Source organism: Rhodococcus sp. MEB032 (assembly GCF_030208925.1).
GTDB classification, from domain to species: domain Bacteria; phylum Actinomycetota; class Actinomycetes; order Mycobacteriales; family Mycobacteriaceae; genus Rhodococcus_F; species Rhodococcus_F qingshengii.
On sequence record NZ_JARVSY010000046.1, the window covers coordinates 1 to 115,343 of the forward strand.

The following is a 115,343-nucleotide window of genomic DNA, read 5'->3' on the forward strand; positions in this document are numbered from 1 at the left end:
TGAACGTATCAAGATCACCACGACCAAGTCGCCGCTGTGGTGCTCGGTCATCATCATCGTGCTCGGGTTGGGACTCGCTACCGTTTTCGGACTGAGCGCCAAGTCGTCGCTCAGCAGCCCCAACGGTGCAATGATGCCGACAGTTTCGGGGGCACTCAGTGGAGTGACCGGCTTCGGTGTGTTGGTTCTGATGATCATGGCGGCTCTCGCGATCACCAGCGAATATCGTTTCGGGACAATCCGCACCACCTTCCAGGCGGTTCCGAACCGCGCCTCGGTGCTCATCGCCAAAGCGGGCCTCATCGGTGGGTTCGGAGCGGTGCTGACTCTCGTGTTGTCGTTCGGCGCCTTCGGCCTCACGAAGGCCACATCAGGTGACGCCGGAAGATTCCTGACTCTGTCCGGCGACGAGAACTGGCGGGTCGTCTACGGAATACCGATCTACGCGTTCTTCTGCGTAGTTCTAGCAGTCGGAGTCGGCGCGTTGCTCCGGCAGTCTGCAGGTGCGATCGCGCTTCTGCTGTTGTGGCCCTTGCTGATCGAGAATCTTTTCAACCTGTTCGGAAGTATCGGCGAGAAGATCATGCCGTTCCTGCCGTTCATGAACGCCAACAATTTTCTCGGTTCCGGCGGTAGCGTCGATTTCCACTGGGGACCCTGGGGCAGCCTGATCTACTTCGCCCTCTTCGTGCTCGTCGTATTCGGTCTCAGCATCGTCGTCGTGAACAGGCGGGATGCATAGGCACACGGATCAGCAGGCGGGATGCATAGGCACACGGATCAGACGGGCTGATTCTGCTTACGCCAACGGGCGTTCAGGAAACCCAATGCCGCGATCACGAGGAACAACACGGTGGTCGAGATCAACTGTGCACGGGCATCGGCGTCGAAGAGCATGAGGACGACGAAGACGCCAAGCATCGCGAGTGTCGCGTAGCTCAGATACGGGAACAGCCACATCCGAACCGTCAGCTTGCCCGACGCTTCGAGTTGTTTTCGCAGTCGCAGATGCGAGACGACGATGAAGATCCAGATGACCAGCAGCGCAGCGCCGACTGCGTTGAGCAGGATGCCGAGCAGGTCGTCGGGGAGCAGCCAGTTGAGCAGGACGCTGACGAAGCCGAAGAACACCGACAGCAGAACGGCATTGGTCGGAACTCCGGTGCTCGACAGTTTCGCCATGAAGGCGGGTCCGTCGCCGCGGCGCGAAAGTGAGAACGCCATGCGAGAGGTGCCGTAGATGTTGGCGTTGAAGGCGGAAAGCAACGCCACCACTACGACGAGTTCCATGAACCCGGCAACGCCTGGAATGTTCGCCTTGTTCAGGACGGCCACAAACGGGCCGCTCTCGAGTTCGGGGTCGTTCCAGGGCAGCACCAGAACCATGATCGAGATGGCGCCGATGTAGAAGACGCTGATGCGCCACACGACGCTCCGGACAGCGACGGCGATGGAGCGTTCCGGATTCTCGGATTCGGCTGCGGCGATGGTGACGATCTCGATCCCACCGAAGGCGAATGCCACGACGAGAAGTCCTGCGGCTATGCCGGACAATCCATTGGGCATGAAGCCGCCCTGCCCGAACAGATTGCTCGTACCGACCGGATCGGTATCGGGGAGGATGCCGAACACCAGCAGGACGCCGATGACGAGGAAGGCGATGATGACGGTGACTTTGATTGCGGCGAACCAGAACTCGAACTCGCCGAAGTTGCTGACCTTGGCCAGGTTCACCACGGCGAAGAACACCACGAAGACCAGGGCGACAACCCATTGCGGGATCGACGGCACCCAGTCGTTCACGATCGCCGAAGCCCCGGTGATCTCGGCGCCCAGCACCATGATCAGCATGAACCAGTAGAGCCAGCCCATCACGAAGCCGGCCCACTCGCCGATCCCCAGGCGCGCGTAGTGAGAGAAGGAACCGCTGGCCGGGATCGCGGCGCCCATCTCGCCGAGCATGCGCATCACGAACACCACGACGGCGCCCGCAAGGATGTAGGAGATCAGGACGGCCGGCCCGGCCTTGGCGATACCGACGCCGGTTCCGAGGAACAGGCCGGCGCCGATGGCCGAGCCCAAGCCCATCATCGTCAGATGGCGGACCTTGAGACCGTGGCCGAGAGCAGTGGTTGTTCCGTCGGAGACGTCGGTGCTACTCATCAGTCGTTAGCGTGCAAAGCAGCGTTCAGTTCGACGCCGGTGCCCTTCCACGGCACGACCTCGACGGCACCCGAGACCGAGTTACGACGGAAGAGAAGGTTCGACTTGCCGCTCAGTTCCTTGGCCTTGACGACGGTTCCGTCCGGGCCGGTGACCTTGGTGCCGGCGGTGACGTAGAGGCCCGCTTCGAGGACGCAGTCGTCGCCGAGCGAAATGCCGAGGCCGGCGTTTGCACCGAGGAGGCAGCGCTTGCCGAGGGAGATCGTTTCCTTGCCTCCACCGGAGAGGGTGCCCATGATCGAGGCGCCGCCGCCCACATCGGATCCGTCGTCGACGACGACGCCCGCCGAGATGCGACCTTCGACCATCGAGTTGCCGAGGGTGCCGGCGTTGAAGTTGACGAAGCCCTCGTGCATGACGGTCGTTCCGCTGGCGAGGTGTGCACCGAGTCGGACACGGTCCGCGTCACCGATGCGAACTCCGGACGGCACGACGTAGTCGACCATGCGGGGGAACTTGTCGACGCTGAACACGGTCACGACGCCGCGGATGCGCAGACGCGAGCGAACCTGCTCGAAACCTTCGACGGCGCACGGGCCGAAGTTGGTCCACACGACGTTGCTGAGCAGGCCGAACTGGCCGTCGAGGTTGACACCGTGGGGTGCGACGAGACGGTGCGAGAGGAGATGGAGGCGCAGGTAGGCGTCATGTGCGTCGACCGGCGCCTTGGAGAGATCGGCGATGGTGGTGCGCACGACGACCTGCGATACCTCGCGAGCGTCATCAGTGCCTGCCAGCAGTGCAAGATCGGAAGGAATATCTGTTCCCTCGACGTTCTCGGTACCGGTCTTGTCGAATGTTCCCAGCTCCGGTGCCGGGAACCAGGTGTCGAGGACGGTTCCGTCCGCGGTCACGTTGGCGATACCTACTGCTGTTGCTCCCTGTGCGCTCACGGGACTAGAGATTACTGGGTGGTGGGTGCACCGGCCTAGGCTGGTGCGTGTGAGCATCCTCGATCTTGCTTCGGACCCCATCGACTTGACGGCCGCCCTGGTCGACATCCCCAGCGTCTCGCACGACGAATCCGTCATTGCGCAGGCTGTCGAGGATGCGCTGCGTGAGCAGACTTCGGGCTTCGAGATCATCCGCAACGGCAATGCCGTGTTGGCGCGTACGTCGCGTGGTTTGCCCAGTCGGGTCATGCTCGCCGGACATCTGGATACGGTGCCGATCGCGGACAACGTTCCTTCGCGGCGTGACGGCGACATCCTGCACGGCTGCGGGACCGTGGACATGAAGTCGGGCGACGCGGTCTTCCTACACCTTGCGGCCACCATCGAGAACCTGGCCCACGATCTGACCCTCGTCTTCTACGACTGCGAAGAGATCGCCGCAACGTACAACGGCCTGGGACGGATCGAACGCGAGATCCCGCAATGGCTCGCGGCGGACGTCGCAATTCTCGGTGAGCCGACGGCCGGTTTCATCGAGGCCGGGTGTCAGGGCACGATGCGGGTGCGGTTGACGGCTTCGGGAACTCGCGCCCATTCGGCCAGGTCCTGGCTGGGGGACAATGCCATTCACAAGTTCGGCGGAGCGTTGGAGCGGTTGTCGAGTTACCAGCCGCGCTCGGTCGACATCGACGGTTGCGGCTACCGCGAGGGCTTGTCGGCGGTGCGGATCTCCGGTGGCGTCGCCGGAAACGTCGTCCCGGACGAAGCCGAGATGGACGTCAACTTCCGATTCGCGCCCGATCGCAGCGAGGTACAAGCCGAGGCGCACGTGCGCGAAGTGTTCGACGGTCTGGGCCTCGGATTCGAGGTCACCGACTCCTCGCCCGGCGCGCTGCCCGGCTTGGCGAACCCGTCCGCTGCCGCCCTGATCGAGGCGGCCGGTGGTCAGTTCCGTGCGAAGTACGGGTGGACCGACGTGTCCAGGTTCTCGGCGCTCGGCATTCCTGCCGTGAACTACGGACCGGGTGATCCGAACCTCGCGCACAAGCGCGACGAGCACGTTCCGGTGCAGCAGATCACCGACGTCGCGGCCGTGCTGAGGAAGTATCTGTCGGCCTGACCGTTAGCCTTGCCGCATGGCACCAGAGAAGAATTCGGCTTCGAAGAAGCAGAGCTCGTCGATCAAGCACCGCGGGCCGGTTCAGCTTCGACGCAAGCGCAAGGACGAGAAGACCACGACGGATCAGCGCTTGCTCGACAAGCGCGGACCCACGGATTGGGTACACACCGATCCGTGGCGTGTGCTGCGTATCCAGAGCGAATTCATCGAAGGTTTCGGCGCACTCGCCGAGGTCCCGCGTGCGGTGACGGTGTTCGGTTCGGCCCGCACCACGGTCGATCATCCCGAGTACCAATCCGGGCGCGAGCTGGGAACGGCGTTGGCCGAGGCCGGGTACGCCGTCATCACCGGTGGTGGGCCAGGAGTGATGGAAGCTGCCAACCGCGGTTGCAGTGAGGCCGGCGGGTACTCGATCGGCCTCGGCATCGAGTTGCCGTTCGAGCAGGGACTCAACGAGTGGGTGGATCTCGGAATCAACTTCCGGTACTTCTTCGCACGCAAGACGATGTTCGTGAAGTACTCCCAGGCATTCATCTGCCTGCCGGGTGGCTTCGGAACACTCGACGAGCTGTTCGAGGCACTCACCCTGGTGCAGACCCACAAGGTCACGCGCTTCCCGATCGTCCTGTTCGGTACCGAGTACTGGTCCGGACTCGTCGATTGGATCCGCGGCACCCTCGAGCGTGACGGCAAGATTTCCGAAGGTGACGTGAACTTGCTGCACGTCACCGACAGTGTGGAAGAAGCAGTACGAATCGTCCTCGACGCCGACAAGGGCGTCGACGAGGCCGCAGATCTGGGGAAAGAAGAAGAATGGTGACCGATTCCGACAAGAAGTACTCGATCTGCGTCTACTGCGCGTCGGGTCCGGTGGACGAATCGTTCCTGGCGTTGGCTGCCGAGGTGGGAACCGCGATCGGTCGACGCGGATGGCAGTTGGTCTCGGGTGGCGGCAACGTGTCGATGATGGGCGCTGTCGCCGAGTCCGCTCGCGCGGCGGGTGCCTGGACCGTCGGCGTCATCCCGAAGGCCTTGGTGCACAAGGAAGTTGCCGACGTCGATGCCGACGAGCTGATCGTCACGGACACCATGCGCGAACGCAAGAAGCTGATGGAAGACCACGCCGACGCGTTCATCACGCTGCCCGGCGGAATCGGGACGCTGGAAGAGTTGTTCGAGACGTGGACAGCCGGCTACCTGGGAATGCACGAGAAACCTGTCGTGATGCTCGATCCCGTCGGCCACTTCACCGGCCTGCTCGAGTGGTTGAACAAGCTCGACGGGACCGGCTTCGTCGGGCGTCAGGCGCTGGACACTCTGCTGGTGAGGACGGACGTCGAGGCCGCGCTCGACGCGTGCGTCAAATCCTGATCAGACGCGTGCGTGAAACCCTGACCTGGGGCATGGCGGGCTTTATTACCGTGCAGTAAGGTGGCCGCAGACTGGGCGGCCGAATGGGCGCCGGATACGTGTTAGGGGAGCCATGAGTTCGGAAGCCCGTTCGACCGTCGGCCTGCTCGATCTGGCGGCAAAACTGCCGTCGATGATCACCGAGGTGCCGATCCTGGCGCGGGGGGCCGCCGGGCTCACCCGTAAGCCTTCGGCCAAGGAATCGATCGGGTTGATCTTCCAGAAGGCCGCGCACGCGCACCCGTCGCGCCCGTTCATCCGGTTCGAGGGCCACGCGACCAGTTACGCGGAAGCCAACGAACTGGTGAACCGCTACGCGGACGTTCTCCGTGGTCGAGGAGTCGACCGCGGAGACGTCGTCGGAGTGCTGGCAAAGAACACTCCCGAAGCGCTGCTGATCGCCTTGGCCGCGGTAAAACTCGGCGCTGCAGCGGGCATGCTGAACTACAACCAGCGCGACGACGTTCTGGCACACAGCCTTACGCTCCTCGACGCGCGGGTCCTGGTGGTCGCCGACGAGTGCGAAGAAGCCCTCGAATCGTTGCCCGCCGGATTTAGCGGACCGAACCAACTTCTCGTCAGCGAACTCGCGGATCTGGCGAAGACGGCTGATCCGTCCAACCCCGCGGTCACCGCCGAGGTGCTGGCAAAGGAGAAGGCGTTCTACATCTTCACCTCGGGCACCACCGGAATGCCCAAGGCCAGCTTGATGACTCACTTCCGTTGGTTGAAGTCGATGTCGGGGCTCGGGTTGATGGGCGTGCGCTTGCGCGGCTCGGACACCCTGTACTGCTGCCTGCCGCTCTACCACAACAACGCGTTGACGGTCTCGCTGTCCTCGGTGCTCGCGTCCGGTGCGACAATTGCGATCGGACGTCAGTTCTCGGCCTCGCGGTTCTGGGACGACATCGCACTGAACAAGGCGACCGCGTTCACCTACATCGGCGAACTGTGCCGCTATCTGCTCAACCAGCCGGTCAAGCCGACCGACAGCGACAATGCTGTTCGGCTGATGGTGGGTAACGGTCTGCGCCCTGAAATCTGGGCCGAATTCACCCAGCGGTTCGGCATACCCCGCGTCGCCGAGTTCTACGGTGCGAGCGAATGCAACATTGCGTTCGTCAACGCACTCAACGTCGACAAGACGGCCGGCATCTGCCCGTTGCCGCACGCCGTCGTGGAGTTCGACGAGGACACCGGAAAAGCGTTGCGTGGAGCCGACGGTCGACTCCGCAAGGTTTCCACGGGTCAGGTCGGACTCCTGCTGTCGAAGGTCACCGACCGGGCGCCTTTCGACGGTTACACCGACGAAGCGGCGAGCAACAGCAAACTGGTACGCGGCGGATTCAAGGACGACGACACCTGGTTCGACACCGGAGACCTGGTGCGCAAGCAGGGATGGGGCCACGTCGCCTTCGTCGACCGTCTCGGCGACACCTTCCGTTGGAAGGGAGAGAACGTCGCCACCACGGAGGTCGAGGGCGCTTTGAGTTCGCACCCGGCCGTCGAGGAAGCAGTTGTCTACGGCGTCGAGATTCCGGGCACCGACGGTCGCGCGGGCATGGCGGCGGTCAAGCTGCGGGACGGTCAAAGCTTGGAGGGAAGTGAAGTCGCGGCACACCTCTACGGCAAGCTCCCCAACTACGCGGTCCCGCTGTTCATCCGCATCGTCGACTCACTCGAACACACCAGCACTTTCAAGTCGCGCAAGGTGGAATTGCGCAACGAGGGTTACGACGTCGGCGCCGACACTCTGCACGTTCTCGAAGGCCGCGAGGGTGGTTACGTGGACTCGTACGACGAATACGTCGGAAAGGTCGCGGCGGGCTCGGTACCCAAGGGCTAGACCGAGTTCCGTCATGCCAGTATGAGTGGCATGTCTTCACTCCCCGGTTCTACCGCGCAGCCAGGTCCGGCGCCCACCCTGTGTGGGCGTCCGGTCGCGGTCGACCGTGCACTGGTGATGGCCATCGTCAACCGCACTCCCGATTCCTTCTACGACCAAGGCGCGACGTTCTCGGATTCGGCAGCGATGGCTGCCGTCGACAGGGCCGTCGACGAGGGCGCCGATCTGGTGGACATCGGGGGAGTGAAAGCTGGGCCCGGTGACCTCGTCGACGCCGACGAAGAGGTCAGGCGAGTCGTTCCGTTCGTCGCGGCGATCAGAGCCAAGTACCCCGAGCTGATCATCAGCGTCGACACCTGGCGGAGCGGCGTCGCGCGGTTGGCACGCGGCGAAGGCGCCGACCTGATCAACGACACGTGGGCGGGTGCGGATCCCGACCTCGTCCTGGTTGCTGCCGAGACTGGTGCCGGGATCGTCTGCTCGCACACGGGTGGCGCGGTTCCGCGCACCCGCCCGCATCGTGTCCGCTACGACGACGTCGTCGCAGATGTGGTCACCGAGGTCGTGTCGGCGGCAGAGCGCGCCCTGGCACTCGGGGTTCCGCGTGACGCGATCCTGATCGATCCCACCCACGATTTCGGTAAGAACACCTTCCACGGGCTCGAGTTGTTGCGGAAAGTGGACGTTCTTGTAAACACCGGGTGGCCAGTGCTGATGGCGCTGAGTAATAAGGACTTCATCGGGGAGACTCTTGGTGTGGAGCTTTCCGAGAGGTTGGAGGGAACATTGGCAGCGACAGCAATGGCCGCGGCGGGCGGCGCCCGGGTGTTCCGTGTTCACGAGGTGGCGTCCACCCGTCGAGTCGTCGACATGGTGGCCGCGATCCAGGGACGCCGTGCCCCGGTACGTACGGTTCGAGGTCTGGCATGAGCATCACCGGTGCGGGCCCGACCCGCGTATGGGCAGACGCCAACAGTTGGGACCATCCGAGTTGGACGGTCGCCGAGCTCGAACGGGCGAAGGGTGGCCGAACCGTCTCGGTGGTGTTGCCCGCGCTCAACGAAGAGGACACCGTTGCTGCGGTGGTCGACACCATTCATCCGTTGCTCGGTGGTTTGGTCGACGAGTTGATCGTTCTCGATTCCGGTTCGACCGACCGTACCGCCGAGCGTGCTCGCGCGGCGGGGGCGACGGTGATCAGTCGTGAGAGCGCAGTCCCGTCCATCCCGCCGACCGCGGGCAAGGGTGAGGTGCTGTGGCGTTCGGTCGCCGCAACGACCGGCGATCTGATCGCATTCGTCGACTCCGATCTCATCAATCCCGATCCGGCGTTCGTGCCCAAACTGCTGGGGCCGCTGCTCACGGTTGACGGCATCCATCTGGTGAAGGGCTACTACCGCCGTCCGCTGCGCGTGAGCGGCACGGAGGATGCCAACGGCGGCGGGCGAGTCACGGAATTGGTTGCGCGGCCCATGTTGGCCGCGCTGCGGCCGGAACTCACGTCGGTACTGCAACCGCTTGGCGGTGAATACGCGGGCACCCGTGAGCTGCTGTCCGCTGTCCCGTTCGCGCCCGGCTACGGCGTCGAGATCGGCCTTCTGCTCGACACGTACGACACGTTGGGGCTGGCGGCGATCGGTCAGGTCAATCTCGGTGTGCGCAAGCATCGCAACCGGCCGCTCGCCGACCTCGGTGTGATGAGCCGGCAGATCATCGGAACGATGCTCCGGCGGTGCGGGATCGAGGATTCGGGTGCCGGGTTGACCCAATTCCTGGTCGACGGCGATTCTTTCGTGCCCGAGACCACCGAGGTTTCGCTACTCGATCGACCCCCGATGAATTCGATAGTGCGCACCGCGGGGGTCTGACCGCTCACACTCGGGTATGGGAGTATCGGTCCATGATGACGATCCTCCTGTACCTGATTGTCATGGCTCTGGTCGGCGCGATGATCTTCCTCGCCGCCAGCGCTGTGTTCGGGCGCTCGGAAGAGCTGCCGCCGCTGCCTCCTGGCACGACGGCGACCGTACTCCCGGCAGAGGACGTCACCGGGGCGGATGTCGACGCGCTGCGTTTTCAGCAGGTGCTGCGTGGCTACAAGGCGAGTGAAGTGGATTGGGCCCTGCATCGCCTCGGGTTGGAAATCGATTCTCTGCGTGCACAACTGGGCCGTGACGAGCGGTCTGAGGTCCTGGTGAAAGCGGATGCTCCGGCCAAGGCCGAAGCATCGCAGGAGGAGCCTGAGACCGTATCCGAATCGAAGGATTCCCAGGGCTGATGGCCGACGGACTCGTTCGGTGCGGCTGGGTGGTCGAGACGCCCGGCGACACGCTCTACCGCGACTATCACGACGAGGAGTGGGGGCGTCCGCTGCACGGGCGCGACGAACTGTTCGAACGACTCGCCCTCGAAGCATTCCAATCGGGACTTTCGTGGATCACGATTCTGCGCAAACGCGAGGCGTTCCGCGAAGCCTTCGACGGGTTCGATCCGGACAAGGTCGCAGCGTACGGAGTTGCGGATGTCGAGAGATTGCTCTCCGATGCCGCGATCGTCCGCAATCGCGCGAAGATCGAGGCGACGATTTCCAACGCCCGAGTGCTCGTGAATTCGCCCGATCTGGACCTCGATTCGTTACTCTGGTCGTTCTCGCCGCCTCGACGCACCAGAAGACTGACATCAATTGCAGAGGTTCCCGCGGTCACTCCCGAGTCGACTGCCATGGCTAAGGAACTCAAGCGGCGCGGGTTCAAGTTTGTGGGTCCTACCACGGCTTATGCGCTCATGCAGGCTACCGGAATGGTCGATGATCACGTGGCTGATTGCTGGGTTCCGGTGCAGGTGTGACGGTCGACTGAACACCCCTAAATGTGACTCAGATTCCCGGTTCCCGCATCCATAGGGAACAATGGAGGGTACGAGCCTCGCTGATTGTTGGCGGGGCGCACCGTTAGTCGAGGCGCAGAGCAATGCAGCGCAGATCTGGAGGGAGCAGAGGATGGCGGCCATGAAGCCCCGGACCGGGGACGGTCCCCTCGAAGCAACCAAAGAGGGACGAGGAATCGTCATGCGGGTTCCACTCGAGGGTGGCGGACGCCTCGTCGTCGAGCTGACCCCGGATGAAGCTGCAGCGCTCGGTGTGGAACTCACGAACGTCACCAGCTAGTCGGGTCCAGGTTGTAGCAGTACAAACAACAGCACGTGATTGCACGCAGGCTCCGTATCCGTTTCGGTACGGGGCCTGAAGTGTGTGCGCACCGCCGGTAGCCGAAAGGACGGATCAATGCTTGCCGCCGTGATCGATCTTCTGTCCTGCCCGCAGTGTGCTGCTGATCTGGAATTGGTGGACGGCGCCGCCGAGTGCGACCGCGGACATCGATTCGATATCGCTCGCCAGGGTTACGTGAGCCTGATCAGTGGCGGTGCCACGAAGTTCACCGGCGACAGTGCCGAGATGATTGCCGCGCGTGCACGATTGCTCGGCGCCGGCCACTTCGGCCCGCTGATGGATGCCGTCACCCGAGCCTGCGCGACGACGGCGAGGTCGGATCCCGCGCGGATCGTCGAAATCGGCGCAGGCACAGGACAATACCTCGCACACGTCGTGGATTCGCTGCCTGATTCTCGGGCGATAGCCTTGGACGTGTCCAAGTTCGCGGCCCGGCGTGCCGCGAAGGTCCACGAAAGAATCGGTTCGATCGTCGCAGACGTCTGGCAACCACTGCCCATTCGCGACGGAGCGCTCTCTCACGTGCTCTGTGTGTTCGCTCCTCGTAACGGTCCGCAGTCCCATCGAGTTCTCGCCGAAGACGGCGTTCTGGTGGTCCTGACGCCCACCGACAGGCATCTGCGCGAGCTGATCGACATTCTCGCGATGGTCCGGGTCGACGACCGCAAGGTGGAACGTCTCGAATCGTCGATGGCCGGATACTTCGAGCGTGTGAGTAGCGACGAGGTCGAGTTCACGATGTCACTCTCACACCAGGACGTCCTCGACTTGGTGGGGATGGGACCGTCGGCGAGACACCTGACGCCCGCCGATCTGGCTGCCGCCGTGGCGAAGCTGCCGCAGCCGAGCACCGTCACCGCGTCGGCGACGGTCTCGACCTATCGCAAGATCTGACGCGGATCAGCGTCTCGTGACGGCGTCCGCGTAGACCTCGAGCGTCTGCTTGGCGATTTCGGCCCAGGAGAACTCGTCGATCGCACGGATCCTGCCCGCACGACCCATCGCGTCGGCGCCTTCTCGGTCGGCGACAACGGCATTGACGGTGGCCGCGAGCGATTCCTCGAATGCGGTCGGCTCGTAGGCGTTGTAGTGCACGAGTCGACCGGTGACGCCGTCGGCGACCACCTCGGGGATGCCGCCGACGTCGGAAGCGACCACGGCGGTCTCACACGCCATGGCTTCGAGATTGACGATCCCGAGGGGTTCGTACACCGAAGGGCAGACGAATACCGTTGCTGCCGAAAGTATTTCCCTGATCTGCTCGGTCGGGAGCATCTCGCGCACCCAGTAGACATTGCCCCGGTGCCGGGCGAGTTCGGCCACCGCCTTCGCCGTCTCGGCGGCGATCTCCGGCGTATCGGGAGCGCCGGCGCACAGCACGAGCTGAATCTCCGGGTCGAAGTGGTGGGCTGCCGCGACGAGGTGCCCGACGCCCTTCTGCCTCGTGATGCGTCCGACAAAGGCCACGATGGGTTTTGCCGGGTCGACGCCGATCGACGCGAGTGCGGACTGTGCTCCCGGCGCAGATCCCCCGGGATGCCATACCTCGGTGTCGATTCCGTTGCGGACTACGTGAACGCGACTCGGATCGACAGCGGGGTACGCGTCGAGGACGTCGAGTCGCATACCGGAACTGACGGCGATGATCGCGTCTGCGTGCTCGACGGCGTTGCGTTCGGACCACGACGAGATCCGATAGCCGCCGCCTAGCTGTTCGGCCTTCCACGGGCGTCTGGGCTCGAGTGAGTGCGCGGTGAGGATGTGCGGCACGTCGTAGAGAGCCGACGCGAGATGCCCGGCCAGTCCGGTGTACCAGGTGTGGGAGTGGACGATGTCGACACCGGCCGCGGCGTCCGCCATGCGCAGTTCGGTGGAGAGCGTCGTCAGGGCCGGGTTGGATCCGGCGAGAGCGGGGTCGGGAGAGTGGACGGTCGCGCCTTCGCGCGGGGCGCCCATGCAGTGCACGTCGACCTCGCACAGCCGTTTCATCTGAGCGACGAGCTCGGTTACGTGTACTCCTGCGCCGCCGTAGATCTCCGGCGGGTATTCCTTGGTCATCATCGCGACTCGCACGCGCTAAACCTAACCGCCCGTGGTCGATCCGGCTACCGATCACGTTATCCCCGACCGTTCGGAGGGGGACACGATCGGACCTCTCGGACTGCTTCGCTAGCGGGAGTTCACCAGTGCGGATAGGTTAGCGGTGTGAGAAGCCAGCCGCATGTGCTTGGAATCGTGCTCGCCGGGGGCGAGGGCAAACGCTTGTATCCGCTGACCGCGGACAGAGCGAAGCCCGCAGTGCCCTTCGGAGGTGCATATCGACTTATCGACTTCGTGTTGAGCAACCTTGTCAACGCGGGATATCTGCGTATTTGTGTGTTGACGCAATACAAGTCACATTCACTCGACCGCCACATTTCGCAGACGTGGCGATTGTCCGGGTTCGCGGGTGAGTACATCACCCCGGTCCCGGCCCAGCAGCGACTCGGGCCGCGCTGGTACACCGGCAGTGCCGACGCAATCCTGCAGTCGCTCAATCTCGTTTACGACGAGGACCCCGAGTACATCGTGGTTTTCGGTGCCGACCACGTGTACCGGATGGATCCGGAACAGATGGTTCAGCACCACATCGAATCCGGGGCAGGCGTGACGGTCGCGGGTATTCGTGTACCGCGAAGTGAGGCTTTTGCTTTCGGCTGCATCGACAGTGACGAGTCCGGACGCATCACCCAATTCCTGGAAAAGCCCGCCCATCCTCCCGGGACACCGGACGACCCCAATTCGACGTTCGCGTCCATGGGTAACTATGTGTTCACCACCAAGGTACTCGTGGACGCCATCCGCGCTGATTCAGAGAATTCCGATTCCGATCACGACATGGGCGGCGACATCATTCCCGCCTTGGTCGCCGCGGGTGAGGCGTCGGTCTACGACTTCAAGGACAACGTCGTTCCCGGTGCCACCGATCGAGACCGCGGCTACTGGCGTGACGTCGGTACCCTCGACGCCTTCTACGACGCTCACATGGACCTGGTGTCGGTGCACCCGATCTTCAATCTCTACAACCGTCGCTGGCCCATCCGCGGCGCCACCGAGAATCTCGCGCCCGCAAAGTTCGTGAAGGGCGGACTCGCGCAGGAATCGGTCGTCGGTGCGGGGTCGATCCTGTCCGCGGCGACCGTGCGCAATTCGGTACTCAGTTCCAACGTGATGATCGAGGACGGTGCGACCGTCGAGGGCAGCGTGCTGATGCCGGGTGTGCGCATCGGCAAGGGTGCCGTCGTACGGCGAGCGATCCTCGACAAGAACGTCGTCGTCGGTGACGGCGAAATCATCGGCGTCGATCTCGAACGTGACCGCGAACGATTTGCCGTCAGTCAGGGTGGCGTCGTCGCCATCGGTAAGGGCGTCTGGATCTAGAGCTTGCTCGCGCAGAGGAGGCCGTCACCGAGGGGGAGGAGGACTCGAATGAGTCGCTCGTCCTCGGTCACGGCCTTTGCCGCTTCTCGGACCGCAACCGTTGTCGCGTCGCGTGCGGAGCTGTCTGCAACGCGGCCGTCGGCCAGGGCGTTGTGCAGAACGATGACACCGCCGGAGCGCAGCAGGCGGACACCTTCGCGGACGTAGTGCGGGTGGTCGATCGCGGCGCAGTCGACGAATACCAGGTCGTAGCCGCCGTCGGCGAGCCGGGGAAGCACGTCGAGAGCCCGTCCGTTGATCAGGCGAGTGCGTGCCGGAGCGATTCCGCTTTCGCGGAAGGTCAGCTTGGCGGCCCGCTGATGTTCGGGTTCGCTGTCGATCGTGGTCAGGACGCCGTCGTCGCGCATTCCGTGCAGAAGCCACAGGCTGCTCACGCCGGCTCCGGTACCCACCTCGACGGCCGTCTTCGCGTCGAGCATCCTCGCGAACATCGCGAGCGTCGCACCGACGGCGGGCGTCACCGGATGGGCTCCGAGATCCAGCGCTCGATCTCGCGCCGCGGTCAAAATCTCGTCCTCGGAAACTACGTCCTCGACGTGGCGGAGTATCTGTTCGGCGTGGGTCACGCTCATGAGGTTATCGGGCGGTTCGGATTGTCGCTGCAAGGCGCGCAGTCACCAGGATTCTCAGGAATCCCTCAGGCTCCTCATATGGCGTGCACACCGCGATGAGAAAAGGTGTATACATCGCCGGATCGAAGATCGCACGGCGGTATCGATTTCTACCAAGTTGATCTTTCGCAGCTCGGTGATCGGGAACAAATCACAGCATCGGCTGGTTCTCCCGAATATCGCGCATCACGTGATTCGGACAACGCGGTGATCGAACTACGCGATCCCGAGCAGGAGGATCAACTTATTTACCAGGTCAACGACGAGCCTCGCCCTCGAGAGTCGGAAGTTTTGACGACGGAATCGGCTGTGGATTCCGAATTGATCGGCACTGCTGTGTTCGATGCAACTGGTGAGAAGTCCTCCATGCCGTCTTGGGACGAACTCGTGCGTCAGCACGGTGACCGGGTGTACCGCCTGGCCTACCGGTTGTCAGGCGATGCCCAGGATGCCGAGGACTTGACGCAGGACACCTTCATCCGGGTGTTCCGCTCGCTCTCCGATTATCAGCCCGGAACTTTCGAGGGCTGGTTGCACCGCATCACCACAAACCTGTTCCTCGACATGGTTCGCCGACGCAATCGCATCCGTATGGAAGCGCTGCCCGAGGACTACGACCGCGTTCCCTCGCCCGGTCCCGACCCCGAGCAGATCTACCACGACGCGCGCCTCGACGCAGGTCTGCAAGCCGCACTGGACTCGCTCGCACCTGAATTTCGTGCCGCTGTCGTGCTCTGTGACATCGAAGGTCTGTCGTACGAGGAAATCGGTGCCACACTGGGAGTGAAGCTCGGAACGGTTCGTAGCCGTATCCATCGTGGGCGACAGGCGATTCGTGATCATCTGGCAGCGCAGCGCGCAGCCGAATCCGAACTCGTCGGTTTCTGACGGTCGGGTTCGAGCTACAGAGCGGGACGTGGTCAATCACCTGGAGGGACGAATGACGGAGGCGCGGGCACATCGCCAGTTCGGTTCGACCGAACATCTGGCCAGCGAGGCAATCGCTGCCTACGTCGACGGAGAACTCCGAATGCAGGCCTACTTGCGGGCCTCGCATCACATCTCGATCTGTGCCGAGTGCGCTGCGGCCGTCGATGCTCAGCAGCAGGCACGTGGTGCGCTGCGTCGAAGCGGCGAGATGACGATGCCGTTGTCCCTGGTGGGACTTCTCAGCCAGATTCCTTCGTGCAACAGTCCGACTACCGGGCCGAATTCGGAAAACGCCGACAGTTCCGTCGGTAATCAACCCGCCGGCTTCTCCACCATCAGCAAGAGGTTGTCCCGTCGCTGGCGCAAATGACGCCGCGCGCCAGCTTCCCGGCGCGGATCAGTGATACTGGACCATGTGACTGACGGAAAAAGGGGGCACTCCGGAGTGAGTTCGGATTCTTCGGCAAACGGTTCGGTGGACAGACCGGCAGATGCGCCGGTTCTCGACCCCCGTCCGGTCTATCGACCCCAGATCGATCCGGCCTCGCGCCAGGTGTTCGGTCGGCCGAGTGGAGTCGAGGGCTCGTTCACTCCGGTGGCCGCGCGATCGACTCCGTCCTCTCCGTCCTCCGATGTCGTGATCGGGACTCCGGACCCGGTTCTGGCCGAAGCGTTCGGTCGACCCGCAGACGCCACCGAGTCGATCGGTCGCGATCCCGAGGCGACGGCGAACAACACGCCCGACGAAGAACCGCCGCGTGATCCGTGGCGTGATCCTGAATCCGCCGTCTCGCTGGGCAAGCCCGCAGAGTCCGAGGCGCCGGTGCAGTTGCCTCCCGCCCAGAAACTCGACGTGCGTGAGCTGTTGTTCGGTCGCAAGGTCGCCCCCTCGGCACTGGCCGCGCTTGCGGGCATGGCGCTTGTCATCGCTCTTGTCGGTGGGTTGCTTGCCACTGTCATCACTGCCGATCGCAGTTCACTCACCAGCTCACGTGTCACGCTCGTTCAATCCGGCGGTGGGGAACAGCCGGAGTCTCAGGTGGCGAAGGTCGCCGACGCGGTACTGCCATCAGTGGTGTCGATTCAGGTCGCCGTCGGCGACCAGGGCAGCACGGGTTCCGGTGTGGTCATCGACGGCGCCGGATACATCGTCACCAACAACCACGTGATCTCCTCGGCCGTTCCGCCCGCTCAGGACGCGAAGATCCAGGTGATCTTCTCCGACGGAACCAAGACCGACGCCCAGATCGTCGGACGTGACGTCAAGACAGACCTCGCAGTGCTCAAGGTGTCGGCGAACAATCTGACGGTCGCTCAGCTCGGAAAATCCGAGGATGTTCAGGTGGGCGACGACGTCGTCGCCGTCGGCTCACCGCTCGGATTGAGCAAGACCGTCACCCGCGGAATCGTCAGTGCACTGAACCGGCCTCTGCGGTTGTCGGGTGAAGGCACCGACACCAACGCCGTCATCGACGCCGTCCAGACCGACGCGGCGATCAATCACGGCAACTCCGGTGGTGCGCTCGTCGACGATGAAGCCCGCGTCATCGGCATCAACACCGCAATGCTCAGTGAGTCCGGTGGTTCGGTCGGGCTCGGCTTCGCGATTCCGATCGACACGGTCACCGAGGTGGCGCAGACCATCATTCGCGACGGCAAGGTTCATCACCCCGACATCGGCGTGAATGCCCGCACCGCGGTCAATGACGCGACCAGTGGTGCGGCGGTGGCCAACGTGCGCGACGGCAGCCCCGCTCAACGTGCGGGGATCGTCGAGGGTGACGTCATCGTCAAGGTCGGTGACCGACCGGTGACAAGCGCCGACGAATTGGTGGTTGCGGTCAACGCGACGACCGTCGATCAGCCTGTCAACGTTCAGTTGATCCGCGACGGACGGCAGGTCGACATTTCGGTCACGCCGGTGTCGGACTGATCGGACCCTGCGATCTTCCTGTGAGGTTGATCCGGACATGCGCGCACCGAGCGAGCACACAGTAGGCTGACCCTGTGTTTGGCAACATCGGTTGGGGCGAGTTCATGATCCTCCTCGTAGCGGCTCTGGTCATCTTGGGACCTGAGCGGCTTCCTGGTGCGGTCTCCTGGGTCACGAAATCCCTGAGGCAGGTGCGCGAATATGCTTCGGGCGCTTCCAATCAGCTCAAGGAAGAACTGGGCACCGATTTCGAGGATCTGCGTAAACCGCTCGCAGATCTGAACAAGCTGCGCGGAATGACGCCGCGCGCTGTGATCACCCAGCACCTCCTCGACGGCGACGACTCCATCTTCACGGGCAACTTCGACAAGAAGCCGCAGAGCGGAGTGCAGGAGCCGAAGACGCTGTCGAAGGACAAGCCACTCACCGCCGGCGAACGTCCTCCTGTGGACTTCGACGCCACCTAGATTCGACATACGCAAGGGCGCCTGTCACCGATCGGTGACAGGCGCCCTTCCGTATGAGGGGGTTCTACAGGTTGCGAACCGTGTTGATACCGAGCGACATTCCGGCCAGCCCGCGCTGACGGACGGCCAACTTGTCGGCGATGTCCTTGAGTGCGATGGCTGCGGGTGAATCGGGAGCGCTGAGGACGATCGGCGTCCCGGCGTCGCCTGCCTCGCGGACGGACGGATCCAGCGGGATCTGTCCGAGAAGCGGAACCTTGGCGCCGACGGCCTTCGTGAGGCGATCGGAGACGGTCTGCCCGCCGCCTTCGCCGAAGACGTCCATACGGGTGCCGTCGGGAAGTTCGAGCCAGGACATGTTCTCGACGACGCCGGCGACGCGCTGGCGGGTCTGCAGGGCGATCGCGCCCGCGCGCTCGGCGACCTCTGCAGCAGCCTGCTGCGGTGTGGTGACGACCAGGATCTCGGCGCTCGGGATGAGCTGAGCCACCGAGATGGCGATGTCACCGGTGCCGGGCGGCAGATCGAGCAGCAGCACGTCCAGATCGCCCCAGAACACGTCGGCGAGGAACTGCTGGAGCGCGCGGTGCAGCATCGGTCCGCGCCAGACGACAGGTGTGTTGCCCTGGGTGAACTGCGCGATGGAGATCATCTTCACGTCGTGGGCGACGGGCGGCATGATCATGCGCTCGACCTGAGTCGGCTTGGCGTCGGTGCCGAGCATGCGGGGGATCGAGTGGCCGTAGATATCCGCGTCGAGTACACCCACGGACAGTCCGCGCGCGGCCATTGCTGCCGCGAGATTGACTGTCACGCTGGACTTTCCGACTCCGCCCTTGCCGGAGGCCACGGCGTAGACGCGGGTGAGTGAACCGGGCTGGGCGAACGGGATGACGGGCTCGGCGGAATCGCCGCGAAGCGACTTGCGAAGCTCGGTTCGCTGAGCGTCGTCCATGACGTCGAGTTCGACGCGAATCGCGCCGACCCCGGCGACATCGGCGACGGCCTTGGTGACGCGTTCGGTGATCTCGGTGCGCATCGGGCAGCCGGCGGTCGTGAGATAGATGCCGATGTCGACGCTGTTGTCACTGGAGAGGGAGATCCCCTTGACCATCCCCAGTTCGGTGATGGGTTTGCGGATCTCTGGGTCCAGAACTCGCGCGAGCGCGGAGCGAACGTCGGACTCGGTCAGTACAGACATGACTCCATGGTAAGTCCAGGTAGGTCAGTGGATGCGCGGCAGGTCCGATGCGGCGGGCACGATGCCGGTGGAGTACCCGAGCGACCAGGCCAGAACGTTGGCGACGTAGGCGGCCGAGTTGTTGTAGCGGTGGATCGCGGAGGCAACCTGGGTGACGTCCTGCATGTTGAGTCCGCCGTCGCACAGGTACTTGCCGGTGGTCAGTGCGGAGTCGAAAAGGTTCTGGGGGTCGGCGATTCCGTCACCGTTGCCGTCACCGGCGTATTGGTTCCACGTGGACGGGATGAACTGCATCGGGCCGACTGCGCGGTCGTAGACGGTGTCGCCGTCGAGGGCGCCGCCGTCGGTGTCCATGATGACGGCCTGGCCGGGGAGGCTGCCGTTGAGTGGCAGGCCGATCACGGGCTTGTAGAGGTTGCCGTTCGCGTCGGCGTCCTTGCCGTCGTTGGCGTGGCCGGATTCGACGCGGCCGATACCGGCGAGGAGCGTCCAGTGCATGTTGCAGTTGGGCTTCTCGACAGCGAGGATTCGCTCGGCGTTCTGGTAGGCGGCGACGCTCACGCTCGGGATTCCGAGTGCGCCCTCGGCCATCGAGGCGGGGAGCGGGGGAGTTGCCTGCACGGGAGCCAGCGGCGCGGGTTCCGGCGCGGGGGCGGGAGCCGGCTCGGCGATTGCTTCGACGGCGGGCAGAATCTGCGCCTGCGGTTCCTGCGTGGCTTGTGCGGCGGTGTCCACCGTTTCGGCGGAGCTGGTGTTGAAGAACGGGACCTTGGGAGCGGCGCCGGCCGTGTTGGCTGCGGTGACGAGTCCGATAGGGATGAGTCCGGTGAGCGCGATGACCGAATTTCGACGGATGTGCGAATCTGTCTTCTTGCTGTGCCGACCCACTGTGTATGCCTCCTGAACCTCCGCGAGGAGGTTTTCCGTTCAACTGACGGAGTCGAGGCTACCTGATTTGTTGCGTTTCCGTTATTCAACCGTGATCTAGAAGGGCAGTTTGGGGCATATGCACTGTTCTTTCGTGATTTTTCGGTTACAGAGCGGGCATGCCGGGCAGGCCCGGGAAGAACGGCACGAATGCCGGAGCCGGGGCCGGAGCGGGCTCCGGTGCGGGTGCCGGTGCCGGTGCGGGCTCCGGAGAGGGGGCGGCGGGTGGAGAGGATTCCGCGGGAGCCGCGTCGGTGGTGGCGGGTGCCGTGGCGGCCACTGCCATGCCCGGGATCGTGCACGGCAGAAGGATGCCGTCCTGCAAGGCGTCGAGGGCTGCGGGGTCCGGAAGGATCACACACATGTCGTCGGGCCAGCGCCATCCCTCGGCCGTCAGAATCGGCCACACGAGACCCCGTGATGTGAGGACGGGGAGCGGGATGATCGGACCGGGAGCTGCGTTCCGGGCGGCGTTGGGTCCCGGAGCGGGGCTGGTCGGCATGACGCCCGGCGGGATCAGTGCCTGGATCTCGGGTGAGAGTGCAGGCATGTCCGGCAGACCCGGGAAGAGGGGAGTGGTGGTCGGGGTCGGCGTCGTCGACGCTGATTCCTTGTCGCCGGCCGCCGGATCGGTAGCCGCAGCCGCGGCGAGTACGGCCGAAGCGGCGGAGTCTGCCGAGGCGGCGGCGTTGATCGCGGAGCTGCCGGTGTTGATGCCCGAGGTGTACGGCAGCTGACCGGAAGGAATGACACCGTTCTTGTATGCCGTCGACCACATGATCACGTTTGCTGCGTAAGCGGCCGAGTTGTTGTATCGCAGAACAGCTTTGGTCTCCTGGGCGACATCGCGCAGGTTGAGTCCGCCGCTGCAGAGGTACTTCGCTGCCGAGAGCGCCGCATCGAAGACGTTGTTGGGGTCCTTGATTCCGTCCCCGTTGCCGTCGCTGGCATATCCGGCCCAGGTGGCCGGAATGAACTGCATCGGCCCGACGGCGCGGTCGTGAGTGGGGTCGCCGTCGATCGCGCCCTTGTCGGTGTCCCGAATGACTTCGTTGCCTGCCAGCCGTCCGTCGAGGACGGGGCCGAGGATCGGGGTGACCGTCGTACCCACCGAGGTCGTCTTGCCGCCGTTGGCGTGACCGGATTCGATGCGTCCGATGCCGGCCAGAAGATGCCAGGGGATTCCGCATCCCGGTGCCTCGGTCATCATCACCAGCTCCGCGGAGCGGTACGCGTTCAGGACGATCTCGGGGATGCCCAGAGAGGTGAGGACGACGGCCGCAGCGTTGGGCGCTGCCGGGGCGCCGGCGACCGTATCGCTGGGCGGGGCCGATCTTTGCGTTCGGACCGTGCGGGGCGTCGGGAGGAAGTCGACAGAGTCCGGCTGCGCAATCGAGGCGGAGCCCGCCAGTGCGATCGGAACCTGTGACCCTCCGGTCGGTGCGCTTCCGGCAGTGAGGGCCGCTGGACCTGTGACGACGAGCAGTCCCCCCACCAGTGTGGATGCTGCAATCATTCCGCGTACTCGCACGATTCCCCTTTGCTGGCGCTCCCGCTCCGGAGTACCCACCGTGATATCCATATTGCTGTGACTTACGTTACATATCGGTCACGGTGCGTGCAGCAAAACTCAGCGAACGCTCAGCTAGTTGTGACTTTGTTTCGCAGTATTCGAGTCACGGTGCTTCTTCTTCGGGGTCGGTTCGCCGTCGGCAGCAAGGATCGACTTGATCTCCTCGAGCTCCCGTCGCAGGTAGTCGCGGGTGGCAACCTCGCCGACGGCGATACGCAGAGCTGCGAGTTCTCGGGCGAGGAATTCGGTATCCGCCTTGGTTTGCTCGGCGCGTGAGCGGTCCTCCTCGAGCGAGACCCGGTCGCGGTTCTCCTGACGGTTCTGGGCCAGCAGGATCAGCGGCGCCGCGTAGGCGGCCTGGGTGGAGAAGGCCAGGTTGAGCAGGATGAACGGGTACGGGTCCCACTGCAGGGCCACCGCGAACACGTTGATCAGGATCCAGACGATCACGATGATCGTCTGGATTGCGAGATAACGCCCGGTGCCGAGGAAGCGGGCGATGCGTTCACTGACGCGCCCGACAGCTTCGACGTCGAAATCGAGATTGAACCGGCGGCTTCCGCGAGGCGTTTCCAGTCGTTGCCGTGCGGTCGTGCTCGACGCCCGTTCGCTCATCGGAGTAGTTCCTCGTCGTCGGAGTAATCCTCACGCCAGTCTTCCGGCAGGAGGTGATCGAGCACGTCGTCGACCGTCACGGCCCCGATCAGGTGGTTCTCGTCGTCCACGACCGGCCCGCATACCAAGTTGTACGTCGCGAAATATCGGGTGACCGACGCCAACGAGTCGTCCGGGGCCAACCGGGGCATGTCGGTGTCGAGTAGTCCGCCTACCAGGCTGGCGGGAGGCTCGCGGAGAAGCTTTTGCAAGTGGACGCAGCCGAGATACCGCCCGGTCGGAGTCGCCGTCGGCGGACGTACGACGAAGACCATGCTCGACAGCGCCGGGGTCACGTCGTAGTTGCGGGCGCGGGCAAGGGCCTCCGCGACCGTCGTCGAGGCCGTCAGTACCACCGGTTCGGGCGTCATCAGACCACCGGCAGTGTCCGGGGAATGCTCGAGCAGGCGTCGAACAGGTTCGGAATCCTGCGGGTCCATCAACTGAAGCAGTGACTCGGCCTCGGTTTCGGGCAGCTCGCCCAACAGGTCGGCGGCGTCGTCGGGATCCATCGCTTCGAGTAGATCGGCGGCGCGTTCGACTTCCAGGTGCATCAGCAGATCGGTCTGGTCGTCCGCCGGCAGTTCCTGCACGACGTCGGCGAGGCGTTCGTCGTCGAGCGCCACGGCCAGTTCGTGGCGGCGCTTCTCCGGCAGTTCGCGCATGGCGTTGGCCACATCGGCGGGTCGCATGCCTTCGTACTGGAGAAGCAGGTGAGCTACGCCCTGGCCGGGGAGTGAGAGGTCGCTCTGGGTGAGGCCGGCGACGTGCTGCCAGTCGACGATGTGAATCGCCGCGCGTCGACCGAGGCGTCCGCGATGGCCGCGAACCGCGACCTTGGAGACCACCCAGTCTCGCGTCCGCGTCGATTCGATTCCGAGATCGACGACTATCGTGTCGACGCCGTGAAGCTCCTCGAGTTCCGGGTCGTCCACGCGCACATGCGAATCGAGTACCTGCGCCAGAGCGAGCACTTCGCCCGGGCGCTGGTTGAAGCGCCGCAGACTGACGTTACCGGTGGTGAGGGTGACTGCACTCGGTTCGATTGCTGTCACACGCAACATCGGAACGAAAATGCGTTTGCGCGTGAACATTTCGATCACCAGACCGAGAACGCGGGGTTGCTGGCGTCCGATGCGGACCGTGATGACGACGTCGCGCACACGACCGATCGATTCGCCGTCCGGGCCGAGTACAACCAGGCCGGCAAGCCTGGCTGCAAATACCTTGCCTGCTGCTGCCATGATTGCAAGGCTAATTCGTCCAGCGTCAAAATCTGCAACGGCGCCACCGAAAATCGAGAAGGGCAGTCCGCAATGACTTCACGCAACCGTTCCCGTCGATCGGTATTGGCAGTTCCCGGCAGCAGTCGGAAGATGATCGACAAGGCGAAGGGATTGCCCGCCGACGAGATCTTTCTCGACCTCGAAGATGCGGTGGCGCCGCTGGCGAAGCAGGCGGCCAGGGAGTCGATCGGCGACGCGTTGGCCGAGGACGGGTGGGGCAAACAGGTCAAGGTCGTCCGGGTCAACGACTGGACCACCGAATGGACGTATGCCGACGTCGTGGAGGTGGTGGGCCGCGCCGGAGCGCATCTGGACGCCATTCTGCTGCCCAAGGTTCCCGATGCGAGTCACGTCCAGGCGCTCGATTTGTTGTTGACGCAGGTCGAGAAGGCCAACGGTCTCGAGGTCGGCAGGATCGGGATCGAACCGCAGATCGAGAACGCGATCGGCTTGACCAACATCGACGCGATCGCCACCGCGAGTCCCCGCGTCGAGGCGCTCGTGTTCGGCCCGGCCGACTTCATGGCGAGCTTGAACATGCGAACTCTGGTCGTCGGTGAGCAACCGGACGGCTACGACCGCGGTGACGCGTATCACCACATCCTGATGACCATCTTGATGGCCGCGCGGGCGCACGGCGTCCAGGCCATCGACGGGCCGTACCTGCAGATCCGCGACGTCGAGGCTTTCACTCGGTCGGCTGCGCGAACGGCAGCGCTCGGTTTCGACGGCAAGTGGGTTCTGCACCCCACGCAGATCGAGGCGGCCAACGAGGTGTTCAGTCCGCGCCAATCCGACTACGACCGTGCGGAACTCATCTTGGACGCGTACGCGTTCCACACCTCGGCTGCCGGGGGAGGGCGGGGCGCCGTCATGCTCGGCGACGAGATGATCGACGAGGCGAGTCGCAAGATGGCACTGGTGATTTCGGCCAAGGGCCGCGCCGCGGGGATGACGCGCACCTCGGAATTCACGCCGCCCGAACACGCCTGACGCTCGCATAGCCGAACGAATCAGGTCTGTAAAGGGCACAATAGGGGGTAGATGTACTTGCGTCATCCGCGTGGATGACGTGCCCGAAAAGAGGAGCGCAGCCAGCCATGTCCAATCCGCTCGGTCAATCGTCGAATGGGTCGCGCCGTGGAGCGTTGCCGACACCGCCTTCGGGATGGCCCATCGGGTCGTACCCCACCTACGCCGAGGCGCAGCGCGCAGTCGATTACCTCTCCGATCAGGAATTCCCGGTTCAGGACGTCACGATCGTCGGCGTGAACCTGATGCAGGTCGAGCGAGTTCTCGGTCGGTTGACGTGGGCCAAGGTGATCGGTGGCGGCATCGTCTCCGGTGCTTGGCTCGGTGTCTTCTTCGGCCTGGTGCTCGGAATCGTCACCGGTGGTTTCTTCGCTCCGCTGATCGCGGGCATCGTGGGCGGCATCATCTTCGGTGTCATCTCCACGACGATTCCGTACGCCGCGACGCGTGGGCAGCGGGACTTCGCCTCGACGATGCAGTTGGTCGCCGGACGTTACGACGTACTGTGTGAGCCCAAGACGGCGGAGTCGGCGCGCGACCTGCTCGCCAAGCTCGCCATCTGACATTCTCGCTCGGGCTGCCAACTTGTGTGATCTCGGTTACTTTATGTACACGCGGGCGAGGTAGTACTCGCTTCCCGTGACCGTTTGCCGGACAAGGAAATAGGTCCCTTCTCCGGCAAAAGTGCCGATGTGTGGTGCGTCGGCCAGCCGTAACGACTGCGCCGTCTCGCCGCCCGAGGAGGACGGCTGTGCAGAACAAGAGATCGCGGGCGGGACAGAAGAAGAAATTGCGGGCGGGGCTGCTCGGCGCGGCAACATTGTTGTTGGCGCCCTTGCTCAGTGCGTGCGGATCGGACAATGACGACGGCGTGGTGCTGTCCTTCTACACCGCTGCCGACGGCGCCGAGCAGTATGCGGAGGCCGCCGCCAATTGTTCGGCGGCGTCGAACGGCGCGTACCGGGTCGAGCAGAAAACTCTGCCCAAGGGTGCCGACGACCAGCGACTTCAGTTGGCCCGGCGTCTGACCGGCAACGACAAGTCACTCGATCTGATGACGCTCGACGTGGTGTGGACTGCCGAATTCGCCGAAGCGGGATGGGCATTGCCGCTTCCTGACGACGTGGCGGCCGAGGTCAGCAACGGGACGCTCGAGGGTCCGCTGGAGTCGGCGAAGTGGCAGGACCAACTCTATGCGGCGCCATTGAACACCAACACCCAATTGCTCTGGTATCGAAAGGATTTGATGCCGGACGGGCAACCACCCCAGACCTGGGATCAGATGATCGACATCTCCGAAGGCCTGGCCGCGGAGGGGCGCCCCAGCTGGATCGGTGTGCAGGGCAAGCAGTACGAAGGATTGATGGTCTGGTTCAACACCCTTCTCGCCAGTGCCGGCGGATCGGTGGTGGGGCCGGACGGAACAACCGTGACGGTGGCCGACGGTGATGCTGCCCAGCAGGCGCTGACCGTCATGAAGCGCGTCGCTACCGCCAAGGGTGCGGATCCCTCGATCTCGCAGGGGGATGAAGCGTCGTCGCGACTGGGTATGGAGAGCGGCAAATCTGCCTTCCAGGTCAACTGGCCGTTCGTGCTGCCCGGCATCATGGAGAACGCCGAGAAGGGCGATCTGCCGTACATCGACGACAAGGGCAACGTCACCAGTGAGAACACCGGAAACACGGTGCTCACGGTGAACGGAGAACGGAATTTCCTTGCCGCTCCGTATCCCTCGGTGATCGAGGGTAAGCCGGCCGAGGTCACGATCGGCGGCTTCAACGTGGCGGTGGCCAAGACCAGCCAGCATCCGGACCTCGCTTTCGATGCGCTGACCTGTCTGCGTAACGAGGAGAATCAGCGCAACAACGCGGTAGCCGGTGGCGTTCCGCCGACTCTCGAGAGCCTGTACGACGACCCGGCGTTCCAGGAGGCGTACCCGGCGTGGCGTGAGGTTCGCGACAGCCTGGACACCGCTTCGGTTCGGCCGGTTTCTCCTGCCTATCAGAGTATTTCGACGCTCATCACTGCCACGCTGAACCCTGTGGGAAACATCGATCCGGAATCGACCGTGAACGATCTTGCCGAGCAGGTACGCAAGGCAGTCAATTCCGAGGGGCTGATTCCGTGACGATCGACAGCGAAAATTCGGGAGCTGCACCAACAGTCGCGACGCCATCGCCGGAGCCGAAGCACTCCGCGAAGTCGAAGATGTCCGACGGAAAGGCGGCTGAGCGTCGACTCGGTCTCTGGCTGGTGGCCCCGGCCGCGATTCTCATGATCGCGGTGACCGCGTATCCGGTGGTCTACGCCGTTTGGCTGAGTTTGCAGCGCTACGACCTGCGCTTCCCGGATCAACGAAAGTTCGTGTGGTTCGACAACTACGTGTCGGTGCTGACCGACGGTTACTGGTGGCAAGCGTTCGCGGTGACGACGTCGATCACGGTTGTCTCGGTCGTCATCGAGTTCGTTCTCGGACTGACCATCGCACTGGTGATGCACCGAACGATCGTGGGTAAGGGGCTCGTCCGCACCGTTGTGCTCATCCCGTACGGCATCGTCACCGTCGCGGCGGCATACAGCTGGTACTACGCGTGGACGCCGGGGACCGGCTACCTCGCCAATCTCCTGCCCGACGGCAGTGCGCCGCTCACCGACCAGATCCCGTCGCTCGCGATCATCGTCCTTGCCGAGGTCTGGAAGACGACGCCGTTCATGGCGCTGCTCCTGCTCGCCGGCCTGGCGCTCGTGCCCGACGACCTCCTCAAGGCGGCTCAGGTGGACGGCGCCGGTGCGTGGACCCGGTTGGTACGCATCATCCTTCCGCTGATGAAGCCCGCCATCCTCGTCGCTCTGCTGTTCCGCACACTCGACGCGTTCCGCATCTTCGACAACATCTACGTGCTGACGAAGGGAGCGAACGACACCGGGTCGGTGTCGATTCTGGGTTACGACAATCTGTTCAAGGCATTCAACTTGGGCATCGGATCCGCGATCAGCGTGTTGATCTTCGTGTGTGTGGCCGTGATCGCGTTCATCTTCATCAAACTTTTCGGTGCTTCGGCTCCCGGATCCGATACGGAAGGACGCTGACATGACCGTTACTCCCAGACTCAAGATCAGCTGGTCCGTCGTCAACCTTCTGGTCTTGCTGTACGCGTTGGTTCCCGTCCTGTGGATTGCGAGCCTGTCCTTCAAGCCCGCCGGAACCATCAAGGACGGCAAGTTGATTCCGGAGAAGTGGACCCTGGACAACTACCGAGGAATCTTCGACACCAGCGCCTTCACCAGTGCTCTGATCAACTCCATCGGCATCGGACTCATCTCGACGGTCATCGCCGTGGTGATCGGAACCATGGCTGCTTACGCGATTGCGCGCCTGGATTTTCCGGGCAAGAAGCTGCTGGTGGCTGTTGCCCTGCTGATCGCGATGTTCCCGCAGATTTCATTGGTGAGCCCGCTGTTCGACATCGAACGACGGCTCGGACTCTTCGACACCTGGGCCGGACTCATCCTGCCGTACATCACCTTTGCGTTGCCGTTGGCGATCTACACGCTCTCCGCGTTCTTCAAAGAGATTCCTTGGGAACTCGAAAAGGCGGCTCAGATGGACGGCGCGACGCCGGGGCAGGCGTTCCGGAAGGTGGTGGCTCCGCTCGCCGCGCCCGGCATCGTCACGGCGGGCATTCTGGTGTTCATCTTCTGCTGGAACGATCTGTTGTTCGCGATCTCGCTGACGTCGACCGAACGCTCCATCACCGCCCCTGCGGCCATCGCAAACTTCACCGGCGCTTCACAATTCGAGGAGCCCACCGGGTCGATCGCCGCGGCCGCAATGGTCATCACCATTCCGATCATCATCTTTGTTCTGTTCTTCCAACGTCGTATCGTGGCCGGGCTTACTTCCGGCGCAGTGAAGGGATAAGCCTGTGGCCGAGATCGTGCTGGACAAGGTGACCAAGCTGTACCCGGACGGAGCCAAGGCGGTCAGTGATGTCGACATCACCATCGCCGACGGAGAATTCATCATTCTCGTGGGCCCGTCCGGTTGTGGAAAATCCACGACTCTCAACATGATTGCCGGGCTGGAAGACATTTCGACCGGTGAGTTGCGGATCGCGGGTGAACGCGTCAACGAACGCGCCCCCAAGGACCGCGACATCGCGATGGTGTTCCAGTCGTATGCGCTGTATCCGCACATGACGGTGCGTCAGAACATCGCTTTCCCACTGACATTGGCGAAGATGTCCAAGGACGAGATCAACGCCAAGGTCGACGACGCAGCGCGGGTGCTCGACCTCACCCAGCATCTCGATCGCAAACCGGCGAACCTGTCGGGCGGTCAGCGTCAGCGTGTCGCGATGGGACGCGCAATCGTGCGCAGCCCGAAGGCGTTTCTCATGGACGAGCCGCTATCGAACCTGGACGCCAAACTGCGCGTGCAGATGAGGACGGAGATCGCCCGTCTGCAGCAGCGACTCGGTACGACAACGATTTACGTGACCCACGACCAGACCGAGGCGATGACGCTCGGCGATCGGGTAGTCGTGCTGCGCGGCGGAATCGTGCAACAGATCGGTGCGCCGCAGGAACTCTACGATCGTCCGAACAATCTGTTCGTGGCGGGATTCATCGGGTCCCCGTCCATGAACTTCTTCCCCGGACAGTTGACGGCCGACGGTGTGAGCACGCCGATCGGCGATGTTCGCCTGCCAGCGGCGGCGCAGTCGAAGATCTCGGGCAGCGGTTCGGGCAAGGACGTGGTGGTCGGTATCAGACCGGAGCATTTCGAGGACGTGGCGCTGGTCGATGCAGCGCAGAAGCCGCACGGCGGTACGTTCACCGTCGACGTCGACGTGCTGGAATCGATGGGTTCGGACAAGTACGCGTATTTCCTCGCTGGTGGCCCCGCCGTCAACTCTCGTGAACTCGAGGAACTCGCTGCCGATTCGGGAACGGCCGTCGCTGGTGGCGGTCAACTGGTTGCCAGGCTCTCGTCCGAGTCCACGGTGGCCCAGGGCAGGTCTGTCGATCTCTGGTTCGATCCCGCCAAGATCGCAGTGTTCGACGGCGGTACGGGAGCCAATCTGCTGCTGTGACCTTTACCCGGGCAAGGTGACCGAATACGTCGCGCCCCAGGGGAGCGGTACCTGTTCGGGGCCGGGCGCTGCGTCGGCCGGTTCGGGTAGGGGGACCAGGCGGCCGAATTGTTCGTGATGGGTGGAGGCCGGGGCGGCTTGCGCTGTCCCGGCGACCACGGCGATCGGCGCCGCTGCCAGGGCGCCGGCGACGGCAAATCGAGTGGCGATGCGGCGCTTGCTTGCTCGGGTCGAGATCATGAGCACTCCTGCGTGGTTTCGAGGTTCGGTGAATGCTGTGCCATTCACGGTATTGCGGGTTGATTGTGAAATCTCGTGTGCGAAGCTCATTCACAGGGAACTGGGATGGGCGGCACAGGAGGACAGATGAACGAATCCTCGGTACGAACCGAGCACCTGCCCGGTGGCCCGGACCTCGAGCGGATCATGCGCGAACACGCCTACCGCGGTGCGTACCTCCAACTGACGGTGCGCGGCGCTCTGGTGCTGTTCATCGCCCTGACACTGATTTTCGTCCCGCCGATGAACGACGCGGGATGGTGTTTCGCGATTCTGGGCACCTATGCCCTCTGGTCGGCAGCCGTGGCGCTGTGGATCCGCAAGGGCGGCACCGGCCCGGTGACGATGATCTGGCTCGGCTTGTTCGTCGACCTCGCCGTGCTCGCAACTCTGACATTGCTGACCGGTCTCGCAGCCGAGCAGAGTTGGACCGCCGACATCTTGAGCAACGGGCTCTTCGTCATTCCGGTTCTTGCGTGTACGCAACTGCGGACGGACGTGTGTGTCGGCGTCGTTGCCTGCACGATCGGGGTGTTCTTCGTTTCCAGTTGGGCAACGATGACTTCGAACTCCGAGCCGTGGCCGTCGATCCTGCTGAGCACCATGGCCTTGGCCGGAGTGGGCGCGGGCGCAATCGGATTGACTCGGATTCAAAGATCACGCGTCCTGACCATCGGACAACTCGTCGGGCATCGCACCAGCCTTCTTGCCGAGCTCATGGGGCTCGAGCAGCGTGAGCGCACGGAACTGTCGGAGCAATTACACGACGGGGCGCTGCAGTACGTCCTCGCGGCGCGGATGGATCTCGACGAATTGGCAGACAGCGCGGAGCCTGTCGCCCTGGCGCGAGCCGCGAAAGCGCTCGGTGAAGCGACAACGCTGTTGAGATCCTCCGTCTCGGAGTTGCATCCCACTGTCCTTGTTCACGTGGGTCTTGCCCGCGCAATCGGGGACCTCGCGCGATCGGCGCAGGGACGCGGCGGAGTAGTGGTCGACGTCGACACTTCGGGCTGGAACGACGATCTGCGCACGTCCGCGGACGACGTCCTGTTCGGCGCCGCACGAGAGCTGCTGGCCAACGTCGTCAAACATGCCGGTGCGCACAATGTTCGGATCGAGCTCGCACGACTGGACCACCGTGCGGTGCTGGTGGTCTCGGACGACGGCCGGGGGATCAGCGCCGATCGGATTGCCGAACGACGGGCCGCCGGCCACATAGGGCTGCTCTCGCACGAGTTGCGGGTGGTTGCCGCGGGTGGCTCGTTCTCGGTCGGGCCGGGTGAAGAGTCCGGAACCCTCGCGCGAGTCGAGATACCGTTCCAGATCGTCACCGAATCCGACCACGAGCGCTGAGGAGTTGTCGATGGCTGCACTGATCACCGATCGCGAGCTCAACCTGTCGACTCTGGCGCGGCAGTTCCTGCTGCGGAGGGCCGATGTCAGCGCCTTGGATGCGATCGAGCACCTGGCGGGTCTGCAAGCACAGGCGCCGACGCCTCCCTATCTGGCACTGTGGGCGCGGCTGAAGAACTTTGCGGCAGAAGACCTCTCCACCCTTGTGGAGAAGCGCCAGGTGGTGCGGCTGGTTGCCATGCGGGGCACGGTTTTTGCTCTCTCGGCCGCGGATGCGGGCCCCTTCCGGGCGACGGTCCAGACGATCATGGAACGCGATCTCCACACCAACAGCACACAGCGTGCGGCGCTCACCGGGTTGGATCTCGACGCTCTGGCGCAGGCGGGACGGGACCTCGTAGCGGACGGGCCGCTCACCCAAATGCAGATGAGGCCTCTACTGGCGGAGCGCTTTCCCGGCCACGCGCCAGAGGGGTTGGCACACGGAGTTCGCGGACTGTTGCCGATGGTGCAGGTTCCACCGCGAGGGTTGTGGGGCCAATCCGGCGCACCGGCGCTGACGACGTTGGAGAATTGGCTGGGCGCAGAAGTGGATTCGATTCCGGTGCCCGACACACTGGTGCTGCGTTACCTGGCCGCGTTCGGGCCCGCGAGTGTGAAGGACGCCCAGGCGTGGTCGGGTCTGACCAGACTCGCCGAAGTCTTCGAGAGGCTACGTCCCGGCCTGATCAACTTTGTCAACGCGAAAGGGGCCGAGGTGTTCGACCTGCCGGATGCGCCACGACCGAACTCCGGAACACCGCCGGTCAGAATCCTTGCTCCGTTCGACAACATCCTGCTCTCGCACGCCGACCGCTCGCGAATCATGGACGAGCAGTATCGAACTCGCGTCTTCACCGTCAACGGCATCATCAAGCCCGCCATCCTGGTGCGCGGAAAGGTGGTGGGATTCGCGACGGTGACGCCGGCCAAGGAGGCGATCGAGTTGAGCGCGACTCTGTTTGCGCAGCAACCGAAAACCGCGCTCGCGTCCATCGAGAAGGAAGCGCGTTTGTTGCTGAAGTTCATGCACCCGAAGATCCCGAACCGCGAGGTGCGGTTCACTGTACCTACGTAGCAGGCTTGTGCTTTCGCGGTGCTCGATCACGTAGTTCGGCCACGATCTCGTCGTTCCACATGTGACGCCGCACCAGTCGGTACCGCTCCCGGGCGATCCACAAGTAGGCCTCGGCGTCCGTGTGCTCGGGCAACATGTCGGCGCCCCTCAGCATTCGCACGACCGGGAGAAACTCCTCGCCGAACCAGCGCCGGGCGACCGTGTCTCGGCCGAGGAACTCGCCCTTTTCCTGCATGAGCCGAAAACCCCACGCCTCCACGCACTCACTGAGTTCGGCGTACTCCCACGGGTCGGTGACCTGGACAGCTTCGCGTTGTGAACCCTGCAGCGGAACGCGAGTGAGGAAGAGTCGGCGATGGTCCTTGATGAGCAGATCGGCGCGCTGAGTGATGCCTTCCGGCGAGATACGCGTGATGATCTCGGTGACGTATGCGTCGATTGTCTTCTGGTGCATCGCACACGCAATGGACACTCGGTGGTGTCCGTCGATCACGAAATGCATGGAGCCGACGCGATACAACTGAACAGGTGGTACCGATTCGCCGCGTCGTTGCGCCACCGCAAGTCGCTCCCAACGAGCGCGCGAATGAGTGGACGTCGGACGGAAGTACCTGTCGAAATCACCTGTGCGGTCGACACTTCCGACTATCGATTCGATGGTGACGACCTGTAGACCCAGAGACTTCTCACCAACCTTGCCGAGCGCTGCGACAACCTCGTCGAACGGCAGGATCGCGTTGACGTCGTCCGGTTCGCGTCGTAGCCAACTGACCAGACGGGCAACGTCGGCGCGTCGACGCTGACGAGCGAAGTCGTTTTCCGCGTCGGCTGTGGGAAATCCGGTGTCACGAGCCATGTCGGCGCCTCACGATCGTCGGCGGAGTACCTGGGGAAATCTCCATCAGCGTGAAGCCGACGGTATTGAGCACGATAGTCCGGCCTACCTCCAGATCGAGAGGGGTTCGCCCGTGCGGGTGGATGTGTCCGTGAATCATGACCGTCGGATCGAGGGTGCGGATCAAGGGGGTGAAGCATTCGAACCCACGATGTGGCCGATCCTCGGCGTCGCCGACACCGCGGGCGGGGCTGTGGGTGAGCAGCACATCCACGCCCGCCCGGCCGCCGGGAAGCCTCGATTGCCAGGCGTTTCGCCAGGTGAGCGAGCGGGCGCGTCGGCTCTGCTGGCGCTCGGACCACTGATTGGGACCCGTGTTGTATCGGATGGAACCACCGAGGCCCGCGATCCGCAGACCGGCGACGGTCACGATGCGTCCGTCGGCGTTGACTGCTCCGGTCGGGCCGGGCCACTGCGCCGGCATACCTGCCCGCATCCAACCGGATCTCTTGTTCGAATATCCGGACAGATCGACGTCGTGGTTTCCGGGAACGAACACGCACGGCGCATTCAGCTGATCGGACAGGTACTCCAGATACGCAAACGGCAGATCGCCCGCGCCCAGGATCACGTCGACTCCGAGTGAACGAACTTGACTGCTCCACAGGAATTCGACGGTCTCGTCGCTGACAGCGAGAACGGAGACCATTTCGACGACGCTACCGCCACCGCGAGGTATCTGCGCTGCGAACCTCGCGGGCACGGTGTTTAGATGGACGAGTGTCAGACAGCGTCGTATCTTCCGTCCGGGCCCATCTCGTCAGCAGCATCGAGGGGCCGGACCCCACCGCGGCCTCAGTGACGTTCCTCGGTGTCGAACCGCTGGACGTGCTGCGTTTCGAATCACCCGACGGACTGGTCCGCTACGTCACACTGGGGTGCTCGCGTCATCCGATGGGCGACCCCAACGAACTGGTCGCAGACCCCACACGCGGTCCTCGCGCCGAGTTGGTGCTCACCCTGCGCGGTGGCACGGGTGTCGCGTCGGGTGTGGCCAGGACGCTCGCGGTCCTGGCTGCGGCGCCGTCCGTCGAAGGCGTCGTGCTGCTCGAGGACGCACTGTTGGACCTGGGCGAGCCGCTGTGGAAGGACACTGCGTTCACGGCGGTGCTTCTCGGTGACAGCGGGATCGCCGACCTGACGCTGCCGGAGCCGTTCGATCCGGTGCGCTTCCTCGGCGTGGTCCCCCTGACCGGTACCGAAGCCGCCTGGGTGCGTCTGCGCGGCGCGGAGGCGCTGCGGGAAGCGTGGGCCGAGGCGGGGATCGACATTCGCGATCCGCACCGTTCCGCTGCCTCGCTCTAGCTGCGCCGGCGCTTTGTCCGTCAGATCATTCGGCGTGCACGAGGATGTCCGCCAAGTTCTCGAGACTTACCCGAACCGTCCGTGAAAATGCTTTCGTGACGATCGGGTCGGCCATCTTGCCGAATACTCCTCCCAGGCCGCTTTCGCTGTCGAGTCGGTAGGTGACCCGAGTGCCGTCACCGACTTCTTCGCAGGTCGTGGTCTGCGAGAAGCTGACCGGACTTTCGACGGACGTCGATTTCGACGATCTCGGTGGGTCGTACTCGGTGAATTCGGATGTCCACTCGAGACGCTTGCCCAGAATTCGCGAGACGCCGTGCCAGCGGCTTCCCACGCCCATCGGGCCGTCGGTGATCTGTTTGCATTCGACCATCGAGTTTTCCCAATTGGGCCAATTCTCGGCGACGGACATGTACTCCCAGACGTCTTTGGGTGGCAACGCGATCTCCACGGATTGCTCGACTGTAGGCATGGTTGTTCCTCCACTTCTCCTTGGATCTGAATTTGCTTGTCGCAAAATGGATTTCGGGAACGGAATGAAAATGCGTACCCATATCCATTGTCCGCCTGCGACGGTGGCAAGTACAGGGAGTCAGAAGGAGTTGTTCACAGCCAGTTGTTGCGACGGAAGAGAAAGAACAAGCCGACACACACCGACGCGATGAGGAACAGGATGGACTGATAGCCGTACTTGTAACCGAGTTCCGGCATGTTCTCGAAGTTCATCCCGTAGATACCGGCAACGCCGGTCGGCACGGCGGCGATAGCGACCCACGCGGAGATCTTGCGCATGTCGGTGTTTTGCTGCACCGCGATCTTCGCGAGTGCGGCGTCGACCAGCGAACTCAACACCTCGTCGTATTCCGAGATACGTTCGGCCACGATCGTGTGGTGATCTCGTACGTCACGGAAGTATCGCCGGATCTCCTTCGGGACGAGGCCGCCCGCGGGCTGGGTCAGCTGGAGCAGTGGCAATCCGAGTGGAGTGACCGAGCGTCGTAGTTCGACGATTTCACGTTTGAGCAGGTAGATGTGCTCGACGGCAACGGTGTTCCGCGGGTTGAACACCAACTCTTCCATGCTGTCGACGTCCTGTTCGACGAGTTGGATGACAGAGAGATAGCTGTCTACGACGTGGTCGGTGATCGCGTGCAACACCGCGAACGGGCCCATGGTGAGGCGCTCGGGGTTCTGCTCGAGTGACTTGCGCACGCTTGCCAGTTCGGAGTGATCCCCGTGCCGGACGGTCACCACGAAGTCGGGGCCGACGAACACCATGATCTCGCCGGTTTCGACGATCTCGCTCGCCGTCGCGACGGACTCGTGCGGCACGTAGACGACCGTGCGCAGCACCAGGAACATGACGTCGTCGTAGCGTTCGAGTTTCGGGCGCTCGTGTGCATGGACGGCATCCTCGACCATCAGCTCGTGGAGTCCGAAAGTTGCTGCGACATCTTGCATCTGACCTTCGTCGGGAGCGTGCATGCCCACCCAGACGAACGCGTTGTCGCGACTACGAACCTCGGCCAACGCGGCGCGGTGCGTGTACTTGCCCGGCAACCGCACGCCATCCACGTAGACCGCGCAGTCGACGATCGCGCGGGCAGCCGGAACGGGGATCTTGGGCGCATCGGCTTGCGTCGATTTGCCGTTCGACCAATTCGGCAGTGACGGCATGGTTGGCACGCTCGCTCCTTCTCGGTCTGTAATGCAGTGGAACGGCAGTGGAACGGCACTACAGCGACACCTGATCGAATTGCGCTGCCGCTGCGGCGTAATCGTACGTCAGCTTCCGGCTCGCCCACCGGAGCGCGATGAAGTTGCCGATTGCTGACACACTGGAACAGTGCGAATAGACCTTCACACCCACTCCAACGCATCGGACGGCACCGACACCCCGGCTGCCCTCATGCGCGCCGCAGCCGACGCCGGACTCGACGTCGTCGCCATCACCGATCACGACACGACTTCGGGCTGGGCCGAGGCGGCGCAGGCCTTGCCGGCCGGCGTCAGCCTGGTTCGTGGGATGGAGATGTCGTGCGAAGGTCGAGGTGAGCGTGGTTGGCCGGTCGCTGTACATCTGCTTGCGTACCTGTTCGATCCGACGCACCCCGAATTCGCAAAAGAACGTGAGCGACTGCGCGCCGAACGCGTCGAACGTATCCGGGTGATGACGACCATGATGGCGCGTGACGGTCTGCCCGTCGATCCCGATCAGATCCTCGCCGACGCCGGTCCGTCCGTCGGACGCCCGCACGTCGCAGCGGCCCTGATGCGAGCGGGAGTGGTGTCGAGCATCAGTGAGGCTTTCTCCGACCTGTTGTCCAGTCGAGGGCGATACGACGTTCCCAAGTACGACACTCCGCTCGAGTACGCCGTCGAACTGGTGGCAGCGGCCGGGGGAGTAACTGTCCTTGCGCATGGACGGGCGCGTTCGCGCGGCGGATTGCTTGCGCTCGACCACATCCGTGATCTGGCCGAGCTGGGTCTCGGGGGTCTCGAAGTCGATCACCCGGACCATCGCAGCGACGATCGTGACGTCCTGCGCCGACTGGCCGTCGATCTCGGCTTGGCAGTCACCGGATCCTCTGACTACCACGGCGAGAACAAGACGATCGGACTCGGCGACGAGCTCACGGACGAAGCCGAGTTCGACAAACTCGTCTCGGCTGCCACCGGCGTGGAGGTACTGGGGCGCTGATGCTCGACACCACGCTCTACCTCACCGTGTTCATCACGCTGTTCGTGATCATGGACCCGCCCGGAGTCATCCCGGTGTTCTTGTCACTCGTCGGACGTAAAAGCCGTGAAGATCGCAATCGAGCGGCATGGCAGGCCCCCGCCGTCTCCCTGGCGGTCATCTCGGTCTTTGCCATCGGCGGTCAGGCGATCCTCAACTACCTCCACATCGGCATTCCGGCGTTGCAGGGCGCCGGCGGACTACTCCTGCTTCTCATCGCACTCGAACTGCTGACCGGCAAGGCCTCCAACCGTCCGCAGGGAGCCGACGACGTCAACGTCGCACTCGTTCCTCTGGGAACGCCGATGATGGCCGGTCCCGGTGCGATTGCAGCCGTCATCGTCTTTGTCGCCCAGGCCGACGGTGAAGCGGCGTCGTATCTGGCCATCGCGTTGGCGATTCTGTCCATCCACCTCGTGCTGTTCGTGGTCCTGCGCTTCTCGACCGCACTGATCCGGATACTGGGCGAGGGTGGCATCAGTCTGCTGGCACGCATCGCCGGTCTTCTGCTCGCCGCCATCGCGGTTCAACTCATTGCGGAATCAGTCCGCGGATTCGTCGCGGGAGCGTAAGAGATGACATACGACGACAGGTACAACCGGAACGACAGGTACGAGGACGACTACCAGTACCAGGAATATCAGGACTATCAGTACGAAGACGATTACGAGTATCCCGCCGACAAACGACAATGGCTGCTGGTCCGCGCTCTACGCGCCCTGAGTGGCACCGTGGCGGCCGGAATCGTGGTCTTGACACTCGTGATCATCGGTTCGGCATATCTGGGCGGCAACCGCGGATTCCCGGGTCCGGGAACAACGTCGATCACCGCGCACATTGCGGCCTCGGTGGTTGCTCTCGCCGCGCAGATCTGGTGCGACCGCAGGCGGGGTATCGCGGCGGTTGCCGGATCGGTGGTCGTGCTCGTGGTGGCGGGGCTGTTGTTGGTGACGCAGTGGTGGGGATGACTGGGTGGGGATGACACGGTGGGGATGACTGGGTGGGGATGACACGGTGGGGATGACTGGGTGGGGATGACACGGTGGGGATGACGGCTCGGGTTCGAGTGTGGTGAGGAATCCGACCGCTTGGAGGATTTGATTGTGATCCGACTCTGGTGGCAAACTGGAGTTACTTCGAGGCGGCGCCACAGCCCGGCCCCGAAGTGCAGGTTTCGTCAGAATTTCTCCCGAAACCTAGATTGCATGGATACGCCAGGGCTCACCCGCCCCACACCATGACGCTTCGGATGTATTGCGGCCCACTTTCTCGCGCACGCCGAATGCTCTTCTTCTCAGTAGTCGTTCGCGGAAGAAATGATCTCTGACCGTTGTGAACGTGGTTTCGCAGCGGTCCGAAGGATTACTTCCCAGTAACCCAGCCCCGCTTGAGGCTGGACTAATCAGGAGTGTCATCGTGTCCCTCGTGACTGAAGCCATCAACGTACCCAAGGTCGAGTTGACCGACGAAGAAATCTTTGCCGCTCACGTCGGTGGCAAGCTCTCGGTCGAGACCACCGCGCCGCTCGATACGCAGCGGGCCCTCTCGATCGCCTACACGCCGGGTGTTGCTCAGGTGAGCCGCGCCATCGCTGCAGACGAAACCCTCGCCGATCGATACACGTGGACCAACCGACTCGTCGTCGTGGTCAGCGACGGCACCGCGGTTCTCGGACTCGGCGACATCGGCCCCCGCGCGTCGCTGCCCGTCATGGAGGGCAAGTCGGCACTGTTCAAGAACTTCGCCGGACTGAACTCCATTCCGCTGGTTCTCGACACCAAGGATCCCGACGAGATCGTCGAGACGCTCATCCGTCTGCGCCCGAGCTTCGGCGCGGTCAACCTCGAGGACATCTCGGCGCCGCGTTGCTTCGAGATCGAGAAGCGCGTCATCGAAGCTCTCGACTGCCCCGTCATGCACGACGATCAGCACGGAACCGCCATCGTGGTCCTCGCGGCACTCAAGGGCGCCGTGAAGGTCCAGAGCCGCGACATCACCACACTCAAGGTCGTCATCTCCGGCGCCGGCGCTGCGGGTGTTGCCTGCGCGAACATCCTGCTCGCCGCCGGAATCAGCGACGTCATCGTGCTGGACTCGAAGGGCATCATCTCGGGTGAGCGCAGCGACCTCAACGACGTGAAGGCAGAACTCGCGGCCCGCACCAATCCCCGTCACCTGCATGGTGGTGCCATCGAGGCTCTCGAAGGTGCTGACGTGTTCCTCGGTGTCTCGGCGGGCAAGATCCCCGAGGAGCTCATCGCTTCGATGGCTCCCGAGTCGATCGTGTTCGCACTCTCCAACCCGGACCCGGAGATTCACCCCGAAACCGCGTCGAAGTACGCGGCGATCGTGGCTACGGGTCGCAGTGATTTCCCGAACCAGATCAACAATGTTCTTGCCTTCCCCGGTGTGTTCAAGGGCGCGCTCGACGCCGGCGCCCGTCGCATCACCGAAGGTATGAAGCTCGCTGCCGCCGAGGCAATCCTGTCGGTGGTCGGCGACGAGTTGGCGGCGGACAAAATCGTCCCCAGCCCACTCGACCCTCGCGTGGCACCCGCAGTAGCGGAAGCCGTCGCGGCCGCAGCGCATGCTGAGGGCGTGACCAGCTAAGAGGGACTACGAAAGCCCCGATCGGAACCCGCACACAAGGTTCCGATCGGGGCTTTTTCGTGTGAACCGATCTACAGACGAGTGAGGTCGGGTGTTCGGCGCAGCCTGCCGGTCCCGGGAACCGATGCCCAGACCACCAGCGCCAGTAAGCCGTCCACGACGAGAGCCACAACCGCGACCAGGATTGCGCCGACGACGACTCGGTCGTACTTGTAGAGTGCGAGACCGTCGAAGATGTACCGGCCGAGGCCGCCGAGGTTGACGTAGGCGGCGACCGTTGCCGTGGCAATCACCTGCAGTGTCGCGTTACGCAGTCCGCCGAGAATCAATGGCAGCGCATTGGGTATCTCGACGCGGAAGAGCACTTGGAGTTCGGTCATACCCATCGCCCGTGCGGCCTCGACGACGCCACGGTCGACGCTGGCGATTCCGGCGTACGTGCCGGCGAGTAGTGGGGGAATACCAAGAATGACGAGGGCGAGAATCGGCGGCATCACTCCCAGACCCATGAGAAGAACGAGGAAGGTCAGCAGGCCGAGAGTGGGCAGTGACCGCAGTGCGTTGACCAGACTGACGACCACGATCTCACCGCGACGCAGATGGCCGATGAGTAATCCGATGGGCACCGCGATCACAGCCGAAAGTGCCACGGCCAGAACGCTGTACCAGAGGTGCTGGAGGATGCGGGTGCCGATTCCGGTGTCGCCGCTCCAATTTCCGGGATCGACGATGAAGTCCCAGGCCCCGGTGAAGATGCTCATACGGGTTCCCCCTCGGCTGACAGGACGGCGGGAACCTTCGACGAGGTCGACGTTCTGGTCCACGGGGTCAGGAATCGGCCGATCAGATAGAGGATCAGATCGAGCGCCAGTGCCAGCACGACGATCGCGATGATGCCCGCAACGATCTGGTCGGGATAGTCGCGGTCGTAGCCTTGTTTGAACAGGACTCCAAGCCCGCCGATTCCGATCAGAGATCCGACTGACACCAGCGAAATATTGGTAACGGCAATAACTCTGATGTTCGCGATCATCACCGGCAGCGCCAATGGCAACTCGACCGTCAGAGCGCGTCGTAGTGGTGTGAAACCGACGGCGGTGGAGGCGTCGATGACGTTGTCCGGCACCGAGTCGAGTGCTTCGGGTACTGCCCGGATGAGCAGTGCCGTCGCATACACGCTGAGTGCGATCACGACGTTGAGAGGATCAAGGGTCTTGAGTCCGAACAACTGGGGGATGGTGACGAACAGCGCGAGCGACGGAATCGTGAACGCAATGCTCGCCAGGGTCAACGTGATTCGGCGCAGCCATCTGACGTTGCGGATCGCTGTTCCGACCGGAACGGCAATCAGGAGACCGATCAGCAAAGGAAGCAGTGCCAGATACAGATGGGTCTTCGAGTAATCCACGACCGTCGAGAAATTGTCGATGAGCCAGCGCATGCCGCTACGACCCGAATCCCTCGGTGAAGGCGACGCGGTTGCGTTCCTCGTCCTCGCGTCGACGCTGATCTGCCAATTTCGCAACGACTTCGGAACCGAGGATCCCGCCGATGACCGCGCCCTCGCCGTCGACGGCAACACCGATACCGGAAGGCGACGAGATTGCCGCATCGAGTGCTTGGCGGAGATCGCCGCCGGGGGAGAACAGCGAACCACCGGCAGACGTCGACTGAGCAAGGGTTCGTCCCGAGCGCAGGCCTTCGACGCCGGTCACGTCGATCCATCCCTGCGGGGTTCCGTTGTCCGTGACCACGAGAACCCATTCGCCCAATTCGAGACGTAGAGCCTTCAATTCGTTCTCGACGGCCGTGCGTATGGGGTGCAACGGAACCTCGTCGGCAGCGCGGAACGACAATCCCCGATAGCCGCGATCGCGTCCGACGAATCCGGCGACAAAATCCGTTGCCGGAGCGGCCAACACGTCGCGAGGTGCCGCCACCTGCTGAAGCCGCCCGCCGGGACCGAAGACGGCAATGTGATCACCGAGTTTGACTGCCTCGTCGATGTCGTGGGTGACAAAGACGATCGTCTTCTTCAGTTCGCTTTGAAGACGGAGCATTTCGGTCTGCAGATCCTCACGCACCACCGGGTCGACGGCGCTGAAGGGCTCGTCCATCAACAGGATCGGCGGATCGGCAGCCAATGCTCGCGCAACTCCCACACGTTGTTGCTGCCCACCCGAGAGTTGCCCGGGATAGCGGGTGGCAAGGGAGATGTCCAGACCGACTCGTTCGAGTACCCCCAACGCGGCTTTGCGCGCTGCGCGGCGGGACTCACCGCGCAGTACCGGAACTGTTGCGACGTTGTCGATCACGGTGCGATGCGGAAGCAAGCCGGCGTTCTGGATGACGTACCCGATGCCGAGACGCAGCTTCACCGCGTCGGTCTGGGCGATGTCACGACCGTCGACGAAGATCTTGCCCGACGTCGGTGTGATCATCCGGTTGATCATGCGCATCGACGTCGTCTTGCCGCACCCGGACGGCCCCACGAACACCGTGAACGACTCGGCCTCGATGGTGAGATCGAGACGGTCGACGGCGGTGGTGCCGTCCGGATACTGCTTGGTGACGCCCTCGAAGGTGATCACGTGACTACGAGACCGGCTTGTCGAGGCCCTGCGCCGTCACCCACGCCTTGGCCGCCGCTGCCGGCTCCGTCTTGGTGTCGCCGGACACCTGGACGTTGAGTGCCAACAACTCTTCGGTGGTGAGCTTGGCGGACACCGCATCGAGGACTGTCTTCAACTTGTCGGAAGACTTCGACGCGCGCAGCACCGGCACCACGTTCTGAGCCGGGAAATTGTTCTTCGGGTCTTCGAGAACCACGAAGTTGTTCTCCGGGATGGAGGCCGACGTCGTGAAGATGTTTGCCGCGGTGATGTCACCGGAGGAGAGAGCCTTCACGGTTGCCGGTCCACCGCCGTCGGCGATCGGAACGAAGTTGGCTGCCGAGATGTCGAGGCCGTAATTGGACTTCAAACCGGGCAATCCGGCTGGACGTTCCTGGAACTCGGCCGGAGCACCGAACTTGACCTCGGCGGAATGCGGAGCCAGATCGGCGATCGTCTTCAGGTTCCACTTGTCAGCCGTTTCCTTCGTGACGACGACGGCGTCCTTGTCCTCGGCGGATGCAGGCGTCGCAATTGCCAATTCCGACCCGAGAGCTGCGGGAAGAGCAGCGAGGACGTCAGCGGAGCTGGTGGCCGTGCTGTCGGGATCCAAGTACTGCAGGAGATTTCCCGTGTAATCCGGAATGACACTGATGGACCCGTCCTTGAGTGCCGGAATGTACGCCTCGCGGCTGCCGACGTTGAACGACGTGGACACATCGAACCCGTTGACACGCAGTGCTTCGGCGTAGATGTTGGCGATCGTCTCGGATTCGGTGAAGTTGGCGGAGCCGACGACGATCGCGTTGGGATCGCTGTTGGAGTCGCCGTCGCTGCTACCGCACGCTGTCAGTGCAGTCAGAGAGACAACGGTTGCCGCGGCTACGAGCCAACGGTTGGAACGAAATCGTGAGGTGCGCATGAGCGTCCTTCCGGTTTTTCGGGCGTCCCGTGTTTCGGGCGTCGGAAACCATTCCCTTGTGGCGAAGCCACCCGAGTGACTTCGACGGCGCCGCCACCGAGTGGCTGCGTCAGGACTGGTTACCGCGCATCGCCCGACAAGTGTAACGATAGGTACCGACATGGCACGGTTTTCGATCCATGGGATTGGATGTGAGGATTTCAGTGAAGAGCACACGCACGAAGTATTCGACTGTTGTTGCAGCACTGATGGTCCTGCCGATTCTCAGCGGATGCGCAAACGGTGATTCGGTGGTAGAGGGTGTCGAAGCGGAGTCTCGTGACCAGATCGTGGTGGCTGCTGACGCATCGGTGGAGAGTTCGGTGTTGGCCGAGGTGTATTCGACGGTGCTCTCCTCCTCCGGCCTGTCGGCTCGCGTCGAATCGGTGGGTGGTGGCCGAAACCAATCACTCGAGGCTCTGGACGCAGCGCGAGTCACTTTGGTGCCCGAGTTCACCGGCGCGCTGCTCGATCACTACGACCCGTCATCCCCGGCCCGCAAGGCCGACGACGTCTTCGAAGCCTTGAGTCGCTCTCTGCCGGAGGGTCTTTCGGTCTCCGACTATGCGATGGCCGAAGATCGTGCGGTCCTCGCACTCGACACCGGATACGCACAGTCGTTGGGAGCGAAGACGATAGAAGCCTTTGCTCCTTCGTGTGCCGCGGCGACGCCGCTCGTCTCCGCGAGATTCGTCGAGGACGGGGCAGTGGAACAGTTGGCCGAGGGCGCCGAGTGTGTCTTCGCCGGTGTCGATCAGGCAACGCCGGCAGACGTACCCGGTGCACAAGTATTTGGAACCACGACGCTGTCGGCGTTGGCACAATCCGATGCCGTCACAGTGCTCGCTGATTCGAATCACGTTCTGGCTGCGCAGAATGTCGTTCCGCTCTTTCGAGCGGGCGCACTGGGAGATTCGGCTGTCAAGGCGCTCAGCGTCGTTGCCGGTGAACTGTCCACCACCGATCTCGCCGCAATGATCGAGCAGGTGCGGACCGGCAGGGCGTCAGCCTCGGAAGTCGCCCGCACCTGGTGGGACACCCGTCAGTGACATGGACGGAGTGGGACACCCGTCAGTGACATGGACGGAGTGGGCCACCCGTCAGTGACTGTTCGAGCCCACTGCTGAACTCGAATCATCCTTGGCACGAATCAGTTTCGATGCGATGAACTGGCCGAGGTCGGAAACGGCGTCTGCTGCTTCCTTCACCAGTGACGCCTGTGCGTGAGCCACGTGCCACAGTCGCGCGTACTCCACCAGGGACACGTCGACGCCGGCAGCGGAGAGCTTGTCGGTGAACGTCATGATCTGCGGGTAGAGGACTTCCTCGGAACCGACGTGAATCCTGGTGGGCGGCAACCCGTCGAGCTTGCCGTGCATCGGCGCGTAGCCAGGATCAGTACGGTCGCCTCCGGCAAGGTAGGCGTCGGCGGCGTCGAAGGACCACGCTGTGTTGACCACCAGGTCGGCCTTTTTGGTGGCACCCCGATCGCCGGGATCGACCCACGGTGAGATCAGTGCAAGCGCGCCGGGGGTCACGCCGTGACGCTCGATCAGACGGATAGCGGTCGCCGCGGCCAGGCCGCCACCGGCCGAATCGCCGGCAATGGCAACGCGGTCTTCCGAATAGTCGAACTCGGTGACCAACTGCATGAAGGCTGAGACCGCGTCGTCGAGAGCGGCGGGATACGGATTCTCCGGCGCGAGACGGTAGTCCAAGGTGAAGACCGCACTGGACGACTCACGGGCGAGATGAGCTGCGAGAGAACGGTGTGTGGACAGCGAACCCAGCGTGTACGCCCCGCCATGCAGGTAGAGAACTGCGGTGGGGCGCTCGGTTGCGCCGACGGTGATCTTCTCTGCCGGTCGGCAAGCCAGCTCCAACGGGCGCACGACGGCGCCCGCTGGAACCTGCTGTAGCGGTGCCCCGGCCTCGAGCAACAGACGTTGAATCCGATACGGCAGCCGCGAGTTGAAAGCCAGACGGAAGTACGGCTTCAACAAGAATGCGACCACGGGCAGCGGAAGGGTGAACGTGCTCACCGGCAGGGCTCCTGACTCTTTATGCGAACTGCGCTGTGAAACGAACTGCGCTGTGAAACGAACTCAGCTGGACTTGGGCATCATTCGGCCGGCGACGATCGCGACGATGCGCTGGTAGCCCGATCCTACGAGGCGAACCCAGGCGTCGAGTGCGATTGCGTCCATCCCGATGAGAACTCGCGGCTTGCTCTTGCGAACACCGTTGACGATCGTCTTGGCGGCGTCCTCCGGTGTGGTGCGTGCGAGCTTGCGGTCGAAGAACTCGGAGAAGACCGCAAGATCTTCACCCGGGCCTGCGGTGGCGTTGCGTGCGATGGCCGTCTTGATTCCGCCCGGGTGCACACAGGTCACCTTCACCGGGTGCTTGGCGATCAGCATTTCCTGGCGAAGCGACTCGGTGAAACCGCGAACGGCGAACTTGGCCGAGTTGTATGCGCTCTGACCCGGCATCGACAGCAGACCGAAGAGGCTCGACACGTTCACGATGTGCCCGTCACCGGAGGCGATGACGTGGGGAAGGAATGCCTTGGTGCCGTTGACAACTCCCCAGAAGTCTACGTCCATGACACGTTCGAAGTCCTTGAACTCGGACTTCTCGAAGGTGCCGTGGTAGGCGATTCCGGCGTTGTTGTAGATCTGGTTGACCTTGCCGAAATGGGCGACAACCGCGTCGGCGTACTCGAGAACCGCTTCGCGCTGGGTGACGTCGAGATGGTCCGACTTCACCTCGGCGCCGATGGCTTCCACCAGACGCGTTGTCTCGGCGAGCCCGATGGTGTCCACGTCGGAGATTGCCAACTTGGCGCCCTGGCCGGCCAGGTTCAGTGCTAGTGCGCGACCGATGCCCGATCCCGCTCCGGTGATGACTACGACCTTGCCTGCAAAATCACTCATTGTGCTACTGCCTTCTCGTCGTCGAGGTCGATCTGTGAAGTGGTCGCGGTGCCGACGGCGCCAAGATCCGAGGTGGCGACGCTGCGGTATGCCGCGAGGTCGAAATGCTTGGTGGCATTGCGGAACTGGAAGGTGAAGCCAGGCCACAGGGTGGTGTTGTTTCCGTGCTTGTCCATGTACCAGCTGGCGCAACCGCCGTTGTTCCACACGCTCTTGGACATAGCTGCCTGCAGGTCCTTGTTGTACTTGTCCTGCTTGTCCTTGCGCACCTCGATGGTGCCGATGTCGTACTTGTCGATGGTGGCGATCGCGTCGACCAGGTAGTTGATCTGCGACTCGATCATGAAGACCATCGACGAATGTCCGAGGCCGGTGTTGGGTCCGACGAGGAAGAACATGTTGGGGAAGTTGGCAACTGCCGCGCCCTTGTATCCCTGCATGCCGGTCTCTTCGAAGACCTCGGCGAGCGAGCGTCCGTCCTTGCCGAAGATTCCCGCGAAGGTGGGGGAGTCGGTGACGTGGAATCCGGTCGCCACGACGATGGCATCGATCTCACGCGTGGTGCCGGTCTTCGAGACGATCCCGTTGGCGGTGACCTCCTCGATGCCTTCGGTCACCAGGTCGACATTGTCCTGGGCGAGGGTGGGGAAGTAGTTGTTCGAGATCAGCATGCGCTTGCAGCCGATCTGGAAGTTGGGCATGACCTTCTTGCGAAGATCCTTGTCCTTGATCTGGGCCTTCAGGTGACGCTCGGCGGCGAACTGCAGCGGCTTCATGAAGACCGGCGCCTTGGCCAGGCCGACGACCTGCGTCTCTCGCATCCAGTAGATACCGGTGCGGCACAACTTCTGGAAGCCGGGGAGGTACTTGAACGCGAGGTGCTCGATCTTGGTGTACTCGCGGTCTGCGCGGGGCAGGATCCACGGCGCCGTGCGCTGGTACACGTCGAGATGCGAGACCTTCTTGCCGATGGCCGGCACGATCTGGATGGCCGAGGCGCCGGTTCCGATGACGGCCACACGCTTGCCGGTCAGATCGGCGTCGTGGTTCCAACGCGAGGAGTGGAAGATCTCGCCCTTGAAGCCGTCGATGCCCTTGATGTCCGGAAGTGAAGGCTCACACAATGCGCCGACGGCCGAGACGACGATCTTTGCGACGAATTCGCCCTTGTTGGTGCTGACGTGCCACCGAGCAGACGCCTCGTCCCAGCGTGCGGAGAGAACGTCGCAGTCGAAGATGTGCTTGTCGAGCACCTTGTGGCGGTTGGCCACCGACTGGATGTACTTGTAGATCTCGGGCTGAGTGGAGAAGGAGCGCGTCCACTCCGGATTGAGTGCAAAAGAGTACGAGTACAAATGCGACGGCACGTCACACGCGGCGCCCGGGTAGCTGTTGTCACGCCAGGTCCCGCCGACGTCGTTGCCGCGCTCGAGAACGACGTAGTCGGTGATGCCGGCCTGTGCCAGTTTGATCGCCGCACCGAGACCGGCGAAACCACTGCCGATGATCAGTGTGCCGACGTGGCGAGTATCCGCGGCAGGTGCTGAGGTATCTGTAACTGGAAGACTCATGTAGGGAACGATATGCCTTTATTGAGTCACGGTCAATAGCTTATTGACGAATATTCAGTAGTCTATTGGGCATGGACGCAGTAAAGCGAACGCGGCTCGACCCTGCGCAACGCCGAGCGCAACTCATCGACCTCGGGGCGCGGATGCTGGCCGAACGGCCGCTCGAACAGATTTCCGTCGAGGACATCGCCGATCAGGCTGGTGTCTCGCGGGGGCTTCTGTTCCACTACTTCGCGTCGAAAAGCGAGTTCCATCTGGCGATCGTCCGACACAGCAGTGAACAGATGCTCCAGCGCACCGAGCCGAGCGAGTCGGACGATCCGATGCTCACCCTCCGCTCGGTGCTGGCGTCGTACGTCGACTACGTGACCGAGAACCGCAATACCTACGTCTCGCTGCTCCGGGGGACCGCCAGCGGGGATCCGCAGATGCGTGAGGTGTTCGAGCAGACTCGCGACATCATGGCCAAGAGAACCCTCGATCAGCTCCCGAAGATCGGCCTGACTCGAACACCTCAGGTGGAGTTGGCCGTTCGCGGTTGGATCGCGTTTGTCGAGGAAGCCACCATCAGTTGGCTCCGAGCGCCCGCCATCACCCGCGAGGAACTGATCGACCTGACGGTTCAGTCGTTGCCCGCGTTGGCACTGGCCGCCGTCGGCTTCGATGCCGGGCCGGATCTGGGTCTGCTGCAATCGAATTGACGTGAACGCAGAAAGGCCGGGCCCCACACTCCTTGCGGAATGTGGGGCCCGGCCCTTGTCAAATTACTGAGATCAGTTGGTCGGCAGGAACGCCTCGTCCAAGATCTCCTGCTGCTCCACCGCGTGGACCTTGCTCGATCCCGAAGAGGGAGCGGACATCGGACGACGCGAGATGCGCTTGATACCGGTCAAGGTCTCCGGCAGAAGGTCCGGCAGAGCCAGCCCGAGGAACGGCCACGCACCCTGGTTTGCGGGCTCTTCCTGGACCCAACGGAACTGATCCGCATTCGGGTAACGGTCCAGGGTCTCCTTGAGGCGACGCTTCGGCACGGGGTAGAGCTGCTCCATGCGCACGATGGCGATGTCGTCACGCTCGTCCTTGTGCTTCTTCGCCAGGAGTTCCCAGTACAGCTTGCCGCTGACCAGCAGAACCCGCTTGACCGATTCGCGTGCGCTTTCGCCGCTCTCGTATGCCGGCTCCTCGAAGACCGAACGGAACTTGCCCGTCGTGAAGTCCTCGACGTTGCTGACGGCAGCCTTGTTACGCAGCATCGACTTGGGCGTGAAAACCACCAGCGGACGGCGGATGCCGTCGAGGTGATGGCGACGCAGCAGGTGGAAGTAGCTGGCCGGAGTCGACGGAACCGCAACGGTCATCGAGCCTTCTGCACACAGCTGAAGGAAACGCTCGATGCGACCGGAGGTGTGGTCCGGACCCTGACCCTCGTGACCGTGCGGCAGGAGCAGCACGACGTCGGAGAGCTGACCCCACTTGGCCTCACCCGAAGAGATGAACTCGTCGATGATGGTCTGCGCGCCGTTGACGAAGTCACCGAACTGCGCTTCCCACAGGACCAGAGCGTCGGGGTTACCGACCGAGTAGCCGTACTCGAAGCCCAGACCTGCGTACTCGGTGAGTGCGGAGTCGTAGACCATGAACTTGCCGCCGTTTTCGGCGTCGGCAGCGATCTTGGCGATCGGGCTGTACTCGTTGCCGGTCTTGCGGTCGATGAGGACCGAGTGACGCTGCGTGAACGTTCCTCGCTTGGAGTCCTGACCCGCGAGGCGGATCAAGGCGCCCTGCTCGGCCAACGAGCCGAACGCAAGCAATTCTGCGAACGCCCAGTCGACATGTCCCTCACGGGCCATCTCGCGGCGCTTCTCGGCAACCGGCTTGACGCGCGGGTGAACGGTGAAGCCGTCGGGGACGTTGACGAACGCATCACCGATGCGCTCGAGGACCTCGGGAGCGACAGCCGTGGTCAGGCGAGCCGGGGGAGTCTGGTCGAGTTCGACGGACTCGGACGGTTCGGGCTGGAACTTCTCGAGTTCACGGACCTCGTTGAAGACCCGTTCGAGCTGGCCCTGGTAGTCGCGAAGTGCGTCTTCGGCTTCCTTGAGCGAGATGTCACCGCGGCCGATGAGGGACTCGGTGTAGCTCTTACGAACGCTGCGCTTGGTGTCGATGACGTCGTACATGGCCGGCTGGGTCATCGACGGGTCGTCGCCCTCGTTGTGACCGCGACGGCGGTAGCAGATGAGGTCGATGACAACGTCCTTGCCGAACTTCTCACGGAAGTCGACGGCCAGCTGAGCAACCCAGACGCAAGCCTCGGGGTCGTCGCCGTTGACGTGGAAGACCGGTGCGGCGATCATCTTCGCGACGTCGGTGCAGTACTCGGACGAGCGTGAATGTTCCGGAGCGGTGGTGAAGCCGACCTGGTTGTTCACGACGATGTGCACGGTGCCACCGGTGCGGTAACCGCGAAGCAGCGAGAGGTTGAGCGTCTCGGCGACAACGCCCTGACCGGCGAATGCAGCGTCACCGTGCAGCATGAGCGGCAGGACGGTGAAGCCTTCTTCACCCTTGTCGAGGATGTCCTGCTTGGCGCGGACCAGGCCTTCGAGAACCGGGTCGACGGCCTCGAGGTGCGATGGGTTTGCGGTCAAGGAGACAGCGATGTCGTTGTCACCGAACATCTGGATGTACGTTCCGCTGGCACCCAAGTGGTACTTCACGTCGCCGGAGCCGTGAGCGGCTGCCGGGTTCATGTTGCCCTCGAACTCCGTGAAGATCTTGGAGTACGGCTTGCCGACGATGTTGGCAAGCACGTTGAGACGGCCACGGTGCGGCATGCCGATGACGACCTCGTCGAGCTGGTGCTCGGCGGCCTGGTCGATCACGGCGTCCATCATCGGGATGACGGCTTCGGCGCCTTCGAGCGAGAAGCGCTTCTGGCCGACGTACTTGGTCTGCAGGAACGTCTCGAAGGCCTCGGCGGCGTTGAGCTTGCTCAGGATGTACTTCTGCTGAGCGACCGAAGGCTTGGCGTGATGGCCCTCGACGCGGTCCTGGATCCACTGACGCTGATCCGTCTCGAGGATGTGCGTGTACTCGACGCCGACGTGGCGGCAGTACGCGTCGCGCAGCACGCTCAACACGTCGCGCAGCTTCATCTTCTCTTGACCGTGGAAGCCGCCGACCTTGAACTCACGGTCCAGATCCCACAGCGTCAGGCCGTGGCTGATGACGTCGAGGTCGGGGTGGCTGTGGAACTTGTCCTTGACGAACTGCAACGGGTCCGTGTCGGCCATGAGGTGGCCGCGGTCACGGTATGCAGCGATCAGTTCGAGAACGCGGGTGTTCTTGTCGACAGCGCCTTCCGGCACGTCCTTGCGCCACCGCACCGGCTCGTACGGGTTGCCGAGCGCGTGGAAGATCTCGTCGTAGAACTCGTCGCTGATCAGCAGGTTGTGGATCGTGCGCAGGAAATCGCCCGACTCGGCACCCTGGATGATGCGGTGATCGTAGGTCGAGGTGAGAGTCATCAACTTGCCGACGCCCATCTCGGCCAGCTTCTCGTCGCTGGCGCCCTGGAACTCGGCGGGGTATTCCATCGCGCCGGCACCGATGATGGCGCCCTGGCCCTTCATCAGGCGAGGAACGGAGTGAACCGTGCCGATACCGCCCGGGTTGGTCAGCGAAATGGTGACGCCGGTGAAGTCTTCGCCGGTGAGCTTGCCTTCACGGGCGCGTCGGACGATGTCCTCGTATGCCGCGTGGAACTGGACGAAGTTCATCGACTCGGTGTTCCGGATGGCGGCAACTACCAGTGAGCGGTTGCCGTCCTTTCCGGGAAGGTCGATCGCGAGTCCGAGATTGGTGTGCTCGGGCGTGACCGCGTTCGGCTTGCCGTCGATTTCGGCGAAGTGCCGGTTCATGTTGGGGAACGCGTTGACTGCCTGGACGATCGCGTAACCCAAGAGGTGGGTGAACGAGATCTTGCCGCCGCGGGTACGCGCGAGGTGGTTGTTGATGACGATGCGGTTGTCGAACATCAGCTTCGCGGGGATGGCACGCACGCTGGTTGCAGTCGGGATCTCGAGCGAGAGCGACATGTTCTTGACGACTGCGGCTGCGGCGCCGCGGAGAACCTTGGTTTCCTCGGCTCCGCCGGCAGGGGCGGGCTTGGCAGTAGCGGCCGCGGGCTTGGCTGCTGCGGGCTGGGCCGGGGCGGCCTTGGCGGCGGGCGCTGCCGTCTTCGCGGGGGCCGGAGCGCCAGCCTTGGCAGCCGGCGCAGGAGGTGCGGTCTTGGGGGCGGGAGGCGTGGCCTTGGGAGCAGCAGGCGGAGCTACAACAGCGGCGGGTGCAGCCGCGTTGCCGTTCGAGGCAGTCCCGTTTCCACCTCCCGTGTTCGCCGAGTCCGGCGAGTAATCGGTCAAGAATTCGTGCCAACTGGGATCCACGGACGACGGATCGTCCTGGAAGCGTTGGTACATCTCGTCAACCAGCCACTGGTTCTGTCCGAATTGGGATGTAGAACTGCTGCTCACGGCAGGTGTTCGCCTCGTTTCTATTTCGGTACCCGATCAGAGCGCCTATATACATGAGATTAGCCCGAGCGTGTGACGAGCAATTGTGCGGCACACAATTTGTGAGCTGTCTCACGGAAGTCCGTGATCTTGCGATCGCGCACTACCTCTCGGCGGTACAAATCCGTGCCGACTGTCACGCGACGGGGTTGCCTTCGATGACAGTTCTCGACGTCAGATTATTCCCCTCACGCGCCTGCGATGCATCCCAGAGTCCCGAGTAGTGACCACCGGCATACCGCAGAACATCGTGCGGGCCGTATTCAACGATACGTCCCCGGTCAACTACGACAACGAGGTCCGCTCGGGCAGCTGTCGCGAGGCGGTGAGCTACGACGACGGAAGTCCGTTTCCGGGTGACCGACCGACTTGCTTCGAGCACCATTCGTTCGGTCGCGGGATCGAGCGTCGCGGTCGCCTCGTCGAGGAGCAGAAGGTCCGGGTCGACGAGTTCGGCACGGGCCAATGCGATCAGTTGGCGTTGGCCCGCCGAGAGCCCCTGGCCGCGCTCGCCGACGGGATGATTCATGCCTCCACGCATGTGGGCTATCGAATTCAGTGCGCCGACGGAACGTGCCGCTTCCTCGATCTCCGCGTGCGACGCCGACGGCCTGCCGTACGCGATGTTGTCGGCGACCGTGCCGGTGAACAGATGGGCTTCTTGTGGGACCACGCCGAGGCGACGTCGGTATTGCGAGAGGTGGAAGTTCCGGATGTCGGTTCCGTCCACGTCGACCGATCCGGACGTCGGGTCGTAGAAGCGGGCGAGCAACTTCACGACCGTCGACTTCCCGGCACCGGTTCGGCCGACCAGAGCGACGGTCGTGCCCGGCGGGATTTGCAGATCGAAATCGGAGAGGGCGTCGACGTCCGCACCCGAGTACCGGAACCCGACCCCGTCGAGATGGACGGCGCCGTCGAGTCGTCCGGAGATCGCGATCAAATCCTCGCTGTCGGCAGTCTCGATCGAACTGCGAGTGCGCAGCAGGTCGCCGATTCGTTGCAATCCGACGTTTGCCTGTTGGTAACCATCGAACACTTGTGAGAGTTGCTGAATCGGTCCGAACAGCAGACCGAGGTAGAGCACGAAAGCGATCAGTACGCCGGGCGAAGTCGATCCGTTGGCGATCTGGTGCGCACCGACGAACACGACCGCGGCCAACGCGAGGTCGGACAGGAACGAAATGAAAGGGAAGTAGATCGAAATGGCTCGCTGCGAGCGCATCCGCGATCGGCGGTAGCTCTCGGAGCGTTCTGCGAACCTACGCGCAGCACCTTCTTCGCGGCGGTAGGCCTGAGCCGCTCGCAGACCGGCGATGTTCTCCTGGAAGTCGGCATTGACGAGCGAGATCCGTTCGCGGGACTGGCTGTAGGCAACCGAGGAGATCTTGCGGAAGACCACGGTCGCGACCACGAGCGGTGGGATGACGGCCAGCGCCACCAGGCCGAGCGTCACGTCGGTCGCCAGGAGGGCGATCGAAATTCCGCCGACGGTCAGGACGCTCACGATCGCCGTCGACATACCGGTTTGGATGAACGACGAGAGCGCGTCGACGTCGGTGGTCATACGCGTCATGATGCGGCCGGACAATTCCCGTTCGTAGTAGTCCAGACCCAGGCGCTGCAAGTGTGCATAGCTGCGGACGCGGAGCCCGAACAGCACGCGTTCACCGGCTCGGGCCGTGAGCACCGTCATGACCGCCACGATGACCCAGTCTGCGGCGACCAGGAGCGCGCCGAACGCCGTCGCGATCCAGAGTGTGGTGCTGTCTGCGGTCACGACTCCGTGGTCGATCGCATATCTGACGAGAGAGGGAAATGCGATCGCCGCGGCGGAGTCCAGGGCAAGGCACACGACAACCGCCAGTAGAACCCAGCGGACCGGCCTCAAGATCTGTCGGAGTGAGAACTGTGGATTCGATTCGCGCAGGCTCTCAGGAGCAATTCCGGGGTCTTCGCGTGCGGGTGGGAGAGCGTCGACTGCTGCCCGCAGAGACGGAGTCACCGCGATTCCGCTGAGCGCTCCGGCCATCGGTCCGCCGGCACTCTGCGCCGAAGCGGTAGTGCTGTCGGCTTCGGATTCCGGAGCCTGCGGCCACAGCTGCTCGGCTGTGGGCTCGCGGCGTTGATGTCCGAAAGCATCAGGGCCGGCCTCGTCGATTTCGGCGGATAGTTCCGGCGGCGAGGAGAACAGGGCGCGAAAGAGCGGACATCGCGCTTCCAGCTCGTCCACGGTTCCGGAGTCGATGATCCGTCCGCCGTCGAGAACCGCGACGCGATCTGCCAGCGTCAAGGTGGATCGGCGGTGCGCGAGGATCAGCGTGGTTTGCCGTCGTCTGGCCCGGAACGCGTCGAAGATCGCAGCCTCGGTTGCCGCATCGACCGCGGAGGTGGCGTCGTCGAGGACCAAAATCCGCGGGTCGACGAGGAGAGCTCGGGCAAGCGCGATGCGCTGACGCTGGCCGCCCGACAGCGTCAGACCTCGTTCACCGACAACGGTGTCGTATCCGTCCGGGAGTGCCTCGATGAAGGTGTCTGCCTGTGCCAATGCAGCTGCGGCGCGGATGTCCTCGTCGGAGGCGTCCTCGCGCCCCAGTGCGATGTTGGCGGCGATGGTGTCCGAGAACAGGAAAGGTTCGTCGAAGACCAGGCTGACGGCGGCACGAAGCTGTTCTGTGCGCAGTTCGCCGATGGGGAACGTCTCGCCCGCGGTATCGACGGTCACTACACCCGAAGTCGGGGCGTAGAACCGGGGGAGAAGCAAGGACAACGCGGTCTTGCCCGACGCGGCCGGCCCCACGACGGCGACGGTCTCGCCCGGTTCTATGCGGAGGTTCAGCCCGGTCAGGACGTCGCGTTCGGTGTCGAATCCGAATGCCACGTCGTCGAAGGTGACTCCGAGAGGACCGTCGGGCAGGTCCACCGGATGGTCTGGATCGGCGATGTCCGGCTGAGCGTTGATGACGTCGTAGACACGCTCTACAGCGGCGCGCGCCAGCTGCGCCATGACGATGACCGACGACAGAGTTCGGGTGACGCCGGTCATCGTCACGATGTAGGTGGCGAACGCGAGAAACGTTCCCACGGTGATCTTGTCGTGCAGTGCGAGATACCCGCCGAGGGCGATCACTCCCACCTGCCCCAGCTGGGGCAAGGCGGCCATGGTCGGCGCGAATTTCGCGTTCAACCACGCGGCGCGAAGACGCTCCGAATACAGCGTGCGGCTGTGCTTTTCGAGTTGGTCGACGGCTCGTTGTTCCTGCCCGAATCCCTTGACGACGCGCACGCCCGTGACGGTTTCCTCGACATGTTGGGCGAGGTCGGCGGCCCGCTGCTGCGCGGACCATGTTGCGGCGAAGAGCATCGGTCGCATCAGGAACACCACCAGCCCGACTGCGGGGATGACGGCGACAGCGACGAGAGTCAACAGCGGCGAGAGCCACGTCATGATGCCGATCGCGAGCACGAATTGCAGGAGCGCACCCGCGGACATGGGCACCATCGCGAGCAAACCCTGGACGAGTTGTAGATCGGTGATGGACCGGGATACCACCTGGCCTGTGCGGATCTGATCCTGCCCGCGTCCGTCGAGGCGTTGCAGCGAGCCGAGCAGGGCGAGCCGCAAGTCGTGTTGAACATCGAGCGAGAGTCGGCCGGCAAGCATCCGTCGGCCGTACTGGCACGCGAAGCGGACGACCGCGAGCAGCGCGATCGCCAGCGCGACGAACCCGATCACCTTGCCTGGGTTCTCCTGGCTTGCGGCGTCGAGCGCATAGCGGGTCAGAAGAGGAAACGAGATGTCGATCGCCGAAGCGATGACGGTCACCAGAAGCGCGCCGATGGCAACTCTTCGGTGCAACCAGCATGCGTGCGCCAAGCGGCGGATCCAGCCCGGAGCTCGATCGACCTCTCCAGCTACCGGACTGTCCGTGTTGATCGTGTTCATCGAGATCCACGGTAGACCCGGCCCCAGACAGCCTTTTCAGGTGATGTCGCGGGTCCTGGTCCGCAGCCAACCGAGCCCGCAGAACAGAACCACCCAAGCTGCCAGCATCATCGGGCCGCTCGGCCAGGACGCAAACGCGTCGACGTCGATCGACGGGGCCGCATTGATGATCGTGCCGATCGTGGCCGACACCGGAAGCGCGGCCCCGACCCCGCCGAGATCCATCGCGAGCAGCACTGCGCGGACGATCCATTCACCGAAGACGAACCACAGGATGACCGAGAGGGCACCGGCCATCGACGAACCGGTGAGCAGTGCCACCCCGGCGCCGAGCAGTGCCCACAGAGCGCACGCCAGAATGCCTGCGGCGCAGATGGCGAAGAGATCGGTGGTGAAGCTGAAGTCCCGGCCGAAGAGCAACATCGCGCCGATGCTGACTACTTCGACCGCCAACGCGTAGCCGACGGCGAATACCGCGACGACGGCAAGTTTTGCGCCGAGAACTCCGTCACGGCCGCGAGCTGTGAGGAACGTCGTGGTGAGAGTTTTGTAGCCGAATTCGGATCCAGCGGTGAGTGCTCCGAAGACAGCCGCGAACACCAGGACAAGCGTGTTGGAGACACCGAGGCTGACGCCGGTGGACACGACATCGACGTCGAAGGTGGTGTCTGCCGAATCGGCCACGGCTTCGACGAACGTCCTGGTGGAGGCAGCAATCAGCACGGCCACGACGACCGGTGCGATGGCCAGTGCCCACCAGTAGCGCAGGGTGAGAACTTTGAGTGTCTCCGCGCGCACGAGCGTGGTCATCGGTGTCCTCCGGAAGGTCCGTATGCGGCAGGGCCGTAATAGCCCGGTCCGGAACCGGGACCGGGTGGGCGGTGGTATCCGACCTGGGGAACCGCGTACTGCGGTGTTGTCATCGCGAGGAACAGTTGCTCGAGATCTGCGCCTTCGGTTGCGACGCCGAAGATCGTGACACCGGCGGCGGATGCCACCGGTGGGAGCACCGACGTGTCGGTGCCGCCCACGGCGAGCCGTCCGTCCTGCGTGATCTGGGCGTCGATGATTCCGCGAGCGGCCAATGCCGTGGCGAGGAGCGCTGGGTTGGAACACGAGACGAGCAGTCGACTGCGCTGCGAGCGGCGAAGTTCGTCCATGGTCCCTTGGTAGACGAGTGAGCCGGCGCTGACGATGACCACGCTGTCGACGGTCGCTTCCACTTCACGAAGCGCGTGACTCGAGATCAGAACCGTTCGGCCGGAACCGGCGAAGGTCTGCAGGAACTGACGAAGCCACGCCATGCCCTCGGGGTCGAGTCCGTTCGCGGGTTCGTCGAGCACGAGGATCTCGGGATCACCGAGCATCGCGGTGGCAAGGATCAGGCGTTGGCGCATCCCGAGCGAGAAGGTGCCGGTCTTGTGGACTCCGACCGATCTCAGACCGACCATGTCCAGCACCTGCGCCGCGCGCTGAGTCGGCATGCCGATAGCGGCCGCGTAGATCTCGAGGTGTCCGAGCGCCGTTCGTTTCGGATGGAGACTGCCGACGTCGAGTACTGCGCCGACGGTCCGAGCCGGGTTGGGCAGCAAACGCATCGGGGTGCCGTTGATCGTGGCCGATCCCGACGTCGGTGACACCAGTCCGAGGAGCATCCGCAACGTGGTCGTCTTGCCCGAACCGTTCGGGCCGAGAAACCCGGTGATCGAGCCCGCCTGAACGTCGAAGCTCAGGTCGTTGACCGCGCGCGCCGCCTTGAACGTCTTCGTCAACCCACGAATCTCGATGGGGGCAGAGAAGGATCCCATTGCGGTGTTCGTCAATGCTGCTCCCGGGTCGGCGGCGAATACGTGATGCGAGCCTACGGCCCGGACGGCTATCTGCGGATGGCCCGGCGTGTCTCCGTCTGGGGAAGCACTGCGGCATCGTCGGCAGGCATCACGATCAGGTGGTCGGTCCACCTGGCCGGTGCCGGTCCGAAGGCTTCGCGCGCATTCTTGACGACGCCCTTGCCGATTGCACGGTTGCCCGCACCGCCGATGACCGCACCGATTCCGGCCGGAACGAGCTTGCCGAGGATCAGTGCGCTGCGCTTCGCGGCGTACTTGGTCACGAATTTCCGCACGAGGGTGCTGTTCATTCCCCTCATCGTGGGTCCGGGAATCTTGCTCGTGATTGCCGTTCCCCAGTTCTTGGCTGTGATTCCGGTGGCCTTCTGCACGATCTCCATACCGGATTCGCCGAGGGCGACTGCCAGGACCAGGGCACGTCTTTGCTGGTGATCCTGTACGGAGATTCCATGCACTGATGCAATTGCCAACGTCAGCAGCGCTGACGCCTCGAGGAAGAAAGCCGATTCCGCACCGACGGCAGCGATGGACGCGACCGTTCCGACGCCCGGCACGGCGGCGGTGGCGCCGACGGCACTGCCGCTTCCGGTCACGGCGAGAATGAACATCTTCTCCATCCGCTCGACGATCTGAGCAGGTGACTCGTCGGGGTGGGCCTTACGGACATGGTTGACGTATTTGGCCACTGCGGGCGCTTGCAGGCGGCTTCCGTTGTCGAGAACGGAAACGAGGACCTTCTCGATACGCCCGCTGTCGTTGTTCGTCGACTTGCTCATTGCTGCCCCTCCACAGTTGTCCTCCTCTGAAGCGAGGTGGACCGTATCTCGAGAATAGGTGAAGTTTTCGCTGGCGGCGGTGATCACCGGGGCCATAGGCTCGTACGAGACTCGGTTTTCTTCGTGAGTTTTCCCAGGCAGGAGTTCGAGTGTTATGACCGCCACTTCGGAATCTCGTTCGACGACCATCTGGCCGACGCTGCGCTACCTCGACGCCCGTGCGGCAATCCACTTTCTGGTGAGCACCTTCGGTTTCGTGGAGAAGGCCGTCTACGGAGAGGGAGACGTGGTTGACCACGCCCAACTCGACTGGCCGGGCGGTGGCGGCATCATGTTGGGTTCGCCGCGCACCGATTCTGCGATCGCCGGCCTGCCGCCTGGAATCGGTTCGGTGTACATCGTCGTGGACGACGCGGACGCCGCCGATGCACTCCACGAACGCGCTGTCGCGGCGGGCGCCACGATCACGCAGGGATTGCGCGACGAGGACTACGGTTCGCGGGGGTTCACCTGCCGTGATCCCGAAGGCGTGTACTGGAGTTTCGGCACGTACGCAGGGGAGTAGCCCCCCGCGACCTACCTGGTGGCCCAGTGCTCTGCCGGAACCACTTCCGACGGGATGGGCGGATGAGGTGGTGTGCCGTCCCCGAACGGTCGGCCACCCAACTGTTCGCGTCCGTGCGGTTCGAGCCAGTGTGTCAATTCCGGTCCCTTGGGCACGATTCCGGAGGGATTGATCTCGGAATGCACGATGTAGTAGTGCGCTTTGATCTGTGTGAAGTCGATGGTGTCACCGAATCCGGGGGTTTGGAACAGATCGCGCGCGTAGTCCCACAGCACCGGCATCTCGCTGAGTTTGCTTCTGTTGCACTTGAAGTGGCCGTGATAGACGGGATCGAACCGCGCCAGCGTGGTGAACAGGCGCACATCGGCTTCGGTGATGGTGTCGCCCACCAGGAAACGTTGCCGGGCAAGACGTTCGGTGAGCCAGTCGAGGCGAGCGAACAGCGTGTCGTATGCCTCGTCGTACGCCTGCTGTGAACCGGCGAAACCGCAGCGGTAGACGCCGTTGTTGACGTCGCGAAAAACGTACTCGGCCACTTCGTCGATTTCGTTTCGCAGAGGCTCCGGGTACAGATCCGGTGCGCCTTCGCGGTGGTACTTCTTCCATTGCGTCGAGAAGTCGAGGGTGATCTGTGGGTAGTCGTTCGTGATCACCTTGCCCGTGGCGATCTCCACCATGGCGGGCACCGTGATTCCCCTGGGGTAGTGGGGATCTCGGGCGAGGTATGCGTCCTGCAGTCGCGGGATCTTCAGTACGGGATCGACGCCTCCCGGGTCGAGATCGAAAGTCCAGCTTCGTTTGTCGTGAACCGGACCGCAGATGCCCATCGACAGTACGTCTTCGAGGCCGAGCAGGCGGCGTACGATGATGGCGCGGTTTGCCCACGGGCAGGCACGTGCCACGATCAACCGGTATCGCCCGGGTTCGACGGGATAACCGTCGCGGCCGTCCTCGGTGATCCGGGTCGGGATGTAGTTGGTGTCGCGTTTGAATTCACGACCCTCTTCGACGAATGTCGGTTCGCTCGCGCCGTCTTCCGTACTCATCTGCGGTCCCTCTCGTTCGAGTGTCAACTGGGCAGGTGCACGTGTACCCGAGCGTATGCCCCCAGAACGTCGAATTTGGCTTTACGTGGAAGCGTCGCTCCGATCGCACTGCCGCGACTTGTGCGTAGCTGCGGGATCAATCCGGAATCGAGAGCATCCTCCGCAGCGAGAAGCGTTACTGCGCAGCCGATTCCGTGACGGCGATGCGCTGGAGCAGTCAGGGTCGTGAGATCTGCCACGAATCCCTGAAATTCGGAGTACGCCGCGCATCCGAGCACCTCGGTGGAATCGGTGAGGGCGGTGAACCACCGCGTCCGGTTCCCGAGGTCGGCTGTGGTGCTGTCGTCGGGTGGGCACAGCGCAGCGACGGCGAGGGCGTCGTCGATGTCGTGGGAAATCAGTAGTTGCTCGTCGGGTGGCGCGTCCGTGTAGTCGCCGAGGAAAGCGAGATCGACGGGGCCGGTGATTCTGCCGCCGTGATCGCCGGCGATCTCGAGTAGACGCGCCGGTTGCAGCAGGGCGTCGACGGAGATGTCCTCGGTGCGCTCGATGAACCACTGCGGCCCGACGATTGCACCTGAGCCTGCCAGATCGAGAACGTGGATGTCGTCGCCGACGACGCGGGCCGTGTGTGCCGGCCGAAGTGCCGAGTCGCCGAGGCCCAGTTCACGTGCCCAAGCGAGTCGGATGATGTCGAGGTGATGTTCGTCCACTCGCTACAGGCTAGTCCGATTCGAACGGGTTGATCGAGATGGACAGAGGTCGTATATTCCATGTGGACTATTTCAGGTGGAATAGTCAAGAAATAGTCAATTGCGGCTTGTCAGGGAGGGGGACTCATGGGTGACGTGTCACTGACGCCTCTGGGAATCACCGTTCTGGGCCTGCTGTCCGAGCGTTCGATGCATCCGTACGAGATGTATCAACTTGCCTCGGTTCGCCGGGGCGATCAGTTGGTGAAGATCAAGCCGGGATCGCTCTATCACACGGTTTCCCGGCTGGAGAAGCAGGAACTTCTGGCTTCGATCGGGACCGATCGTGAGGGCAACCGGCCCGAACGGACGACGTACGAGATCACCGCCCGGGGCCGTGAGGCCCTCGAGCATCAACTACGTGAGATGTTGGCGGTTCCGGTGCGGGAGTATCCGCGGTTGCCGCTCGCGCTCGCTGAAATGCACAACCTCTCCGCGTCCACCGCGTGTCAGATGCTTCGAATTCGTCTCGCGCACCTCGACAAGACGATCGCGAAATTCGAGGTCGACTACGAAGCGGTGAAGGCGGCGGAAAAACCACGAATCTTCACGGTGGGCGCGGACTACGCCCACGCACTGACCGTCGCCGAAAGAGAGTGGATCGGCGCGTTGGTGACAGACATCGAGAGCGGCGAAATGCCCTGGCTCTCACAAGAACTTCTCGACCGGCTGGCCGGCTCCGCAGGCTCGTCCGCACTACCTAAGGACTGAAGATGGAAAAGCAGGTCAATCCCTGGCACGCGCTGTGGGCGCTGTGTATCGGGTTCTTCATGATTCTGGTGGACAGCACCATCGTCGCTGTCGCCAACCCTGCGATCATGGAGGACCTCGGCACCGACATCAACAAGGTCGTCTGGGTCACCAGCGCGTACCTGCTGGCGTACGCGGTGCCGCTGCTCGTCACCGGCCGGCTCGGTGACAGGTTCGGACCGAAGAACCTGTACATGATCGGCCTCGTACTGTTCACCGGCGCTTCACTGTGGTGTGGTCTGTCCGGCAGCGTCGAGATGCTCATCGTGGCAAGGGCTTTCCAAGGTCTGGGCGCCGCAATGATGACGCCTCAGACGATGGCCGTCATCACACGCACGTTCGCGCCGAACAAGCGTGGCGCCGCAATGGGCCTGTGGGGCGCGGTTGCCGGTGTTGCGACGCTGGTCGGTCCGCTTGCCGGTGGTGTGTTGGTCGACAATCTCGGCTGGGAATGGATCTTCATCGTCAACGTCCCGGTTGGTGTCATCGCCTTCCTCCTCGCGTGGAAGCTTGTTCCGTCGTTGCCGACCAGCGAGCACAAGTTCGACATTCCCGGCGTGATTCTCAGCGCCGCAGGCATGTTCCTGCTCGTGTTCGGAATCCAGGAAGGCAGTTCGTACGACTGGAACGGATTCGTCTGGAGCCTGATCGGCGCCGGTGTGGTGTTGCTCGCGGTGTTCGTGTTCTACCAGTCGCGCAACAAGAACGAGCCCTTGCTTCCACTCGAACTCTTCAAGGACCGCAACTTCTCGCTCGCCAACGTCGCCATCACCGCGATGGGCTTCGCGATCACATCGATGGTCCTTCCGCTGATGTTCTACACCCAGGCAGTTCGCGGACTCTCCCCGACGCAGTCGGCGCTCCTCCTCGTTCCGATGGCCGTGCTGACCGGCATTTTTGCGCCGATCATCGGCAAGCTCGTCGACAAGACGCATCCGCGCTACATCGCGGGCACCGGCTTCCTGCTGTTCGCGATCGCCCTGGGCTGGCTGGCATTGGTTATGTCTCCCGACGTCGCGATCTGGGAACTGCTCCTGCCGATCGGCCTGATCGGCTTCGCCAACGCATGCATCTGGTCGCCGCTCGCGGCCACCGCCACACACAACCTGCCTCCGATGCAGGCCGGCGCCGGCGCTGGCGTCTACAACACCACCCGGCAGGTGGGTGCGGTTCTCGGCAGTGCCGCGATCGGAGCACTGATCACCGCACGATTGGCGGCTCAGGGTCTGACCGGCGGCAGTTCCGAAGCCGGAGTGGGTCACCTACCCGAGTTCGTCCGTGAACCGTTCAGCACGGCGATGTCGGAGTCGATCTGGCTGCCCGCAGGCGTGCTGCTCATCGGCTTCGTCGCTTCGGTGTGCTTCGCTCGGCCTCTGCGCGGCGACGCACACGACGACGCGATGGCCGTCAGTGCCGAAGCGCGTCGGGAAACATCACTGCACGATTGAGATAGTCGCTCGGGTCCAGGGCTCGCTTGATCGCCCACATCGTGGCTATGTCCTCCGCAGAGAGGGCCAGGTTCAGATAGTTGCGTTTGAGCGAGCCCACCCCGTGTTCGGAACTGACGTTTCCGCCGTGATCGCGAACCAGTTCGAGGACGCTGCGGTACACGGTGTCGGCGTTCGGGCAGTTCAGGACGTTGAGGTGGATATTTCCCTCGGCGACGTGTCCGAAGAGGATCGGAATTGCCGCGGGGGCACGACTCGCGATCACCGCCGCGGCGTCCTCGGCGAAGGTGGCAAGCGAGTCCAGCGGCAGCGCCGCGTCGAATTTCAGTGGGGGGCCGAACAGTCCGACCACTTCGGCGAAACACTCCCGCGCCGCCCACAAACGCGTCGAGCCGGGATCGTCGACCGCCACGGCCGGGGTCTGCGGTGGGTCGATGCGTTCGAGCAGCTCGGCCAGGTCTTCCAGCGGATCGTGGGCCGCGGACACCTCGGCGAGGAGGTACCACGGTCGCCCCGTCGGAACCGCGGCGTTCAAATGGTGGGCGGCCAGTTCGAGACCGCGCCCGTCCAACAACTCCAGTGCGTCGACGCCGTCGAGAGTGCGCAACACTCGCCCCGCCTCGACGACGTCTTGGAGTGTGTCGAAACCGGTCAGCGATGTGACGCGGTGAGTCGGTATCTTCCGTAATTTCAGGTCGACGGAAGTGACCACCCCTAGAGTTCCCTCGCTGCCCACCCACAGTGCGGGCAGGTTGTATCCGGAATTGTCGGACAACACTTTCGGTGACCGGCGCACCGTGGTCCCGTCGGGGAGCACCACCTCGAGGCCGAGCACCTGTTCGGCCATGTTCCCGTATCGAACCGTGTGCAGCCCACCGGCATTGGTGGAGACCATGCCGCCGATCGTCGCTGTATCCCGAGAAGCGATGTCCACCCCGAATTTCAGGCGGGCGGCGGCGGCCGCCGAATGTACCTGCGCGAGTGTCGCTCCCGCACCGACGGTGATCCGACCGGCGGCAACATCGACTTCGCCGATCGCCTCGAGGCGTTCGGTGGAGAGCAGGACGTCGTCGTGCTCGGGCACCGTCCCGGCGACCAGACCGGTTCGCCCGCCCTGAATGGTGACCGGTACGCCGCGCGAGCGGCACACGTTCAGCACTGCCGAGACTTCGGCGGTATTTCCGGGTCGGACCAGAGCGCTGGCGCGCCCGCTGTAGCGCCCTGTCTGGTCGGTGGAACGGGTCGCCAACACGTCGGCGTCGTCGACGACGAACCGATGTCCCACAACGTCCGCGAGTGCATTTCTCAGACCGTCCACCCGACGATCGTAGGCCGGTTCGATGTGGCAGTGTGGCGGCATGACTGCTCCCGAATCGCATCCCACCCGTCTCGAGCGCTTCACCACCGATGGTGGTGCCGAGGTGGCTGTCCTGACGTTCGCGCACGGACCACTCAATCTGTTCGATCAGGCCATGTTCGACGCCGTCATCGCCGATGTTGCAGCGCTGACCGAAAACCCACCGCGCGCTGTGCTTCTGCGCGCGGAGGGCAAGGTCAACTCGGCCGGCGTCGACGTCCATGTGTTCGACGGACTGAACCCGGAGCAGGGAGCGGAATTGTGGCGCGAACTGTTCGCCCAGATCTGCCATCCGCTCGAGGCGTTGCCGTGCCCGGTCATCTACGCGGCGCACGGGCTGACGCTGACTGCTGCCTTCGAGATCTCCTTGGCCTGCGACATCATCCTCGCGGCGCCGAAGGCGAAGTTCGGACTGGTCGAGACAGTGGTCGGTCTGACGCCGTCCATGGGTGGACCGCAGCGTTTGGCCGAGCGCGCCGGTTCTGGACGGGCTCGGGAGTTGGTCATGACCGGCGATCTCTACGACGCCGCAACTCTGCACTCGTGGGGCGTCGTCAATGCCGTTCACGACGATGTCGATGCTGCGGCGCGTGCCCTGGCGGCCCGGTTGGCGGACGGGCCCACGCGAGCCCACGACGCCACCAAGCAGATCGTGGCGGCCTGGCGTTCCGGCGGGATCGCCCACGCGGATTCGGTGACTCCCGGGGTGTCCGGTGCGCTGTTCGCCACCGATGACCTACGCGGCGCTGTCCGCAGTTTCCTCGAGGTCGGACCGGGCAAAGCGGTCTACTCCGGAAAGTAAGTTTGCCACGATTATTGCCAGAGACCTCCACGAACTGTGATCCACGTCATATAGTCGAATGGCCGGTGGGTTGTCATTGACGTGGAGGTATCGATGCGGTCGACGCTTGTGGAATACCCGTGTTCGACTCAGCTCCTCGCCGACGCCCGTGTCACCCGTGCGGGTGACGGGGTGCTTCGGTACAGCCAACTCGACCCGTCGCTGTCCGAACTCCTCGATATCGCCGTTCATCGATTCTCCTCACGCATCGCGGTGGAGGAGGTCGACGGCGAGCAGGTCACCTTCGCGGAGTTGTGGGCCGAGGCGTCGCGGGTCGCAGGCGGGCTGAAGTCGCGAGGCGTCGAGATCGGTGACCGTGTGGCCATTCGCGTCGCCGCCGGGGTGAGGTGGATGGAGGCGTGCCTCGGCGTCATTCTCGCCGGCGGTGTTCCAGTCTCCGTGGGTGTTCATCTGAGTGACGACGCGGCGGACTTCGTCATCGCGGACAGTGGCTCGGTGTTGGTGCTCGACGGGGAACTCCCACACGGTGTTCCGTTCATCGACGACGGTGCCGCCCCGGAGGAGATGGCGATCCTCGCGTACACCGCCGATTCTTCGGGCGAAATGCTGGGCGTCGAGTTGAGCAACGAGAACGTGCTCTCCGCCATCGTCGGCATTCTGCACTCGCGCGATTACGGCGTCGAAGGTGTGCGCAATCTGTTGGTGGACAATGACTTCAAGTCGGTACGGCAATTCGTGCACGTGCTCGCGACGTTGGTGGTCGGTGGAACGGTGGTCCTCGCCGGCGACTTCTGGCGTGAGAGTGTGCATACCGTCGACATCGTGACCGGGCGGCCCGAGGACCTGCTCGAGCCTCGGTTGCTCACCCTCGGGCCGGCGGCGCGTGCCGGTTCGAGGTCGGTTCAGTGGATCGATTGCAGCGGGTCGCCGATCACGGCCGAACAGGAAGCCAAGCTGCTGACCCTGTTCCCGGCTGCTCGGCATGTGATCGGGTGGGGCAAAACCGAGACCTGTGGGGCTGGTCTCATTCTGCCAACCGAGTCGGCACCCACCCACCTCGGTAGCGTCGGAATCGCTTTCGGTGGAATGGAAGTGGCGTTGTACGGCCCGGATGCGCCAGGTGGTTTCGGCGAGTTGTTGTGCCGTGGACCGAGTGTCACGCGTCGGTATTGGAACTCGCCGCAAGCGACCTCGACGAGGTTCACCCAGGGGTGGTTCTGCACTCACGACACCGCGCAGATCGACCCCGATGGCTTCGTCCGTATTGTCGAACGCAACGTCGCGTAGTCACGCGAGCGTGGTCGACAAACGAGAGGGACATCATGGCGGACGAGGTTCTCACCGAGCGGCGCGGGCGGACACTGATCATCACCATCAACCGGCCCGAGGCGCGTAACGCCATCAACTCGGCGGTCAGTCACGCATTGGCCGCTGCGGTCGAAGAGCTCGATGCGGACGACGATCTGTCCTTGGCGGTGCTGACAGGAGCCGGCGGAAACTTCTGTGCCGGTATGGATCTGAAGGCATTCGTGGCCGGCGAGAACGTACTCGTGCCGGGACGCGGTCTCGGATTCACGGAAGGGCCGCCGCGTAAGCCGATCATTTCGGCGGTCGAGGGCTTCGCGTTGGCAGGCGGCACGGAACTCGTGCTTGCCACCGACCTGGTGGTCGCGTCGTCCGAAGCGAAGTTCGGTATCCCGGAGGTCAAGCGAGGGCTGGTCGCAGGTGGAGGCGGATTGTTGCGCCTGCCCAAGCGGATTCCGTACCAGAAGGCATTGGAACTGGCCCTGACCGGTGACAGTTTCACAGCCGAGGAGGCCTACCGCTACGGCTTCGTGAACACGTTGACCGAGCCGGGTAAGGCGCTCGAAGGCGCGCTGGAGCTGGCTGATCGCATCACCCGCAACGGACCGCTCGCGGTTGCGGTCACCAAGGAGATCATCGTCAAGGCCGGCGGTTGGTCCGACGACGAAGCTTTCGCGAAGCAGTTGCAGGTCATGGCGCCGGTGTTCGCGTCCGAAGATGCACGCGAGGGCGCGACGGCGTTCGCCGAGAAGCGCGCCCCGGTCTGGAAGGGGCGGTAACACCGACATGGCTACACCTGTCGCAGAGCTGCACATGCACATCGAGGGTTCTCTGGAACCCGAACAGATTTACCGACTTGCCGAGCGCAATCGAATGGACTTGCCGTACAAGGACATCGACGATCTGAAGTCGAGGTACGAGTTCACCGATCTGCAGTCGTTCCTCGATCTCTACTTCGCCAACATGGCCGTCCTGCGCACCGCGGAGGATTTTGCCGACCTGACGCGAGCGTACTTCCGCCGCGCGGCTGCCGCCGGCGTCGCGCATGCCGAGTTCTTCTTCAATCCACAGGCGCACGTGGTCCGTGGTGTTCCGCTGACCGAGGTCCTGGACGGGATCATGGATGCGGTGGCATCGAGTGAGCGCGAGTTCGGGCTCAGCAGCGCGGCAATCGCCGCCATCCTCCGAGATCAGCCCGTCAAAGACGCCGAGGAGATCTTCTCCGAGATAATTCGCCTGCAGGCTCCGATCGTCGGGCTCGGACTCGACTCCGCGGAGGTCGGCAACCCGCCGTCACTGTTCGAGGACGTGTTCGCCCGCGCGCGTGCCGAGGGTTTGCACGTTGTGGCTCACGCCGGTGAAGAGGGACCGCCCGAGTACATCTGGCAGGCGCTCGACATTCTCGGCGCCGAGCGGATCGACCACGGAGTCCGGGCACTCGAGGATCCTGCCCTGATCGAGCGTCTGGTCGACGAGGAGATTCCACTGACGGTCTGCCCGTTGTCGAACGTTCGTCTGCGGGTGTTCGATTCGCTGTCGGATCATCCGCTTCGATCGATGCTCGAGATGGGTTTGATCGTCACGGTCAACTCCGACGACCCGGCCTACTTCGGGGGATATGTCGACGACAATTTCACCGAACTGGGCCGAGCCCTGGGTCTGACGGAGGCCGAGCGAGACACCCTCGCCCGGAACTCGATCAAAGCCTCGTTTGCGAGCGATGCGCGAAAAGCGGAACTGCTGCGGCACTGAACGTCAGTCGCCGAGCACCTGACGCAAGTACTCGTTGTCGAACACACGATTCGCGTCGTACTTGTCTCGAACGGCGACAAAGTCGTCGAGTCGGTCGTACGTAGGACGCAGGTCGTCGACGGTCCGGTTGTGCATTTTTCCCCAATGCGGCCGGCCGTCGACGGCGCGCGCGATGGCTTCCACCGCGGCGAAGTACTCCGTTTCGGGTCGGCGGTGGTACTGGTGTACCGCGATGTATGCGGTGTCGCGTCCGTGAGCAGTGGAGAGCCAGAGGTCGTCGGCGGCAGCAAAACGTACTTCGACGGGGAAAGCGACGTTGGTTCCGGACTTCTTCATCCAGCGATCGATTTCGTGAAGTGTCTCGGTGACGTGTTCGCGCGGAATCGCGTACTCCATCTCCTTGAACTTCACGCGGCGCGAAGACGCGAATACCCGGTAGCTGCGATCGGTGAACTCGCGGGCGCCGAGCAATCGGGACGACACGTTGTTGATTCTCGGGATCGCGGCCGGTGCCAGGGTGGCAACGCGGTTGACACCTTCGAAGAGTGTGTTCGAGAGGAGTTCGTCGTCGACGAACGCGCGGACCTTGCCCACCGGATCGGGTTCGGTATCTCCGGGCAGTCGCGTATTGCTCTTCGTCAGGACACGATCGGTGTGCGGGAACCAGTAGAACTCGAAGTGATCCAGGCCCAGGCGATCGCCCTCGAGGGTGTCCAGTATGTGAGACAGCGTGTCGGGTTCCTCGATTGCGCGAAGTGTGAATCGCGGAACGCAGGCGAGAGTGATCTTCGAAATGATGCCGATTGCGCCCAATCCGAGGCGGCCCGCTTCGAACAGCTCGACGTTTTCGTCGGCGCTTGCGGTAACGACGGATCCGTCGGCGAGAACGATCTCGATTCCGCGAATCTGTGTGGCGATACCGCCGAATCGTGCGCCGGTGCCGTGCGTGCCGGTGGACGTCGCGCCGGCCAGTGACTGGACGTCTATGTCACCGAGATTTGCCATCGCATATCCGCGTTGCCACAAGGCGTCGTTGAGAGCATGAAGGCGAGTGCCTGCAAAAACAGTGACCAGCGCACCGTCGTCGGTCGGTGTGATCGAGTCGATTCCGCTCAAGTTGTCCAGGCTGACGAGGACACCGTCAGTGACCGCGACACCGGTGAACGAGTGGCCGGCGCCGACGGCCTTCACACGTTGGCCACGCGAGGCGGCCTCGGCGACCAACGACGAAAGTTCACGGGTATTTGTCGGCGTCGCAAAGCGACGCGGCGCGGCGCTTTGAGTGCCCGCCCAGTTCTGCCAAGTGTCCGAAGCCATTACGCAATAATGTACTTGGACGGTCGTCCAGGCAAGTATTGCGCGAAGATTTTGTCATTTGCGTTCTACGATCATTGGATGCTGAACAGGCTCCCGGCGGACGAACGCCGCACACAATTGGTCGAGTCCGCCTTGTCTATTGCGGAACAGCGCGGTGTCAGTTCTGTGACGGTAAGGGCGGTGGCAGAGGAGGCCGGGGTATCGCTCGGCGTCGTTCATTACTGCTTCGAGAGCAAGGAAGCGCTGATCGCGGCAATGGGTGAAACGCTCATTCTGCAGCTCAGTGCGTCGATGCAGTATGCGTTCGCGCAGGTCCGCCATGCGCCGGATCTCAGTGGCGTGCAGGGGCTCAGGGAATTGCTGCACATCGGCCTGACCGGAATGTGGCCGACCATCGAGGCAACCCCGGATCGCCAGTTGTTGACCTACGAAATTACTGCGCAGGCACTGCGTAGTCGCAATCTCGGAGCCGAACGTGCTGGGGCGGTTGCATTTGAGCAGTACCGAATCATGGATGAGCTCGCGGTGTCGTTTCTCGAAGAGTGCGCCAAGATATCGGGCACGGTGTGGACGGAGCCGTTGAGTTCGATTGCGCGACTGAGTCTTGCGATGATCGACGGCCTTGTTCTGCGATGGCTGGTCGATCGTGACTCCGACGCGACTATTGCCGAGTTCGGAGAAATGGTTCAGGTAATCGCCAACAAAGCCGTGGTCGCGCCTCAGTAGAACCGCAATCCTGGACATACGTCCAGGATTGGTGATTGACTGGTCGCACGCCGCGACGATTGGATCATCTGTGACCAGGACCCTTGATCGACTCACTGCTGCCACGCGAGAACTCGACCCGCCTCTGGCTGCTCTGGATCTGACCACACTGCGCAGTAATGCAGCCGACCTGGTGCGCCGCGCCGGTGGAACCCCGGTGCGAGTGGCGAGCAAATCGGTTCGTTGTCGGACGGTTCTGGCTGAAACTCTCGGCGACACACTGACCGCGTCCGGCGGATTCCGCGGAATCATGGCGTACTCACTGCGCGAGGCTCTGTGGCTGGTCGGGCTCGGCGCACGGGACATCCTGATGGGGTACCCGACCGCCGATCGTGGCGCCATCGCGGATCTCGCTGCCGACGACACCGCTCTCGCATCGATCACCTTGATGGTCGACGACGATGCGCAGTTGGACCTCATTCGTTCGGCGTCGACGGGGGATGCGCCTGTCCGCGTGTGTCTCGACGTCGACGCGTCACTGCGGATCGGCCCGATCCATCTGGGCGTACGACGCTCGCCACTGCGCGAACCTGGCGCGGTCGCCGCACTCGCGGCGCGTGCGCGCCAACGCGGATTCTCCGTCGTCGGAGTGATGTTCTACGAAGCCCAGATTGCCGGCCTTCCGGACACCAGTGCTCCGATCGGTTGGGTCAAGAAAGCCTCTGCCCGCGAATTGGCGTCCAGAAGGGGCGCTGTGGTCGCGGCCGTCACCGATGCCGTGGGTGCACTCGAGATCGTCAACAGCGGCGGTACGGGGTCGCTGGAGGTCAGCTCGGCCGATCCTGTGGTGACCGAGGTAACAGCAGGCTCCGGACTGTACGTACCGACCCTGTTCGACCGCTACCGCGCCTTCCGTCCCGATCCGGCGCTGTTCTTCGCACTGTCGGCCGTGCGCAAGCCGACGCCGTCCGTCACGACCCTGTTCGGCGGCGGATACATCGCGTCGGGACCTGCCGGAGCCACCCGCGTTCCGTCGCCGGTCTGGCCCGCTGGTCTCAAACTGCTCCGCAACGAAGGTGCCGGCGAAGTCCAGACGCCGGTCACCGGGAAGGAAGCCGGAAACATCGCGATCGGCGACCGCGTGTGGTTCCGTCACGCCAAGGCCGGCGAGCTGTGCGAGCGCTTCGACCGCGTGTACGTGGTCGAAGCCGACGGCACCCGAACCTCGGTTCCCACCTATCGCGGCGAAGGGCAGTGCTTCGGGTAGGGCAGTGTTTCGGGTAAGGCAGGCTTCGGCTAGCTCGTCAGCCTCATGAACGCGCCCAGTTCGACCAATCCCGCAGGCGTACTGGGCATGTACTGCGTCAACGCGTGCGATCGGACGATGATCGCGCACCACTTGCCGCGTGAGACAGCAACATTGAGGCGGTTCCGCGACAGCAGGAACGACATCCCTCGCGGGACGTCCTCGACGGCAGATGCGGCCATCGACACGATTGCCACCGCAGCCTCGCGGCCCTGGAACTTGTCGACGGTCCCGACCTCGACCTCCGTGAGACCGGCCTCGGTGAGATCGCGCTCGACGGTGCCCACCTGGGCGTTGTACGCCGCGACCACGAGAATGTCCGACTGCTCCAGCGGCCTGGTTCCCTCGAACTCGCTCGGGTCGGTCCAAGGCGTACCGAGAAGGCCCTGGATCTGGCGAACGATTTCCTGGGACTCTTCCGGGGAGTAGGTGGAATTGCCGCGGTGATCGACGAACACCGTGTGTACTCCGGCAGCGAGTCCGTCGAGTTTTCTTGCCGCACTCACGGTTTCCTGGGAATGCAGCTTGCCCTCGTACGACAATGCGGACACGGGCGCACACAGATCCGGGTGCATCCGCCACGTTTTCTCGAGGAAGTAGCCGAGTTCGGGTGGCAGTGCGCCGTGTCCCTCGGCGAGCCAACCGAGTGCCGATTCGTCGACCGGTTCGGGGTGAGTGCCTTGGCTCACCTGCGGCAACTGCTGCGGATCGCCCAGCAGCAACAGGTTTCGCGCGGAAATCGCGACGGCAATGGTGTTCGCCAGCGCGAATTGGCCTGCTTCGTCCACGACGAGCAAGTCCAAGCTGCCCGCTGGAACGCGATCGGTGTTCGAGAAGTCCCACGCAGTGCCGCCGATGACACAGCCGACGCCTTCGGCCTCGGCGATGAATCCCGCATATTCTTCGGATGCGATGTCCTGCCATTCTGCGGTCTTGCTCCGGCTGCCCTTCTTCGCGACCAGTGCAGGGTCCACGCCGGCCTTCAGAATGCCGCCAAGCATGTTCTCGACCACCGAATGTGATTGTGCCACCACGCCGATTCGCCAATGGTGTTGTTCGATCAGTGTCTTGACGACACGAGCGCCCGTGTAGGTCTTGCCCGTACCAGGGGGACCTTGCACCGCCACGTAGGAATCGTCGAGGTCGAGAAGTGCGGCGGTGATGGCGTCGGCGTAGTTGTTGTCGGTGCCGACAGGTGGCAGCGGTGAACCCGAGAGGGTTCTCGGGGTGCTGCGCCTGAGAATGTCGACTGCCGCGATGTGTGGCAGTTCGGGCAGGCTCTCGCTGGCGTCGGACGCGGCAGCGGCGATGGACTTCTCCATGCGTCCGGTGGGAATCGGACGACCAGGTGCCAACGCGACCGGGGAATCGATGTATTCGTCACCGCTGAGCAGTTCTTCGACGGTGACCACGTCGAGTCCTTCGGACTTGACCACGGCCGTGACCTTGACGCTGCTGGTGCCGCGTTGGGCGGGGTTCTCGCTTGCAACGGCATCCGGGGAGGGGGTTGCGTAGAGAGCAAACAGATCACTGCCCGGGCTCAAAGACGTTCCGGTGCCGAAACTTCCGGTCAGCTGAATGTGTCGACGGAACTTCTTCTGACGTGGGGTGCTCTTGTGCCAGTCCGCCTCGATTTCGGACTGTTCGACCACCATGACGTCGCGGATGTCCACCAGGTCTTCGATCGGTGTGACCAATCGGTCGAAGTGGGCCCACCAGTACGGCTTCCGCTCACGATTGTGGTAACCGACTGCTGCGGCCAATAGAGCAGCAGCCTGCTGATCGGGGGTGCGTGTCGAACCGGCCTTGTGGCCGGCGAAGTCGCGGAGTGCGATTTCCGATTCGGTGAGCTCCTCGAGTGGAATCTTGATCTGCCCGGTCGGCTCACGAAGTTCGACACCATGTTCTGCGGCGCGCTCGGCAAGCCAATCGCGCAGGCGCAGAGTGGATTCGCAGTCGTACTCGTTGTAGTCGGAGATGCCCTGAAGAAGTTCCCTGGCCTGGTCGGCTTGTCCGCCGTCGCGCAATTCGCAGTAGTCGGCATAAGCGACAACCGAAGCGGCGGCATTGGTCACGTCACCGTCACGGCCGTGCTCACCCATGTAGAGCGGCTCGAGTTTCTTGATGCTGTACGAGCGTTGTCCGATCCGCAGGCACGCGCGGACGATCGGGTACAGGTCGACGAGCACGTTCTCGCTGAGCAGGGTGTCCACGGTCTGCTCGCCGACACCGTGACGTGCGGCCAAGCGCAACAGCGCCGATTTCTCGTACGCGGCGTAGTGGTAGATGTGCATGCCTGGATGAGCTTCTCGACGCGCGGTGACGTAATCGAGGAAGTCGAGGAGCGCCTGGCGCTCACCCTCGCGATCGTGTGCCCAGAACGGCTTGAACACGTAGTCGTCCGCAGGCCCTTCGACCACACCGAACAGATACTCCAACCCCCAATCGGTGGACCCGTCCTCGGCCCAGAGCGGATCGCCCTCGAAGTCGAAGAAGATGTCGCCGTCGTCGGGGATGGGGAGTCCGCCGAGCGCCGAGGGTTCGTAGACCTCGAATTCGGCGTCGCCGGACAGTTCCTGGCGTAGTTGAACCGCTGCCTGTGCACGGAGCTTGTCGAGTGTTTCCCGGCGGATTCCCTCGACTGGGCCGGTGCTCGCGGCGAGTTCGTCGATTGTCGTGATCCCCGAGACGATCAGCTGTTCACGCTGATTGCCGCGGACACCCGCAACCAGCAGCAGGTCTCGATGGCTTTCGACCTCGACGCTGCAGGTGTCGCATCGACCGCAACGCAGGTACCGATCGTCGAGCCACTGTGTCGGTTTCCCCTCGGCGCGGTGCTCGTCGAGGACTCGTTCGAGTTCAGCTCTACGTGCCGCGAATACCGGCGCGATGTCTCCGATGTCGTGCGACGACGTGCTGCCGTCGCCTAGCAGTAGATGAACTTGATCGGAGGCGGCAATTGCATTGCGCTCCAACGCATCCGCGTATGCGGCGAGTTGTAGAAGTGCCGACACCTTGGCGTGCCGGGAGAGCTTGCTGTCGTAGACCGCGTAGGTGTCGCCTTCGCGGACGAGGAAATCGCAGAACCCGAGGAATCGGCCGTCGAAAAAGGTTCCCTGATAAATGACTGGCGCGCCCGATCGTGCTGCCTCGACGGTGGCCAACGTGGCAGCGGTCAGGCCTGCGCGTGAGTGTTCCGGTCGCGCCATGACGACGACGCCGTCTCCGTGCTGATCGATGAACTTCTGAAGCTGTTCGCGCTCGTGCGAGTCGCCGAGGCTCGACGTCCGCTCGAGCATCGGATCCGCCTCGGCCGCCTCGGCTGAGATCAGACCGGTACGGGCGTCGAGTTGCCGCAACAGTGCGAACTCGCACGAGGCCGCAGCCGAGAGGTCGCTGGCGCTGTAGACGATCTGATCATCGAGTAGGAACACACGGAGATTGTGCCATCGCTCACCGACAAGGCAACCCACCAGTAATCGCCCACCGCCCGCGGATACCCGTAGGAGAGTGCAGAATGACGAGCATGCCCTTCTTCGACGGACGAACCGGTCAGGTGCACTTTCGGCATTGGCCGGCGGCAGGGGGCGCAGTGCCCACTGTGTCACTGGTCTTTCTGCACGGTCTCGGCCAGCACAGCGGCCAGTATCACCGCTTCGCGGGCGCAATGACGGCGTCGGGGATCGACGTGTGGGCGATCGATCACACCGGGCACGGTTTGTCAGAGGGTGATCCGGGAGTCGGGGCTCCGCTCTCCGATCTTGCTGCCGATGCAGCCGCGCTCGCTGACATCGCCTTGGCGGAACTGCCCGAAGTTCCGCAGGCGGTGATGGGTCATTCGTTAGGTGCCGTGACGGCGCTGACGATGCTGGCTCATCGCGATCACGATTTTGCCTCCGCAGTGCTGTGCGGCATCCCGCGCAGTGCGGTCGAGCAACACGGGTGGGCGGAACTCTCCGACGCGGGCATCCCAGTCCTGGTCGTTCACGGTACCGACGACCGGATCGCCCCGGTCGATCCCGTCCGGGACTGGGCGCGGACGCTGCGCAACGTCGAGATGCGCGAGTTCGAGGACGCCGGTCACGACCTGCTGCACGAGAAGGTTCACGCCAGTGTCACCAACGTCAGCCGTGAATTCCTTCTCGCGCATTCCAGGTAGTCCTCTCAGGAGAGCGCGCCGAGCACCTCTTTCGACGTGACGGGGTGCGAGAACATCGGGTAGTCGTAGGTGATCGCGTTCTCGTGTTCGGCGACCGAAGTGCCTGCCACGCAATCGGTGAGTGTGATGACCCGGTAACCGTTCTCGTATCCGGTGCGCATGGTCGATTCGACGCAGCAGTTGGTCAGGAAACCGCCGAGAAGGATCGTGCGAATTCCTTTGCTACGCAGAATGAAATCGAGGTTGGTGCTGGCAAAAGTGTCGAGTCCACGCTTGCCCTCGATGACGATGTCGCCGTCTTTCGGAGCGAGGTCGTCGACGATAGCGGCGCCCCACGAACCCTTCACGAAGGCCTTTCCGTCGACGACGCCCTTGAGGATTCCGTACGGATGCGAGGTGATTTCGTTGTACCCCTCGGCGAAGGTGATCGGTGCGTGCATCACGGTGACACCCGCCGCACGGGCCGCATCGACCAGCGCGGCGGTGTTCGCGAGGAGTCCGTTCGATTCCATGACCGGTGCGACGGCCTCGTGAAGAACACCGCCCTCGGTGGTGAAGTCGTTCTGGTACTCGATGAGCACGACGGCGGTGGTCGCGGGATCCAATTCGAGCTTGTCGGTCATGGTCGGCACCTTCTCTGTTGTGGTCCGGGTCACGAATCTCCTCAATTAAACAGTTTGTCAGACAAGCAGGCAAGGGGTGGTAGCGTCGCGGCATGGATACGACTCCGTTGTCGCGCATGCCGCTCAGCCTTGCCGTGTCGGGACGAATCCGTGCTGCCATACTCGACGGCTCGCTTCCCGTCGGCGAGGCATTGCCCACCGAACAGGAACTTGCACAGACGTTCTCGGTGGGGCGATCGACGGTCCGTGAGGCGCTTCGTGTCCTGCAAGCGCAGGGATTGTTGACCGGCGCGGACACCACTTCTACTGCCAGGCCTCGGGTGACGCACGAGCATACGGCCGATTCCGCGGCCACAGCTCTCAGCACGGCGTTGCAGGTGGGTGCAGTTCCATTGGGCGATCTTGTCGAATTGCGAGTGCTGCTCGAAGCTGCTGCGCTGCGCACTGTCGTCGCGGTGCCGAACGGCGCCCGGGATGCGATCGAGCGGATGCGCGTCGCAACCCTTGCCGACGACTCGGTCGCATTCCACGACGCCGATGTCGACTTTCACGTTGCGCTGGCCGGAGCGGGCGGGAACAAGGCGTTCGGGTTGGTCATGACGGTTCTCCGCGACAGCATCGCCGGCTACCTGCTGAGCGAACTCGACTCGCGCGAGAACTCGGCGGCCACGCTCGGCGCACTGTTGGCCGAGCACGAGGGTATCGCCGACGCGATCGAGCGCGGTGCAGCTGACGAGGCCGCCGTTTTGGTCGAGCGCCATGTGCGCGGATTCTACGAAGGACGAACACAATGACCACGAGTATCGATCTGTTGGGTGAACGCTTGCAGAAAGCGGTGGGGGACAGGGCGACAACCGATCCCGACCGAATGGGCGCGTACGTCCGGGATCAATCACTGCTCACCGCAGCCGGAAGGCCCGCCGCGCTGGTCAAGGCGAAGACGGTCGACGACGTCGTTGCGGTCATGACGGTGGCCCACGAACTCGCCGTTCCGGTGGTGACACGAGGGGCAGGTACCGGGTTGGCCGGCGCCGCCAACGCACTCGACGGATGCATCGTCTTGAGCGTCGCGGGCATGGATCGAATTCTCGAGATCGATCCTGCCGCGCGCACCGCCACGGTGGAGCCCGGAGTGATCAACGGTGACCTGGCGGAAGCTGCTGCACAGCAGGGTCTTTGGTACGTACCGGATCCGGGAAGCCGGTCCATCTCGAGTATCGGCGGCAACCTGGCGACAAATGCAGGCGGCATCTGTTGCGCCAAGTACGGCGTCACCGGTGATCACGTCGCGGCCCTGACAGCGGTACTGGCGGATGGGCGTGTGATCCGTACCGGTGCACGAACGCGCAAAAACGTTGCGGGGCTGGACCTGACACATCTGCTCGTCGGGTCGGAGGGCACTCTCGCGGTCATCGTCGAAGCCACGATGCGGTTGCGTACGGCGCCCACTGCCGCGACCACCGTCGTTGCGTTCTTCGATTCCGCGGAGTCCGCGATCGATGCCGTACTCGCCGTGTCGGCAGTGGCCGAACCGTGTCAGATGGAGTTGATGGACGACGTCACCATCGGCGCCGTCAATCGGCTGACCAAGATGGGGCTGGACGAATCGGCCGGGGCGATGCTACTCATCCAGTGCGACGGTAGGTCGGCGGCCGCCGAGGCAGCGGACTGCGCCGCGGCGTGCGAAAGTGCCGGGGCCCGAGAGGTTTTCCACACCGACGATCCGGTGGAAGGTGAAGAGTTCACCGCCGCGCGCCGCATGGCCTTGCCGGCTCTCGAGGCGTTGGGCACGGTACTTCTCGACGACGTCGCGGTGCCGGTGCCGGCGTTGCCGTCCATGTTGGAATGCATTCGTGAAGCGGCCGATCGCCACGGCGTCACGATCGGAACCTTCGGTCACGCCGCCGACGGTAATCTCCACCCGACCATCGTGTTCGACGCTGCCGAACCGGGTGCGCAGGATCGTGCGCGCGGAGCTTTCGACGACATCGTTGCCGGCGCACTGGCGTTGGGCGGAACGATCAGCGGTGAACACGGTATCGGGGTTCTCAAAGCGCCGTACATGGCGGACATGGTCGGCCAGACCGAACGCGAAATGATGCTTGCAGTCAAGGCCGCATTCGATCCGAAGAACGTTCTCAATCCCGGACGAGGTATCTGAGCGGTTCGTCCGTGCCTCAGCCGCCGGAAATTGCGCTACCAGACGAACGTGTTGCCGCACGACGCTTTTCAAGTGACGATGGCCCTCATGAAGCTGTTGATGCTCGGAGGAACACGGTTCCTCGGCCACGCTCTCGTCGATGACGCTTTGGCTCGGGGCTGGGAAGTGACAGTGCTCCATCGTGGGCTCACCGGAGCGCCACCACCTACAGCGGAGGTCCTGTTCGCGGATCGCACCGATCAGCGTGCGATGGTTGATGCGCTCGGTGATCGTCGATGGGATCTTGTCGTCGACACCTGGTCGGGTAGCCCCCGAGTGATCGGGGCAAATGCGCGCGTCTTACTCGGTCACGTCGACCGGTACGCATACATCTCCAGTGGATCCGTCTACCAATGGGGCTTGCACGTAGACGAGACCTCACCAGTGGTGGCCGCATCTGCAACCTCCGATGACTACAGCGATTACGCGTCCGCCAAACGCGGGGCCGAACTCGCTGTCCTGGAATCCTTCCCGGACGCGTTACTCGCGAGGGCAGGGTTGATCCTCGGCCCGCGCGAGGACATCGGGCGGTTGCCGTGGTGGCTGCAGCGTATCGCGGCGGGCGGACGTGTCGTTGCTCCCGGAGTGCCGACCAGACCGTTGCAGTACGTCGATGCCCGCGACATCGCAACCTTTGTCCTGGCCGGACTGGCCGCCGGGATCAGCGGGGCATACGACGTCATCAGCCCGTCCGGCCACACCACTACCTCCGGACTCCTCCAGGCGTGCGTGGTTGCCACCGGTTCGGACGCTGAACTCGTGTGGATCGACGAGGACAGGCTGGCGGCCGCTGGAGCGCAGCCGTGGACACAACTTCCGTGTTGGGTGCCGCAGGAGGGTGAGTTCGCGGGCTTCCTCGAAGCCGACACCGCCAAGGCGGGGCAAGCAGGGCTGCGGTGCCGGCCCGTCGAAGACACCGTGCGCGATACCTGGGAGTGGATGCAGCGGGAAACTCTGCCGACTCAGCGGGAGGATCGTGCGGTGCACGGCCTTCCATCCGAGATCGAAAAGGAACTACTCTCCGCCGGACAGTGAAACGAGTCTGGCCCGGTTCGCATTCGAACCGGGCCAGACTCGTGAAAGACGATCGATCAGGCGTACAGGTCTCTGATCTTGGTCTTGTGAGCTTCGTGAATGATGTTGCGCTTGAGCTTGAGCGTCGGCGTCAATTCACCGGTCTCCTGGGTGAAGTCGACCTCGAGGATCGTGTACTTCTTGATCTGCTCGGGGTTGGAGACCTTCTTGTTCGCGTCGGCAACGGCCGAGTCGATCTCGGCGATCAGGTCGGCGTTCTTCACCAGATCGGCAATCGGGGTGCCGGCGGGCAGGCCGTTGCGCTCGACCCAACCGGGCAGAGTCTCCGGATCGAGGGTGATCAGTGCACCGATGAACGGCTGACCGTCGCCGACGACGAGGCACTGGCTGATCAGAGCGTGCGCGCGCAGGGAATCTTCGAGGCCTGCCGGTGCGACGTTCTTGCCGCCCGCGGTGACGATGATTTCCTTCTTGCGTCCGGTGATGGAGACGTAGCCCTCGTTGTCGATCGAGCCGAGGTCGCCGGTGTGGAACCAGCCGTCGACGATGGATTCGGCAGTGGCCTTCTCGTTGTGCCAGTAGCCGGCGAACACGACCGGGCCCTGCAGGAGGAGTTCGCCGTCCTCGGCGATCCGTGCTGCATGGCCGTTGATCGGCTTGCCGACGGTGCCGACGCGCTGCGCGCTCGAGGTGTTGACGGTGATTGCGGCGCTGGTCTCGGTGAGTCCGTAGCCCTCGTAGATCGGGATGCCGACGCCGCGGAAGTAGTGGCCGAGGCGCGCGCCGAGGGCTGCGCCACCGGAGACTGCACGCTCGCACTCGCCACCCAGAGCTGCACGCAACTTCGAGTAGACGAGCTTGTCGAATACCGCGTGCTTGAGCTTGAGTGCCAGGCCGGGGCCACCCTTTTCGAGGGATTCGCTGTATTCGATGGCGGTGGCAGCAGCCTTGTCGAAGATGCTGCCCTTACCGCCGTCGACTGCCTTCTGGCGAGCCGAGTTGTACACCTTCTCGAACACGCGGGGCACCGAGAGGATGAAGTTGGGCTTGAAGCCGGCGAACTGCTCGAGCAGCGTCGTCAGGTCCGACGTGTGGGCGACGGTGACCTTGGCGTCGAAAGCGCCGAAGGAGATCGCCCGCGCGAATACGTGGGCAAGCGGCAGGAACATCAGAGTCTTCTTGCCGGGGACCATGGACTCCGGCATCGCCAGGCGGCAGGCGTTGGACTCGGCGTAGAAGTTGGAGTGCGTCAGCTGGACACCCTTGGGGCGTCCGGTGGTTCCGGAGGTGTAGATCAGGGTCGCGGGCGAGGCAGCGGTGACCTGGTGACGACGAGTGTGCAGTTCTTCGTCGGTGATTGCCGAACCGCGACTGGACAGCTCGTCGATCGCACCCGACTCGATGACAAGAACCTCGCGGAGGGCTTCTGCGCCGTCGGTGACTTCCTTGTGAGTCTCCGCGTGCTTGGCCGTTTCGACGACCAGAAGTGTCGTCGCTGAATCCTCGAGGATCCACTGCGCCTGATCAGGGGAGGAGGTCTCGTAGATCGCGACGGTGCATCCGCCGGCAGTCCAGATGGCGTAGTCGAGAACGACCCACTCGTAGCGAGTCGCGGACAGGATAGCGACGCGGTCGCCGAGCTCGACACCTGACGCGATCAGGCCCTTGGCAACTGCGGAGACCTGCTTCGCGAATTCAGCTGCAGTGACGTCGACCCATCCACCGTTCGACGGCCTCTTGAACGGCACGAATGTGGGGTCTTCTTCGGCGTGACGGAACACGGAGTCGGCCATGGATACGTTCTCCGGAATTGAGAACGACTGTGGAACTGAGAACTCGCGCACTATTGACCCCTCCAGTGACTACTGACATTTCTGATGTGCATTGCATCACATTAGTCGTCATTTTGCACTGTCGTTACTATTCGGTAGAACTGGTCGGGCGCTGACCTGCAGTTTAGTGTGACCGCCTGTTTACAGGTACTCAGGCGACGTGTTGGAGCGTGCGACCGTGCACGGACAGCCACCGCCGAATTGCGTAGTCCAATCGGTCCGGATCCACTCCGAGTTGCTCTGCAGTAGCTGCAAGGATCTCCGAGGTGTCTCCCGGCAACTCGGTGGTGCCGAGTGTCGCGCTGATGAAGGTGTCGGCAGCGGTCCCCAGATCGGTGTGCGGAATTCCGGCCAACATCAACAGGTGGGCCCAGGTCACTTCGGAACCGTCTCCGCACGCGTCCACCCAGGCATGGTGAACGGCTTCGAGAGCGTTGTCGGAATCGGCGGCCGACAGCAGGTCCTCGACGCTGTTGATCCGCAAGTGATGGAGTTTCTCGGCGACCTGTTGGATGTGCCGTGCCTCGATCGGGACACCCGTCGCCGTGTAGCGACGCTTGTACGAGCCGATCTTGCCTGCCCACTGGTCCGAACTGCCGGCTTCCTCGAAGGTGCGGAGTAGTTCACGTGCGCCATCCGTGACGGGTTTGTCCTCGCGGGCTTTCCGGTACGCCAGGTAGCGATCGACGACGGTCACTTCGCTGTGACCCGACGTGGACTGAACGGATTCGATGATGCACAGGGCGAGGCTCTGTCGATAAGCGTCTGACGCAACCCAGGCGGAAGGGTCGCCCAGGCGGTCACGGCACGCAGCTGCGACGGCGTCGACGGTATCGGTCGAGATGGTCACGGTTCCTCCAGAAAGCCGAATTCTTTTTGTTCCATTTGGGCTATCGGCACCGAGGAGCGAAATGTTGCACACATCACAAATTCTCAGAGATCTCTTGGACTGTGCTCAGGCTGGAGAGGTGTGCACTCAGGCGAGGAAGGACAGCACTTCGTCGTCGCTGAGTTGATGAAAGTCCTCGAATGCAGCACCGACGCCGCCTAACAGGGCAGGAACGAAGGGGCAGACGACCCGATCGGCGGAGCACGCGATCACTCTCATGGCTTCGGGGGAGGCTACTGGGACAGCGACGATCACGGAGGCAGCACCCGCGGTGCGCGCGCATCGGCAGGCAACGGCGGCACTCGCGCCCGTAGCCATTCCGTCGTCGACGATCACCGCAGTGCGTCCGTGGAGGGAAACCGGGGTCCGCCCCTCGCGCAGGAGATGCGCCCGCCGTTCCAATTCGGTTCGCTCGTCGCGTTCGACGGCGACGAGTTCTCTTTTCGAGACGCGAACCGCTGCGATGACGTCGTGGTTGAGGACCCGCACGCCGCCCTCACCGATAGCGCCCATCGCCAGTTCCGGGTTGTACGGACTGCCGAGCTTGCGCACCACCACGATGTCGAGCGGAGCGTTCAATGCCGCAGCCACCTCGGCTGCGACCGGAACTCCGCCGCGCGGGAGTCCGAGAACGACGGGCTTGTCGATACGCAAGGTCTCGAGCCGCCCGGCCAGAAATCTGCCGGCGGAAGATCGATCCCGATACTGGGTCACTGCGTTGTCCTCGAGAAGCTCGAACCCCGACCAGTTCGACGCTACTCGCTGCAGGTCACCGCGACGAGACTGTGAACCTCCGCAGCGCGAGAGCGGGATTCTTCTCGCGTACCTCGGCGATGCGAGCAGCCGAAACGAGTGCGGTGGCGACCCCGACCTGCTCGCCAAGTGAACACATCACGACGCCCATCGGGTCGACGATCATGCTGGCACCCGCGCCGCCGCGCGCGCTCTGATCTGCCGCTGCGATGTACATCGTGTTCTCGATGGCCCGGGCGCGCACGAGAGTGGTCCAGTGGTCTTCCTTGAGCGGCCCCGGCACCCACTGGGCGGGCAGGAGCAAGATGTCTGCGCCGACGTCGACGATGCGCCGGGTGACTTCCGGGAAGCGCAGGTCGTAGCAGGTCTGGAGGCCGAAGGTCAGGCCGTCGCACCCGAAAGTCTGCGGTTCGGTGATCTCGCCCGCGCGGATCACGGCTGACTCCTGGTAACCGAAAGCGTCGTAAAGATGCAGTTTCCGGTAGGTCGCCACCAGTTCGCCGTTCGGGTCCATCGCGACGAGGGTGTTGGAGATTCTGCTCACGTCGTCGATCCGCTCGTTCATTCCTGCCACGAGGAAGATTCCGAACTCCGCGGCGACCGACGCCAGCGCCGAACCGAATTCGCCGTCCAGGTCCTCCGCGGACTCGATCAAACGCTCATCCGTCTTCGGTGCGGTGAACATCGAGTATTCCGGCGCCACGACAACTTTCGCGCCGCGTGCTGCTGCATCGGAAGCCAGTGATCGCAGTGATTCGAGGTTGGCTTTCTTGTCCGTCCCCGGGGCGAATTGGGCAATCGCGACAACGGTCTGGGAGGGGGTGGCTGCGGTGGCTGCGGTCATGCTTTCTACGCTAGGCGAAACCCGCTGGGAGGGTGGATCTGTCGTAAAAGCACCCCCGGTATGTCGTCGTGTCTATACTCTATCCGCTAAACTGCTGGTCAAATGAGTGATATTGAGCGTGACCCCGAACCCCCAACATTTGCCGACCTCGACATCGATGATCGGGTACTGAAGGCACTGTCAGACGTGGGCTACGAGTCGCCCTCGCCCATTCAGGCTGCCACCATTCCGCCGCTGCTCGAAGGCAAGGACGTCGTCGGTCTCGCACAGACCGGTACCGGCAAGACCGCAGCCTTCGCAGTTCCAGTCCTGTCGCGGATCGACACGTCGATCAAGCAGACCCAGGCGCTGGTGCTTGCTCCCACGCGTGAGCTGGCGCTTCAGGTTGCCGAGGCATTCGGCAAGTACTCCGCGCACATCCCCGGACTCAACGTGCTGCCGATCTACGGTGGCCAGAGCTACGGCGTCCAGCTGTCGGGCCTGCGCCGCGGCGCACACGTCGTCGTCGGTACCCCGGGTCGTGTCATCGACCATCTCGAAAAGGGCACCCTGGATCTGACCAATCTCAAGTACCTCGTTCTCGACGAGGCCGACGAGATGCTCAAGATGGGGTTCCAGGAGGACGTCGAGCGCATCCTCCGCGACACCCCCGGCGACAAGCAGGTCGCTCTGTTCTCGGCAACGATGCCCGGCTCGATTCGCCGGATCTCGAAGCAGTACCTGAACAATCCGGTCGAGATCACCGTCAAGTCCAAGACGTCGACCGCCTCGAACATCACGCAGCGCTACATTCAGGTTGCTCATCAGCGCAAGCTCGATGCACTGACCCGAGTCCTCGAGGTCGAGGCATTCGAGGCGATGATCATCTTCGTCCGTACCAAGCAGGCCACCGAAGACCTGGCGGAGAAGCTGCGGGCCCGCGGGCACTCGGCTGCCGCGATCAACGGCGACATCGTCCAGGCACAGCGTGAGCGGACCATCGGTCAGCTCAAGAACGGCGCCCTCGACATCCTCGTCGCGACCGACGTTGCCGCTCGAGGCCTCGACGTGGATCGAATCTCCCACGTCGTCAACTACGACATCCCGCATGACACGGAGTCGTACGTCCACCGCATCGGTCGTACCGGCCGCGCCGGTCGTCAGGGTGACGCGTTGCTGTTCGTCGCCCCGCGTGAGCGTCATCTGCTCAAGTCCATCGAGAAGGCGACCCGTCAGCCGCTTGCGGAGATGCAGCTTCCCAGTGTCGACGACGTCAACGCCCAGCGCGTGGCCAAGTTCGGTGACTCCATCACCGAGAGCCTGGCCTCGGAGAATCTCGCGATGTTCCGCAAGATGATCGAGGACTACGACCAGGAACACGACGTTCCGCTCATCGACATCGCTGCCGCTCTGGCGTTGCAGTCGCGCGACGGCGAAGCATTCTTGCTTTCTCCCGAGCCGCCGGCACCGCCGCGTCGTGAGCGCGAGCCTCGTGAACCACGTCCTCCCCGTCGTTTCGACGATGGCCCGGCGCCGCGCTCGCGTGGGCCCGAGGGCCAGGAGCTGGCCGCGTACCGCATTGCAGTCGGCAAGCGTCACCGCGTCGTTCCGGGTGCCATCGTCGGTGCCATCGCCAACGAGGGTGGGCTTCGTCGAAGCGACTTCGGGCACATCAGCATTCGCCCGGATCACAGCATCGTCGAGCTGCCGGCCGACCTCTCCAACGAGACTCTCGAAGCTTTGCGTCGCACACGCATCTCCGGCGTCCTGATCCAGCTGCAGCCTGATTTCGGGCCGCCGCAGGGACGTCCGAGTGGCCGTGGCGACCGTGGTGGCCGGGACGATCGTGGTGGACGTGACGACCGCCGCGGTGGCGGACGCGATCGCTACAACGACTGACATACAGCTTCAACGACTGTCATGAAGACTGAAACAGGCGCTGCCCTCCGCGAGGAGGACAGCGCCTGTTTTCTGTGTGGGGGGCAAGGCGCTGCGCGGTATCAGATCGGCGTCGGTGCGAGGGCGCCGTTCTTCCGGGCGTTGGTGTCGAACTGCGTGCGGTACAACTCGGCGTAGCGGCCGCCGCGCGCGAGCAGTTCCTCATGGTTGCCGCGCTCGACGATCTGGCCTGCCTCGACGACAAGGATCAGGTCCGCGGAACGGATCGTCGACAATCGGTGAGCGATCACCACCGCAGTCCGCCCGGCGAGTGCTTCGCCGAGTGCTTCCTGAACCGCAGCTTCCGACGTCGAGTCGAGATGCGCGGTGGCCTCGTCTAAGATGACGACGCGAGGCTGGGCCAGGAGCAGGCGTGCGATGGTCAGGCGTTGACGCTCGCCGCCCGAGAGGCGGTAACCGCGTTCACCCACCACGGTCTCCAGTCCGTCGGGCAGCGACGCAACCAGGTCGGTGAGCCGTGCGCGCTCCAGAACCTCACGCAGATCCTCTTCGGTGGCATCCGGTCGCGCAAGGAGCAGGTTGGATCGAAGGCTCTCGTGGAACAGGTGCCCGTCCTGCGTGACCATGCCGACGGTCTCCCGGATGGAATCGGTACTGAGGTCTCGGACGTCGACGCCGCCCAACTCGACCGAACCGGAGTCGATGTCGTAGAGGCGCGGAATCATCTGCGCCACGGTCGACTTTCCGGCGCCGGACGTGCCGACCAAGGCGACCATCTGTCCTGCTTCGGTGCGGAACGACAGGTCGTGCAACACGTCCTCGCCGCCGCGGGTGTCGAGGATCGCGACTTCCTCCAGGGACGCGAGAGACACCTTGTCCGCGGATGGGTATGCAAAAGTGACGTTCTTGAACTCGACGGACACCGGTCCCTGCGGCACCGTGCGTGCATCGGGCTTCTCGGTGATGAGCGGCGCCAGATCGAGAATCTCGAATACCCGCTCGAAGCTGACCAGGGCGCTCATGACGTCCACCCGGGCGCTGGCCAGTGCGGTCAACGGCGAGTACAGCCGCGTCAACAACAATGCCATCGCCACGACGGCGCCTGCGTCCAACTGTCCGCGCAGCGCGTAGAAACCGCCGAGTCCGTAGACGAGGGCAAGAGCAAGGGCCGAGACCAGCGTCAGCGCTGTGACGAAGACGGACTGCAGCATTGCGGTCCGGACTCCGATGTTGCGCACACGCCTGGCGCGAACCGCGAACTCCGCAGATTCTTGCGACGGGCGGCCGAACAGCTTGACCAGAGTCGCGCCGGGAGCGGAGAACCGCTCCGTCATCTGGGTGCTCATGAGCGAATTATGGTTGGCTGCTTCACGATTGAGTGCTGCAAGTTTTGCGCCCATGCGCCGTGCGGGGATGACGAAGATCGGGAGAAGTAGCAGCGCGAGGACGGTGATCTGCCAGGAGATCCCGAGCATGACGATCAGCGTGATCACCAGGGTGACCAGATTGCTGACCACTCCGGACAAGGTGTCGCTGAAGGCGCGCTGAGCGCCGATGACGTCGTTGTTGAGACGGCTGACCAGTGCTCCGGTTCGAGTTCTGGTGAAGAACGCGATGGGCATCTTCTGGACGTGATCGAAGACGGTGGTGCGCAGATGCAGGATCAGGTCTTCGCCGATGCTGGCCGAGAGCCACCGGGTCAACAGTCCCAGAGCGGCTTCGAGAAGTGCTACCAGTGCGATCAGGGCGGCAAGTTTGACGACCACGTCGACGGCGTCGCCGCCGACTATCGCGTTGACCACGCGCCCGGCCAGGACAGGTGTTGCCACGGCAAGCGCAGCAGTGACGACACTCAGTACGAGGTACCAGCTGAGGTTGCGTTTCTGTGGAACTGCGAACGTCGCGATCCGCTTCAGTGTCGCCTTCGAGAACGGGCGCCGATCTTCTTGCGCGTGCATCGCGTTGTACATCGCGTTCCACGCGGTGACTTCCATACTCATGACTTCGCCCCTCCGGTCGCCGGCCACGAAGATTACGTGGCCGGTACGACACGAAGGTAGAACCTCAACCAAACTTCAGGTCAAGTGCGGCCTCAGCGGGCCACGTCGACCACCACGCGAGGAGGGTCGCTGAGCGTCGTGACCGTGAACGGCTGCTTCTCGGTCACGCCGATGAACGACTGCGTGACTCCCTCGAAGACGTTGGACCCGTTGACCTCGGTCACGACTCCGCCGACGCCGGGGACCGGGTTGGGGCCGGAGTACTGCTCGACTCCGCTGTCGAAGGGATATGCGGAACCGTCGATCAGGACCTGGATCACTGCGGCACCCTTGATGTCCACGGGCTTACCGCTGCCTTCCTGCGTCGCCGCGTCGACGTACTTGACGCGCCAACCGGGTGTGCCGGTTCCGCCCATTTCGTAGACGACACGATCGAATCCGTCGTGCTCGCCCACTCGGATGTCGACGACGGTGAGCTTGGATTCGGTGCCCGCAGCCGACGTCTTGTCGGAGCTGTCCGTCGGGACTGGTTCTGTGGTCGACGCTGCTGCACTCGAGGTCGAGGTCGAGGTGACGGCCGAGGTGGCTGCCGTGGGAGTGGTCTCCGCGTCCTGCGAACAGGCAGTCAGGCTCACGCCCACTGCGATGGCAGCGACAGCGGCAAATGATCTCGTCCGGTTCGTTGTCATGACTCGATCGTAGGGCTCGCGTTATCGGGATCCGCGGCGGCGGTGCCCGGAGTTACCTAACCGATATCGCCGTCGACATAGAGCCACTTACCCTCTGTTCGCGCAAATCGACTGCGTTCGTGGAGCATTCCCCGCTCGCGTCCGAATGTGTAGTGAGCGCGAAATTCCACGACGCCGTCGGAATCGAACAGCCCGCCCCGTTCGGTGTCCAGGATCTCCAACCGGAGCCATTTCTGGTCGGGGTCGAGATCGAGTTGGGCTGGGCGATGGTCGGGATGCCAAGTCTGCGTGAGATATTCGTCGTCCATCACAGCGAAAGCCGTGTAACGCGAACGCATCAGGGTTTCGGCGGTCGGTGCGTGCGCTACTCCGCTGATGTACTTGCCGCAGCATTCGGCCAACGCGTTGCCGCTGCCGCACGGGCACGGATCGGTCGGATTGGGTGTGGTGGGGCGGCGCGAAGTCACCGCCCCATTACAGCACGCGAACTCAGACCAGTTTGTGTTCGCGGTTCTCCCAGTACGGTTTGCGGAGGTCGCGTTTGAGGATCTTTCCGGTGGGATTGCGGGGAAGAATCTCGACGACGTCGATACTGGTCGGGCACTTGAACTTTGCGAGGCGTTCCTGTGTATAGGTGATCAGTTCGGCTTCGTCGATCTGCGCTTCGGCAGTGAGAACCACGACAGCCTTGACGGTTTCACCCCAACGGTCGTCGGGAACGCCGATGACCGCGACCTCGGCGATTGCCGGATGCTCCACCAGTACTCGTTCGATCTCGGGGGAGTAGACGTTCTCGCCGCCGGTGATGATCATGTCCTTGAGGCGGTCCTCGATGAAGACGAAGCCGCCGGAGTCGGCGCGGCCCATGTCGCCGCTACGTAGCCACCCGTCTGCGGTAATCGTTTCGGCCGTCGCCTCAGGCTTGCCCAGGTATCCGGGTGTGCACTGTTCGGATCGCCACCACAGTTCACCGGTCGTTCCGGTGGGCACGTCCTCGAGCGTGACGGGGTCCACCACGCGCATCTCGACGCCGGGGATCGCCGTACCTGCTGATGCCATGCGCTCGACCTGCGACTCGTCGCGGTGAACGTCCGGCATCAACGCGGTAATGACGCCTGCCATTTCGGTCATGCCGTAGACCTGCACGAATTCGGTGTCCGGCCACGCTGCGAGTGCCGCGCGCAACAGTGGGAGCGGCATGGGGGCGGCGCCGTAGGTGATGCGTTTGAATGCTTTGAAGGCGGCGACCGCCTGCTCGCCTGCGGCCAGGACTCCGGCAATGACCGGTGGGACGAGAAAGGCGATGTTGGCTCCGGCGGCGAGACCGGCGAAGATCGACGGTCCGTCGGCTTCTCTCGTGAAGTAACAGCGGCCACCGGTGTGAATTGCCATGATGGCGTAGCACGTTCCGCCGACGTGGAACATCGGCATCGCGATCAAGAATCGGTGATCCTCGTGGGCCGGCAGGATTTCGAGGACATTGTTGCTGTGCGCGAACAGGTTTCGATGCGTGAGCTGGACACCCTTGGGGCGACCGGTCGTCCCGGAACTGTAGAGAACCAGAGCGGTGGCATCGGGGCTCACCTCGGGGCGGGAGTGCAGCGGTGTGACCTCGTCGATCCACGGCTCGAATTCGTCGTGTTCACCGCCGACGGCGAAGATCGATTCGACGGCCGTCAAGCGGTCTCGCATCGCGACGACCTGGGGGAGTAGTTCGCTGCCGACGAACAGAATGCGAGCGCCACAGTCCGCGAGAACGTAATCCAGCTCTTCGCTCGAAAGTCGCCAGTTGGGAACGACATTCGCGGCGCCGAGCAGTGAGGCGGCGTAGGTGACTTCGAGACAGGACAGATGATTCTTGTCGACGAACGCGACAGTGTCGCCGGCACCGATGCCTGATTCGGCGAGGGCGGCGGCGATACGCAAGATGCGGTCCCGCCACTGAGCCCACGTGAATTCGGTCCCTTGGAAGGTCATCGCTGCTTGATCAGGCTTGACCGTCGCCCAGTGCTCTAGCCGATCGAAAATGATTCCAGCGGTGGCGTCGGACATTCGGCCGCCTCTCTCGTGTGATTGGTGTCACAAGGTTAATGTGCGCCCGGTCTTCGTATCGCTGTTTCCAGTCAATGCGCACAAGCATGAGGGGTCGCATTCCCCCGACCCTGACCGGCTCGGCCGCAGATATCAGGGTGGTCCCCGATGGCGGGCGCGCCCGCCACCCGACAGGATGGAACCAACCATTGCGGGCGTCCGTGTTTTCACGGGCGCCCGTCACGCCCGCAAAGTAGCACCGAAGTGAACAGGAAAGGCGATCATGAGTTCGCACGCCCAGGATGTCGCGGCCCGCGCAGTCGGCCTGTCCAAGACCTACGGCACCGGAGATACCCAGGTGCACGCCCTCAGTTCGGTGTCCGCAGATTTCGCCCGCGGTGAGTTCACGGCGATCATGGGGCCGTCCGGTTCCGGTAAGTCGACGCTGATGCATTGCCTCGCCGGTCTGGATTCCGCCAGTTCGGGTTCTGTTCTCATCGGTGACACGGAACTCACGACGCTTTCCGACAAACAGATGACCCAATTGCGACGCGATCGCATCGGTTTCGTTTTCCAGGCGTTCAACCTGGTGCCGACCCTGACCGCGCTCGAGAACATCACGTTGCCGCTCGACATCGCGGGACGCAAAGCGGACCCGACCTGGTTGAACAGCGTCCTGACCAAGCTGGGTCTCGGGGATCGCCTCGATCATCGGCCGGGAGAGCTCTCGGGTGGTCAGCAGCAGCGTGTGGCGTGTGCGCGTGCGCTGGCGGGTCAGCCGGAGATCATCTTCGGCGACGAGCCGACCGGAAACCTCGATTCGAAGTCCTCCGGTGAGGTGCTCTCGATCCTGCGGGCGGCCGTCGACGAGTTCAACCAGACCGTGGTGATCGTGACGCACGATCCGCGGGCAGCGGCGTATGCCGACCGGGTGGTGTTCCTCGCGGACGGCAAGATCGTCGACGAATTGCGCGAGCCTACGGCGGATTCGGTCCTCGACCGGATGAAGCGTCTGGACGCTCCGCAGGCGGTCGTGAACGTGGAAGCCGGGGCTTGAGCACATGGCTTCGGTAAGTAACTCGCCGATGCGCAAGGTTTCCCTGCGCAACTTGGCGGCACACAAGGTGCGACTTGCGCTGACGGTTCTCTCCGTGGTGCTTGGCACGGCTTTTGTCGCGGGGTCGTTCGTTTTCACCGACACCCTCCAGAAGACTTTCGATTCGATCTTCGAGAACACCGCCCAGGGCGTCGACGTCCGGGTATCGATGGAAGAGCGCAACACCAGTGGCGTCCCGGTCGAGGATGTCGACAAACTTGCCGCAGTCGACGGCGTTCGAGCGGTAGCCCCGGCCGTCAGTGGACAGATCGTCCTGATCAACGCAGACGGCGGCGCTGTTCAGACCGGCGGCGCGCCGAGTATCGGTCAGTCCTACCTACCGCCGGGCCAGGCGATTGCCGAACCCGACACCTTCGTCGAGGGCGCGCCTCCGACGCAGACCGGTCAGGTCGCGCTGAACACCAGCGCCGCCGAGCGAGCCGGACTGAAGGTGGGGGACTCCGCCAAGGTTCTGGCACCGGCCCGCGGAATCGTGGACGTGACGTTGTCCGGTATCTACGAGGGGGCGGGCAGTGACACCGGCGGGTTCATCGGCGCGCTCTTCACCGACGAGCAGGCCCGTGGACTCTTCACCGACGGCCAACACGTCGAGTACATCGACGTCGCGGGCGACGGGGTGTCGCAGACGGAACTGCAGCAACGCGTCGAGCAGGTTTTCCCCGATCTCAAGGTGCAGACCGGCGACCAGGTTCGTGAGGAGACCAAGGCCGAGGTCGACTCGGCGCTGAGCTTCATCAACTACTTCCTGTTGGCGTTCGGCGCGATTGCTCTGCTCGTCGGAACGTTCATCATCTACAACACCTTCTCGATGATCGTGGCGCAGCGTCTTCGTGAGCTGGCGCTGCTGCGTGCGATCGGTGCGAGCCGAGCGCAGGTCGGCCGTTCGGTGGTCACCGAGGCGCTCGTGGTCGGACTCATCGGCAGCATCATCGGTCTGCTCGGCGGTATCGGTCTCGCCTACGGATTGCGCAGTCTCCTCAACACATTCGACGTCGGTCTGCCGGAAGGCCCGCTCCAGGTGGGTGCCCGCACGATCATCGTCGCGTTGGTGGTCGGCGTCGTCGTCACGACGCTCAGCGCTTACGCCCCGGCTCGTCGTGCGTCGAAGATCCCGCCGGTGGCGGCCATGCGTGAGGAGTTCGCCTCCACCGGCGACTCACTGCGAGTGCGGACGTTGATCGGTGCGATTCTCGGCGTGATCGGTGTGGCACTGCTCGTGTTCGGCTCTCGCGGTACCGGCGGCGGCGCGGCGCTGATCGTAGGCCTCGGTGCGTTCTCGTTGATCATCGCGGTGCTTCTCGGGGCTCCCGCGCTGTCGCGGCCGATCGTCGGCGCGCTCGGTGCCGTGTTCGCCAAGCCGTTCGGTGCCATAGGGCGATTGGCTCGTACCAATGCGGTGCGCAATCCCCGTCGCACGGCCGCAACGGCATTCGCGTTGACTCTCGGTCTGATGCTGGTGACGGTCATCGGAGTGTTCGGTTCCTCGGCCAAGGCGAGCATCAATGCTCTTGTCGACGTGGGTGTTTCGGCCGACTACATCCTGACCGGTCCCAACGCGATCGGCGTGCCGCGAGGTGCGGCCGACGCAGTCCGACAGGTGCCCGACGTGCAGAGCGCGACGTCGTTGCACGGAGTGCGTGCGAAGGTCGACGGTGAGGACGAGCAGGGCGCTTCGTTCGACGGTCCGATCGAAGGCGTGCTCGAATACAAGATCCTCGAGGGCACGGTCGATCTGACCGGCAACAACATGCTCGTCTCGAAGTCGACTGCGGACGACAAGGGTTGGACTGTGGGTTCGACCCAGACGTTGACCGGTCCCGGCGGCGTCGAGTACCAGACGGTTGTCGCGGGAGTGTTCGAGGACAACCAGCTGATCGGCTCGTGGATCGTCTCGGACGAGGCGTACAGGAAGCTGATGCCGGCCGAGAGTCTGCCGGACTTCGTGGTTCTGGTGAAGGCGAAGCCTGGCGCGGATCTGACAACGCTGCGATCCGAGCTCGAAACGGCCACGGAGAAGTACGTCGTCGTCCAGGTGCAGGATCGTGAGGAGTTCAAGGGAACTCAGGGCCAGCAGATCAACACGTTGTTGGCGATCCTCTACGGACTGCTTGCACTCGCGGTCGTGATCGCAATCCTGGGCATCATCAACACCCTGGCACTCTCGGTGGTCGAGCGGCGACGAGAAATCGGAATGCTGCGAGCTGTCGGCATGCAGCGCGGACAGATGCGACGCACGATCTACCTCGAGTCGGTGCTCATCGCGGTGTACGGCGCGGCGGTCGGAGTTGTTCTCGGCATCGCGTTCGGTTGGGCCTTCGTGAGCACTCTCGCGGATCAGGGCCTCGACAAGATCACGATCCCGTGGGGTCAGGTGGTCGGAATGCTGATCGGCTCGGGTGTGGTGGGTGTCTTGGCGGCGCTGTGGCCGGCCAACCGAGCGGCCAAGACAAAGCCGCTGGAGGCGATTGCAGACATGTAGGGCCTTCGGCCCCCGTGCGCACTTTTGGTAGCGGTAACAGCCGAAAGTGCGCACGGTACCGTTGCCACATGAGCACCCTTCAAGAAGTCGGCGAACGTGAATCCTGGCGCTGCTGGCTGTGTGACGAACCGGTCGATCCCGACATGTCCGTCAATGATCCGCGCGGCCCGAGTATCGACAGCATCAATACCGCAAAAAAGGGTGGCAAGACCAAAGGTGGCGTCGAACGCTTGGCGCACCGCGCATGCAACACCAAGAAGGGTGCGGTCAAACCTGTTGTGGAATGGCCGGATCGGCTGTTCGTCGTGGATCCCGCCCCGATCATCGGGGTCGTGGAGCAGCTCGAGCGAAAGGGTGGCCGCGTCGCCGTCGCTCGCTGCCCCGGCAAGGACGACGCCCAGGAAGCGTCGGATTGGCTGATCGATCGGTTGTCGCGTCTGGCTCCCGCGTTGAATGTCGAAACAAGCATCGACGCCGCGGGCGGGGGTTACCTGTTGGTCCTGAAAACCGTGTAGGAGGTCGGCCCCGAGTGCCGTCTTTTGCGGTACCTGTTCCGCCTCCATAGCTGTCGGGGTACGGTCGAACCGAACATGAATCCGGTTTCGAGTGCGAAGGAATCCCGATGAACCTGGCATTGACCGACGAGGAACTAGCGTTCCGCGACGAGATGCGGACGTTCTTCCGTACGCAAATCCCCGCGGACATCAGGGAGGCGTACGCCCACGGCGAGGAGTTGGGGCGCGACCGTATGGTCGAGGCGCAGCAGATCCTCAACGCTCACGGTCTGGCGGTACCGCACTGGCCGGTCGAGTGGGGCGGCAAGGACTGGACCCCGGTCCAGCACAACATCTGGCTCGACGAACTGCAGCTTGCGTCGGTTCCCGAACCTTTGGCGTTCAACGCCAACATGGTCGGTCCGGTCATCGCGGCCTTCGGCTCGCAGGAGCAGAAGGAGAAGTTCCTTCCGGCGACTGCCAACCTCGACATCTGGTGGTGCCAGGGATTCTCCGAACCCGAGGCCGGTTCCGATCTCGCTTCGCTCAAGACCCGTGCGGTCCGCGACGGCGACGACTGGGTCATCAATGGTCAGAAGACCTGGACGACGCTGGGACAGTACGCCGACTGGATCTTCTGCCTCGTGCGCACCAATCCCGATGCGCCCAAGCGTCAGGCCGGCATCTCGTTCATCCTTGTCGATCTGAAGACGCCTGGCGTCACGGTCCGCCCGATCAAGCTGATCGACGGCGGCTACGAGGTCAACGAAGTGTTCTTCGAGGACGTCCGCGTTCCGGGAGAGAACCTGGTCGGTGAAGAGAACCAGGGCTGGGGCTACGCCAAGTTCCTGCTCGGCAACGAGCGAACCGGTGTCACCCGCGTCGGTTTCTCGAAGGTTCGTCTGGCCCAGGCCAAGGCTCGCGCTGCCGAGGTCAAGGTCGGTAACGGAACACTGCTCGAAGATCCGCTCTTCGCTGCTCGCCTCGCCGAACTCGAAAACGAATTGCTTGCCCTCGAGCTCACTCAGCTCCGGGTGGTCGCCAGTTCCGCTGACGGCCAGCCGAACCCGGCGTCGTCGCTGCTCAAGCTTCGTGGCTCCGAATTGCAGCAGGCGAGCGTCGAACTGCTGATGGACGTGGCCGGCCCTGATTCACTGCCGTACGACGCGGGCAGCGACATCGCCTCCGCGAGCTGGGCGCAGCACACTGCCCCGACGTACCTGAACTACCGCAAGGTATCCATCTACAGCGGATCGAGCGAAGTGCAGCGCAGCATCATCGCCTCCTCGATCCTCGGATTGTGAGGCGTGGCATGGACTTCGAACTCAACGACGAACAAAAACTTCTCCGCGACACCACCAAGGATCTCCTCGCGCGTAGCTACGACGCCGAGAAGCGCAACGCGATCATCGACTCCGATCCCGGGTGGAGCCCGCAGGTCTGGAAGCAGTTGGCCGAGGTCGGCTTGCTCGGCCTGACATTCTCCGAGGACGACGGCGGCATGGACGCCGGCCCAGTGGAAATCGGCGCGGTCATGACCGAGATCGGTCGACGCTTGGCACCCGAGCCGCTACTCGACGCGGTCGTGACGCCGGGCGGCCTCATCTCCGAAGGTGGCAGTGCAGAGCAGCGTTCGTCGATTCTTCCCGGAGTGGCCGAGGGCACCACGTTCCTCGCGTTCGCCGACCAGGAACCCGGAATCCGTTGGCCGGCAACCGAACGGGCCACCGCGGCGGCCCAGGTCGACGGCGGCTGGACCATCACCGGTATCAAGAATCCCGTCGGCCACGGCGCGACGGCGGACATCTTGGTCGTGAGCGCTGCGCTCCCCGGCGGTGGCGTCGGACTGTTCCTCGTCAAGAGCGATGCCTCCGGTTTGGTACGCAAGTCCTACGCCACTCACGACGGGTTGCGCGGGGCGCAGATCGAGTTCACCGATACGCCGGCCGAAGCACTCGGTGAGGGCGGTGACGCTACTGCTCTGATCCAGGCCGCGCAGATCCGTGAGCAGGCCGCGCTGTGCGCCGAGGCTGTCGGAGCGATGGAAGAGGCGCTACGCCTGACCACCGAATACCTCAAGACGCGTAAGCAATTCGGGGTTCCCCTCGCAAAGTTCCAGACGCTGACACACCGCGCCGCCGACCTGTACGTCTCGCTCGAGTTGGCACGCAGCATGAGTCTGTACGCAACGATGTCCCTTGCCGACGGCGTCGTCGATCCAGTGATCGCTTCGCGGGTGAAGTTGCAGATCGGGCGTTCGGCTCGGCTCATCGGCCAGGAGGCGATCCAGATGCATGGTGGTATCGGTATGACCGCCGAGTACCCGGTGGGGCACTACGTGAGCCGACTCGTCGCCATCGAGCACACCCTCGGCAGCACCGAAGATCACCTTCGGGTGTTGGCCGCCGGTGTGGCTGATCACGAGATGGTCAGCGTGGTCTGATCTTTCACGAACGACGAAGGGGCCGCATTCCGTTCCAAGGATGCGGCCCCTTCGTCGTTCAGCGGTGATTGCGCAGGACGTCCAAGCGGAGTCGGCGCTGCTCGATGTTGACGGCGCTGTCGGTGAATGCTTGTTGCCACCCGGGGTCACTCGTTCGGGCCGCCGCGTCCTGCAGAAGCGGTACGGCGTCGAAAGGGAAGCGCGCCTGCACGCTTCGCAGGGTGGAAAAGTGACTGTGACGCGAGTGGATGCCCAAGTCCTCACCCGTCGCAGCATGATCCAGAGCTTCGTTCTCCAAGGCATTCAACAACTTTTCGGCGACGGCCAGGGGCCATGGGCGGTCGATGCCGTCGAGCAGTGCGCTGCCGTCGACGCCCAGAAGGTACTCGTCCGCGTGTCCGGCAACGATGTACTCGACGCGCTCGCGTGGGTCCGCGATGGCGACGATTCTCCGGTCCGTCGTGCGCCCGTCCCGCTCCAGAAATGCCGACGCCCACGCGGTGTTCTTCTGGAGAACGGTTGCGGCAATCCATGATTCGATCATCACCGCGCGCCATTGCTTCTCGATGGGGATGGTGAGGGCCTCGCGTGGCGAACCGGCCATAGATTCCCACAGAGTCAGCGGAGTGGCGGTCACGACTTGCCGTAACCACCAGCGCCGGATGCCCTTGTTCTTGTAGTGGACGTCTTCGATGCCGTCACGAAATGCGAGGTCGTCGAGCGAGCCGGGCAATCGGACGGCAAGGCGCGGCCGCAAGGGCTTCGTCTCGAGCCGCACCCAGGACCGAGCCCGAGTGACCATTCGAGAGGCAAACGGAGATCGGGGGAGTTGCCGTAGTAGTTGAATTGCACGCTCACGGACCCGCACGGCTGGATCGTCGAGTGCACGCTCGAGGAGCGCGTAGTCGTGTTCACCCAGCCCGACGTCGAGATGGTCGAGGAAGTGCAGCCGGCTTGCCGTGGCCTCGTCGTCCCAAGCGATCTCGAGCTCTTCGCTCGCCAGTTCCGGGTCGACCGTACGTATGTAATCGAACCAGGCCGTACGGTCGTCCGGATCGGGCGAAAGCCACAGCTCGTCCCGGCGTGATCCGATTCGTCGTAGCTGGGCCCAATCCGGGTTCTGCTCCGCCAGGTACTGCCCGCGTCGACCGGCGAGGCGAAGTAGCGCCTCGCGGTGCTCGGGATACTTCAGCGCGGCTTCCATGAAGAGCGGGACACTGGCCGCGGGCGCGAGGAATCCGCGTTGGTCGGCCATCGCGAACCATTCCGCGAGAGTCCAGGAACGTACTTGCAACAAGGACTGAAGTTGTTCGATCGCGAGGTCGGGAAGCAGCGGTTGAACTGCTGAATCAGTCTTCGATGCGCGCGAGTGACCTGCGTGCGCGTCTGATCGCAGGGAGGTCACCCGCCTACGGTATGGCAGAGGTACGTCGACTTTGGGGGCAGGGTCGGCCTAGGCTCACACACGGTGTCCCGGCCGCGTGCTCACGCTCAGTCGTGTTCGGTCCGCACGGAAGAGGTCTACCGAGTACTCGACGGGACGCTCATGCTGGTCGTAGCCGATTCGTTCCAGCTTGAGCACCGGGGCCGGCATCGGTTGTCCGAGAAGCGTCGACACCGAGGAGCTGACTTCTGCCAGTTCGATGGATTCGTCGGTGGCCGAGATGTCGATTCCGAATTTGCAACGCAGGGCTTCGTAGACGGAATCCATGTGCGTTCTGAGCAGATCGCGGCATCCGGGGTCGCCCAGATACATCCGTTCCAGCGACAACGTGTCACCGTCGGCAAATCGTAAGCGCAACAAGGAAATCACATCGCGGTCCGGGGAAACTCCGAGTATCTGGGCGGCTCGCGGGCTGGGTCGCTCCAGACGTGCTGACAGCACTCTGGTGCCATCCTGGAATCCTTGTTCCTGGAGCATTTGCGGTACGCCCATGACTGTATTCAGATTTCGGGACAGTCGTCGGCTGGCACACAGGGATCGTGCGTTCTCCGGAGTGGGGGCGTCTGCGTGGACGCTGGTGAGAAAGGCGCCGCCTGCTCGGCCTTTGACCCGATGTACCAATCCTTCACGTTCCAGCGCGTCGAGTGCGCTGCGCACTGTCGTGCGAGATGTCCCCAGTCGTGCTGCCAGTTCGCGCTCGGGCGGGAATTTGCCCACGGAGCGTCCTTCGAGTTCCTGAGCGAGCCGTAACAGCGCAGATCGAGTCTGCTCCATCATCGACATATGGCGTGACCTCGCAATACGGCAGTTCGTTGAACCCCAAAACTAGTGAGGCACCCGATCCACCACAACACGAAGTGTGATCTGTAACACGCCGTTAACAATTGGTGAGAGAACCAGAAATGGTCTAGCCCGAATCTCTGGGGAGTCCGAAGTCGTCGGTTTCGGACTCCTATTCAGGGAATGGAGGGCACCAGCAGTGAATCGAATGCTTTCGACCCGTGCCGAGATTGCGTTGGCGATTACTCGAGAAGCAGGAGATCTTGCCAGGCACTGGTTCGACAAGTCGACGCTTCGGGTCGACACGAAGTCGGATGGATCGCCAGTCACCCAGGCTGATCAAGAGATCGAACAGATGATTCGCGATGCTTTGTCCGAGAACTTCCCCGATGACGGCATCATGGGCGAGGAGTTCGACGACGTCGTGGGTTCGAGCGGAAATCGGTGGATCATCGACCCGATCGACGGAACGAAGTCGTTTGTCCACTCGGTGCCGCTCTATGCGAACCTCCTCGCATACGAAGAGGCGGGTGAAATCACATTCGGGGCGATCAATCTGCCCAGCGCCGGTGTGCTCGTGTCAGCAGAAAAGGGCGGTGGATGCTGGAGAAACGACGAGCCCGCCGCTGTCTCCGACCGGACGGATCTCGACGGCGCGTATCTGATGGCCACGTGGCTCGAGGACTGGAAGCCGGATACGATCCGCGATCTCAACTCGCGGGGCGTCATTCTCCGCACCTGGGGTGACGCGTACGGCTATGCGATGGTCGCCTGCGGGCACGCCGATGCGATCGTCGATTATACGACCAAGGCATACGACCTCGCGCCGATGCCGGTGATCATCGAAGAGGCGGGTGGTCGCTTCTCGAGTCTCGACGGTCGTCGGAACTTCGACTGTGGCAACGGAATTGCATCGAACGCTCATCTGCACGACTCCATTCGCCAGCTCGTCAACTGAGGGAAGGTCCGATGAAGGATTTCATCCGCGGGCTCAGTCACCGAAAGATCATGGTGTTCTTCGGGTCCGTTTACGGTATTGCGCTGCTGTTTGCACTTTTCCCGCCCCTTTATCTCTGGGGCAGTGGGGTTTCGACGCTGGTGTTCGGAATCCCGTTCAGCATCATGTACTGGATTCTCGACGCGTTGGTTCTCGGGTTGGGCCTGTGGGGCTTGTACAGGGTCGAAGACCTTCGCGGTGAACTCGACGAAGAGCTGGCGCTGACGCCGGCCGGTCCGAATGGAGAATGACATGGCAATCATGCTCGGAATGCTGGCGTTGTTCTACGCCGGAGTGCTCTTCATTCTCTATGCGACTCAGCAGAAGACGAAGCCGACGTTCGAGGAGTACTCGGTCGGCGGCCGTAGCTACGGCCCGTGGTACGTGGCCATGTGCTACGTGAACTCCTGGTGGCCGGGCGCGGTATTCATCGCTTTCTTCGGGATGGCTGCGGGTGCAGGAGTTTTCGGATTCTACGGCCTCGCCTACTCCAGTCTCGGTGTCGCGATGATGTACTTCATGGCTACAAGAGCGTGGCGATGGGGTGCCCGATACAACCTTCGATCACAGCCGGATCTTCTTGGCTTGCGGTTTAATTCACGTTCGGTGAAGATGATCGCCAGTCTCATCGGAATCGTCTCGGTCTTCCCGTGGGTGGTTCTCGGAATGCAGGCACTGGGGGAGGTATTTCAATACGCGAGTGAGGGTCGATGGTCGGTGACCACCTGCCTGCTTGTCGGGTTGGCGCTGATCCTGATCCGTCAGTACTGGACAGTGAAGATGGGCATGCGTGGGTTGATCATGACCGATGCGTTCCAAGGGATCGTCGCGTACGTGATTGCAGCACTTGTATGTCTGGTCTTGTTGTCCGGCGTCGCCGGCGGCCCGATCAGCATGAATGCGCTGGCGCAGGTCCCGATCGAATTCCTGCGGGTGCCCGGCGACGGCGACGCTTACGGTCCGTTCTACCTCTTCAGCCTGATCTTCACCGGCGTAGTCGGATCGTTGTGCTGGCCGATGAGTTTCCAACGGATCTACACCGCGTCGGGAGTCCGTGCAGTAAAAGCGGGGACTATACGTACCGTGTTGATCTCGAGTGTGTTCTACACGCTGTTGATGTTGTTGGGTATCGCCGCATCTCAGATGCCGGAGGTCATCGCAAACCCGCAGGCTGCATGGTTCACGATCATGGAGTCGTACGGGGGAACCTGGCTACTCGGTCTGGGTGTGACAATGGTGTTCGCGGCGTCGATGGGCCACATCGACGGAAGTGTCCAAGTGTGTGGTCTGCAAATTGCGAACGATCTCGTCAACTCCGACAAGCGCAAACTTTCGGATTCGGCACTTACCGTGGTCGCAAAAGTCAGCATGGTGGGGTTCATGGCATTGGCCGGAGTGGTGGCCTACGTAACGTACGACATGACTCGGTTGCAGCTCCTTGCACAAATCTCCTACCAGGGCGTAGTCCAGTTGGCCGTTCCGCTCTTCTTCGGAATCTTCTGGCGGGGTGGCAACAAGTACGGGGCAGTTTCGGGCATGCTGTCGGGTTTCGGGATTGCATTGGTGTTGACCTTCATCTACCCGGATGACATCGCCGGACTTGGCTCACTGACCGGCGGTGTAGTCGGAATGGCCGTCAATCTCATCGTGTTCCTGGTCGTCTCCGCTTTGACCGGCATCTCGGCGGCTGAGCGAACTCGGGTGGAAGAGATGTTCGATATCGCCGCTCGTTCGGTTGTTTCGAATCATGTCTCCAAGGTGGAGGATTCCTCGGTGAGGGTAACGAATGTCTGATTTCCTCGCAGACTTCGACGCGATGTCGAGATTCGGCGCCACCGAGGGAGGTGGAGTGGAACGTCAAGCCGCAAGCGCGGCGGACGGGCAGACCAGAGACTGGTTTCGTATCTGGTTGACGGAGAATGGTTTCAATTGCCGCGTCGACGCAGTGGGCAACCTTTTCGGCTCCCTCGAGTGGATCGAAGGCGCTTCGCACATCTTGGTCGGCTCGCACCTCGACAGTCAGCCGAAGGCAGGTCGCTTCGACGGAGCCTTCGGCGTTCTTGCCGGGGCGCATGCTGCCGCCGCTGTCGCCGAACGAGTCGCCGCCGGAAGTATCACACCGTCCTTCAACCTCACGGTCGTCGACTGGTTCAACGAGGAGGGATGCAGATTCAGCCCCAGCTTGATGGGCAGTGGGGTTTTCACCGGGAAGTTCGCGGCGGGTGAGGTCCTCGACACCGTCGATTCGGACGGTCGGACGGTCCGCGGCGCACTCAGTGATATCGGCTACCTGGGTTCGGACGAGCCGCCGGAGTGCAGTGCGTACGCAGAAATCCACATCGAGCAAGGGCGAGTCCTGGAAGAGAAAGGGATCTCGATCGGCGTGGTCACCGCCAACTGGGCAGTACGCAAGTATCTCGTCCGAGTTCGCGGCGAACAGGCACACACCGGTGCGACGTTGATCGAAGACCGTAGGGATGCGCTCCTCGGCGCAGCACAGATGATCGTCGCGGTTCGTGAAGTGGCGTCGGCGTTCCCTGCGGGGGCTGTTCTCACATCGATCGGAAGATTGACCGTCCAACCGAACTCACCCGTTGTGGTGGCGTCCGACGTAGTCATGTCAGTGGATATCCGGTCAAGTGAGGAAGCGGCTCTCGACAAGGCTCATGAGCTGTTCCTGCAGGCGAAAGCTGATATCGAGGCGCTGGGCGAAGTCTCCGTCGACATCGAATCGGGTTCGCTGCGCCCCAGCACCTCCTACGATCTCGCCGGTATCGAGCTGTCCGAGTCGGTTGCCGGCGGATTGGGTCTGAGCGCCCGGAGAATGCTCACCAGAGCAGGACACGATTCGATCAATCTCAAAGACCTGGTGCCGACGGTGATGCTATTCGTGCCCAGCGTCGGCGGCATCTCGCACGCGGAGAACGAATACACCAAACCCGAAGATCTGTTGGCTGGACTGAACATGTTGACGGGTGTGCTCGAACGGCTTGTAGTAGAAGGATTGTCGTCGGAACAGGAGCAATCGTGATTGACAAGGTACTTCCGCAGAACATGTCGTCGCTCGTTGAGGGGTACCGAACCGGTGAGTTCACGCCCGTGGATTCATTGAGTGCAACTCTCGCGTTGATCGACGCTGTGAATCCGTCGATCAACGCTATGGCGATGGTCGACGTGGACGGCGCCCGATCAGCGGCCGCAAAATCGGCGGCACGATGGGCGACCGGCACCCCGTTGAGCAGTCTCGACGGAGTCCCGGTCACCATCAAGGACAGCGTCAATGCAGTCGGTATGCCGTGGCGTCACGGGAGCGCAGCGCACTCGGATGTTCCTGATGCCGAGAGTGATTCACCGCCCGCGGCGCGATTGAAGGAGGCAGGCGCCGTCATCGTGGGCAAAACGACGATGCCGGACTTCGGCATGATGGCCGCCGGCGTCAGTTCGCTGTACGGCATCGTTCGCAATCCCTGGGATCTCTCACGCAACACCGGTGGCTCCAGTGCCGGAGCAGGTGCGAGCCTTGCGGCGGGCATCGGATATGCCGCGGTGGGCACGGACATCGCCGGCTCGGTGCGATTGCCGGCTGGACACTGTGGGTTGGTCGCACTCAAACCAACGCAGGGGAGGATTCCGCACTTACCGTCTTCGATGATGCGCTCACCGGGTCCGATGGCCAGGACGGTGGACGAGGTGGTCGACATGTACCGGGCCATCGCGCGCCCTGACAGCCGTGACGCCTGGTCACTCCCAGCGCAGTCCATCGACGAATCCCGCTGGGAGACAGAGGTGAGAGGTCTGAGAATCGGCGTGATGACAGGAATGGGCTACGGATACGAAGCGGAACCCGCGGTCGTTGCCGTGGTGGATGCTGCTGCGCAGGTGCTCGCGGCGGCGGGGGCAAAGGTGACGAGGGTGACCCCGCCGTTCGAGTCCGATCCCTATGCACCACTGGATCGATTGTTTCAGGTTCGCGCCCGGGCGGAGTGGGAGTCGATACCTGAGGAACGGAGAGCGGAAGTGATTGCTGCAGTGTCCGAGTGGGCTGAACCGGCGTCGCTCGCGAGCGCTACCGACTATTCACGCGATCTGGACGCGGTGAACACGGCACAGGCACGACTCCAACGGCATCTCGAGCCGTACGACTTCGTGATCAGCCCGGTCATTCCGGTGGTGGGGTTTGACGCAGATACGGTCGGTCTCGACCCCGAACGGCCCTTGGCGCATTGCAGTTTCACAGCGTGGTTCAACCAGACCGGGCAGCCGGCGTCGACGGTGTGTTTCGGAATGGTCGACGGTTGCCCAGTCGGGGTGCAGATCGTCGGATCACGTTTTGCGGACATTGATGTTCTCGCGATGACCAAATGGCTCGAGGACAGGCGGCCTTTCGACATGACGTGGCCTGACGTCACGCTACGTGTATCCGGAGGTGTCCGATGACTGACATCAAACAGCTTGTTCAACAGGAATTGTCGGCAGGTGGGCTGTTTCTCGATACCGAAGTAAGACTGGACGCTGGATCGCCGGTCATGGCCAGCCCGAGTTGGTGGGGCGCCGACTCCGATCATTGGATCGTCGATGACGCAACGCCGAATTCGGTTGGCAGTGACCGGGTCTTCGTCAAAGTGATGCAGCAGCATTCGCTAGAGTACGTCGACGTCGGAGCGTCATTCCGCGCTGCGGTCGCAGCGGGACTAGCGGGTATCGGTCCTCGAGTCCGCCACTCGAATGCCGCAACAGGAGTGCTGGTGATGGACGATCTAGGGCAGATGGCATCGACGGCGACTCTTGATCTCTTCGATGACGTCGAGGCGATCGAACGTCTGGTGCATCTGCGACGGGCAGTCCACGCGCTGCCTCCGTTCACGCGAACATCAACGGTCTTCGAAGATCTCGATGCTGCCTTGCTCATTGCGCAGCACGCCGGTTCGTCACTGCCAGTTGACCTCGACTGGATGCTTCGGGCCTTGGATCCTGCCCGAACACGAATAGCGAGCAGTGGATTCGACGCTGTTCCGTGTCACGGCGACGGCAATGTGTCGAATGTGCTGGTCGTGGAAGAAGGCGCATCGTTGAGATTGGTCGATTGGGATTGCGCGGCGATGATGGATCCGCTGCAGGATCTCGGCGTATTACTCGCGGAGTTGGCTCCTTCCGATCTCGAGGCGCGCCCTGTCTTCGAAATGTACTGGGGAGAATGGGATTCAAGCCTGTTCGATCGTAGCCGCATATACGGGATTGCGGATTCGTTGAAGTGGGGTCTCATCGGCTCCTTTGTCGATGTGATTCGACCGGGAACATTGGAGTACTCGAAGTTCGCAGACTGGCAATTCCTACGTGCTCGAATCGGTTTGCGCGATCAGCATTTCGACGACCGAGTCCGAAACCTGTGAGGCAAGGATGACCATGACCGAGAACACTCAGCAACCTGACCTGACGCACTGCATGGCCGACGAGCGTGTGTGTGGTACTGCTCGAACGGATTTCGAGAGAGGCGTCGAAGAGGCCTTGGCTTCGATCGCAGACTGGCGCGGACGAGAGATCCGATACGCGCCGGTGCACGGTGGCCTGCAGAACAGTAATTGGCGAATCACTGTCGAGGGCATCGACCGCCGGTACTTCTTGAAGATTCCCGGTGCCGGGAGCGAGTCGTTTGTCGATCGCGTTGCGGCGAACGAGGCCGCGATGCTGGCGGGTTCGCTGGGAATAGCTCCGGAGATGATCCTGTTCGATCATCGGACGGGAATCGAGGTGATCGAGTACATGGAAGGGTATCGCGGCTGCACAAACGGAGATCTCAAGCGTCCGGAGATCGCGTTGCAGATCGTCGACCTGTATCGGACACTGCACTCGGCCCCGCTGATGTCCCTGACGAAGACGATTTTCGACATGATCGACGAGCATCTCGATCAAGCGCGCGAACACGGCGTGATGCTTCCTGGGGACTTCGCCCTGATCGAGCGTGAGTATGACACCGCAAAGTCTGCCTTGTTGGCTTCCGGTCTGGATCTGGTTCCGTGCCATAACGATCCGATGCCGGGAAACTTCCTGTATTCGGAAGGGCATCCGCTCAAACTTGTCGACTACGAATTCGCAGCCAACAACGACAGAGCGTATGAGCTGGCGATTTTCGTCACCGAAATGTTCTTCGACGAGCGCCGGACGTTGGAACTGATAGACGCCTTTTACGGAAGCAGCGAGTGGTCCGTCGTGTCGCGTGTTCACTTGTTCGGGGCGTTGGCAGATGTCAAATGGGGCCTGTGGGGATGCATCAACAATCGACTCAATTCGGGTTGGGATTTCGACTATCACAAGTACGGAGTGTGGAAACTGATGCGTGCTCGCGCGAAGATGTCCGATCCGAGATGGGCCTTGTGGCTCGACTCGGTGTGAACGGCGCGGTTGGCCAGCCTATTTCGTATACCCACTTCGGAGGAATTGATGACGGCTCACTTTCGCGATGCGAGAACATCACGTGTCTCGCCACTCGACGCAAACGGTTACGTGCCCGAAAACGCTGCAGGACTCGACGCGCGGACACGAGATCTCATCAGGCGTAGAGCAGATGTTCTCGGCCCGGCATCGCCGTTGATGTATCGAAATCCGGTGGAAATCGTTCGAGCACAGGGACTTCGGCTCTACGATCGTGACGGTACGTCGTACCTCGACATGTACAACAATGTCGCGAGCGTGGGACACTCGCACCCCAAGGTCGTCGACGCCGTGCGTAGACAGATCGCTGAATTGAACACTCACACAAGATATCTGAACGAGGAAATTGTCCGGTACGCCGAAGATCTGGTGTCCACGTTTCCGAGTCAGCTCTCCACTGTGATGTTCACCTGTACGGGATCGGAGGCAAACGATCTTGCCCTGCGCATCGCGAGGGAAGCCACCGGGAATACCGGTGTCATCGTCACCGAAAATGCTTATCACGGAGGCACGATCAACATTGCCGCGTGCTCACCGTCGATGGGTTCCGCTGATTCGGGCGATGAACCATGGGTCCGTGTCGTGCCTTTGCCTGATCCTCGTGTCGTAGCGGACATCGACCGAGAATCCTGGTTCGCTGACCGTGTCAGAGAGTGCATCGACGGACTGAACCGCGACGGCATCGGTGTAGCCGCACTACTAGTCGACACGATATTTGCTTCCGACGGAGTATTGACCGACTCGTTCCTCACAACGGCTGTCGATCAGGTGCACCAAGCGGGTGGTCTGTTCATCGCGGACGAGGTGCAGCCGGGCTTCGGTCGGCTGGGGTCCGGTATGTGGGGGTTCGCGAGGCATGGGGTCGTCGCAGATATCGCCACCCTCGGAAAACCGATGGCCGGTGGCGTACCTCTCGCCGGGGTGGTGCTTGGTGACAATTTGGTCGAGCTGACGGCGGGCGAGCTTCGGTACTTCAACACGTTCGGTGGGAATGCCGTGTCGATTGCTGCGGCGCAGGCGGTGCTCGACGTGATTCGGGGAGAAGAGCTGATCGAGAATGCAGCAGTGATGGGGGCTCGTTTGACCGATGGGTTGCGGACGTCTGCACACCGCGACCCGCGCGTGGGTGCGATCCGTGGAGCTGGGCTGTTCGTTGGGGTAGACGTGGTCGATGCGGATTCGGGCGAGCCAGATCCGTCCGGTGCGCTCGACATTGTCAACGGATTGCGTGCACACGGTGTGTTGATCTCGGCGACAGGCAGACACGGCAATGTTCTGAAGATTCGGCCACCGCTCCCGATTTCGGCCTCGGATGTCGACGAGTTCCTCACGCGGTTCGAGATGGTGTTGGTGGCGTAACGGAGGGTCGACGCGCGTTCGGGCAGATTCTGGAACAGTGGTATCCGGCGACCACAAGGAGGCGTGAGATGACAGACGGAACTGACGACGTCTTTGTCGTGGCATCGGTGACCGAACGGCGAACGCTCATCTCCACCCGAGTGAGGGAGTGGTGTGCGGCGGGAACCGTCGAGTCGAACCGGCCGGAGTTGTCCGATGATGTCGCGCTGCTGATTGCCGGGGGGTATGGGGACGAGTCGACGCGATCGATCCTGGCGAACCGGCGCAGTGTCGGACGTTCGTTCCCGGAGATCGGCGGCTTCTCGGAGTTGCGGTATCTCACCGACGAGCTGGCCCGCACCAGGCGTCGACTGCTCGCAACTCGCATCGGCCCTGTTCAGGTTGTCCTCGAACGACGGGTGCAGGCGCTCGAGAAGCGCGTTCAGTCGATGCGATCGGCGATCGTGCATTCCAATCGTCACTTCGCGAGCAGTGTCCGTGCCATCCGCAAGGACCGGCGCGACGGCCTGCATCTCGACGTCGAGCAACGCGAGGCTCTCTTTGCCGGGCTCACCCGTACACCGGTTCCAGCCAAGCTGCCGGTGGGGCTCGGTGTCGTGGCCAGCAGTGGAAACGCAGCACTCGACAAACTCGCCGCCCAGTTCGGGAAGGTCCAGGGAACCGGTGTCATCGCCGATGCCGGAAGGCGCATCGCGGAAGTCCTCGACGGACTGGTCGATTCAGAACCCGAGGGACGCGCCGGTGAGTACGACGCCTTGCTTTACCTCGCCGGGAATCTGTTCGACCGGATCGAAAGCTCCAGCGCGTGGCATTCCGACCACTTCGTCATTCAACGCAACCAACTCGACCTGGCCGACGAGATCACCCAGATCGCGGTCGACACCGTCGCGCTGCGTTCGATTCTTGCGGAGTTGGACGACGCGGCTGCGCTGGCACGCGACGAGGGAACCCGAGCCGGAATCGCTTCGCGCAGGGAAGCGCTCGGCGCGGTCTGGGACCAGCTGGTCGAGCGCGTCGCGGCCCTCGCGCGGATCGGTGACCTGGTCGCACGGGCCGAGGATCAGTTGAGTTCGCAGCGCGCGGTTGCGCATGCAGCGAGCCTCGACAGCCGGATCGACGACCTACTCGCGCGCTCGGGCTCACGTGAACTTTCGGCTGCAAACACGCACTACGTCGGGGATCAATTCGACGGTGTGGAAGAGCTGATGTTCGCTCACCGGGCGGCGCTTTACGGGGACATTGCACTGCTGACCTCTGGGAACGAGCGTCGGGCGCCGTAGTCAGGCCGTCGCCGGAGCTGTAAGGTCGGGGGTACTGACCGGCCACACGATCGAAGTAAAGGCCGGGATTTCGCTCAATGCTCGACCCCGATGCCGATCCGGTGATGCGGGCGTACCCGCTCGAGACAGGTCGATCATGGAAGACACCGCAAGCCGCGGCATCAATGCGTTCATTTCCGAAGCTACGCAGCGTGGGGGCAAGGCTGTCCGTCTCACGCACTCACGTCGTAACCCCGTCGAGGTGACGGGCGCTGACGGTGTCAGCCGAATCGTCCGCGTGCGGTCCAAGCTCGACGGTGACTGGCAGGCCAGGCGTCAGGACGAGTCGCTCGAGAGTGACGACACCCGCTCCGAGTTCTGGGTGTTCGTCGACCTGGCAGCAGATCCGCACGAGTTCTACATGTTGCCCTCCAACGAGGTCGCCGACGACATCCGCGCCGAGGTCGACCTGTGGATCATGGACAGCCCCGGACGTAATCGCACCGGCCATCACGCGATTCCGCGTGGGCGCGTCGTGCACGGTCACGATCGTTGGGATGCGCTGGGCTTGGCCGCGGTCAAGGATCCGAGCATTTACGTCGAGACCCCGGTTGCGACCAAGCGTAAGACGTCGCCGGTCGCCGCGAAGAAGCGTCGCGCCAGCGGTGTCGAGGAGATCGAAGTCGTCGACAATCGCCTCGAGATGACAGCCGATTGCCACGGATATCGCTGGGTCGGGCGCTTCGACGAAACCACCGAGGTCGTCGAGATCATGCGCGGACCGATGGAAGGCCGCCGATTCCCAGATCCGACCGCGGCCGCAAATGCCGTCACCGGTCACATCTCAGGCGACACCGAGAGCCATGACGGTTGGTCGTTCTGGACGATCAACAACACGGCCCTCGGCGCTCATCTCAAAACTGCCTGATCTCAGGCTCCGACTGCCGCCGACACCCGTTCGAGAGTGTCCAGTTCGTTCGACGAGAGCACCAGATTCGGGGCGTCCAGTAGCGCCGGGAGCTGCTCGGGCCGGCTGACGCTCGCGATCGGTGCGGTGATGCCCGGTCGAGTCAGCAGCCAGGCCAGCGCGACGGTCGAGATCTCGCTGTCGTGTGCCTGCGCGATTGTCGCAAGTTCCGCGACGACGTCGAGTCCGGCGTCGCTGAAGTATCCGGCGGTCAGTCGTTCGCGGGAGCTGCCTTCGATGTCCGCGCGGGTCTTGTATTTTCCGGTCAGGAAGCCGGAAGCGAGAGCGAAGTACGGGAAGACGCTGATGTTGTTGTCGGTGGCGATCTGGGCAAGTTCGGGTTCGTACGACTTGCGGTGAACCAGGTTGTAGTGCGGTTGCAGCGCGATGGGCGCGGCGTAACCGTTCTCCTCGGTGATCCGCAGCCACTCCCGGACGCGGTCGGGGCTGTAGTTGGAGATTCCGAGATAGCGAACCTTGCCCGCGACGACCAACGCATTGAAGGCTTCGAGAGTTTCCTCGAGCGGAGTCTGCGGGTCGTCGAAATGCGCGTAGTACAGATCGATGCAGTCCGTCTGCAGGCGCTGCAGCGACGCCTCAGCTGCGGCCGCGATGTTGTCGGCCTTCAGGCCCTTGAAATCGGGATGGCTACCCACCTTGGTGGCGACGACGATGTCGTTCTGCAGTCCCCGATCGGTGATCCATTTCCCGATGATCGTTTCGGATTCCCCGCCGGAATTGCCGGGAGCCGACGCCGTGTACGAGTCGGAGGTGTCGATGAAGTTTGCACCGGCTTCGGCGAACGAATCGAGGATCTCGAAGGACGTCCTCTCGTCCGCGGTCCATCCGAAAGGGTTGCCGCCCAAGCTAAGTCGGAAGATGTCGAGGTCCGAATTTCCGATGATCGCCACTGTGTGGAACTCCCGTCGATGAAGGTGGTCGCTGCATCCCGCACCGTACCCTCTCACGGCGCTGGCGATGGCGCGCCCTCGCCAGGTTCGCCGAAAAATGTATCGGATCGTGATTGCCGCCGTCAGCGTTGGGTATGGCCTCAAATACTGAATTCTTCGATGGACTGCTGATAGGAGCGTCCGATGATGATTGTGGACGAAGCCACCCGCGTCGTTCGTGGGGTGGCAGACGCAACGACGACGGTGGCCGGAGCCGTCGGTGGTGGAGTGATCGGTGGAGTGACGGGCGGGATACGCGGATCGGCGGAGGGTGTCCGAGACGGAATTCGTGCGGGTAGTTCCTCGACGCCGACGGCGGTTCTCACGATGGCGGCCGTGGGTGCGGCGGGATTGGTGGAATGGCCGGTGATCTTGGCAGTCGGCGGCACGGCCCTGGTACTCCACGAATGGGATCGCAAGAGCGGTCGGACGGATCGCGAGGTCAAGGCGGTTGGCCGCACGAGCAAGCCAGAACAGGTAAAGAAGGAATCGAGCGGAAACTCCCACAAGGCGGCCGGCCGGTCACAGGATCGAACTCACAGTTCTTCGCACACTCGATCCACTCACTGATGTTCTCAGCGATGGCCCGGCGTGCGGTGTCGGTGGCAACTTTGCCGCCGCGCCTGGCGTTGTCGGGACTCGCGTTGGTGGGCGGTTCGACGATTCCGCGAACCGCTGTCAGTGACGTGGCGTTGCGGACCGGCACCCTCGCGTTGGCGGGTGTGGGGATGATTCCTGCAGCAGCGGGATCGATATTCGGTGCCCCGCGAATCCCAGGTTCCGCCTATGTCTCGGCGGCCGCGTCGGCGATCAATTATCAACCCCGGGTGCGTCGGCGAATCGAACAGCGCCTTGGCCGTTCGCTCACCGACTTCGCATTGGAGTCGGCGACGTCGTTCGCGGACGTTCTGACCTATGCGCCTGCGTCATTGGGCGTGGATTTCGGGCTGCGGACGATGCTGCTACGCGAAACTCTGGCGGCGCGACACTCTCGGCGGGTGTGGTCATTCGAACCTGGCGGTCGCGGTGCTTCCACGAGGCCTGAACCGAGTGGCTCAGGTGAGCGTTACGCAGACAGGATCGCTGGGGTTCAGCTGGCGGCCGGAGCTGCACTGGCTACCGTCTCTGCCGGCGGTGACACCGTCGCGACGAGTATCAAGGTTTCGGCGCCGCGACCGCTTCGGATGTCGCGCGAATCATTCGCTGCTGGTTTGTCATACGGTCTGTGGCGGACGCACCACGTCGCCGTTTCGGACCCCGCGGCTCTACGCATGCTCGATCGTGTCGATACCGTCCTCGTCGATCCGAGTGTCCTTTTCGACGACGCGCTCCGGGTTTCCGACATACGAGAGGTGTCCGAGTCGGACCGCGTCGTGGTGTGGGCACATGCCAGGGAAGCGCTTGACGCCGGCTCGCTCCCGGTCGGAAGACACCGCATCGACGGCGCCGAAGTTGTCGTAAGACCGGTGCGAAAAGGGTTGGCGGAATCACTGATAGGCGAAATACGCGCGAGCGGGGTCGCAGCCGTCACGATCGACGACGACGGGCTCGGATCACTGCGAAGTGGATTCGACGAGCTCTATCCGGCGCAATCGACTGCCGAAGCCGGCCTGCGCGAGGCTCTCTCGGCGTTGGTGGCCGAGGGTCGGACAGTTGCGATCGTGTCGAGTAGGGCGATATCGGGACAGGCAGTGCTACGCATCGGGATTTCACCACCGAGTGGCGAGCACGTGAGTGCCGACATCCACACCGACTTGGCCGGGGCGTGGCGGGTTGTCCATGCGCTCCCGGCTGCTCGAACAGCGACGAGGCGCGGTGTCGAACTCTCCTCAGGTTCTTCGGCATTGGGTGCCTTGATCATGCTTCCGGGAGTTCGAGGGGCTGGGCCGGGGCCGATCACAGCTGGTTCGGCCGCGGGACTGTGGACCGGATACACCTTGTCCCGATCTGTGATTCAAGCGCCCGTCCCTGTCGGTACTCCGAGCGATACCTGGCATGAAATGGACGGTGATGCTGTCGTTCGCGAACTATCCGAATCCATCCGACATACACCGCACCGTGCGGAAGCTCGTGTGCGAGCGCCCGCACGGTTCAGGTTGATCCGTGACGGATTGTCGGCGTTGCGAACAGAATTGGCGGATCCACTGACGCCTGTGTTGGCGACCGGCTCCGCTGCCAGTGCAGTCCTCGGTTCACCGGTAGACGCCGTCCTGGTCGGCTCGGTCTTGGTCGGCAATGCTGCGATGTCCGCTGTTCAACGGCTTCATTCGGAGCGGGCGGTGCAGCGGCTCTTGCGGACTCAGGAACCGGTAGCTCGGCGAGTAACCAACGACGGCACGGTCGAGACAGCGGCCGACGCGCTCGAACTCGGTGACGTCGTGGCAATCGAGTCCGGGGACATCGTGCCCGCAGATTGTCGCCTGTTGAGCGTCGAATCGCTGGAAGTCGACGAGTCGTCGTTGACGGGAGAGTCCCTGCCCGTCGACAAGCAGACCGACCCGACCCCTGGGATGCCACTGGCCGAGCGACGGTGCATGGCCTACGCAGGGACAACAGTGCTTGCCGGATCCGGTCGTGGCGTGGTCACGGCCCTCGGAGCCCGAACGGTGACCAGGCGTGCCGATGTCGGTGTGTCCCGATCCGGACCTGCTGTGGGCCTGACCAACAGACTTCGCGAACTCACGAGGGCGACCCTGCCGGCCAGTATCGGCGGTGGGGCGTTGGTGACAGTCGCGGGTCTGCTTCGTGGTACCGGTCTGCGCCGCGCCGTCACCGGAGGTGTGGCCGTAGCTGTGGCTGCCGTGCCGGAGGGGCTGCCTCTGGTTGCCACTCTGGCTCAGCAGGCCGCAGCGCGAAGGCTCACTGCAGCAGGAGTGTTGGTTCGTGCGCCACGATCGATAGAAGCGCTCGGTCGTGTCGACGTGGTCTGCTTCGACAAGACCGGAACCCTCAGCGAGAACAAGCTACGGGTGGCCGCGGTCGAACGCGTCGACGGCTGGGACGAAAGCGAGATTCTGGAAGTTGCGGCGCGCAGTGCCCTGGGAAGTCGCGACGATCGCGTGTTTCATTCGACGGATGCCGCCGTCGTCGATGCAGCCCAGCAAGCTCTGGACGATGCTTCGGTTTTCGGTGACGTCGAGGCGAACAACCT

At 63.2% G+C, this 115,343-nt stretch carries 105 protein-coding genes (1 of these 105 running past the window's edge); 62 read left to right on the forward strand and 43 right to left on the reverse strand.

The window, feature by feature from the left end; genetic code table 11:
- Window positions 1-742: ABC transporter permease (locus QRN54_RS30460; protein WP_285183844.1), on the forward strand; the 742-nt coding region annotated here is incomplete at its 5' end.
- Between the two features lie 38 nt (window positions 743-780).
- On the opposite strand, the gene QRN54_RS30465 is transcribed toward QRN54_RS30460, so the two are convergent.
- Together QRN54_RS30465 and dapD are read right to left on the reverse strand one after the other, a co-directional pair.
- Window positions 781-2,163: an amino acid permease gene (locus tag QRN54_RS30465; RefSeq protein ID WP_058228135.1), complete on the reverse strand. Its 1,383-nt coding sequence runs from the start codon at window positions 2,161-2,163 to the stop codon at window positions 781-783.
- Window positions 2,163-3,116: a 2,3,4,5-tetrahydropyridine-2,6-dicarboxylate N-succinyltransferase gene (gene dapD, locus QRN54_RS30470; RefSeq protein ID WP_285183845.1), complete on the reverse strand. Its 954-nt coding sequence runs from the start codon at window positions 3,114-3,116 to the stop codon at window positions 2,163-2,165. The genes QRN54_RS30465 and dapD overlap by 1 nt, the downstream gene beginning before the upstream one ends.
- Window positions 3,117-3,165: 49 nt before the next feature.
- Here dapD and dapE point away from each other — a divergent pair, with 49 nt between their 5' ends.
- The 10 genes from dapE (at window position 3,166) to QRN54_RS30520 (ending at window position 11,615) form a co-directional block, all read left to right on the forward strand.
- A complete protein-coding gene (gene dapE, locus QRN54_RS30475; protein ID WP_030536946.1) occupies window positions 3,166-4,236 on the forward strand; it encodes a succinyl-diaminopimelate desuccinylase in 1,071 nt (356 codons plus the stop codon).
- 16 nt (window positions 4,237-4,252) lie between these two features.
- Window positions 4,253-5,056, forward strand: a complete 804-nt coding sequence (locus QRN54_RS30480; RefSeq protein WP_285183846.1) for an LOG family protein — start codon at window positions 4,253-4,255, stop codon at window positions 5,054-5,056.
- Window positions 5,050-5,607, forward strand: coding sequence for an LOG family protein (locus QRN54_RS30485; RefSeq protein WP_003945191.1), 558 nt, complete (start codon window positions 5,050-5,052; stop codon window positions 5,605-5,607). Before QRN54_RS30480 ends, QRN54_RS30485 begins: the two co-directional genes overlap by 7 nt.
- A 112-nt stretch (window positions 5,608-5,719) precedes the next feature.
- Entirely contained in the window at window positions 5,720-7,492 is a 1,773-nt protein-coding gene (locus QRN54_RS30490) for a long-chain-acyl-CoA synthetase (protein ID WP_003945170.1), read from the forward strand.
- Between the two features lie 30 nt (window positions 7,493-7,522).
- Window positions 7,523-8,422 carry a dihydropteroate synthase gene (gene folP, locus QRN54_RS30495; RefSeq protein WP_099697854.1) on the forward strand — a complete coding sequence of 300 codons (900 nt, stop codon included), beginning with the start codon at window positions 7,523-7,525 and terminating at the stop codon, window positions 8,420-8,422.
- Window positions 8,419-9,360: a glucosyl-3-phosphoglycerate synthase gene (locus QRN54_RS30500; protein WP_003945188.1), complete on the forward strand. Its 942-nt coding sequence runs from the start codon at window positions 8,419-8,421 to the stop codon at window positions 9,358-9,360. The genes folP and QRN54_RS30500 overlap by 4 nt, the downstream gene beginning before the upstream one ends.
- Before the next feature lie 32 nt (window positions 9,361-9,392).
- On the forward strand, window positions 9,393-9,770 hold the full coding sequence (locus QRN54_RS30505; RefSeq protein WP_003945181.1) for a DivIVA domain-containing protein: 378 nt from the start codon (window positions 9,393-9,395) through the stop codon (window positions 9,768-9,770).
- Window positions 9,770-10,339, forward strand: a complete 570-nt coding sequence (locus QRN54_RS30510; protein ID WP_030536943.1) for a DNA-3-methyladenine glycosylase I — start codon at window positions 9,770-9,772, stop codon at window positions 10,337-10,339. Before QRN54_RS30505 ends, QRN54_RS30510 begins: the two co-directional genes overlap by 1 nt.
- A 151-nt stretch (window positions 10,340-10,490) precedes the next feature.
- Complete coding sequence (locus QRN54_RS30515) at window positions 10,491-10,658, forward strand: DUF3117 domain-containing protein (RefSeq protein WP_003945169.1); 168 nt, start codon at window positions 10,491-10,493, stop codon at window positions 10,656-10,658.
- 117 nt (window positions 10,659-10,775) lie between these two features.
- Window positions 10,776-11,615 (forward strand): putative RNA methyltransferase, encoded by an 840-nt coding sequence (locus tag QRN54_RS30520; protein WP_054832111.1) that lies wholly within the window; start codon window positions 10,776-10,778, stop codon window positions 11,613-11,615.
- 6 nt (window positions 11,616-11,621) lie between these two features.
- Here QRN54_RS30520 and glgA read toward each other — a convergent pair whose 3' ends face one another.
- The gene (gene glgA, locus QRN54_RS30525; protein WP_285183847.1) at window positions 11,622-12,794 is read right to left on the reverse strand and encodes a glycogen synthase; all 1,173 of its coding nucleotides are present in this window, start codon (window positions 12,792-12,794) and stop codon (window positions 11,622-11,624) included.
- Window positions 12,795-12,926: 132 nt separating this feature from the next.
- On the opposite strand from glgA, the gene glgC reads away from it, so the two are divergent.
- A complete protein-coding gene (glgC, locus tag QRN54_RS30530) occupies window positions 12,927-14,141 on the forward strand; it encodes a glucose-1-phosphate adenylyltransferase (protein ID WP_003945185.1) in 1,215 nt (404 codons plus the stop codon).
- Here the strand turns inward: glgC and QRN54_RS30535 are convergent.
- Complete coding sequence (locus QRN54_RS30535) at window positions 14,138-14,773, reverse strand: O-methyltransferase (protein ID WP_007736091.1); 636 nt, start codon at window positions 14,771-14,773, stop codon at window positions 14,138-14,140. The genes glgC and QRN54_RS30535 overlap by 4 nt on opposite strands.
- Window positions 14,774-15,103: 330 nt before the next feature.
- Between QRN54_RS30535 and sigE the strand changes: the two genes are divergently transcribed.
- From sigE to tatB, 4 genes are all read left to right on the forward strand, one after another.
- Complete coding sequence (gene sigE / locus QRN54_RS30540; RefSeq protein ID WP_029255812.1) at window positions 15,104-15,700, forward strand: RNA polymerase sigma factor SigE; 597 nt, start codon at window positions 15,104-15,106, stop codon at window positions 15,698-15,700.
- Window positions 15,701-15,752: 52 nt separating this feature from the next.
- The gene (locus QRN54_RS30545; protein WP_003945180.1) at window positions 15,753-16,112 is read left to right on the forward strand and encodes a hypothetical protein; all 360 of its coding nucleotides are present in this window, start codon (window positions 15,753-15,755) and stop codon (window positions 16,110-16,112) included.
- Window positions 16,113-16,142: 30 nt separating this feature from the next.
- Window positions 16,143-17,675 (forward strand): S1C family serine protease, encoded by a 1,533-nt coding sequence (locus tag QRN54_RS30550; RefSeq protein ID WP_502944081.1) that lies wholly within the window; start codon window positions 16,143-16,145, stop codon window positions 17,673-17,675.
- A 74-nt stretch (window positions 17,676-17,749) separates the two neighbouring features.
- Window positions 17,750-18,142 (forward strand): Sec-independent protein translocase protein TatB, encoded by a 393-nt coding sequence (tatB, locus tag QRN54_RS30555; protein WP_003945177.1) that lies wholly within the window; start codon window positions 17,750-17,752, stop codon window positions 18,140-18,142.
- 64 nt (window positions 18,143-18,206) lie between these two features.
- On the opposite strand, the gene QRN54_RS30560 is transcribed toward tatB, so the two are convergent.
- The 5 genes from QRN54_RS30560 to QRN54_RS30580 form a co-directional block, all read right to left on the reverse strand.
- The gene (locus QRN54_RS30560) at window positions 18,207-19,343 is read right to left on the reverse strand and encodes an Mrp/NBP35 family ATP-binding protein (protein WP_003945178.1); all 1,137 of its coding nucleotides are present in this window, start codon (window positions 19,341-19,343) and stop codon (window positions 18,207-18,209) included.
- Window positions 19,344-19,367: 24 nt separating this feature from the next.
- Window positions 19,368-20,231 (reverse strand): lytic transglycosylase domain-containing protein, encoded by an 864-nt coding sequence (locus QRN54_RS30565; protein ID WP_003945171.1) that lies wholly within the window; start codon window positions 20,229-20,231, stop codon window positions 19,368-19,370.
- A gap of 145 nt (window positions 20,232-20,376) precedes the next feature.
- Window positions 20,377-21,840 carry a lytic transglycosylase domain-containing protein gene (locus QRN54_RS30570; RefSeq protein WP_225320098.1) on the reverse strand — a complete coding sequence of 488 codons (1,464 nt, stop codon included), beginning with the start codon at window positions 21,838-21,840 and terminating at the stop codon, window positions 20,377-20,379.
- A gap of 75 nt (window positions 21,841-21,915) precedes the next feature.
- Window positions 21,916-22,458: a DUF1003 domain-containing protein gene (locus QRN54_RS30575; RefSeq protein WP_003945067.1), complete on the reverse strand. Its 543-nt coding sequence runs from the start codon at window positions 22,456-22,458 to the stop codon at window positions 21,916-21,918.
- The gene (locus tag QRN54_RS30580) at window positions 22,455-23,741 is read right to left on the reverse strand and encodes a magnesium transporter MgtE N-terminal domain-containing protein (protein ID WP_003945077.1); all 1,287 of its coding nucleotides are present in this window, start codon (window positions 23,739-23,741) and stop codon (window positions 22,455-22,457) included. The genes QRN54_RS30575 and QRN54_RS30580 overlap by 4 nt, the downstream gene beginning before the upstream one ends.
- 72 nt (window positions 23,742-23,813) lie before the next feature.
- On the opposite strand from QRN54_RS30580, the gene QRN54_RS30585 reads away from it, so the two are divergent.
- The 6 genes from QRN54_RS30585 to QRN54_RS30610 all read left to right on the forward strand — a co-directional run bounded on the left by QRN54_RS30585 (window position 23,814) and on the right by QRN54_RS30610 (window position 29,911).
- Window positions 23,814-24,776: an HpcH/HpaI aldolase/citrate lyase family protein gene (locus QRN54_RS30585; RefSeq protein WP_003945087.1), complete on the forward strand. Its 963-nt coding sequence runs from the start codon at window positions 23,814-23,816 to the stop codon at window positions 24,774-24,776.
- A gap of 107 nt (window positions 24,777-24,883) precedes the next feature.
- On the forward strand, window positions 24,884-25,378 hold the full coding sequence (locus tag QRN54_RS30590) for a general stress protein (protein ID WP_285183849.1): 495 nt from the start codon (window positions 24,884-24,886) through the stop codon (window positions 25,376-25,378).
- A gap of 227 nt (window positions 25,379-25,605) precedes the next feature.
- Window positions 25,606-26,943, forward strand: coding sequence for an ABC transporter substrate-binding protein (locus QRN54_RS30595; protein ID WP_030536939.1), 1,338 nt, complete (start codon window positions 25,606-25,608; stop codon window positions 26,941-26,943).
- An 80-nt stretch (window positions 26,944-27,023) separates the two neighbouring features.
- A complete protein-coding gene (locus QRN54_RS30600; RefSeq protein ID WP_044480569.1) occupies window positions 27,024-27,905 on the forward strand; it encodes a carbohydrate ABC transporter permease in 882 nt (293 codons plus the stop codon).
- Window position 27,906: 1 nt separating this feature from the next.
- Window positions 27,907-28,737, forward strand: a complete 831-nt coding sequence (locus tag QRN54_RS30605; RefSeq protein ID WP_285183850.1) for a carbohydrate ABC transporter permease — start codon at window positions 27,907-27,909, stop codon at window positions 28,735-28,737.
- 4 nt (window positions 28,738-28,741) lie between these two features.
- The gene (locus QRN54_RS30610; protein WP_003945069.1) at window positions 28,742-29,911 is read left to right on the forward strand and encodes an ABC transporter ATP-binding protein; all 1,170 of its coding nucleotides are present in this window, start codon (window positions 28,742-28,744) and stop codon (window positions 29,909-29,911) included.
- 3 nt (window positions 29,912-29,914) lie between these two features.
- Here the strand turns inward: QRN54_RS30610 and QRN54_RS30615 are convergent, their stop codons facing one another.
- The gene (locus tag QRN54_RS30615; RefSeq protein WP_007736112.1) at window positions 29,915-30,151 is read right to left on the reverse strand and encodes a hypothetical protein; all 237 of its coding nucleotides are present in this window, start codon (window positions 30,149-30,151) and stop codon (window positions 29,915-29,917) included.
- 126 nt (window positions 30,152-30,277) lie between these two features.
- On the opposite strand from QRN54_RS30615, the gene QRN54_RS30620 reads away from it, so the two are divergent.
- Complete coding sequence (locus tag QRN54_RS30620; RefSeq protein ID WP_003945089.1) at window positions 30,278-31,543, forward strand: sensor histidine kinase; 1,266 nt, start codon at window positions 30,278-30,280, stop codon at window positions 31,541-31,543.
- Between the two features lie 10 nt (window positions 31,544-31,553).
- Window positions 31,554-32,660, forward strand: coding sequence for a winged helix DNA-binding domain-containing protein (locus QRN54_RS30625; protein WP_003945076.1), 1,107 nt, complete (start codon window positions 31,554-31,556; stop codon window positions 32,658-32,660).
- Here the strand turns inward: QRN54_RS30625 and QRN54_RS30630 are convergent.
- Both QRN54_RS30630 and QRN54_RS30635 read right to left on the reverse strand, forming a co-directional pair.
- Entirely contained in the window at window positions 32,653-33,516 is an 864-nt protein-coding gene (locus QRN54_RS30630) for a hypothetical protein (RefSeq protein ID WP_003945080.1), read from the reverse strand. The two genes, QRN54_RS30625 and QRN54_RS30630, sit on opposite strands and share 8 nt — an antisense overlap.
- The gene (locus QRN54_RS30635; protein WP_003945097.1) at window positions 33,506-34,204 is read right to left on the reverse strand and encodes a metallophosphoesterase family protein; all 699 of its coding nucleotides are present in this window, start codon (window positions 34,202-34,204) and stop codon (window positions 33,506-33,508) included. Before QRN54_RS30635 ends, QRN54_RS30630 begins: the two co-directional genes overlap by 11 nt.
- Before the next feature lie 71 nt (window positions 34,205-34,275).
- Here QRN54_RS30635 and QRN54_RS30640 point away from each other — a divergent pair, with 71 nt between their 5' ends.
- Window positions 34,276-34,860 carry a suppressor of fused domain protein gene (locus tag QRN54_RS30640; protein WP_037131892.1) on the forward strand — a complete coding sequence of 195 codons (585 nt, stop codon included), beginning with the start codon at window positions 34,276-34,278 and terminating at the stop codon, window positions 34,858-34,860.
- 25 nt (window positions 34,861-34,885) lie between these two features.
- Here QRN54_RS30640 and QRN54_RS30645 read toward each other — a convergent pair whose 3' ends face one another.
- Together QRN54_RS30645 and QRN54_RS30650 are read right to left on the reverse strand one after the other, a co-directional pair.
- On the reverse strand, window positions 34,886-35,332 hold the full coding sequence (locus QRN54_RS30645) for an SRPBCC family protein (RefSeq protein ID WP_037131905.1): 447 nt from the start codon (window positions 35,330-35,332) through the stop codon (window positions 34,886-34,888).
- 134 nt (window positions 35,333-35,466) lie between these two features.
- On the reverse strand, window positions 35,467-36,537 hold the full coding sequence (locus QRN54_RS30650) for a magnesium and cobalt transport protein CorA (RefSeq protein WP_007736118.1): 1,071 nt from the start codon (window positions 36,535-36,537) through the stop codon (window positions 35,467-35,469).
- Window positions 36,538-36,706: 169 nt separating this feature from the next.
- Between QRN54_RS30650 and QRN54_RS30655 the strand changes: the two genes are divergently transcribed.
- From QRN54_RS30655 to QRN54_RS30670, 4 genes are all read left to right on the forward strand, one after another.
- Window positions 36,707-37,561: a PHP domain-containing protein gene (locus tag QRN54_RS30655; RefSeq protein ID WP_007736119.1), complete on the forward strand. Its 855-nt coding sequence runs from the start codon at window positions 36,707-36,709 to the stop codon at window positions 37,559-37,561.
- The gene (locus QRN54_RS30660; RefSeq protein WP_164490628.1) at window positions 37,558-38,172 is read left to right on the forward strand and encodes a MarC family protein; all 615 of its coding nucleotides are present in this window, start codon (window positions 37,558-37,560) and stop codon (window positions 38,170-38,172) included. The genes QRN54_RS30655 and QRN54_RS30660 overlap by 4 nt, the downstream gene beginning before the upstream one ends.
- A 3-nt stretch (window positions 38,173-38,175) precedes the next feature.
- Window positions 38,176-38,568, forward strand: a complete 393-nt coding sequence (locus tag QRN54_RS30665) for a hypothetical protein (RefSeq protein WP_285183851.1) — start codon at window positions 38,176-38,178, stop codon at window positions 38,566-38,568.
- 448 nt (window positions 38,569-39,016) lie between these two features.
- Window positions 39,017-40,210 carry an NAD(P)-dependent malic enzyme gene (locus QRN54_RS30670; RefSeq protein WP_285183852.1) on the forward strand — a complete coding sequence of 398 codons (1,194 nt, stop codon included), beginning with the start codon at window positions 39,017-39,019 and terminating at the stop codon, window positions 40,208-40,210.
- 71 nt (window positions 40,211-40,281) lie between these two features.
- Here the strand turns inward: QRN54_RS30670 and QRN54_RS30675 are convergent, their stop codons facing one another.
- From QRN54_RS30675 to QRN54_RS30690, 4 genes are read right to left on the reverse strand one after another with little or no spacing between them, the layout of a single operon-like run.
- Window positions 40,282-40,971 (reverse strand): ABC transporter permease, encoded by a 690-nt coding sequence (locus tag QRN54_RS30675; RefSeq protein ID WP_003945081.1) that lies wholly within the window; start codon window positions 40,969-40,971, stop codon window positions 40,282-40,284.
- The gene (locus tag QRN54_RS30680; protein WP_007736121.1) at window positions 40,968-41,651 is read right to left on the reverse strand and encodes an ABC transporter permease; all 684 of its coding nucleotides are present in this window, start codon (window positions 41,649-41,651) and stop codon (window positions 40,968-40,970) included. The genes QRN54_RS30675 and QRN54_RS30680 overlap by 4 nt, the downstream gene beginning before the upstream one ends.
- Before the next feature lie 4 nt (window positions 41,652-41,655).
- Entirely contained in the window at window positions 41,656-42,801 is a 1,146-nt protein-coding gene (locus tag QRN54_RS30685; RefSeq protein WP_030536933.1) for an ABC transporter ATP-binding protein, read from the reverse strand.
- A gap of 4 nt (window positions 42,802-42,805) precedes the next feature.
- Complete coding sequence (locus tag QRN54_RS30690) at window positions 42,806-43,744, reverse strand: ABC transporter substrate-binding protein (RefSeq protein WP_003945094.1); 939 nt, start codon at window positions 43,742-43,744, stop codon at window positions 42,806-42,808.
- 203 nt (window positions 43,745-43,947) lie between these two features.
- Between QRN54_RS30690 and QRN54_RS30695 the strand changes: the two genes are divergently transcribed.
- A complete protein-coding gene (locus tag QRN54_RS30695) occupies window positions 43,948-44,832 on the forward strand; it encodes an ABC transporter substrate-binding protein (RefSeq protein ID WP_285183853.1) in 885 nt (294 codons plus the stop codon).
- A gap of 51 nt (window positions 44,833-44,883) precedes the next feature.
- Here the strand turns inward: QRN54_RS30695 and QRN54_RS30700 are convergent, their stop codons facing one another.
- The 3 genes from QRN54_RS30700 to QRN54_RS30710 form a co-directional block, all read right to left on the reverse strand.
- Window positions 44,884-45,825, reverse strand: coding sequence for an alpha/beta hydrolase fold domain-containing protein (locus tag QRN54_RS30700; protein WP_007736126.1), 942 nt, complete (start codon window positions 45,823-45,825; stop codon window positions 44,884-44,886).
- Between the two features lie 63 nt (window positions 45,826-45,888).
- Entirely contained in the window at window positions 45,889-46,719 is an 831-nt protein-coding gene (locus QRN54_RS30705) for an SDR family NAD(P)-dependent oxidoreductase (RefSeq protein ID WP_007736128.1), read from the reverse strand.
- Entirely contained in the window at window positions 46,716-48,290 is a 1,575-nt protein-coding gene (locus QRN54_RS30710; RefSeq protein WP_003945071.1) for a flavin-containing monooxygenase, read from the reverse strand. The genes QRN54_RS30705 and QRN54_RS30710 overlap by 4 nt, the downstream gene beginning before the upstream one ends.
- Before the next feature lie 71 nt (window positions 48,291-48,361).
- Between QRN54_RS30710 and QRN54_RS30715 the strand changes: the two genes are divergently transcribed.
- Window positions 48,362-48,991, forward strand: a complete 630-nt coding sequence (locus QRN54_RS30715) for a TetR/AcrR family transcriptional regulator (RefSeq protein ID WP_007736130.1) — start codon at window positions 48,362-48,364, stop codon at window positions 48,989-48,991.
- Between the two features lie 72 nt (window positions 48,992-49,063).
- Here the strand turns inward: QRN54_RS30715 and QRN54_RS30720 are convergent, their stop codons facing one another.
- The 5 genes from QRN54_RS30720 to QRN54_RS30740 all read right to left on the reverse strand — a co-directional run bounded on the left by QRN54_RS30720 (window position 49,064) and on the right by QRN54_RS30740 (window position 59,436).
- Window positions 49,064-52,825, reverse strand: coding sequence for a multifunctional oxoglutarate decarboxylase/oxoglutarate dehydrogenase thiamine pyrophosphate-binding subunit/dihydrolipoyllysine-residue succinyltransferase subunit (locus QRN54_RS30720; protein WP_058037433.1), 3,762 nt, complete (start codon window positions 52,823-52,825; stop codon window positions 49,064-49,066).
- Between the two features lie 175 nt (window positions 52,826-53,000).
- Complete coding sequence (locus QRN54_RS30725; protein WP_285183854.1) at window positions 53,001-56,810, reverse strand: ABC transporter ATP-binding protein; 3,810 nt, start codon at window positions 56,808-56,810, stop codon at window positions 53,001-53,003.
- A gap of 36 nt (window positions 56,811-56,846) precedes the next feature.
- A complete protein-coding gene (locus QRN54_RS30730) occupies window positions 56,847-57,620 on the reverse strand; it encodes an ABC transporter permease (RefSeq protein WP_007736136.1) in 774 nt (257 codons plus the stop codon).
- Entirely contained in the window at window positions 57,617-58,618 is a 1,002-nt protein-coding gene (locus tag QRN54_RS30735) for an ABC transporter ATP-binding protein (protein WP_007736138.1), read from the reverse strand. Before QRN54_RS30735 ends, QRN54_RS30730 begins: the two co-directional genes overlap by 4 nt.
- A 68-nt stretch (window positions 58,619-58,686) precedes the next feature.
- Window positions 58,687-59,436, reverse strand: a complete 750-nt coding sequence (locus QRN54_RS30740) for a hypothetical protein (protein ID WP_003945111.1) — start codon at window positions 59,434-59,436, stop codon at window positions 58,687-58,689.
- A gap of 154 nt (window positions 59,437-59,590) precedes the next feature.
- On the opposite strand from QRN54_RS30740, the gene QRN54_RS30745 reads away from it, so the two are divergent.
- On the forward strand, window positions 59,591-60,001 hold the full coding sequence (locus QRN54_RS30745; RefSeq protein ID WP_003945129.1) for a VOC family protein: 411 nt from the start codon (window positions 59,591-59,593) through the stop codon (window positions 59,999-60,001).
- 11 nt (window positions 60,002-60,012) lie between these two features.
- Here the strand turns inward: QRN54_RS30745 and QRN54_RS30750 are convergent, their stop codons facing one another.
- Window positions 60,013-61,047 (reverse strand): glutathione S-transferase family protein, encoded by a 1,035-nt coding sequence (locus QRN54_RS30750; RefSeq protein WP_003945145.1) that lies wholly within the window; start codon window positions 61,045-61,047, stop codon window positions 60,013-60,015.
- A 23-nt stretch (window positions 61,048-61,070) separates the two neighbouring features.
- Window positions 61,071-61,760 carry a GNAT family N-acetyltransferase gene (locus tag QRN54_RS30755; RefSeq protein WP_003945114.1) on the reverse strand — a complete coding sequence of 230 codons (690 nt, stop codon included), beginning with the start codon at window positions 61,758-61,760 and terminating at the stop codon, window positions 61,071-61,073.
- 126 nt (window positions 61,761-61,886) lie between these two features.
- Here QRN54_RS30755 and QRN54_RS30760 point away from each other — a divergent pair, with 126 nt between their 5' ends.
- A complete protein-coding gene (locus tag QRN54_RS30760; protein ID WP_003945150.1) occupies window positions 61,887-62,510 on the forward strand; it encodes a PadR family transcriptional regulator in 624 nt (207 codons plus the stop codon).
- A gap of 2 nt (window positions 62,511-62,512) precedes the next feature.
- Window positions 62,513-63,997, forward strand: a complete 1,485-nt coding sequence (locus QRN54_RS30765) for a DHA2 family efflux MFS transporter permease subunit (RefSeq protein ID WP_003945132.1) — start codon at window positions 62,513-62,515, stop codon at window positions 63,995-63,997.
- Here the strand turns inward: QRN54_RS30765 and QRN54_RS30770 are convergent.
- Entirely contained in the window at window positions 63,957-65,357 is a 1,401-nt protein-coding gene (locus QRN54_RS30770) for an FAD-binding oxidoreductase (protein ID WP_285183855.1), read from the reverse strand. The genes QRN54_RS30765 and QRN54_RS30770 overlap by 41 nt on opposite strands.
- On the opposite strand from QRN54_RS30770, the gene QRN54_RS30775 reads away from it, so the two are divergent.
- The 4 genes from QRN54_RS30775 to QRN54_RS30790 all read left to right on the forward strand — a co-directional run bounded on the left by QRN54_RS30775 (window position 65,356) and on the right by QRN54_RS30790 (window position 69,213).
- The gene (locus QRN54_RS30775) at window positions 65,356-66,156 is read left to right on the forward strand and encodes an enoyl-CoA hydratase/isomerase family protein (protein ID WP_007736151.1); all 801 of its coding nucleotides are present in this window, start codon (window positions 65,356-65,358) and stop codon (window positions 66,154-66,156) included. The two genes, QRN54_RS30770 and QRN54_RS30775, sit on opposite strands and share 2 nt — an antisense overlap.
- Window positions 66,157-66,249: 93 nt before the next feature.
- Entirely contained in the window at window positions 66,250-67,443 is a 1,194-nt protein-coding gene (locus QRN54_RS30780; RefSeq protein ID WP_058037452.1) for a class I adenylate-forming enzyme family protein, read from the forward strand.
- 35 nt (window positions 67,444-67,478) lie between these two features.
- Window positions 67,479-68,240, forward strand: coding sequence for a crotonase/enoyl-CoA hydratase family protein (locus QRN54_RS30785; RefSeq protein ID WP_003945127.1), 762 nt, complete (start codon window positions 67,479-67,481; stop codon window positions 68,238-68,240).
- A 7-nt stretch (window positions 68,241-68,247) separates the two neighbouring features.
- On the forward strand, window positions 68,248-69,213 hold the full coding sequence (locus QRN54_RS30790) for an adenosine deaminase (RefSeq protein ID WP_003945144.1): 966 nt from the start codon (window positions 68,248-68,250) through the stop codon (window positions 69,211-69,213).
- Window positions 69,214-69,216: 3 nt separating this feature from the next.
- On the opposite strand, the gene QRN54_RS30795 is transcribed toward QRN54_RS30790, so the two are convergent.
- On the reverse strand, window positions 69,217-70,530 hold the full coding sequence (locus QRN54_RS30795) for a D-arabinono-1,4-lactone oxidase (protein WP_042450351.1): 1,314 nt from the start codon (window positions 70,528-70,530) through the stop codon (window positions 69,217-69,219).
- Between the two features lie 78 nt (window positions 70,531-70,608).
- Between QRN54_RS30795 and QRN54_RS30800 the strand changes: the two genes are divergently transcribed.
- The gene (locus QRN54_RS30800; protein WP_020908434.1) at window positions 70,609-71,256 is read left to right on the forward strand and encodes a TetR/AcrR family transcriptional regulator; all 648 of its coding nucleotides are present in this window, start codon (window positions 70,609-70,611) and stop codon (window positions 71,254-71,256) included.
- A gap of 70 nt (window positions 71,257-71,326) precedes the next feature.
- Window positions 71,327-72,502, forward strand: a complete 1,176-nt coding sequence (locus tag QRN54_RS30805) for an amino acid deaminase/aldolase (RefSeq protein ID WP_007736155.1) — start codon at window positions 71,327-71,329, stop codon at window positions 72,500-72,502.
- 29 nt (window positions 72,503-72,531) lie between these two features.
- Here QRN54_RS30805 and QRN54_RS30810 read toward each other — a convergent pair whose 3' ends face one another.
- Window positions 72,532-75,975: a TM0106 family RecB-like putative nuclease gene (locus tag QRN54_RS30810; protein WP_285183857.1), complete on the reverse strand. Its 3,444-nt coding sequence runs from the start codon at window positions 75,973-75,975 to the stop codon at window positions 72,532-72,534.
- A gap of 83 nt (window positions 75,976-76,058) precedes the next feature.
- Here QRN54_RS30810 and QRN54_RS30815 point away from each other — a divergent pair, with 83 nt between their 5' ends.
- Window positions 76,059-76,700 carry an alpha/beta hydrolase gene (locus QRN54_RS30815; protein ID WP_276117410.1) on the forward strand — a complete coding sequence of 214 codons (642 nt, stop codon included), beginning with the start codon at window positions 76,059-76,061 and terminating at the stop codon, window positions 76,698-76,700.
- A 5-nt stretch (window positions 76,701-76,705) separates the two neighbouring features.
- Here the strand turns inward: QRN54_RS30815 and QRN54_RS30820 are convergent, their stop codons facing one another.
- On the reverse strand, window positions 76,706-77,323 hold the full coding sequence (locus QRN54_RS30820; RefSeq protein ID WP_285183858.1) for a cysteine hydrolase family protein: 618 nt from the start codon (window positions 77,321-77,323) through the stop codon (window positions 76,706-76,708).
- Window positions 77,324-77,415: 92 nt separating this feature from the next.
- Between QRN54_RS30820 and QRN54_RS30825 the strand changes: the two genes are divergently transcribed.
- From QRN54_RS30825 to QRN54_RS30835, 3 genes are all read left to right on the forward strand, one after another.
- Window positions 77,416-78,117 (forward strand): FadR/GntR family transcriptional regulator, encoded by a 702-nt coding sequence (locus tag QRN54_RS30825; RefSeq protein WP_007736157.1) that lies wholly within the window; start codon window positions 77,416-77,418, stop codon window positions 78,115-78,117.
- The gene (locus QRN54_RS30830) at window positions 78,114-79,484 is read left to right on the forward strand and encodes an FAD-binding oxidoreductase (protein WP_228401170.1); all 1,371 of its coding nucleotides are present in this window, start codon (window positions 78,114-78,116) and stop codon (window positions 79,482-79,484) included. The genes QRN54_RS30825 and QRN54_RS30830 overlap by 4 nt, the downstream gene beginning before the upstream one ends.
- Window positions 79,485-79,571: 87 nt before the next feature.
- Window positions 79,572-80,558 (forward strand): NAD-dependent epimerase/dehydratase family protein, encoded by a 987-nt coding sequence (locus QRN54_RS30835; RefSeq protein WP_285183859.1) that lies wholly within the window; start codon window positions 79,572-79,574, stop codon window positions 80,556-80,558.
- A 56-nt stretch (window positions 80,559-80,614) separates the two neighbouring features.
- On the opposite strand, the gene QRN54_RS30840 is transcribed toward QRN54_RS30835, so the two are convergent.
- The 4 genes from QRN54_RS30840 to QRN54_RS30855 all read right to left on the reverse strand — a co-directional run bounded on the left by QRN54_RS30840 (window position 80,615) and on the right by QRN54_RS30855 (window position 84,876).
- Entirely contained in the window at window positions 80,615-82,402 is a 1,788-nt protein-coding gene (locus QRN54_RS30840; protein ID WP_285183860.1) for an AMP-dependent synthetase/ligase, read from the reverse strand.
- A 139-nt stretch (window positions 82,403-82,541) separates the two neighbouring features.
- Window positions 82,542-83,240 carry a DUF8548 family protein gene (locus tag QRN54_RS30845; protein WP_003945151.1) on the reverse strand — a complete coding sequence of 233 codons (699 nt, stop codon included), beginning with the start codon at window positions 83,238-83,240 and terminating at the stop codon, window positions 82,542-82,544.
- Between the two features lie 126 nt (window positions 83,241-83,366).
- Window positions 83,367-83,993, reverse strand: a complete 627-nt coding sequence (locus tag QRN54_RS30850; RefSeq protein WP_285183861.1) for a phosphoribosyltransferase — start codon at window positions 83,991-83,993, stop codon at window positions 83,367-83,369.
- 55 nt (window positions 83,994-84,048) lie between these two features.
- Entirely contained in the window at window positions 84,049-84,876 is an 828-nt protein-coding gene (locus tag QRN54_RS30855) for a carbon-nitrogen hydrolase family protein (RefSeq protein ID WP_007736163.1), read from the reverse strand.
- Window positions 84,877-84,978: 102 nt separating this feature from the next.
- On the opposite strand from QRN54_RS30855, the gene QRN54_RS30860 reads away from it, so the two are divergent.
- A complete protein-coding gene (locus QRN54_RS30860) occupies window positions 84,979-86,754 on the forward strand; it encodes a DEAD/DEAH box helicase (RefSeq protein WP_003945121.1) in 1,776 nt (591 codons plus the stop codon).
- Between the two features lie 101 nt (window positions 86,755-86,855).
- Here QRN54_RS30860 and QRN54_RS30865 read toward each other — a convergent pair whose 3' ends face one another.
- The 4 genes from QRN54_RS30865 to QRN54_RS30880 all read right to left on the reverse strand — a co-directional run bounded on the left by QRN54_RS30865 (window position 86,856) and on the right by QRN54_RS30880 (window position 91,495).
- A complete protein-coding gene (locus tag QRN54_RS30865; protein WP_064444252.1) occupies window positions 86,856-88,754 on the reverse strand; it encodes an ABC transporter ATP-binding protein in 1,899 nt (632 codons plus the stop codon).
- A gap of 92 nt (window positions 88,755-88,846) precedes the next feature.
- A complete protein-coding gene (locus QRN54_RS30870) occupies window positions 88,847-89,443 on the reverse strand; it encodes an AMIN-like domain-containing (lipo)protein (RefSeq protein ID WP_007736169.1) in 597 nt (198 codons plus the stop codon).
- Between the two features lie 56 nt (window positions 89,444-89,499).
- Window positions 89,500-89,910 carry a YchJ family protein gene (locus QRN54_RS30875; RefSeq protein ID WP_007736170.1) on the reverse strand — a complete coding sequence of 137 codons (411 nt, stop codon included), beginning with the start codon at window positions 89,908-89,910 and terminating at the stop codon, window positions 89,500-89,502.
- A 22-nt stretch (window positions 89,911-89,932) separates the two neighbouring features.
- On the reverse strand, window positions 89,933-91,495 hold the full coding sequence (locus tag QRN54_RS30880; protein ID WP_030536912.1) for a long-chain-fatty-acid--CoA ligase: 1,563 nt from the start codon (window positions 91,493-91,495) through the stop codon (window positions 89,933-89,935).
- Window positions 91,496-91,757: 262 nt separating this feature from the next.
- Here QRN54_RS30880 and QRN54_RS30885 point away from each other — a divergent pair, with 262 nt between their 5' ends.
- The 5 genes from QRN54_RS30885 to QRN54_RS30905 all read left to right on the forward strand — a co-directional run bounded on the left by QRN54_RS30885 (window position 91,758) and on the right by QRN54_RS30905 (window position 98,007).
- Window positions 91,758-92,531: an ABC transporter ATP-binding protein gene (locus QRN54_RS30885; RefSeq protein WP_003945134.1), complete on the forward strand. Its 774-nt coding sequence runs from the start codon at window positions 91,758-91,760 to the stop codon at window positions 92,529-92,531.
- Between the two features lie 4 nt (window positions 92,532-92,535).
- A complete protein-coding gene (locus tag QRN54_RS30890) occupies window positions 92,536-95,070 on the forward strand; it encodes an ABC transporter permease (protein WP_019749299.1) in 2,535 nt (844 codons plus the stop codon).
- 68 nt (window positions 95,071-95,138) lie between these two features.
- Window positions 95,139-95,585: a hypothetical protein gene (locus QRN54_RS30895; protein WP_007736175.1), complete on the forward strand. Its 447-nt coding sequence runs from the start codon at window positions 95,139-95,141 to the stop codon at window positions 95,583-95,585.
- Between the two features lie 107 nt (window positions 95,586-95,692).
- Window positions 95,693-96,868, forward strand: coding sequence for an acyl-CoA dehydrogenase family protein (locus QRN54_RS30900; RefSeq protein ID WP_007736177.1), 1,176 nt, complete (start codon window positions 95,693-95,695; stop codon window positions 96,866-96,868).
- A gap of 8 nt (window positions 96,869-96,876) precedes the next feature.
- Window positions 96,877-98,007 (forward strand): acyl-CoA dehydrogenase family protein, encoded by a 1,131-nt coding sequence (locus tag QRN54_RS30905; protein WP_030536908.1) that lies wholly within the window; start codon window positions 96,877-96,879, stop codon window positions 98,005-98,007.
- A gap of 58 nt (window positions 98,008-98,065) precedes the next feature.
- On the opposite strand, the gene QRN54_RS30910 is transcribed toward QRN54_RS30905, so the two are convergent.
- Together QRN54_RS30910 and QRN54_RS30915 are read right to left on the reverse strand one after the other, a co-directional pair.
- Window positions 98,066-99,412: a DUF5691 domain-containing protein gene (locus QRN54_RS30910; protein WP_285183862.1), complete on the reverse strand. Its 1,347-nt coding sequence runs from the start codon at window positions 99,410-99,412 to the stop codon at window positions 98,066-98,068.
- A gap of 54 nt (window positions 99,413-99,466) precedes the next feature.
- Window positions 99,467-100,228, reverse strand: coding sequence for a GntR family transcriptional regulator (locus QRN54_RS30915; protein ID WP_172403418.1), 762 nt, complete (start codon window positions 100,226-100,228; stop codon window positions 99,467-99,469).
- 211 nt (window positions 100,229-100,439) lie between these two features.
- Here QRN54_RS30915 and QRN54_RS30920 point away from each other — a divergent pair, with 211 nt between their 5' ends.
- From QRN54_RS30920 to QRN54_RS30965, 10 genes are all read left to right on the forward strand, one after another.
- Complete coding sequence (locus QRN54_RS30920) at window positions 100,440-101,189, forward strand: inositol monophosphatase family protein (RefSeq protein WP_052416997.1); 750 nt, start codon at window positions 100,440-100,442, stop codon at window positions 101,187-101,189.
- A gap of 11 nt (window positions 101,190-101,200) precedes the next feature.
- A complete protein-coding gene (locus tag QRN54_RS30925; RefSeq protein ID WP_042450330.1) occupies window positions 101,201-101,479 on the forward strand; it encodes a hypothetical protein in 279 nt (92 codons plus the stop codon).
- Window position 101,480: 1 nt separating this feature from the next.
- Complete coding sequence (locus QRN54_RS30930; RefSeq protein WP_042450328.1) at window positions 101,481-103,022, forward strand: sodium:solute symporter family protein; 1,542 nt, start codon at window positions 101,481-101,483, stop codon at window positions 103,020-103,022.
- Window positions 103,015-104,259: a M20 family metallo-hydrolase gene (locus QRN54_RS30935; RefSeq protein ID WP_042450326.1), complete on the forward strand. Its 1,245-nt coding sequence runs from the start codon at window positions 103,015-103,017 to the stop codon at window positions 104,257-104,259. The genes QRN54_RS30930 and QRN54_RS30935 overlap by 8 nt, the downstream gene beginning before the upstream one ends.
- On the forward strand, window positions 104,256-105,665 hold the full coding sequence (locus QRN54_RS30940) for an amidase (protein ID WP_139799793.1): 1,410 nt from the start codon (window positions 104,256-104,258) through the stop codon (window positions 105,663-105,665). Before QRN54_RS30935 ends, QRN54_RS30940 begins: the two co-directional genes overlap by 4 nt.
- Window positions 105,662-106,618 (forward strand): phosphotransferase, encoded by a 957-nt coding sequence (locus QRN54_RS30945; RefSeq protein ID WP_064075508.1) that lies wholly within the window; start codon window positions 105,662-105,664, stop codon window positions 106,616-106,618. Before QRN54_RS30940 ends, QRN54_RS30945 begins: the two co-directional genes overlap by 4 nt.
- 13 nt (window positions 106,619-106,631) lie before the next feature.
- Complete coding sequence (locus QRN54_RS30950; protein WP_285183863.1) at window positions 106,632-107,618, forward strand: choline/ethanolamine kinase family protein; 987 nt, start codon at window positions 106,632-106,634, stop codon at window positions 107,616-107,618.
- Between the two features lie 48 nt (window positions 107,619-107,666).
- Window positions 107,667-109,016, forward strand: a complete 1,350-nt coding sequence (locus QRN54_RS30955; RefSeq protein ID WP_054781664.1) for an aspartate aminotransferase family protein — start codon at window positions 107,667-107,669, stop codon at window positions 109,014-109,016.
- A gap of 68 nt (window positions 109,017-109,084) precedes the next feature.
- Entirely contained in the window at window positions 109,085-110,296 is a 1,212-nt protein-coding gene (locus QRN54_RS30960) for a hypothetical protein (protein WP_165639645.1), read from the forward strand.
- Between the two features lie 136 nt (window positions 110,297-110,432).
- On the forward strand, window positions 110,433-111,203 hold the full coding sequence (locus tag QRN54_RS30965) for a hypothetical protein (protein ID WP_003945109.1): 771 nt from the start codon (window positions 110,433-110,435) through the stop codon (window positions 111,201-111,203).
- 2 nt (window positions 111,204-111,205) lie between these two features.
- Here the strand turns inward: QRN54_RS30965 and QRN54_RS30970 are convergent, their stop codons facing one another.
- Window positions 111,206-112,153, reverse strand: a complete 948-nt coding sequence (locus QRN54_RS30970; protein WP_285183864.1) for an aldo/keto reductase — start codon at window positions 112,151-112,153, stop codon at window positions 111,206-111,208.
- A 183-nt stretch (window positions 112,154-112,336) separates the two neighbouring features.
- On the opposite strand from QRN54_RS30970, the gene QRN54_RS30975 reads away from it, so the two are divergent.
- Window positions 112,337-112,762 (forward strand): hypothetical protein, encoded by a 426-nt coding sequence (locus tag QRN54_RS30975; protein ID WP_050656660.1) that lies wholly within the window; start codon window positions 112,337-112,339, stop codon window positions 112,760-112,762.
- Window positions 112,762-115,343 carry the 5' portion of a cation-translocating P-type ATPase gene (locus tag QRN54_RS30980; protein ID WP_285183865.1) on the forward strand. The gene runs 1,522 nt beyond the window's last position, so 2,582 of the gene's 4,104 nt are visible here — the first part of the coding sequence; it begins with the start codon at window positions 112,762-112,764; its stop codon lies off the right edge, out of view. The genes QRN54_RS30975 and QRN54_RS30980 overlap by 1 nt, the downstream gene beginning before the upstream one ends.

Coding starts and splice junctions, on each gene's coding strand:
- QRN54_RS30465 (WP_058228135.1), bottom strand. CDS start 2,163: ATGAGTAGCACCGACGTCTCCGACGGAACAACCACTGCTCTCGGCCAC.
- QRN54_RS30480 (WP_285183846.1), top strand. CDS start 4,253: ATGGCACCAGAGAAGAATTCGGCTTCGAAGAAGCAGAGCTCGTCGATC.
- QRN54_RS30485 (WP_003945191.1), top strand. CDS start 5,050: ATGGTGACCGATTCCGACAAGAAGTACTCGATCTGCGTCTACTGCGCG.
- QRN54_RS30490 (WP_003945170.1), top strand. CDS start 5,720: ATGAGTTCGGAAGCCCGTTCGACCGTCGGCCTGCTCGATCTGGCGGCA.
- folP (WP_099697854.1), top strand. CDS start 7,523: ATGTCTTCACTCCCCGGTTCTACCGCGCAGCCAGGTCCGGCGCCCACC.
- QRN54_RS30500 (WP_003945188.1), top strand. CDS start 8,419: ATGAGCATCACCGGTGCGGGCCCGACCCGCGTATGGGCAGACGCCAAC.
- QRN54_RS30505 (WP_003945181.1), top strand. CDS start 9,393: ATGATGACGATCCTCCTGTACCTGATTGTCATGGCTCTGGTCGGCGCG.
- QRN54_RS30510 (WP_030536943.1), top strand. CDS start 9,770: ATGGCCGACGGACTCGTTCGGTGCGGCTGGGTGGTCGAGACGCCCGGC.
- QRN54_RS30515 (WP_003945169.1), top strand. CDS start 10,491: ATGGCGGCCATGAAGCCCCGGACCGGGGACGGTCCCCTCGAAGCAACC.
- QRN54_RS30520 (WP_054832111.1), top strand. CDS start 10,776: ATGCTTGCCGCCGTGATCGATCTTCTGTCCTGCCCGCAGTGTGCTGCT.
- QRN54_RS30535 (WP_007736091.1), bottom strand. CDS start 14,773: ATGAGCGTGACCCACGCCGAACAGATACTCCGCCACGTCGAGGACGTA.
- QRN54_RS30545 (WP_003945180.1), top strand. CDS start 15,753: ATGACGGAGGCGCGGGCACATCGCCAGTTCGGTTCGACCGAACATCTG.
- QRN54_RS30560 (WP_003945178.1), bottom strand. CDS start 19,343: ATGTCTGTACTGACCGAGTCCGACGTTCGCTCCGCGCTCGCGCGAGTT.
- QRN54_RS30575 (WP_003945067.1), bottom strand. CDS start 22,458: ATGAGCGAACGGGCGTCGAGCACGACCGCACGGCAACGACTGGAAACG.
- QRN54_RS30580 (WP_003945077.1), bottom strand. CDS start 23,741: ATGGCAGCAGCAGGCAAGGTATTTGCAGCCAGGCTTGCCGGCCTGGTT.
- QRN54_RS30585 (WP_003945087.1), top strand. CDS start 23,814: ATGACTTCACGCAACCGTTCCCGTCGATCGGTATTGGCAGTTCCCGGC.
- QRN54_RS30590 (WP_285183849.1), top strand. CDS start 24,884: ATGTCCAATCCGCTCGGTCAATCGTCGAATGGGTCGCGCCGTGGAGCG.
- QRN54_RS30600 (WP_044480569.1), top strand. CDS start 27,024: ATGTCCGACGGAAAGGCGGCTGAGCGTCGACTCGGTCTCTGGCTGGTG.
- QRN54_RS30605 (WP_285183850.1), top strand. CDS start 27,907: ATGACCGTTACTCCCAGACTCAAGATCAGCTGGTCCGTCGTCAACCTT.
- QRN54_RS30615 (WP_007736112.1), bottom strand. CDS start 30,151: ATGATCTCGACCCGAGCAAGCAAGCGCCGCATCGCCACTCGATTTGCC.
- QRN54_RS30620 (WP_003945089.1), top strand. CDS start 30,278: ATGAACGAATCCTCGGTACGAACCGAGCACCTGCCCGGTGGCCCGGAC.
- QRN54_RS30625 (WP_003945076.1), top strand. CDS start 31,554: ATGGCTGCACTGATCACCGATCGCGAGCTCAACCTGTCGACTCTGGCG.
- QRN54_RS30630 (WP_003945080.1), bottom strand. CDS start 33,516: ATGGCTCGTGACACCGGATTTCCCACAGCCGACGCGGAAAACGACTTC.
- QRN54_RS30635 (WP_003945097.1), bottom strand. CDS start 34,204: ATGGTCTCCGTTCTCGCTGTCAGCGACGAGACCGTCGAATTCCTGTGG.
- QRN54_RS30645 (WP_037131905.1), bottom strand. CDS start 35,332: ATGCCTACAGTCGAGCAATCCGTGGAGATCGCGTTGCCACCCAAAGAC.
- QRN54_RS30650 (WP_007736118.1), bottom strand. CDS start 36,537: ATGCCGTCACTGCCGAATTGGTCGAACGGCAAATCGACGCAAGCCGAT.
- QRN54_RS30665 (WP_285183851.1), top strand. CDS start 38,176: ATGACATACGACGACAGGTACAACCGGAACGACAGGTACGAGGACGAC.
- QRN54_RS30675 (WP_003945081.1), bottom strand. CDS start 40,971: ATGAGCATCTTCACCGGGGCCTGGGACTTCATCGTCGATCCCGGAAAT.
- QRN54_RS30680 (WP_007736121.1), bottom strand. CDS start 41,651: ATGCGCTGGCTCATCGACAATTTCTCGACGGTCGTGGATTACTCGAAG.
- QRN54_RS30690 (WP_003945094.1), bottom strand. CDS start 43,744: ATGCGCACCTCACGATTTCGTTCCAACCGTTGGCTCGTAGCCGCGGCA.
- QRN54_RS30705 (WP_007736128.1), bottom strand. CDS start 46,719: ATGAGTGATTTTGCAGGCAAGGTCGTAGTCATCACCGGAGCGGGATCG.
- QRN54_RS30710 (WP_003945071.1), bottom strand. CDS start 48,290: ATGAGTCTTCCAGTTACAGATACCTCAGCACCTGCCGCGGATACTCGC.
- QRN54_RS30715 (WP_007736130.1), top strand. CDS start 48,362: ATGGACGCAGTAAAGCGAACGCGGCTCGACCCTGCGCAACGCCGAGCG.
- QRN54_RS30725 (WP_285183854.1), bottom strand. CDS start 56,810: ATGAACACGATCAACACGGACAGTCCGGTAGCTGGAGAGGTCGATCGA.
- QRN54_RS30730 (WP_007736136.1), bottom strand. CDS start 57,620: ATGACCACGCTCGTGCGCGCGGAGACACTCAAAGTTCTCACCCTGCGC.
- QRN54_RS30735 (WP_007736138.1), bottom strand. CDS start 58,618: ATGGGATCCTTCTCTGCCCCCATCGAGATTCGTGGGTTGACGAAGACG.
- QRN54_RS30740 (WP_003945111.1), bottom strand. CDS start 59,436: ATGAGCAAGTCGACGAACAACGACAGCGGGCGTATCGAGAAGGTCCTC.
- QRN54_RS30745 (WP_003945129.1), top strand. CDS start 59,591: ATGACCGCCACTTCGGAATCTCGTTCGACGACCATCTGGCCGACGCTG.
- QRN54_RS30750 (WP_003945145.1), bottom strand. CDS start 61,047: ATGAGTACGGAAGACGGCGCGAGCGAACCGACATTCGTCGAAGAGGGT.
- QRN54_RS30760 (WP_003945150.1), top strand. CDS start 61,887: ATGGGTGACGTGTCACTGACGCCTCTGGGAATCACCGTTCTGGGCCTG.
- QRN54_RS30765 (WP_003945132.1), top strand. CDS start 62,513: ATGGAAAAGCAGGTCAATCCCTGGCACGCGCTGTGGGCGCTGTGTATC.
- QRN54_RS30775 (WP_007736151.1), top strand. CDS start 65,356: ATGACTGCTCCCGAATCGCATCCCACCCGTCTCGAGCGCTTCACCACC.
- QRN54_RS30770 (WP_285183855.1), bottom strand. CDS start 65,357: ATGCCGCCACACTGCCACATCGAACCGGCCTACGATCGTCGGGTGGAC.
- QRN54_RS30780 (WP_058037452.1), top strand. CDS start 66,250: ATGCGGTCGACGCTTGTGGAATACCCGTGTTCGACTCAGCTCCTCGCC.
- QRN54_RS30785 (WP_003945127.1), top strand. CDS start 67,479: ATGGCGGACGAGGTTCTCACCGAGCGGCGCGGGCGGACACTGATCATC.
- QRN54_RS30790 (WP_003945144.1), top strand. CDS start 68,248: ATGGCTACACCTGTCGCAGAGCTGCACATGCACATCGAGGGTTCTCTG.
- QRN54_RS30795 (WP_042450351.1), bottom strand. CDS start 70,530: ATGGCTTCGGACACTTGGCAGAACTGGGCGGGCACTCAAAGCGCCGCG.
- QRN54_RS30800 (WP_020908434.1), top strand. CDS start 70,609: ATGCTGAACAGGCTCCCGGCGGACGAACGCCGCACACAATTGGTCGAG.
- QRN54_RS30815 (WP_276117410.1), top strand. CDS start 76,059: ATGACGAGCATGCCCTTCTTCGACGGACGAACCGGTCAGGTGCACTTT.
- QRN54_RS30820 (WP_285183858.1), bottom strand. CDS start 77,323: ATGACCGACAAGCTCGAATTGGATCCCGCGACCACCGCCGTCGTGCTC.
- QRN54_RS30825 (WP_007736157.1), top strand. CDS start 77,416: ATGGATACGACTCCGTTGTCGCGCATGCCGCTCAGCCTTGCCGTGTCG.
- QRN54_RS30830 (WP_228401170.1), top strand. CDS start 78,114: ATGACCACGAGTATCGATCTGTTGGGTGAACGCTTGCAGAAAGCGGTG.
- QRN54_RS30835 (WP_285183859.1), top strand. CDS start 79,572: ATGAAGCTGTTGATGCTCGGAGGAACACGGTTCCTCGGCCACGCTCTC.
- QRN54_RS30855 (WP_007736163.1), bottom strand. CDS start 84,876: ATGACCGCAGCCACCGCAGCCACCCCCTCCCAGACCGTTGTCGCGATT.
- QRN54_RS30860 (WP_003945121.1), top strand. CDS start 84,979: ATGAGTGATATTGAGCGTGACCCCGAACCCCCAACATTTGCCGACCTC.
- QRN54_RS30865 (WP_064444252.1), bottom strand. CDS start 88,754: ATGAGTATGGAAGTCACCGCGTGGAACGCGATGTACAACGCGATGCAC.
- QRN54_RS30870 (WP_007736169.1), bottom strand. CDS start 89,443: ATGACAACGAACCGGACGAGATCATTTGCCGCTGTCGCTGCCATCGCA.
- QRN54_RS30880 (WP_030536912.1), bottom strand. CDS start 91,495: ATGTCCGACGCCACCGCTGGAATCATTTTCGATCGGCTAGAGCACTGG.
- QRN54_RS30885 (WP_003945134.1), top strand. CDS start 91,758: ATGAGTTCGCACGCCCAGGATGTCGCGGCCCGCGCAGTCGGCCTGTCC.
- QRN54_RS30890 (WP_019749299.1), top strand. CDS start 92,536: ATGGCTTCGGTAAGTAACTCGCCGATGCGCAAGGTTTCCCTGCGCAAC.
- QRN54_RS30895 (WP_007736175.1), top strand. CDS start 95,139: ATGAGCACCCTTCAAGAAGTCGGCGAACGTGAATCCTGGCGCTGCTGG.
- QRN54_RS30900 (WP_007736177.1), top strand. CDS start 95,693: ATGAACCTGGCATTGACCGACGAGGAACTAGCGTTCCGCGACGAGATG.
- QRN54_RS30905 (WP_030536908.1), top strand. CDS start 96,877: ATGGACTTCGAACTCAACGACGAACAAAAACTTCTCCGCGACACCACC.
- QRN54_RS30915 (WP_172403418.1), bottom strand. CDS start 100,228: ATGATGGAGCAGACTCGATCTGCGCTGTTACGGCTCGCTCAGGAACTC.
- QRN54_RS30920 (WP_052416997.1), top strand. CDS start 100,440: ATGCTTTCGACCCGTGCCGAGATTGCGTTGGCGATTACTCGAGAAGCA.
- QRN54_RS30925 (WP_042450330.1), top strand. CDS start 101,201: ATGAAGGATTTCATCCGCGGGCTCAGTCACCGAAAGATCATGGTGTTC.
- QRN54_RS30930 (WP_042450328.1), top strand. CDS start 101,481: ATGGCAATCATGCTCGGAATGCTGGCGTTGTTCTACGCCGGAGTGCTC.
- QRN54_RS30935 (WP_042450326.1), top strand. CDS start 103,015: ATGTCTGATTTCCTCGCAGACTTCGACGCGATGTCGAGATTCGGCGCC.
- QRN54_RS30945 (WP_064075508.1), top strand. CDS start 105,662: ATGACTGACATCAAACAGCTTGTTCAACAGGAATTGTCGGCAGGTGGG.
- QRN54_RS30950 (WP_285183863.1), top strand. CDS start 106,632: ATGACCGAGAACACTCAGCAACCTGACCTGACGCACTGCATGGCCGAC.
- QRN54_RS30955 (WP_054781664.1), top strand. CDS start 107,667: ATGACGGCTCACTTTCGCGATGCGAGAACATCACGTGTCTCGCCACTC.
- QRN54_RS30960 (WP_165639645.1), top strand. CDS start 109,085: ATGACAGACGGAACTGACGACGTCTTTGTCGTGGCATCGGTGACCGAA.
- QRN54_RS30965 (WP_003945109.1), top strand. CDS start 110,433: ATGGAAGACACCGCAAGCCGCGGCATCAATGCGTTCATTTCCGAAGCT.
- QRN54_RS30975 (WP_050656660.1), top strand. CDS start 112,337: ATGATGATTGTGGACGAAGCCACCCGCGTCGTTCGTGGGGTGGCAGAC.